The following is a 106,361-nucleotide window of genomic DNA, read 5'->3' on the forward strand; positions in this document are numbered from 1 at the left end:
CATTTCGGCGAGCGCAAAAAGCATTTCGGCGCACACAAAAATCATTTCGGCGCACACAAAAATCATTTCGGCGAGCGCCAAAAGCATTTCGGTACATACAAAAATCATTTCGGCGAGCGCAAAAAGCATTTCGGTACATACAAAAATCATTTCGGCGCACGCCAAAATCATTTCGGCGCACGCCAAAAGCATTTTTGTACATACAAAAATCATTTCGGCGCATACAAAAATGATTTCGGCGCACTCAGAAACTAATAAGTCCTCAACTGTAATTGCGTGCGTATGACCACATTGGCGATCGCTATTCCCGGCAAAATTAAATTATAAATTTCTGGCTGATAGTTTAAACCTGCTCAAGCGGGTTGATTTTTGATCGTTTTATCTTCCACGCTTGTAGAGTCTAACTTTAATTTTTCAATACAGATTTGTTCATAGCGTTGACCTGCACTTTCCCAAGTGAATTCATTTTCGATTAGTTTTCTGCCGTTATAAGATAATTCATCTCGGAGTTGTGAGTTACTAAATAAGTGACTAATGGCGCTAATATATTCCGCTGGATAATTTGCTCGTAGTGCGGTGAGTGGAACATTGGGTCCATCTACAGCTAATCCTTCTAAACCGCGATCGCTTGCTACTATTGGTACACCAGCAGCCATTGCTTCTAAAGTTTTATTTTTAATTCCAAATCCTGTCCGCATCGGTACAACGCAGACAGTAGCTTTATGCAAGTACTCTACCATCGAAGGTACACGTCCGGTGACAGTAATTCCTGGTTTTGTTTGCAGTGCTAAAACTTCTGGTACAGGACGAGAACCAACGATATCAAAAGTTGTATCTGGATAACTTTGTTGAACTTTTGGTAAAACTTCGTTGCTGAAAAAGCAGACAGCATCTATATTCGCTAAATTATCCATCGCACCGATAAAAACTAAACGGTGTCCTCCTGGATCTATAATGCGATTGGGGAATGACTCTAAATCCACACCATTAGGAATGACGGAAATTTCAGCATCAGGATTAAATTCTTGCAGTTGAATTTTATCTTCTTGTGTTGTCGCTGCGATCGCCGAAAATTTAGAACAGTAGCGTTGTTCGTAACGTCGTAGTAAAGGTAAATTGATTCTATCTCGCCAAGGATTTTCAGAAATCCCAATTTCGAGCTGATTCCGACAGGTTCCATAGACAGAGCTATGGACATTAACTATAGTTCTTACCTGTTGTTTAAAATGAGGTCTTATATAAATTTCATTAGCGCTATGTTCGCAGGTAACAACATCACATTTACCTGCTTGTAAAAAATTATCAATCCACTCTTGCATTTCCCCAGAATATCGATTTAAGACACTCGGCGGAATTCCTTCTCGTAAAAATTTAGTGAAACGTTGAATTTTCTGAACAATACCCCCACTAGTTCCAAAATCAGGAGGACGGTTAAATACAACTAAATTATCTACCCAATTGTGTAGCTCTGTAATTTCTGCATCTGTGACATCAGCTTCCCGTTGAGTTACCAGGGTAATAGCATGTCGTTGACGAAGATACTTGAGTAAGTTAAACGTTCGTACCTGTGTTCCTCCCCGCGTTGGTGGATAAGGAAAAGTGGAAGATATCATCAAAATGTTCATAAAGGAATTTGTTTGGGAACTATATTGATCAGTGCAGTCATGTATATAGAATGACCTGTTGATATAGTTTATGTCATCACCTTGAACTCTATGTATTTGAGCTACTTATAAATTCAATCTCAAGACCCTCTTTCCGTATGAAAAAAGCTGGTATTTATACTCTTGCCAATGATAGTGTTTATGATCAGTTGGTTGCATTATTAAATAGTATTGAAAGAAATATTAGCCCAGAAATCCCAGTTTGTATCATTCCTTATAATCAAGAATTAAAGAGAATTACAGAAGAAATTAAGTCTAGACCTCATGTCAGTCTTTTTAACAATTGGGAGTCAATTCAACGTTGGGATGATTTTGTTAATCAAGTATGGGATGCTCATCCTAGAGCTAGAGAATCTCCGTTAAATCGTCCTGGCTGGTATAAAGGTTTTGTCCATAGAAAACTCGCTGCGTTTGATGGAGATTTTGCAAGATTCATATTTTATGACGCTGACAGCCTAGCCATGAAACCAATTAATGATGTTTTAACAAAACTAGACAATTACGATTTAGTTTTTGATGATTGGGAACATGACAAACCTGAAGTAGCTACAGATATTAATCTTAAACTTGCAGCAAGTATAACTAATCTAACAGAAACTGAATTACGTTATAGAATTCATTGCAATAGTTTTTTTGCTTCCCATCAGGGATTATTTGGAAGGGAAAAATTAAATAATTTAATGTATAGCCTAATTGAAAACAGAGAAATTGAATGGATTAATCAAAAGTTTTGGTGGTCAAGTTCAGCTTTATTCAATTACATGACTATAGATAATAAATATTCTCTCTTTAACTATACTCTTAGCCCTAATGAACAAGACAGAACTGGAAACTGTGCGAATGCAGATCCGTTTGTAAATATTGACAATATCCTTTACAACCAAGAGGATTTAAAACCTATTCATCGTATTCACTATATGAGCTATCCTGCGAGTGATTTTGCTCGTTTATGTTGTGGTGAAGATGTTGATATTCGTTATCGAGAGGAGTTCTTGTATTATCGATTTCTTAAACAACTAGATCAAAAACCACAGCAATTTAAAGCGCCAAGTATGACGGCAAAAACGAATAGATTGTTTAAAAAAGTGATGAATAAAATTAAGAGGACTATTGCTTGATTTGGTGTTTTTTAATTCAAGGTGTGAAATCTATAATTTTTGGCAAACACAGATGCACACAGATTAGCACAGCTAGGATATAGCAATCCTCAATGAGTCGTGAGAATCTCTTATTTCTTTCTCTGTGTACTCTGTGCCTCTGCGGTTAATTCATTATTAAAAATGATTTAGGACTGCTATAATATGCCCAACATTAGTATTTGTATTCCAACTTTTAACCGAGTTAAACTTTTACCTTTTGCCATTGACAGCGTACTACAGCAGACTTACCAAGATTTAGAATTAATCATTTGTGATGATGGTTCATGTGATAGTACATCCAAATTAATTTCACAATACACAGATAGTCGAATTATATATATTCAACATTCGCAAAATATCGGTAAAAGCAATAATATGCGCTCTGGTTTTGAGGCTGCTACAGGTGAATATTTTATCAAGTTTGATGATGATGACAGATTAACACCAGATTTTTTAGAACGTACTGCTAAGATTTTAGATCAAGATTATAGTATTGATTTTGTTGGTACTGATCACTGGATTATTGATATTAACAATATTAGAGATGAGGCAAAAACTCAAGAAAATTCTCGTCGCTGGGGTAGAGAAAATTTAGCACCAGGTATTGTAGATAATTTATTAGAAATAGTCTTTATTCAACAAAGCTTCCAAATTGGTGCAACTTTATTTCGTCGTCAAACTTTGTCAGAGTTAGGGTTTATGCAACCTAATTGGCAAAATTGCGAAGACAATGATTTATTTGTCCGTCTGGCTTTGGCAGGTAAAAAGGGTTACTATTTACCAGAGTTATTAATGGAATATCGCGTACATGCAGAACAGCAAGGAATCAATCGCGCTATTCCTTATTTGCAGGATAAATTGCAGTATTTAAGTAATTACAAATTTGAATCAGAGAAGTTAGAGAAAGTTAGATTACAGCGTCTTGCAGAAACGCAGTTATTGTTAGGTTTGCGGTTAATTGAAAAAGGAGAAATTCAAAAAGGTAGAGAGTTAGTTGTCGCAGGTAAGTCTTTTTATCACCCTAAAGCGTGGATTGGGTTAGGGTTATCGTTTTTACCTCAGGGTGTGAGAGGGAAGGTGTTTGAGGTATTGCGACAGGTGCGGGGATCGTAAGGGAGACAAGGAGGACACGGGGAAAATCGCCTTGGGTAAAAATAAAAAATTGGATAGTTTATTTTTTGGATTTCCTTAAAGAAAGAATACAGCACTTTGCCTGATAGCATTAATTCTCGCTACGATGGTATTAGTGTGTCAACTATTGCCATTCGAGCTAGAGTAGTGCTGATTCGGATATAAGTAAGATTACCCGCATGGATACTAATGAGTTAAAGTTTTTACTAAGGCTGTTGGGATGTTCTAACTATCGCTCAAGCCTTAGTGCTAGCATTTTCCAAAGTTTCAAAGGAAAAGACAAGATATGTCAAAATTTAGGCGATCGCGAACTGTTAGATTTTTCCCGTGAGATTGCGACAGTCAAAATTTTATCACCTGGTCAAGCACTGCTGAAACTTGACTCAGCAGAATTACCGATTACAGATAAAGAACGTAAGGTTTTAGAAAAGCTAAGTCAAACTTCAGGCAAAATCAATCCTAGCAAGATTACCTCACCAAAAGCCGCAGAACGAGACGCAATACTGAAAAATCTGAGCGATCGCGGATTGATTGAAGTCGAACTTAAAATCAAGAGGACGAAAGCTGAGGTTTGGTTGACTGAACGCGGAATTGAGTATTTGCGGGATGATTATAATCCCAAAGGAGCCGCAAACATCAGCTTGGATCTGCTAAATAATTACCTGCGTTTTTTGCGGAAAACTCTGAAACTCATACCAGAGCAAGTATCTGTTTCAGCACCTGAGATTGCAGAGTCAGGTGTTGAGACGATTATCAATATCAGTGATGAAGAAATTTTAGAAATCATCCAGAAATTAGATAAAGAGCTTGGAACTGATAATTATTTGCCGATATTCCATTTGCGGCAAAAATTACAACCCCCATTGTCACGGGATGATTTGGATAAGGCGCTGTATCGTTTGCAGAGTCATGATCAAATTGAGTTCAGTACTCTATTAGATCCGACACCATATACTCCAGAACAAGTTGACGCTGGAATTCAACAAAATGTTGGTGGTTCACTGTTTTTTATCAGTTTGAACTAGCAATAAAAACTGCAATTTTACACATTATTAAAGTTCGCTCTCTCATTAAAATTTTTAAGTATGACATCAATTAATGACATTATTAAGCGTGAGGTTAATCCGTTTGACCTGGTAAATTTGAGAATAGGTAATTTCTGGACTGAACATCAAGATTCCAAATCTGTTGTTGAATCTATCCATCAAGAAGCAATCAGTGAGATTGAAGAAATATTAGACTTAGTGGGGATGGATCATCGTAGTCGTACTACATTGCTTATAGGTGATTCTGGTTCTGGCAAAAGTTATTTACTTGGTAGACTCAAGCGCACACTTAATCCTAAAGCCTTTTTCGCCTATATAGGTCCTTGGGCTGATAATGACTATATTTGGCGACATGTTTTGCGTTATACAGTTGATAGCTTAATCCAAGTACCAGAGGGACAAAAAGAGTCCCAGTTACTCCTATGGCTTAAAAGCTTGTCTGCGTTTACTCAACGTAGTCTCAAACAGCGTATTTTTAATGATAAGATTTGGCAAATATTACAAAGCGATCGCCAAAAATTTATTAAACATCTCAAGGATAACTATCAACAGGCAGGTATTTATAATCCTGAAGTTTTTTTCGGAGTGCTACACGATTTGACAGATCCTGAGCTTTATCCCATAGCCTGCGAGTGGTTAAAAGGAGATGACTTAAGTGAAGAATCAATGCAAGCTTTAAAAGTAAAACACTGCATTGATACTGAAGATGCAGCAAAAAATATATTAGCTAACTTTGGCAAAATTTCTACTGATACTCAACCAATTGTTTTATGTTTCGACCAAGTTGAAGCATCAGTAAATTTTGATTCAAACTCTCAACCTATTTTTAATATTAATACTACTATTCACAACGACAATCTCAAAAATTTTTTAATAATTATCAGCATAGTTAAGGATAACTGGATACGCTGCAAAAACCGTATTCTACAGTCAGATAAGGCTCGAATTGAGAGGTTAGTATCACTAAAACCTATTAATTTAAATCAAGCAAAATCGCTTTGGGCTGATAAATTACAACCATTACACCAACAAGCAAATCCCAAACCTAATTCACCTATTTATCCCTTAAGCAATCAATTATTAGAAGAAAATTTCCCAGGTGGAAAAACAATGCCAAGAAATGCTTTAATCTTGGGAAGATTAGAGTATCAAAAACATAAACTTCTATTAGGTAATGCCGAAGTAAAAATCTCTATTACACCTCAGACAATCTCTTCGCCCAAAGAAATATCAAAAAATAACAATAAGCCGATTATTACACTTATAACTAAACAGTCTGATAAAATAATTGCTCCAAAAACTCGAGAAAGTAATATAGCTGAATTCCAACTTTTATGGCAGCAGGAATTTAAGAAAATTCAACATAAGATAGGTAAAATATCTCTTTTGGCAGCACCTGATTTAATTAGTATGGTACAAGAGGCTTTAGAAGCATTACAAATACAATCAATTAAGCCAAAACTGCTCAAAGGTAAATACGCTAGTTATTCTTTAAGTTATCAAACACCTAATAAGCAAGACATAATAGGAATAGTCTGGACAGAAGATGCTAACATGACAAGTTTTTTTAACATAATGAATGCTTGTCATAAAACAATTCAGCAAAACCTTTGTCAAAGCTTGTTTTTAATTAGAATTGGAAGTGTAGGAAACGCAAAACTTGTAGGTCATAAAATTTATAAACAAATTTTCACAGGTACTAAACATCATCACATTAAGCCAAATCTTTCCTCTGTTCATTACTTAGCAACATACCATAGCTTAGTAAATTCTGCTATCGCTCAGGAATTGGTACTTGGTGGTAAAGCTATCACTTTACAAGAACTAAAATCTTTAACTCGTGAAACTGAAATTTTACATAAATGTGCTTTGTTGCAGGATTTAGGGATTATTTCTAAACAAGATCCTGATGAAGATGATAGTAATGGTACAAATGGCAAAAAAGATTTACGACCAGTTAAAGAATTTATGTTCAATCTAGTTACAACCCAAAATTATATGGGTGTACTAACTTTAATATCACAATCTGTTCATCAGTTTCCTTATGTTAATGAAACTGAAATCCAACACTTGATTGATTTATTATGTCAAGAACGTAAAGTGAAAATTATTAATCCCAAAGCTAAATTACAAGATCAATTAATTTGTCTACTAAATAAAAATAATTAATTTTTAGCTAATGCAATACCTGAAAGAATCTCATGGAATTAGGACGCAGATAGAAAAATTTGCACTGTACACAACTCTATGGTTAGATACAGAAATTGCAGATTGGCATACTTATTATCCAAAATTGTCATTAATTCAGGTACTGACAGAGCCTAACGATTATTCAGGGAAATCTGCTTATATTATTGATGTATTAGGAAAGCCTGATTTGGTTTTACAGTTTATTAACCAAATCATGATTAATCCCAAAATTGAAAAGGTATTTCATAATGCTAGTTTTGATTTAAAGTATTTAGGCAGTAATTCTGCACAAAATGTTACTTGTACTCTCAAAATAGCCAGAAAGATTGGTAAAGGTATTTTAGAAGTATCTAATTTGCAACTCAAGACATTAGCTACTGAATTATGTCACTTTTCTGATGTAGACAAAGAAGAACAGGGAAGTGATTGGAAAAAGCGTCCTTTAACAGAAAAGCAGCTACATTATGCAGCTATGGATACAGTATATTTAGCTGCTGTACATAGATACTTATTAGAATTTTGTAATCCAAATACTGTCAGTAATATTTTTGCTCATATGTCTAATACCTCAAAAGACTCAAAAGATTTATTTAGAAACTTATCTTTATCTGCTACTAAAGCTAGAGTTGCTTTTGAGTGTCCTCGCCTATTTTATTTACATCAGCATTTTGGTGGCAATAGTTTATTTATGCCATCAGATAATAAGCTTGGTATTGGTAATGTATTTCATTATTTAGCAGATGAATTTATCAATTTAGCTGCTGGTGAACCAAAATTTCAAGAATTATTTAAACTTGGCGCATCTCAATTAAAAATAGAAGAAATAGCCTTTACTATGCAGCAGCTTTTTTATCAAATTAAATTTTCTGATTATTTAGAAAAAGCTGTAGCTAAAGATATTAACCAAGCACAACCATTATTAAATGTTTGGCAAGGATTACAAGGACTAATTCGCAAATTTGCAGAATTGCTGGTGAGCAATCGACGTTATTGCAGTGCAGAAAAGCTGATTAGTAACACTTTTATATTAGAAGAACGTAAACTTGAGCATAATTTTGATTTACCTAATGGAACCAAACAAAGAGTAGCAGGAGAATTTGATTGCTTAGTTTTCAACTTTGAACTCAAGCGCCTTTGTGTAGTTGAATTTAAAACCTATCAACCTGTAGATCCGTCCGCACAATTAGCCCAAGTTGCACTCTATAGTTATATGCTGTGGCAAAAGAAGAAAGTAGCTGTTGATTCAGCAGTATATTGTGTTTTGCCAGAGTTTAAAGAATATCAATATTCTTGGGAAGAATTAGAAAATACTGTGCATCAGTTGATTCCTTATAAGCTACAACAAATGCAGCAATGGCTGACATGGGAACCACCTCATCCAAATCCACCACCACCGACAACTCAACCTCATCTGTGTGAAATTTGTCCACAAAAACAAAAGTGTCAAACTTATTTTGTTTCAACAGACATTTCTTCTCAAGTTGAGAGTCAGGAATCTGTCAATGCTGATGCTATTGGTGAAGAATTGGTTGCTACTCTGCAATCTTTTAAAATCATGGTTGACTACCAAGGAGCTATCGTTGGTTCAGCTTTTATCCGCGTGAAGTTGAAACCTCATCTTGGTGTAAGTGTTAACTCGATTTTGCGCTTATCTAAAGATTTGCAAGTGCAGTTGGGATTGACAAATCCTCCTTTCATTGCACCTCAAGCTGGCTATGTCAGTATAGATTTACCTCGTTCAGATAGACAAGTCGCTAGGTTTGCAGATTATATCAACTCACAGGTATTAGCTGCCACAGCACCAGTGAAAATTGCCATCGGGATAAATTTAGATGGAGAGTTAGTAGAAGCTGATTTATCTGATCCGAATACTTGTCACTTTTTGGTTGGGGGTACGACAGGAAGTGGTAAAAGTGAATTTTTGCGATCGCTCCTTCTCAGTCTGATCTATCGTTATTCTACACAACACCTTAAAATTGCCCTTGTCGATCCTAAACGAGTGACATTTCCAGAGTTTGAGCAGATGTCATGGTTGTATGCGCCTATTGTCAAAGATGGCGATCGCGCTATTGAATTAATGGATGAACTGGTAACAGAAATGGAAACTCGCTACCAGCAGTTTGAAAAAGCCGGATATGCTGATCTAACTACATATAATCAAAGATCTCGCCAACCTTTACCTCGGATTGTCTGTATTTTTGATGAATACGCCGATTTTATGGCAGAAAAAGAAATTCGCACAGCATTAGAACAAAATATTAAACGATTGGGTGCAATGGCTAGAGCTGCTGGAATTCATCTGATTATTGCCACTCAACGCCCAGAAGCTAAAATAGTAACTCCCATTATTCGCTCAAATTTACCAGGGCGAGTCGCCCTACGTACTGCTAGTGAAGCAGATTCAAAAATTATTCTCGGAGGTACAGAAACAGCAGCTGCATATTTATTAGGTAAAGGTGATTTACTTTACCAAATTGGTTCTAAACTACAGAGGTTACAAAGTCTGTTTGCTAGTAATATTCAAATTCCTTCTATATAAACCAAACGCGCCCCTCACTGGTATAATGCTGACTGCTCAATCAATAATTATTTTCGCAAGTCGGAAAATCTTAAAATTACCGAAAGTTTTGGCTCAACAACAAAATGTTTATGTCAATTAGATGGGAATGCGTGATCAAAGGATTTAAGAAATGGGATATGTAATTGCAACTGCAAATATGAAAGGTGGGGTTGGTAAAACAACTCTCAGCGTCAATATCGCAACTTGTTTAGCGAAAGAACATGGCAAACGAGTACTTGTGCTGGACTTAGATAGCCAAATTAGTGCAACACTGAGTCTCATGTCGCCGATGGAGTTTGCGAAGCGCCGAAAACACAGAAAGACATTTAGGTATCTGATAGATCAAATTATCAATCCAGAGCCAGAACAAAAATATACAATTCAAGACATTATTCAATCCCAGGTTTGTAATCTCCCAGGATTAGATTTATTACCAGGAGATATTGATTTGTATGATGAATTTGTAGTTTCGGAAATGCTGCACTACCAGGCGATTAATTTAGGTGTAACTGAGTTTGAAACTATTTGGAATCGTTTTGAAAGAGTCTTGCTGAGTAAAGTTTTAGAACCTGTGCGTCAAGCATATGATTTTATTATTCTAGACTGCGCTCCAGGATATAATCTTTTGACTCGGAGTGCTTTGGCTACTAGCAATTTTTATATTCTTCCTGCCAAGCCTGAACCTTTGTCTGTAGTCGGTATTCAGTTATTAGAAAGACGCGTTGCCCAGTTAAAAGAAAGCCACGAACACGAAGCCAAAATAGATATTCAAATGCTGGGAATTGTCTTTACAATGTCGAATGCTAATTTGTTAACTGGTAGATACTACAAACAAGTGATGCAACGTGTTCATCAAGACTTTGGTGCAGAAAAAATATGTCAAACTCAAATTCCAGTTGATGTGAATGTTGCCAAAGCTGTTGATAGTTTTATGCCTGTGATTTTGAATGCTCCTCAATCATCAGGTTCTAAATCATTTTCTCAGTTAACCCAAGAATTGTTGCAAAAACTCAAAATGTATACATAGTTTTAGCGAGAAAAGTTAGTTTGTAGTAAGCAATGCGCGTGCTTAAATTCAAGAGCTTACTACAAATCTAATTACCCTAATAATTCATCAACTGCAACACTAAAACCTTTCAATAGTTTTTGAGTTGTCCTTTAACCGAATTGCTGCTTGCTGAGACTCTGACAATGTTGCTGCGAAAATTTTTGCGCCCGCTTGTTTAACTTGTTCTGTGACTGCACCTGCTGTTTCAGGAGAGCCAGCATTAAATGGTGGAGCAGGATTATACTCTAAAACCAATTGGATAAATTTTGCTGTGTCTTCACCCCACAGTTGCGCTGCAACTACAAGTCCAAAGTCCATACCTGCGGTAATACCTCCGCCTGTAATCCGGTTTCTATCAACCACAACACGTTCATTACTCACTTCAACTCCCATGCAAGTCAGACAATCCCTCAACATCCAATGACATCCTGCTTTGTACCCTTGCAGTAATCCCGCTGCTGCTAGAATCAGCGAGCCGGTACAAACTGAGGTGATGTATTGAGCATTTTTTGCTTGTTCTTTTATAAATCTCAGCACTTCAAAATCACGCATCATTGTAACTGTTCCCATCCCACCACCAGGAACACAGATCAGATCCAATTGTGGACAATCAGCAAACGTAGTTGTTGGATGAAGAACCAAACCATTCATATCTTTTACAGGTTCCAAATTTTTCCAAACCAAATGCACACGGGTAGCAGGTAATGTGGAGAACACTTGGTAAGGCGCAGTCACATCCAATTGCGTAAAATCTGGGTAGATTAACAACCCGATGTTGTATTGAGTTGAGTTGGTCATACTTACTTTGTCAAATATTTCTATTAACCTCACTGTAGGCAAATACAAAAGTCATTATCTTGTAGATTATTGAGATTTTTTTCGGTAACTTCTTGCTATTGTGAGCGCATAGCTTTTGGAGTCAGCCCAACCAAACGCTTGAAGTGTTTACTCAAATGGCTTTGGTCTGTAAAACCACACTCAATTGCAATTTCAGCAATACTTAACTCTCTATTTTTCAACAAAAGCTTTGCTTTTTCTATTCGCTGTTGAGTCAAATATTTATGAGGAGTAATGCCAACTGTTTGTTTGAATAGATGGCAAAAATAATAATGACTAATTCCTACAAGTCCCGCGATATCTGCTAACTTTATATCTTGGTCAAGATGTGCATTAATGTAGTCAATTGCCAATTGTAACTTGTTTTTGGCAAGACCGTCGCCGTAAGCTTTGATTACGGGCTTACGGCTAGCATAAGCTTGGAGCAAACGAACTGCTAGCATTGTCGCGGCTGATTCACCAAACAGCCTGCTTGGGAAATATCCAGTTTCAATCTCTGCTTTTAGTGCTTCTGCTGTGTGCTGAATAATAGGATCAATAATGGAAAATTGGGGAATGAGTTCGATACAGTCTCCCTTCATTGACTCATAGACTACTTTTTCTATAAACTTGGGACAAAGAGTAATGATCAAAAATTCTCCCTCTCTGTCCCAACGTAGCCACTGGCTAACGTTAGCAGGAGTCAATTGGATTACACCATTGTCTACTAATTGAGTCTTTGATTTCCCATCTTTTCGGACTTCTAATTGGAATTGATTGTAGGCGAGTGCTAAGACATGATCAGTTAAATAGTGTTCAGTAGTAGAATGAGCGGGATGACAATAGTAAAAGATACCAATACTTTCCCATCCTGCTTGCTGACTCGATAAGATTGGAGCAGTAGGCAAAATTTTAAGGGATTCTTCCTGCTTGATTAAATTAACCGGAAGCAGTTCACTATCATTCATAACTGTGATTTGGTAATAGTTACGTTAAACACATCAAAAACCCGATTTCTTACAGAAATCGGGTTTTAAATCTTGCGTATAAGTCACTTATCAGTTATCACGCAATTCCCATTATATTGCAATACGGTTCAGATAATACCAAAACCTTTATCAGGAGGGCAATGTAGAGACGTGCCATGGCACGTCTCTACAGGTCAAATTTTTGCACTAAAAATCCTTAACTGAACGGTATTGCATTATATTCACTGTTAACTGTTAACTGACTTAACCTTTCACACAAACAACTTGTTTGAGTGTAGCTACAACTTCTACTAAATCTGCTTGGTTTGCCATTACTTGCTCGATAGGTTTATACGCACCAGGAATTTCATCCAAAACACCTGTATCTTTGCGACATTCTACACCCTTTGTTTGCTCGATTAAATCATCAAGAGTATAGACATTTTTTGCCTTATTTCTTGATAGTAAACGTCCAGCACCATGGCTACAAGAACAGAAACTATTAGCACAACCTTTACCTTTGACAATAAAAGATTTTGCTCCCATCGAACCAGGGATAATACCATAATCTTCTGTTTGGGCGCGAACTGCACCTTTGCGAGTTACATATACTTCCTCACCAAAATGTAATTCTTTTTCAGCATAGTTATGATGGCAATTTACCTCTAATAAAGGTTTTGTCACCTTCCCACCCGCTAGATGCTTTTCGATAATGCGCTTGAAACGCACCATCATCACATCGCGGTTAAAACGTGCATATTCTTGCGCCCACTGTAAATCGTGCCAATAGGATTTAAATTCTCGTGTATTAGCGACAAAATAAGCTAAATCTGGATCAGGTAATTTATTTCCTGCCATTTTTGCTAATTCTTTAGCTGTACTAATGTGAGACTGCGCCAGCATATTGCCAATATTACGCGAACCAGAATGCAGCATTAACCAAACTTGGTTCTCTGTATCGAGACAAACTTCTACAAAGTGATTTCCGCCACCGAGAGAACCCATTTGTCGCATCGCTTTTTCTTGTAAGTTTTGTACTCCTGGATGCAAGTCTTTAAATTCTCGCCAATTTTGCCAATTAGTTACAGATTTTTCAACTTCTTTATTCTCGTTAAAACCTGTAGGAATTGCTGCTTCAATATCCAGGCGAATTTTCTTGAGTTTTCCTTCTAATTGTTCTCCTTGAAAGGGTGTTTTGATAGCAGCCATACCACAACCAATATCAACACCTACAGCCGCAGGAATAATTGCTTCTTTGGTTGCAATCACAGAACCAACTAAGGCTCCTTTACCTAAGTGAACATCTGGCATTAATGCGACGTGTTTAAATACAAATGGTAGTGAAGCCACATTTTTTGCCATCTTGGTTTCTTCTGAACCCAAGGGGTGATTTGCCCAAGATAAAACTGGGGATGCTGTGGAGATTTCTAACTCTTCGTAAGGCATAATTTTTTCAAAATTAATCGCTAGTATTTGCTTGGTAATTGTTAACAAAAGATAATAAGTAACAAAAATAACTCATCATAACTTTTGAAATCATAAATCGCTACCTTTGCCAGGTAGTTGCTTAGTATTACATTTGTAGTATAAAGATAATCTAAATGTCAATCTAATTTCTCAATCAACTGCTCTACCCACAAGGGGACGGGGTTTTACGCGCGAGCAATAAAAAACCTGGTTCGACAAAAATATATTACAATTTGTAAATAAAATGAATGTTATGGATACAAATTCAAAAGCTCATCAATTCTCAAAAATCCTATGGCGGTTCGTAATAACACAATCTGGGAGCGCTTTTTATCACCTGTAGTACGTCTTTTAATCAATGAAGAAGAGTTACAGCGTTGCGCCAAGAGTGTGGATTGGGAGAAACAAAGCGATCGCTTTCGACGTGCTGATGTGACAATCCCTACTTACTATAGTAGCCAAAATTTCCACGGCATAGAAGGCGGATATCTCAACTCTGGTGCGGCGGTTAGCTACGATGCTGTTACTCAATACGTTTTACCACCAAACGAAACTTGGATACGTCAGGCTTTAATTGATGCGATCAAAGTTGTACCGCAACGGATAATAGACTTAGGCTGTGGTACAGGTTCGACAACATTAATGCTCAAGCAGGCTTTTCCTGACGCCGAAGTTATTGGTTTGGATTTATCCCCTTACATGTTAGTCAGGGCTAGTCATAAAGCCGAAAGTGCTAATTTGCATATACATTGGCGACATGGAAATGCGGAAAATACGAAATTAGCAAGTAACTCTTTTGACTTAGTGACAGCGAGTTTGTTGCTTCACGAAACTCCAGCAACAATTTCTGAGGCGATTCTGCGTGAAGCATTTCGCTTATTACGCGTTGGTGGACAAGTGGTAATCTTAGATGGAAACCAGAAGACCCTACGTCAAACAGAATGGCTTCATGATGTATTTGAAGAACCTTATATTCGTGAGTATGCAAATGGTAGTGTGGATGCGTGGATGGGTGCAGCAGGATTTGCAGCAGTACAAACTCAGGATGTGTGGTGGACAAATCAGGTGACTAGTGGTGTTAGACCAATTTCCACAACAGAAGAAACTGTGCAAACACGAGTGCGACAGTATACTCCAACTTCACCAGATAGCATACTGGATAATAACGATTTACAGGGTTTTCCATCTCCAGCTTTTGATACACACCCATGACTTTAAAGGCAGTTCTATTTGATTTTAATGGCGTCATCATTGATGATGAGTCGATCCACTTACAACTGATTGATGAGATTTTGATTCAAGAAAATCTCCAACCTCAACGCCGAGATGAACGCCAAGCTTCTCTGGGTCGAAGCGATCGCGCCTGTTTTCAGGATTTACTAACTCGTCGCGGTAGAATTATGAGTGAACAATATTTAATTCAACTGCTGACAAAAAAGGCACAGTTATATGCACTGGAAATAGAAAAACTCGAAAAATTGCCTTTGTATCCGGGTTTGGATGACTTGATATTTCAAGTGCGATCGCGCAATTTAAACTTAGCGTTAGTCAGTGGTGCAATTCGTCAAGAAATTGAACTCGTTCTAGAACGTGCCAAACTCACTGAATACTTTCCTGTGATTGTGGCTGGAGATGACATCACCACAAGTAAACCAGAACCTGATGGTTACGTGTTAGCAGTAGAACGCCTCAACCAAGCATATCCAGCGTTGAACCTACAACCAAGTGAATGTTTAGCAATTGAAGATACCCCAGCTGGTATCCAAGCAGCAAAACGCGCTGGGATGCAAGTTGTGGGTATAGCAAATACTTACCCCTTCCATATGCTTCAGCGTCTAGCAAATTGGACTGTAGATTATCTCAGTGATTTAGAACTAGAACGTATAGAGGAAGTGTATTTACAAAAACAGTGCCAACCAACCGCAGGTGAGTGTTAACATAGGAAGTTGTTGGTTGTTAGTGGTTGTTAGTGGAACAAACAACCTATCGGGGAATTAGCTCAGTTGGTAGAGCGCTGCGATCGCACCGCAGAGGTCAGGGGTTCGAGTCTCCTATTCTCCATTAAACTCAAATCCATATACAGCAACAGTAGCACTCCAATGAAACTTTCTCCCAACTCTGTCACTTCTGCAATGCGATCGCCCAATGATGCCAACCACACTCCCAACACTACTATTGCTGCTGAAAGCAACGCAAACATCAGATACGCCTGCTGACGCTTAATATGTTCATATTGAAAAACTTCAGCTTCCTGTTCTAACACTTCGGCACGTCTTCGTCGCTCAAACTGAGCAATTATGCGTGTGCTTTGAAAATAAACTACAAGCAGTACAATACTGGGAATGCCAACCCAGCCCAGAGTCAAATTATAGTTTCTTTGAGCAAGTAGCATTCCAGCAGCTGCAATACCTAGCAGTATAGATCCCAAACCAGCCGCCAATCCATTACTGATATGCGCTCGTTGAAACAGTGGTCCTGGTCCTGTAACAATATCCAGTAGTGCCAGGATGAACAGGTTAAACAAGCAACTGCCAAAAATACCTCCTGCTGCCAGATCCGGTGCATTGAACACAGCTACAGCGCTGATACCTGTTGCCAACTCCGGTAAGGAAGTAGCGCCCGCCAACAGGATCGCACCAACCCAACTACGCCCTAAGCCAGTCTTTTCAGCCAAGATATCAGCGCTGCGTGAAAGCCATGTACCTACAATGACCACTAGAACAACACATAAAACAATCTGAATCAAAAGCAACATGGCTTGTCTCCTGATGCTATCATCCACAATCTACATCAGAATATTCCTGGTGGAAGACGAGAGGTAAGTTTGATTTTTCTACCATAAACAAGGAGGCTGGCAATTCTAGTTGCGTCGGTTGCAAAAAAACTGTATGCGGATACTACTGGTAGAAGACGATCCCGAACAATTAGAGCCATTACAGGGTGTGCTAAAAGAAGCCGGATATATTGTGGATGGCATTGACGACGGAGAAACTGCACAGTGGCTATTGTCCAAAAAAGAATATGACTTGTTAATTTTGGACTGGATGTTGCCCACAATCAGCGGCTTAAGTCTTTGTCGTCAGTATCGACTTCTTGGCAAAACTGCACCTGTATTGATGCTTACTGCCAAAGATACCACGCCGGATAAGGTTACGGGTTTAGATGCGGGGGCAGATGACTATCTTGTCAAACCTGCTGACTTGGTGGAACTCTTAGCGCGGGTGCGTGCGTTGTCGAGGCGTTCTCCCCAATGGGTAGGAGATATTCTCCGTGTTGCAGATTTACAACTGCACCTAAGTAATTTAACTGTTGAACGCAATCACGTAAGTGTGGAATTATCACCACGAGAAGCTCAATTACTAGAGTACCTGATGCGTCACCGCAATCAGGTATTAACCCGTGAGCAGATTGAAGAAGCATTGTGGGAGTGGGGTACGGAACCGGAGAGCAATGCATTGACTGTGCTAGTACGCAAATTACGGCATCGCTTGCAGTTAGTTGATGCAGCAGATTGGATTAAAACTGTCTACGGTATGGGTTATAGTCTAAAAGCTCCAGATAATTAAACATAACGTAAATGACTAAATTGAATGCTTGCTAATTTTTAACTCGATAGCTTACAAACATATTGGCATCTTCACCAGACAATCCTAGTTCTTGAGTAATCATGGCTTTTACAGAGTTTAATTCTGTGACTGGAAACTCAAATTCTAATTTTTTAAGTACCCAGTTGGCAGTATTGACCTCAATTTTTGTAAACCCTCGCTTTTTTTCTATTTCAGCTAGGATTCCTAGTACTTTAACCGCAGATCGCACCTGCATTTGTGTATCAGCTTGCAGAGTTTCTACTTCACCAGACACTCCCAGTTCTTGATCAATCATGGCTTTTACCTTGCTTAGTTCTGTGGCTGGAACCTTGAATATTAACTTTTTGAGTACAGAGTTTGCGGTGTGAAGTTCAACTTCGGTAAACTCCCGCTCTTTTTCTATTTCAACTTTGGTTACTAGCACATTGGCTGCAAACTGTACCTTGGCTGTGTGCGTATCAGCTTGCAGCTTGTCTAGTGTAATGTAGGAACGACTTAATAGTAGGTTTGTTAACGATTCACCACCAAGTCCAAAAGCAATTAGAAGCAGCGGCAGAGGCAGCAAATATTCTAGCTTGGAAGAGTGCAGTTTTTGCAACAATTGGGACAAGGACATACGGCAGCGAGTAGGTGGATGAAAATCTGGGTAATACCATTTGAAATTAATCCTGAGCACAGACGCGATATCTCGCGTCTCTAAATTTTCATACTTGCGCTCCCTTAGAATCTCTCTATTGGAAGATATACTGGTAGGTTTGGCTTTTCTACCTTACGTAGTAGACGATCCTGCCTTAACCGAATGGCACGTTTTTACGAGTTACGAAAATACCCAGACTTCAAAGATGCACCGACACAGAGATATTTTTGAAACTATCTTTCCCCACGTTCTCGTATTTGTGTGTCCCCGTGTCCCTGTTCTCACCAAAACCTGATGTTTCATCGTAGTCGCAGCAATTTAGCTCTGTGGTTTACCCTAACGATGGGGAGCATTTTGGTCGTTTTTGCGGGAGTAATTTACTACCAAGCAGTCTTAGATGAGCTAGAGGATCTCGATCGCTTACTTCACAAAAAATCCAGAGTCATGGCGGTGAATGCAAAGTACGATCTGCGTAACAAACAGCTAGACCTAGAAAATGTGCCACTTCTAGGCAGTAACGTACTACCACAGGGTACTGAATTAGTATATGCGCGTTGGTACGATACCAAAGGACAACTAGTGCAATTTGTCGGTACAGATCCACAAGCACAGGTTAAAGCAATCCTTGGTTTTCACACTCTCAAGACTACGTTTTACTCCTCAAAGGCAGCGCCCACTGTTACTTGGCTCCGTCAGTTAACACTGCCCGTCTACCAGGATAGTTTATTAATCGGTTATCTTCAAGTTGCAACGCCACTGACATCCGTCCAAAATAATCTGGCTCAATTACGGCTGGTTTTGCTTTTGACAGTACCAGTAACTTTAGGGGTTATCGGTTTGGCTGGTTGGTGTTTAGGGGGAATAGCAATGCAACCCATTCGTGACAGCTATGATCAGCTACAACGCTTCACATCTGATGCTTCCCATGAATTGCGATCGCCCCTGTCAGCTATTACTAGCAATGCCCAATATGGCTTACTGTCTAAATCTAACGATATTGAGGCGCAGCGTCAACGCTTCGGGAAGATTTTCGATGTTGCCAAGTCTATGAATACTCTAGTGAATAATCTACTGTTTCTGGCGCGTCATGCAGGTCGATTATCTCCTGAATCTTTACAAGAAGTTGACTTAAAGAGTGAGCTTTTACAGATAGCAGATGAATATGCAATACAAGAGGCAGCAAAACATCTCAATCTAACTTATACTTTACCAACTACTGATGTGATTGTGCTAGGTAATACCAACTTGCTGCGTCAAGCAGTCGTTAATTTGCTCAGTAATGCCTGCAAATATACTCCCCCTGGAGGCCAAGTTGAACTGCGACTGTTCACCCAGTCAAATTGGGCTGTGATTGAAGTTATAGACAATGGTATCGGTATTCCTGAAGCTGATTTACCGTATATTTTTGAGCGGTTTTATCGGGTGGATAAAAAGCGATCGCGCAAAACTGGCGGATATGGCTTAGGGTTATCGATTGTCCAACAAATCGTCTCTGCACACGGTGGTCATATTAGTGTCAAAAGTGTAGTCGAGAAGGGGTCAACTTTTCAGATAATTCTGCCACTCAAATAGCCGCATTAGTTGGTGCTGTCACTTTCTGTTCACATTTTTTAGCAATACTGAAGATAGCTAGAGAGGGAGATTACACTCCTTTAGACCTCTAACTGTTGTGTGTAATGGGTTTTATAACCCATACGTGTTGTGGCTGTTAGGGCAATGGGGAAAAGTAAAAAGTACAAAAAAAATCTTTTGATTTTTAGCTTTTGACTATCATCTTCCAGCAAACCAAAACTAGTAACGAAAATTCCTATTGCAGGTAGGGTGTTAGTTCCAGGAATGGGAATCATCATTGAAATTGCCATTAAGGCGATCGCACTACCTATGACAACTCTACCTGGTAAAGTAACGCACATATAGACGAGACGCGGACGAGCGATCGCTTCAATTCTTCGCAACCCCGGAATTCCTTTTTTCAAAAATCCTTGGACTGTTTCTAGTTTAATTGGATGATTTACCATCCGCTGTGGTAACCACGGAGTTTTGGAACCTGCAATAAGTTGTATCGCTAGTAAAAAAATTAGGATACCGAAAGGGACAGAATAACCAGGTGCTGGTATTGGTAAAGCTGAAGGCAAAGATAGAATGACAAGTAAAAACCCAAATATTCGTTCCTTTGCCAGCAGCAAAATATCTGCTAACTTAACTTGAGAAGCTTGTTCTGTTTCAATTAGAGGCAAAATGGCTTCTGGTCAACACCAACATGCGATTGGTATATTTCCCAGTCGTCAACATGCAGTACAGGCATTTGACGAGCTTAGAAGTAGCGGCTTTCCAATGAATAAGATTTCTGTAATCACTAAAAAGCCCAAAGTTGATGAGCAAGTTGATCATGCTGACACAAGTCAAAGTAATATTACTCCCACTGAAGGTGCAGCAATGGGTGCATTGGCAAGTGCTAGGGTGGCAGGTTTACTTACCTTGGTCGCCAATAAAAATTGATGTAATTTCATTACTCAGTAAAAAAGTGAAACCCTTGATTCATCGATAAAAGCCCATAAAAATGAGGTAGCTTTATCGCGCATATTTTTACTTTATCTGGGGTTGTACGTAGAGGTGCAAGATCTGAGTTAAAGCTACACCTTCACTGCGAGTGTTAGTCTGTAAAGTGAAATAGAAAGTCGAAGAGTATCAGGAGTAGGCATGTATGTACTAATAGGTGGAGCAGGCTTAGTGGGGCTTTCTTTGGCTCAAAAACTGGTAGAACTAGGGCATACTGTTGCCGTTATTGATATTAACCCTACTGCTTGCCGCTATGCCCGTGAACAAGTGGGAGCGATCGCTTTTGAAGGTAGTGCTGTAAGTACAGAAGTATTGTTAGAAGCTGGAATTCGTAAAGCCGATGCCCTAGCAGCTGTCCTGAGAAGTGATGCTTTGAACTTAGCAATGGTAACTCTTGCCAAACATTATGGTGTTCCCCATATTCTGACTCGGATGCGCGACTCTGATTTTGCCGAGCCGCTGCGTTTGGCAGGAGCCAATCATATCATTAGTACTGTAGATTTAGCAGTTTCAACGATGGTGAATGCCATTGAGTATCCGCAAGTAGAATCAATGATGCATTTTGAGCAAGGACAAATTGAAGTATTGAAACTTTCCATCCCCAACAATTGCTATGTTGTTGGTCGTAACCTTGCTGAAATTGCTCAAGATTCACGTTTTCCCAATGGTTCTCTAATTATTGGTTATCAACCTCATCCTCACGAAGATTTAACTATTCCTAATGGTAGTACAGTACTGGAACCTGATTCAACCGTGCTAATTGTGACCAAACCTGGTTCATTGCATCAAGTGATTAATTTTATTGAAGGCTGTAAATAAATTTAATGAAGTTGTACCGACATTTTTATTTAGTAATTGCTTTTATTTTTCTTACGTCTTGCACATCATCAGAGAGTCCACCAAAGTCACAATCGGATAATAATCAGGTAAATCCATCTCAAAAGGTGGTAACTCTGGATAAAAATTTTCTCCTAGCGATGGGTCAAACTATTTATGTACCTGTCTACTCCCATATCTATCATGACAATCAACAAAAGATTTTAGATTTATCAGCTACACTCAGTATTCGTAATACAGATTTGAATAAGTCTATCATTATTACTTCTGTTCGCTACTATGACTCAAACGGTAAATTAGTCAAGCGGTATTTGGAGCAGCCTATTCAACTTGATGCGCTAGGTTCTACAGATTTTTTTATAGATAGAACTGATACCAGTGGAGGTTTAGGAGCAAATTTTATTGTGGAGTGGGTAGCCCAAACAGAAGTTTCTGAACCTATAGCAGAGGCAATTATGATTGCTACCGAGTTCCAACAAGGAGTTTCTTTTGTTAGTCCTGGCAAGGTAATCAAAAGTCAAAAAAATAACAAAACCTCACCTTCAAAGTAGGGAATAGGGAACTCTTAACAGGGAACTCTTAACAGAGATACAGAGGAAAAAGGCTATTTGCAAGAAATTATTAATCATCTTCTAGTTTCAGCAATTGTTCATCAATTCTTTTTAGCCTGACACGCCCAATTTCTTCTGAGAGAATTCGCTTACGTATTGCCTCGTTTAGTGCTAATTTCTCCGCTAGTAGCAATCGACGACGAATAGCATCAAGTTTTTTGTATTCGCCACTTTTGGCATCAAACTCATCCGGGCGGCGATTATAGAATTCTCGTAATGCCTTTTCTGCACCTACAATTTGCACTTGATAAGCTGAACGCATTTCTTCATAAACAGTTTTTGGTAACACCCCTGTTTTCAAAAGGCTATCTAATTCATCTTGCGCTGCTTTAGCAGTAATTAATTGAGCTTGTAACTCTTCAACCTGCTGTTGTGTCTCTGAAAATTTAGATAGTTTTAAGCGTTTTACCAGCCAAGGCAAACTTAAACCCTGTCCCACCAATGACACTAGCACACTGCCGAAAACTAAAGCGATTAAGACTTCTCGCCCTGGCAATGTGGAGGGTAAGCTCAACGCCAGAGCCATTGAGAGTGAGCCTTTGATATTGCCTAAAAAGAGTAAATGTTGCCAGCGTAGTGGAATTGGACGGTCAAACCAGCGAACTATAGCTAGCAGGGGATAGACTGTAAGAATTCGTCCGACTTGATAAGCTAAAACTGCCAGTAGAATAGCAGGTAAAGCCCTCCATAATGTCACCAAGTTTATTTCTAGACCAATCAGCAGAAAAATAAAGGTGTTGACAGTAAAACTGGCATATTCCCAAAAACTTAACAAGGTGATGCGACTAGAAGCAGAAGTATTGCGCGAAAGTCCAAGATTGCCAAAAATTAATCCAGCTACAACTACAGCCACAGCACCTGATACACCTAGAAATTGCCCAACCTGAAAAGTTCCTAATGCAACTCCAACTGTCAGTAACAAACTGCTAAGGGGATCGTCTAAACGGGCAAATATAGGTATGCTCAAGTAGCCTAAGACTAAACCGACGAGACAGCCTCCTAAAGAGATAAATAGCAGTTGTTGGATTCCTTCTAGTAATGTGAGCGAACCTGTCGAATATACTTGCAAAATCAGGTTGAATGAAACTAGGGCAGCAGCATCATTGAATAAAGTTTCTCCTTCAACAATAGTGGAAAGCCGAGACGGTACTGGTATTTCCTTAAAGACGGCAATCATTGAAACCGTATCAGTGTTTGCCAGAATTACTCCGACAAATAGAGCGGGTATCCAAGCCAGTCCCAGCCCAAATTTCAACACAACGGCAATAATAGCACCGGAAAACACAGCCCCTGGCCCAGCTAGGAGGGCAATTGGTTTAAACGTGCTGCGTAGGCGGCTGATATCTGTATTGATACCAGCTTCAAATATGAGAATCGGCAAGAAAAGATTCAAAACCAGGGAAGGCTCTAAACCAATGGGACGAGACAAAAGCTCAGTGATCGGCAAACCTGCCAACACCAAACCTGTAACGTAGGGAATACGAAGCCGTCGCGTTAGTAGGGCAACGCCTGTGGCTAAGAGCAGGAGAATAATTGAAACAGTGACTAAGGAAGCAACATCCACTTTGGTTTTGAAAATTTGTTTTGACTACTTTGATAAACCTTGCCAAAAAGGTAATACCAGTGTCAAACAATTTTTATCTAACTATTTGATATCCCAAGACACATCTCGTCATAAACTGAATCAGTCAAGAGGGTCGAAACGATTTACCAGGATAGATAATATAATCATTGGCAACCCTATAAGCAAGCAAATAAACCATTGATTTAAGTTCAGTGGTGCTGTAGAAAATAAGAGATTCATCAAATTCCACTGACTGAAAATTATCTGCAAAATTATCGTACAAGCAATTCCAATTCCAATTGCTAAGGCATCGCTAATTGTATGCCTAATTCCCCGAAGTCTATCGATAACAGCAACTCCTAATTGACTAATACTTAAAAGATAAAAAATTCTTCCTGCGACTAAAGCCTGAATTGCCATTGTGCGGGCTAGAGCAAGATTTCCTGTGGTTTGTCGTATCCATTCAAATACGCCAAAAATTAAAATCCAGTTAAAGATGGAAATTGCTAGGATGCGCTTGAGTAAACTTTTGGAAAGCAACGGTTGTTGGGGGTTACGCGGTGGTTGTTGCATCACCCTAAGAGACTTTGGCTCAAAGGCTAAAGGTACAGTCATGGTGATGGAATTAACCATATTCAACCACAGAACTTGTAAAGACAAAATTGGCAGTTCTCTAGCAAGTAGTACACTAATCAAAATCGTCATCGATTCGCCACCGTTGACAGGTAGGATAAAGGCGATCGCTTTGAGCAAATTCCGATAAACAGTCCGTCCTTCCTCAACTGCTGCTTCTATGGAGGCGAAGTTATCATCCGTCAAAATCATGTCAGAGGCTTCTTTTGCTACCTCTGTACCTGCACCCCCCATCGCAATACCAATATCTGCCTGTTTGAGGGCGGGTGCATCGTTGACACCATCCCCTGTCATAGCGACAACTTCGCCTTTAGACTGTAATGCTTCAACAATACGGAGTTTCTGTTCTGGCGCAACACGAGCAAACACTACCCCATCTTCTATCGCTGTCGCAAGTTCTGATTTACCCATTCGGGCAAGTTCGCTTCCTGTAAAAGCCAGAACTTCGTCGTTTTTGTTGAAGCCCATACTTTCACCTATTGCCCGTGCAGTGATTGCATGGTCGCCTGTAATCATTTTGACTTGAATACCAGCTTCTTGACAGGCTTGCACCGCTTTGATTGCTTCTGTTCTAGGCGGATCGATCATCCCCTGCAATCCCAAGAAAATCAAATCATCTTCGATATCGGCATGTTGTAGAGATGTTGTATGCAACGTCTCTACATCTGACACAGATTTCTTTGCAAACGCTAGCACCCGTAAACCAAGATTCGCCATTGCATCAACTTTCTGATGCACCGTTTCTGCATTCACAGGAGCAAGGTTTCCTTGAGCATCCAACCGAAGTTGACAACGTTTGAGAATTGCCTCGACCGAACCTTTAACGTAGATGATTCTGTGCTTTTGTTCATTTGTTGATGACGAAGTTTCATGCAAAGTTGCCATGTATTGGAACTCAGACTCAAACGGAATGACATCCAACCTGAGCATTTCCTCTTCTAAGCCACTGCGGGTATATCCAACTTTATTGGCAACAGCTATCAATGCTCCCTCTGTGGGATCGCCAACAACCTGCCATTGCCCGTCCTTTTTTTCTAAATGCGAGTCATTACATAATAATCCGGCTTTGAGACATTCTTTAAGAGCAGAAGAATTATCCCAGTTTACTGGTTTTTCATCGAGTAAAATTTCTCCTTGTGGAGCATAGCCGACACCAGTGACAGTATAATGTTGACCTCCTGCATATATTGCTTGTACAGTCATCTGGTTTTCAGTTAACGTACCAGTTTTGTCAGAGCAGATAACTGTAGCACTGCCCAGAGTTTCCACTGCTGGCAATTTGCGAACAATGGCATGACGCCGCGCCATGCGAGAAACACCTATTGCTAATGTAACGGTTACAACAGCTGGTAATCCTTCGGGAATGGCACTCACAGCAAAGGCGATCGCAGCTTCAAACATTTCTGTCCAGGAGTAGCCGTATCCCAGCCCAACTGCAAACATCAATGCTGCTATCCCTAAAATGATGTACAGCAAAGTACGGCTAAATTTGTCAAATTTGCGAGTTAATGGCGTTTTTAGGCTGGTTCCTTGCTGCATTAGCTGGGAAATGCGCCCGGTTTCTGTAGCATCTCCAATTGCAACAACAATACCCTTGCCCGTACCAAACGTCACGAAGCTACCAGCATAAGCTATATTGGTGCGTTCTGCTAATGGTGCATCTAGATTCAGTGGTTGCGTGTTTTTTTCAATTGCAATTGATTCGCCGGTGAGTGCTGATTCATTCACTTGCAGATTCCGTGCTTGCACCAAACGCAAATCAGCTGGTACCTTGTCTCCAGAAGCAAGTAGTACCACATCCCCCGGTACTAACTCTGTGGAAGGAATTTGCACCTTTTTGCCGTTGCGAATGATGATTGCGTTGGTTTGTACTGAGTCAGCTAAGGCGGCGATCGCACTTTCAGCCTTAGATTCTTGCACAAAACCAATAATGGCATTAATCAGGGTCACACCCCAAATCACCCCAGCATTCACCCATTGTCCAAGTGTTGCCTTGATTGCACCCGCAATCAACAAGATGTACAGCAGCGGTTGGTTAAATTGCAAGAGAAATCGCAGCAATGGACTTGTTCTAGGTTTGCTCTTGAGTTCGTTAGGACCAAAACGCTCACGTTTTTTTGTCGCAACAGCAGAGGTTAAACCAGTTTCTAAATTTGTATCTAAATGCCGAGTTACTTCTTCTACAGATAGATGATGCCATTGACTTGACCGAATTATCTCTTGTGATGTTGCTGTCATCTTATTCGCCCTTATATTTAACGTCAGTTCGGGTTAAGGCTATTTTTCTATTCCTTCTACGAGAGAATAGGGGTTGTAGCTAACGATAGAATCAGGGTTTCAGCTTATCCCGAACTCAGGTTACTACTAGTACTTCGCCACGCAAATTTTGACTCTTTGCGAGGGGTTAGATCCCCGACTTTTTAAAAAAGTCGGGGATCTGGCCAACTTGTCAAAATCAATATGGTGAACTACTAGGTTAATTGTGTCCCTCTCAATTGATGGGGTTCTCCTAGACCCTTACACCTTATTTTTTGACAGGGGAAATTAAGACTATTAGCTGTTGTTCTAGTTGTTAGCTAATTATTAAAGTTGATCTGTACATCTAGTATTAGAAACAAATGTGATTCAAAAGTGAGTGCAATGCAGTCTGTCAACTACTTTGCCTCTTTAACTAATATCCTCCGAAGCGAGAAATACGTATACCACCACTGCTTGCTCCAACACCGACACGCTACGAGAAGAACTCTATCGCCTGCAAGCAACGCAAAGGAACAGTAGGGAAAAGGTAGGGAAATTTAACGCTATTACTTGTAGCGGCTCGGAATTCGGTCTATCCAGTTTACCCTGGAAGAAATTCCGTCGTAACCTATTGCGCCTACTTTTTATAAGAATGATTATTATACTCAGCAAATAGGTTACACTTAACCATGTGACTCAACAAAGGAAATATACATGTCACTAAACGCTAGTGAAAAACTGATGGAGCAAAAGACAGCAAGTCAGGGAAACCAAACAGATATATCCGCCATCATCAAAAATTCCTTATCTTTTGGAGAGAATAAATGTCTTATAGAAGGTGAACAAGCAACACCTGTTAATCAGCTTCCTCAGTCCTGGCAAGATATTTATGCAGGAAAATCTCACACAAAACTTTCTGACCCAGAAGCATATGTGAAGATGGCGCAACTTTTTCTTCACAAGATGTCTCATGGTGATGTTGACTTATTCAATGAATCGGCAGATTTCCTAGATTGCAAGCCAGCTTTTTGTGAAATATTTGGTAAACTTGCTTGGAAAACCCTTGAGTTTTATGGAGAAGATTTTGACATTAATAAGTATCCGAATTTTGACTTAATTGAGAAAGAGCTTATCCTAGAACAAGAAGATTACGTTGAACGTAAAAAAATTATCGAAATAGGAAGAAACCTCTTTGATGAATTCGGATATGATCTTCCAGCTTCTTTTTATTACGTACACCTTGCACCGATCTCCAGGAAAAAAGTTTCTGAAGTTCGTCCGTTAAGATTCAGCGAAGAGGACAGAAAAAATGCTCGTGCTTGGGATGCTTCTCTGCATGGACAAAAGGTGTTTCCCATCCAACTAATGGTGCAAAGCATCTCTTCTAAGCACGGATTTTTCCAAGAGCATGGTTGTGGATGTAACCACGCGATGGCGAGAGTTGGCGCTACTGATACATCTTTTGACTACCAGATTCGTCCCCAAATGCGGACTACCTGGATTAGGGATTTTATTTGGACTGTATGGTATGAGTACGCCTTCTATAAATTCGTGCCAGTTACCCGTTTCTTAGTCGGTTGAGAAACTTTGTAATTACCATTTTTTAAAGAGAGTCAATTGGTATCTGAAATTAAATATTTATTCAGATACTTTTTTATAAATTAGGATGTTATAGATGATTAAATCTTCGCCACCTCTTTACCCAAGCAATTATCAAATGCTTAAAAACCTTCTTAGAGAAGCATATAAAACTGTCAATCAGGGATTATGTGGTGAGCAAGCGATCGCTTCCAGAAATACCGTTAAAAAAAGACTAGAAATATGCTCAACTTGTGAAAAATTTGATGCCCAAGCAAAGCGTTGTACCATATGTGGATGTTTGATGATCGTGAAGGCAAATCTTGAGGCTTCTACCTGCCCAGATGGGAAATGGTAATATCATACTCTTCTTTGTCAATACTGGTAATAAATTAATGCTTAAAAATTAAGCTAACATAGTACCAATTTCCGCCCTAAAATAATCCTTTAATTTCAGTATTTTTATGGCACTCAAACCAATTATCTTTCATCCCAATTCCTTATTAAGGAAACCTTCAATCAAGGTAGAAAAATTTGATCAAGAGCTTCAAATTTTGGTTGATGATTTGGTAGATACAATGCTTGAAAATAAGTCAATGGGATTAGCTGCTCCTCAGATTGGAGAGTTAAAAAGGGTTTTTGTTCTAAATCAAAAACGCATCTTAGGTGACAAGACAGAAGAGATTAAACCTGAAGATATCTTGTGCATTATTAATCCGGAAATAGCATACCAAAAGCCTGTTCTTGATTCAGAAGAGGGATGCCTTAGCATTCTAGGGCAGCGTGGAATTGTTAAGCGATTTAATCAAGTTATACTTTCAGCATTTGATCGAGAAAATCGTGCTTTTTCCCTCACTGCTGATGGGGTATTATCCATTGTCATTCAACATGAAATCGACCATCTCAATGGAATTCTCTTGATTGATAAATTCCTGTCCTTGTCTTCTGATAAAACTCCCCTTTCCTAGTCTCAATCAGAACATCAATCTGGAATCGTAAAGAATTTAACCTCCTAGTATTTACCGAATAAAGGCAGAGGGCAGAGGGCAGAGGGCAGAGGGCAGAGGGCAGAAGGCAGAAGGGAAGAATTTATTATCCCTCTGCTAAAAGGGTCAAAAGTCCCTAAATTTATTTATGAAAAATATAAAAAGATGTATTTTGAGACGCGCAGCACGAGAAATACAGCGTCCTTATTAAATCCCCTAAATTTATTTATGGGGATTCCTTCTGCCCTCTGCCTCCAGCATAGCTGCCTTCTTAAAACTAAATTTTCATTAACTCACGTTGTTTCTGCAAACGGTTTTGCCACCTAAGTATTCTTGACCACCGCTCAACAGGAGAACTTAACTTTTGAGAGAGAATCTGATTAAGAATTTGGGTAAAAATTCCTTCAACTTGGTCAAAATTATCAAGAAGATTCTTGCCGTAAATAGAGGGCATAAACGGAATTTTCCCAACTATTCTAGTAGAGTGTTCTTTCTCAAAAGCCTCCACTTCTGGGAATTGATTAAGGCATTTATTTAAAACATACACCACTGGAATTCCTAACTCTTCGTCAATGGCGCGGATATCTTCTGAAATTGCTACAGAGTCGGGTGTCGCCTCAACCACTACAACTACTACATCGGCTCCTATAGGTAGACCAAATCGTCCTGCATCTTCTCCACCGCCGCAGTCGAGAACTACAATGCCATTTGTACACAGCGCCAACCAAGCCTTCAGTGGGTTAAGTGTGGCATGAGAGCAACGAGTAGAGTAAAGTTCTTCCATACGCAGTGCAGTAGTTCCTACCGACATCAACGCTAGCCCGTCACTGAGGGTTTTTACATATTTTTCAGTGAATGAGTCTGTTGGATCAATAGAGAATTTTTTGGTTTCACTGAATGAAGTACCGTAGAACTCGCGGTAAGTCTGCTCCCGACCGAGTCCTTGAAACTCATAAAAGTCCTTCTCAGCTTGAGTGATTAGAGGAAGTTTCTGAAGTTCTTTTTCTCCATATCCAAGATAGTGAGAACTAAGGTAGCGCGAGAGCGATCTGTTCGGATCTGCATCCGCAACAATCATTGTTTTTCCTAGTCTTCTCAAAGATTGGATCAGACCGAGCGAGGTGAACGTCTTACCTGTCCCGCCTTTGCCCATGAGAGCAATGACAAGTTCGCGCTCTAGTAGTGGATAATCTTCAAAAACAGTTATTTCCATCAACTCTCAAAGTAGAAAAAATTATTGACATAACATAATTTCACGGAACCGCGCATGTTCTCGTGTCGTGTTTCCTCCCATGCCTAAAGGCTATGGGTTTCCACACTTACCGCCAGGTTTTATGAAGATAATAATAATCATTTTGAATCAGGAAAGATGAAGATAATAATAATTATTCTAAAAAAAATGTGAAATTTTAACCGATTCGGCGAAATTCCCCATCCCTCTATAGGGCAGATGGGGAGGATGTCAAGAAAGCTGCACACTCTCAGCGTTTAAACGCTGAAGCGTGCCTCTTTGTCCTGTTCCTGTCCCCTTAGGCATTTGCCCTGAAAAAAGATACCAGTGTCTGTGATTGCTTATTCCTACTTGAAAACTCCGATGAAAGATTCATTTGAGCATCCCAGAATTCAACCCACAAGTCACAGTATTTCTGACATAATTTAGCAATGTCATCGTATTGAGCAGGAGCGATCGCTTGCATGAGGACATACCAAAGGTCATCTTCATGGGTGTCATCGTTGGCTTCAGCCTGTAAATCATTACTAGTCCCATGACAGACATAGTACCCTGTAGTCACATTTATTCCTACAGCTTTTGTGTTTTCACGTAGAGGCGCACTGAACAGGATAACTTCCTTTTCTGCAACTGCAAGCAAGCTAGTGATTGAACTCAAATCATTGTAGGCATCCTCAAGACACTTTCGCACCTGGTTAGCAATTTTGCTAGGAATATAGCTCTGTCGTTGTTCAAGACTAATTCCCAGTTCATCAAGTACACCCTCAAACAGACGATAGTGGGCGTTATGGGGATTACCTCGGTAGTCGCCGTACTGATCGCAACCAGGCCGAAAGCCAAACTCGTCCAAATCATTCAGAGTGAGAAGAAATCGGGCATACATCTTGCTACCAGGTTTGAGTCGTTGTTCCAACTGACAGGTTTGGTATTGTGCGATCAGAAGGGCGTCTGTAAATATCTGCACAATCGCATGACGGTACTCTAGGTGGATACGTTTCATCTGTTCCCGATTAAAAGCACCCTGATTCAGCGCCGCAATGATTGGATGAGTTGCAACCGGATGATGCTTCAAGGTAGAGCGTAAATTATTAATAAAGTTCTCGTTTTCCGACCACAAAGAAGCGGGTACTGAATCTTTCATTGCCAATCTGGCTTTTTGACGTGGATTACCCATTTCCATCATCTATCCCTCCGTGTATCTTTACTACGATTTCTCTATCTTAATTAAGAACACAGCTATTAACTGTCTAAAAAGCACTTAAATAGCGCAATGTTCAAAAGCAGCGATTCAGCGATTGGCTGACCAAGTTATACCAATTCAAAATTTCAGAACTTGTTGCCCGATGACGCCAGGTGCTTTATGGCGACGGACTTCCTTAGCCGGATGCAAGCTCCGGCTCCAGTCCTCGCAAACCCGTCCAGCGCACTGGCTCCTTTATGCCCCAAGTCGGCGGGCGGTGAGGCAGTGCAAGCGCAGTCTTGGGTGTCTCCCCCATGAGCGACTGCCGAACCCGAAGGGTGCTTCATTCTACCTCTAGAAGGAGTGGGCAATCGAGCGCTGACTTACTGTAATGTTGGTTATACGTAGTAAGCAGCATATAATTAATACCTTATATTATAGTACTAATCATCTATCGCTTTATAGTATTTTTTATTGTCATTTTAAAGTTCATATGACATACTCAAATAAAATACGTTAACTCGACCGAGATGCAGGAGTTGAGTTTTGGTTGTCTACGCGCCTTACCTTAGTAGTTAAAAGCTGGCAATTAACTACTAGGACACGGAGGTTGATCTGCATTTTGATTGGGGAACTGCTAAATACGGTGTGAAAAATTCATAATGCTAAAAGATTCACAAGGACTGGTAGTCACGACAGATTCACCAGATGCGATCGCAGCTATTAACCACTTCATCGATCAGGCACTTTTTTATGGCAAAGATGCTGAGATAGCGATTTTGCAAGCAATAGCAGCTGATTCAAATTGTGCTTTAGCCCATGGGTATGCTGCTAGCTATTATCTTTCTCAAGAAAATAAAATAGCTTGGCAGCAAGCACAACCCCACTTGCAAGCAGCACAAAAGAATTTGCCTAAGATAACCAACAGAGAACAGTTGTATGTGCAAGCAATATTAGCTTGGGCAAACACAGAAATTGACGTGGCGATCGCCCTCCACGAAGAGATTACCAACACATTTCCTCGTGACTTGATCGCCGTCCAGCAGGGACAGTATCACTATTTTTACTTGGGTGACAAAGAAAAATCACTGCAAATCGCCCAAAAAGTTCTGCCTGCCAATCTTGAAAACCATTATTTATACAGTATGGTTGCATTTAGTTTAGAACAGTGCCATCAGCTAGCAGCAGCAGAAGCAATGGGGCGTCAGGCAACACTTATGAATCGCTATAATCCTTGGGCGCATCACGCCGTTGCCCATGTTTTAGAAACTCAAGGGCGAGTGGATGAGGGTATCGCTTGGATGGAGAGTTTTGCAGATACCTGGGAAAACTGCAATTCTATGCTGTATACCCATAACTGGTGGCACATCGCACTATATTACTTGAAGAAAGGTGATGCAGAGAAAGTCTTAGCACTCTATGATCACCACATTCAGGAACGCGCCAAAAAACAATCCCCGAAAGACCAAGTCGCAGCAATTTCACTTCTATTACGGCTAGAATTACGAGGTGTCAATGTAGGTCGTCGCTGGCATGATTTAAGTGCTTATATTTACTCTCGTATCGACGAACATGCCCTACCTTTTCAAGACTTGCATTACGTCTATGCTTTATTTAAAGCTGGATTTACTAACTGGGGAAACCAGATGCTATTGAGTATGGAGAAACATGCTTTGAGTATAAATCCTTTCCTACGACAAGGTTGGTTAGAGGTAGCAATTCCCGCCGCTAGAGGAATGGTTGCTCATGCTAAAGGTGATTTTAATACAGCTATAACGCAATTAAAATCAGTATTACCACGGTTGCATGAGATTGGCGGTAGCCACACACAGCGAGTTTTGTTTGAGCAAGTTTATCAAAATGCGATGTTGATGGCACAAAAGCAGAGTTATGTTTACAAGAAAGTCGGTTGACTCATATCTTGCATCAGCTTTTCATCCCGCCAATAAATAAATTTATTGGCTAATAGCTAATACCATTTCACGTTAATCACGATACACATAAATTTTGTTCCAGACGCGATATATCGCGTCTGGAACACCATTTGTATTTGTATCAGGGTTTTAGTGAAATGGTATAAAGTCAGATAAATCTGACTGGGACGATGTTTGAGTCCGTTTTAACGGACTTATGCTACTAGCCTCAGAATTAATTCTGAGGCTTTAATCCTGCAATATTTAAGCACTGAAGTGCTTACTACGAACCTATGAAAACTTTTGCAATTTACCAATACCTACAAGCGATCGCCTGGAATTTTATAAGACTTAAAATTATATAAAAAATAGCTATGGATTTTTTAGTACTATACTGTTATAGTACATTATTACTATTTTGTGGTCATAATTTTAAGGTTGGTAAATGGCATCATCAGTCAATAAACTTGTAAGACCATTTTTAAAATGGGCAGGAGGAAAAAGACAGTTAGTTCCAGATATCATAGCAAGTCATCTTCCTCAAAAGTACAATACTTACTATGAACCTTTTATTGGTGCAGGCGCGCTTCTTTTCAGCTTGCAACCTAAACAGGCTGTGATCAATGATACTAATACAGAATTAATCAATTGCTACAAAGTAATTAGAGACTCAGTTGATGAATTAATTGAGGATTTAAAAAAGCATAATAACCAGGAAAATTATTATTATGCTATCAGAGATTGGGATAGAAATAAAGATTATCAATGCAAAAGTCCTGTAGAAAGAGCCTCAAGAATAATTTTCCTCAACAAGACTTGTTATAATGGCTTATTTAGAGTTAATTCTCAAGGTCAGTTCAATGTACCTTTTGGCAAATACAAAAACCCAAATATTTTAGATATTGCTGTATTAAAAGCTGTTAGTAAATATCTCAATGATAATCAAATAGATATATTAAATATAGATTTCCAGGAAGCTATTCAAGATGCAAAAAAAGGAGATTTAATATATTTTGATCCTCCCTATGACCCAGTATCAGATACATCTTCTTTTACTGGGTACGATGTGAATGGGTTCAATAAAGATCAGCAAATAAGATTGAAAGAAACTTTTGATGATTTAAATTCTAGAGGTTGTAATATTTTACTAAGCAATGCTTATACAGAGTTTATTGTAAATTTGTATGGTGAGTACAAGCAAACCAAAATAGCTGCGACTAGAGCTATCAACTCAAATGCAAGCAAAAGAGGTAAAGTTGATGAAATTTTGATAAAAAATTATGAGTCCGTTATCAGACACAAGTCAAAAAACAAAGAATGATATTGCTTGGGAGAAAATATTTCAAGAATATTCTATTTTAGAAGAGATATCTAAAATAGGATATTTTGAAATAGATTCTGCCACAATAAATAAATTTAGAGAAAGTAGATTGATGGCAAAGTTTGACCATCAAGCAAATTTACCCAATATTTTTAAAAAGCATAAACTTTCTATATTACCTATTTCTAGAAATAAATATGTAATCGGAACTTTTGCTACTCATCAGATAGTTAAGTATGACCATACTTTAGAAGCAGTGCCTGTTGATTTTCCCATAAAAATTAATAGTATTGATTATACAAATTTATATTCTGAAAGTTCCGCATTAAGTTGTGCTTTTAATACAGGTATTATCAATCATCTACTTGATGAAGAAGAGGTTTTTTACACTGTTTTCGGCAGAATGTCCACAGGTAATTTTAGTTTTTTTATCAAAAATTTTATAGATGAAAGTTCATATAATCTTTCTATTAATAATTCTCAGTGTGAAATAGATGCCGGATTTGAGAGTGAAAATTACTTCTTATTAATAGAAGCTAAAATTTACGATGTAGATGATTTTTTAATTAGACAGCTTTATTATCCATATAGACTCTGGTCAAGTAAGATTATAAACAAAAAAGTCATTCCTGTGTTAATGACTTATTCTAATTCTAGCAATATATTTAGTTTCTTTATATATAAGTTTAATAATATTTTAGATTACAACTCTATAAGTTTGGTAGAGCAAAGAAACTACATTATATCTCCTGAAAATATATCATTAGAAGATATCTCAGAAATATTTGAATCAACTACTATAGTTTCTGAGCCAATTAATATTCCATTTCCACAAGCAAACAAATTTGAAAGAGTTGTAGATATGCTTACAATTTTACTAGATAAAGAATTAACTCAGGAAGAAATTACAACAAACTATCAATTTGATAAAAGACAGACAAATTACTATACTGATGCTGCTAGATATCTTGGATTAATTGAGAAAGAGAAAGACCAAATTACTGGAGAAATTACTTATAAATTAAGTAATGAAGGAAGCTCTCTCATAATAAAAAGACATAAAATAAAAATCCTTATTCTCATAAGAAAGATTTTAGAACATCAGGTTTTTTATCAAACTTTTAACTCTACTATGAATAACGGAGTAACACCACATCATAATCAGATTTGTGAAATTATGTCTTCTTGCAATTTACGTATCAATGATACGACCATAAAAAGACGGTCTAGTACAGTCCGTAGGTGGATAGAATGGATATTAAATATGATTTCAGATTAATTAAGATCTCTAAGTGGCGTTGAACTAAGATCACTACAAGATGCAGGAGTAAAAGAGGAACTGTGAGATGTCACAGTCGGTGTAGTCGCTACTAAAAACACTTCACCATCGGGATTGATTACCCAGCCTTGAGCTTCCACAATCTGAGTGGGAGAATTTGTAGAGTTGGCTTCTTGGCTTGGTTGTTCCTCAAGTCTGGTTTTAGGTTGGTTTTGATTTGCTTCAGGGAGTAATATCCAATCACTGAGGACTTCATCAGTAATTAACGGTTCTGTGGGACTGGATGGTATACCTCCACGTCCTGTAACGATAAATGATCCCCTCATTTGCTTGTTATCTCTTTTGCAACTAGTAGCAATTTGTTGTGAAGCATCTATCAAATTGACGCGCAGCTGTTCTAATCCCTGACTGGGGTCAACGTCAGGTGTATTAATTTGCACTGTACCACTTAGGGCTGGACTCGCACCTGTAGCGGTGATGTCGCTGTCTGGGGTTGGTGATTGTCGGAACTGGATACCAAAAATTCCTTGGGTATTGATTATTACCCTACCTCCAAAAAAATTCTCAGAATTAGCACTGATATCGCTATTTGCAAAAGCAGCAAGAACATCGGTATCAAGATTGATGTTACCACCGATGGTATTTCTACCTGTGGCATTGGTAGTAATACTGCTATTATTACCTAAGATCAGGTCGTGCGATCGCAGTGTAACATTACCTGCACCGCTTCTAGTATCTGCACTAATTTTGCCTTGGTTCAAAAGACGAATTGAGTCAGCATCAACTTTTAAGGAACCTGCAACTCCCGATCCAGCACTACTAACTGTCACCTGTGCCTGGTCTCGAATATTTAACTTGTCAGTATTAATGATTAATTCTCCTCCCTGACCTGTGGAAGTATTAGAAGTATTGGCAAACAGTCCACTGCTAGGGCTGACATTGGGAACTATAACTGGAGTGTATTGGCTAAGTCGAGCAAAATAGGTGGGGTCTGTACCAGCAAGGGTGACACTGTCGGTGATATTGAGAAGTATACTACCTGCTTTGCCACTGCTAAAACTAGTAGTGAAAACTTGTCCACCGTTAAGAACTTCTAAAGTTTCGGCGTTAAGGATAATGTTACCCCCATCTCCTTTGCCGCGAGTCCTTGCACCCACGACCGCACCATTTGTGATACTTAATGATCTAGTATTAATGTCAATATTGCCACCTTTACCTATACCTGTATTTTCCGTACTGCTGACCGCACCGCTAGAGTAGCCATTGAGACCAAAACCGTCAAACACAACGCGATCGCGAGCCTGTATATTTATATTACCTGCGTTACCTTCTCCAAAAGTATTGGCTATCAATCGAGCGCCATTTGTCACAAACAGTGACCCGGTTGTGATGGTGATAGTACTACCGTTACCTTTAGCATTTGATACGGATGTTGAGCCAACAGAACTAGCAGCGCCGCTAATGTTTGCTAGATTGAAACTGACGCCATCAAAAGAAACTGTATCACGAGCAGTTATATTGATATTGCCTGCATTTCCTTGTCCCTCTGTTCTAGCCAGAATTGCAGCAGCATTCTTAACAAAAAGTGACCCGGTTGTAATATTTATGTCACCACCATTACCCACGGCTTGTGAATCTACGGTGGTGTATGTGCCAGTAGAGGAATCACTAAGCATTCGGTCAAAAACAAGCGTATCACGGGCAAATATATTAATATCGCCTGCATTTCCCTGTCCAGAAGTTGTGGTTCTCAGTTGACCGTTACTTGTCAAAGCCAGTGACCCAGTTGTGATATTAATATTGCCACTATCACCTACAGCTTTTGTCTGCACTGTATTAGAAATAATACTTGCATCAACATTAATTGCCTCTGTAGCATTAATATCAATATCCAGCGCCTTTGCGTCAACAGAACCTTTTTCTGAGCCTATCCCCGCTTGCACCGTACTTGCACCTGACAGATTCAAATTACGGGCATTGATTGCAATGCTACCACCACCACCAGCGAGAACACTAACTTTAGCAGCATTGTTTAGATATATATCTTTTCTTTGCCCATCATTAGGCAAACTCAAACTCAGAAATGAATCATTAGCATTGAGTCCAATGCTGTTATTTTCTGCAATTCCTGCTAATTCAACTCGACCACCGGGGGCTAATATTTGCCCTCCATTAAGCTGTAAATTGCCACCGATAAGTGCTAAAGTTTTGCCGGGATTAACCTGTAGTTCAGAACCTTGTACTTGAATGTTTCCGGTATTGTTGCCGTATTGCAAACCAATCGGTACACTGACGGTTAGTAAAGTTGTTGCTGTGTTATTTGGTATTGCACTAAATTCTCTACCATCAGCAAATTTCAAGCTACTGGCTGTAGTTGCTAAAAACGAGCCACCAATATTTAGCTGTGCATTTTGACCAAAAATAATACCATTGGGATTAATCAAAAACAGGTTAGCTGTACCGTTAGCTCTGATTAAACCATCAATATTAGAAATTGAACTACCTGTGACTCGTGTCAGGATATTTTGAATATTTGTAGCATTGTTGAAGAAAGCAGTGTTACCAGTGGGAAGAGAAAATTCTTGAAAGCTATGGAATAAGTTGCTACCTGCTTGGGTTCCACCTGTGATGTTGAAGGTGTTATTTTCTTGGGTGACATTGGAGTTATTTGGTAAAGTGCGATCGCCAGTAACTTGAGCAACTGCATAATTTGTGGATAAAATATGTGTGATCGCGATCGCCATACCCAAAAACTGAGTCAAACGACTACTCCCAAAACTAGCCATTTTCTCTCCCTAGCTCCATAGCAGTAGCACAACTATTAAGTACTATCTAGGATATCAGAGTCGAAGATATTGATTTTATAGGGTAGCAAAGTATGGAAAAGCCTGCTAATTCCCAATATCCAATTCATGAGTTGCTACAACGACGCTGGAGTCTTCTGGCTTTTTCTCAACAACCAGTTGAAAAAGCAAAACTTTGTAGTTTACTAGAAGCTGCACGCTGGGCTGCTTCTTCTTATAATGAACAACCTTGGCATTTTATTGTTGCAACTCAGGAAAATCCCGAAGAATTCAAACGTTTGCTTAGTTGTCTTGCACAAGGAAATCAAGTTTGGGCGCAACATGCACCTGTCTTGATGCTTTCAGTTGCAAAACTTTACTTTGAAAAAAATCACACTGAAAACCGTCATGCATTTCACGATGTCGGTGCAGCAGCTTGTAGTTTAGCAATTCAAGCAACTTCTTTGGGTTTATTTATCCACCAGATGGCAGGCTTTGATGTATCAAAAGCACGGGAATTGTACAATATTCCTGAAGGCTATGAACCAGTAGCAGCGATCGCAATTGGTTATCAAGGCGATCATGAAGCATTACCAGAACAATATCGACAGCGTGATTTTGCTCCTCGTCAGCGCAAACCTTTAGATACATTTGTGTTTACTGGAACTTGGGGAAACACTTCGCCTGTGATTTCGCTTGATTCATAACAAGACGCGATAAATCGCGTCTCTACAAGAGGGGAATTAAAAAACGATCGCATTTGTGTTTTATTAGGGGCGATCGCATAGCCTTGTAGAGACGGCGATTTATCGCGTCTCTTTGTATTCGTCCACAACGCAAGTCCATTCGTCCACAACGCAAGTCCATTCGTCCACAACGCAAGTCCGTTCGTCCACAACGCAAGTCCATTCTCAACAATTCGTTATCTATTTTCGTAGAATTACTGAGCTAATCATCCAATCTTCTTACAAAAAACACCTTTTTTTAAAAATTTTACTGAACCACTAAATTGTTTCATTGAGACACTCTAGAAAGATAAAGTTTAGTAAAAGGTATGCATTGATGCCACGCAAGAAAAAAACCTATTCCCTGCTAGAAAAAACCGAACAGAAAGTCATCGGATTTAAATCGATAGATTCTAACCTTGACTTCGGTAATTCCATGAGTTTAAACTACTTAACCCAGTTAACAACGCAACTCCGCAACCAAATTGACAAGTATAATATGATGCTCAACGATCTTGACTCGGCAAAGGCAGAAATAGAAATCCTTGAAAAGACTATTGGGGAAACTTTAGAACGCTTGATCAGTGGTGTGGTTTTGAAGTATGGTAAAGACAGCCGAGAATACGAGATGATAGGCGGAGTACGCAAAAGCGATCGCATTCGTAAAGCCACTATCACCCGCTTAAAATCGACCGCAGACTCAAAAGCGGCTTCTACACAGACGGCGTAACGAGCAACAAGTAGGCATCATTCACCATGAGTGATGCATAATAATGTACTATGTAGAGACGCGAAATTACCCTGCGGGGTCTTGCTACGCGTCTCTACATAGTATTGGCTAACACCATTCCTAAACCATTCACGGATTGCAATAATTACAATTTACTGGCTCTGCATATTCATTTCCATTTGGAAATAATTCTTCTTGAGTAAAACCACATTTTTGACATTTATATATCACAGCACGAGTCAAAGAAGTTGGCAGATAGCACAATGCACAAGGTAAACCCCTAATCCTTTTGTTAATTTCAAAGCCGGGTGTAGAACATTTTGGGCAACAGTTCTTAATTTTTTTTAATAAGTTCTGAGTGGCTTTTTCAATATTTTTCATTCGTGTGGGATTATACATTGCGCGCATATCTGTTTCTATATGTGCTTTGCCTGTGGGAGAATTTTTCAGGACAAAACTTACAGCTTCTATGAGATTTGCTTCTGTAATAATTCCTTTAATTACTTCACTGCTATCTTTTGGTGACTCATCAAACATGACTACTAGACCATGTTCTGGAAAACCTACTTTTTGAGCAAATTGTAAGGCTTGATCAACACTTTCCACAACCAAATGATTATGGTTAGTTTTGGCAGATAATTCTTCCCCAATAATTTCTAAATCATGTGTTTGATCTAATAAAATGACAACTTCTCGATTACTGGAAACAAAAGGAATTTCAGGATGAGGGCCAAAACTGCCCTCACTAGCAATTGCTAAACTTTCACCAGTTAGTTCTAAAACTTTTTTTGCCTTCAATCTCGCAGCTTCAATTTGATTACCTGGACGCTTTACTTCTCTAGTAAATGTACCAAAAATATCAGTATCAAAATCATCTGGAACTATAATCTTTATTCCTAATTCAGCTTCTAAAACAGGAACAATCACTTCTTCTTTTTGATGCTTCGTAGCCAGTAAAGCAATTCTATTGGTAAATAATGACTGATTTAGCATTCTTTATCTTGTAATCAGTTTTTCTTTGTGTCTTAGTGTCTTGGTGGTGAATAAAAAATTGTTTTTGAACCACCAAGACGCCAAGACACCAAGTCAAATCATAGATTTATACAATTCCATTAAGCTTGTTGCTGAGGAATCTGTGTCATTTCTGCAAGTTGCTTTTCTTTATCAAGTCTGCGCTTTCTAGCGTAAAGTTGGATTGTCACCGCCATCAGAAGTACTAAACCAAAAATGACCCAAGCAGTCAAGTCTGTGGGCAAACTATTCTTAAAGACAACCAACATCACAATCACTACTAGTAAGACAGTTGGTGCTTCATTCATCGCCCGCATCTGTTTGCTTGTCCATTTGCATCTATTTTCTGCTAACTGTTTCATCAAACGGGAGCAGTAATAATGATAAACAAGTAAAAGTGCCACAAATCCGAGTTTATAGTGCAACCAAGTTTGTTTTAAAAATTCTGGTTGCGTCACCAGTAAACCAATCGCACAAGCTACCGTCACCAGCATTCCGGGAGTGGTGATGATGTTGTAGAGGCGCTTTTCCATAATTTGATACTGATTTTTTAGTATCGTCTTTGCTGGTTCTGGTTCTTGTTCCGCTTCGATGTGATAGATGAAAAGACGCACTAAGTAAAACAGTCCCGCAAACCAAACGACAACGCCGATAATATGAAATGCTTTAAACCAAGAATAAGCCATAAATTTTAACCTGTGTTTCTGCTCTCAAATATCCAGGTTACGGCAATTGGTAGGAATGGGGATCACAGATAAAGAAGTGTGAAGTCTTAAGATGGAGATTGAGCAACCTGAGTATTTTCTGGCGATCGCACTACTCAAACTCAAGATATCATGCGATCGCGTAGCGGCTCCCTCGGAGCATCGCTGGTATTCAATCCTGTTGCTGTGCTATTCGCCTAACTGCTTCAATCTCAACTTCCAACTGTTGAGATATTTCTTCGATACTCACTCCCGCTTTTAGCAACAGAGGAACAGCAGCTAACTTTCCTTCTTGTCTTCCTTCTTGTCGTCCTTCTTGTCTTCCTTCTTGTCGTCCTTCTTGTCGTCCTTCTTGTCGTCCTTCTTGTCGTCCTTCCTCTAATGCTTCTTGGTAAACTCTAGTTTGTTTTAGTTCGCTTAATTTCAGCATATCTTCCACCTCTTGACGGCTTAATTGTGGAAATTTGTAGACTATGATTGTCTCGATTAAATCTATTATCGCTCTTGCAGATAAACGATTTGCGATTTCTTGCCTTGCTTGTGCAATGAGTTCTCTCGCATAGTTAGGAGCATTTTCTTCTGATTCTACTACTAACTTCACAACACCAACACCCAAAGACTTGTTTGCTGAGGATTCAAGTTCATCAAGATAAACTCGTTGGACTTTTGAGCTTTCTAGCAAAACGTCATGAAGCTTAGTTTCATCTGGTTCCAAGCTCCGTTTAGGATAAATAATCACAGCGTACCAGTCGTAGGTGGATGGATTCTGATCTATATATAGAAATAGTTCAGCAAACACCCGGTGATAGAGAAATTGATCTTTTTGAAACTGTACTTCACACAGATATACTGTTTTGTCTGGGCTGTCTTCTGGTGGTAGAAATACGCCATCAATCCGAAAAGCGGTTTGTTTAATTTCTACCGAGCGGAACTGATAATCTTGACTATTGCTGGGAGAGTGTCCAATTAACTCAAAGAAAATACTGGGAAATTCTGCAAATAATTGGTAAAAAAGACTGTCTGTTTTCACTTTTGCCGTTGTTGCAAAAATTATATCTTTGCATACTACGCTCTTAATTTAACGTGAGTTCAATAAATATTATCAGACCAAGCAATCAACTCACCCCCAAGTAAATTGCTGGCTCATAATCCAAGTCTACTTTAAATAGACTTAATAAATCACAATAAATCAATCTCCGTATCCACTACTTGTCCCAATATTTAGCCCTTTCTACCGCCTTTTGCCAAGTAATGAAATTAGCTTTTGCATATTCACTACCTACACCGGGCGAAAAGTAACGATCAATTTTTCGCTGTTGCACCAACGCTTGGTAACTATCCCAAAATCCCACCGCCAAACCAGCAGCCATGGCGATCCCCTGCACGGTAGTATCACGCATAACTGGACGATAAACTGATATATTTAACACATCTGCCTGGAATTGCATGAGGAAGTTGTTTTCACAGGCTCCACCGTCTACTGTTAATTTATTTACTGCCGTGCTGCAAGATCCACTAATGGCTACCACAACTTCTTTGACTTGGTAGGCGATCGCTTCTAAGACAGCTCTGACTAAATGCTGTGGTTGGACGGCGGCGGTAATACCAAAAAAGGCTCCTCTCGCGCTCATATCCCAGTGAGGGGCGCCCAGTCCGCTAAATGCCGGAACAAAATATACACCACCATTATCTGTAACTTGATTGGCGATCGCTTCTGTCTCGGCAGCTGTTTTAATCAGCTTCATGCTATCCCGCAACCATTGGATACACGCCCCACTGGTAAACATGCTACCTTCTAAGGCATAGCCAACATCTAAACTACCGTTACGAATTTGCGTCCATGCCACAGTAGAGATGAGCCGATTTTGAGAACGGACAATTTCAGAGCCAGTGTGAGCAACTAAAAAGTTACCAGTGCCGTAAGTACATTTCATTAAACCAGGGCGATCGCATCCATGACCAAATAAAGCTGCTTGTTGATCTCCCAAAACCGCAGTGATGGGAATTTCCCCACCGAGTAAAGTGCTATCAGTCACACCAAATTTTCCTAAGCTGGGTTGGATCTCAGGTAAGATATAAGCGGGTATTTGAAATAATTCCAGTAAAGTTTCATCCCATGTACAGCTTGTCAAATTCATCAACATTGTCCGACTGGCGTTACTGTGGTCGGTAGCGTGAACTTTTCCGTTTGTGAGTTTCCACAAAATCCAGGTATCAATTGTTCCGGCTAAAACATTTTTGAGATCAATACCTGTGACATGATCTAGCAGCCATCTGAGCTTTGTAGCGGAAAAATAGGCATCGATAACTAAACCAGTGCGATCGTAAATCTCATTAGCGTAACCTTGAGCTTGTAATTGATTACACAAAGGAGCAGTGCGGCGGTCTTGCCAAACAATGGCTTGATGTAGAGGTTTTCCAGTAGTTTTGTCCCAAATTAAACAGGTTTCCCGTTGTACGGTGACTCCCATCGCCACAATTTTACTAGGAATAATTTTGGCATTGGCGATCGCAGTTTGCATCACCCAACAAGTATCTTGCCAAATCTCCTCGGCGTCATGTTCTAACCATCCGGGTTGAGGATAATACTGTGTGAGTTCTTTGTATGCTTGCCCAACAATTTTACCAAGAGCATCAAACACAAAAGCACGGTTGCCTGTTGTACCTAAATCTAGTGCCAGAATGTAACTCATATGTGAACTATTTGTGCCAACCTGAGTTAAAAAAAGGGGTGTAGTAGAGATGCGAGAAACATCGCGTCTCTACTAAGGGTATAGGGGGTGGGGTTCAAAGGGGTAGAAACTGTAACTTAATTTCTACACATTTGTGTTCAGAACTAGTCAATTTTAAGTAGGTATTGGTGAAAAGGTGCTAAAATATTACCTATAGTAACGGTTAACTACCGTGCCGTCAGAGGATAACCCTTCCAGCATAGACTGGCGTTTGATAAACGTGCCGCAGGCGAAGTGCAAGCTCCATAGACAGAGGGTCGTTAGTAGCGCCTCAAAAGAAGTTTTTTATAACTTCGACACATATAGCGGTCAGTTAGACCGTTTTAGCCTGTGGACTGGATAATGCCGACATTGCCAGAATGAAGCAGGAAGTAAGCGTCAACCTACACATGAGTAGATTTGTCTAGTTGTGAGTAGTTATGAATAGGTCTTATGTAACGGAATTATAAATACTATTGCCAAGAAACTACAGTAAAAACAGCAACTAGTGCAACCAAACCAAATAAAATGACAGAAACGACAAAAACAGATAGATTAATAATATAAGTTAGTTTATATGAGTATTCGTCTCGCTCTAATGATTTGACTTTGATTAGGTATCCAATGATCGCCAAAATTAACAGAAAAATGCCCAAAGCGATCGCGCTCAAGCCAATAATGGGAGTCAGTTCCATAGCAATGGGTGGATTATGCTTGGGAATCGACTCATTCAACGCATTAAAAATGCGATCAAACCCGATACCAAAACCAATTAAAGACAAGCAATTCTGAATCCAACTTGTCAATGTCCGTTCAGCAGCAGCGCGATTACGCTCTTTTGCCAATTCGTTAGTGGTATTAATCGGTTTTCGAGAAGGACTCATACCAAAAACATACCTAAAATCCTTACCAATGACAAATGACTATTGTACAGACGCGATTCATCGCGTCTCTAGACTAATTACCAATTTACATACTATTTTTGTGAGTGAATGCACTGACCAAAATACCAATAAAAGCAAAGACAGCAATGCAAACTAGGGCGATCGCAACGGTCAATGCTAAGGAACGACGGGGAGTGTAGAGATATTCCTCGTTGCGTCGGATATGATACAGTTCTTGCTGGTGTTGGATCATTGCCATAATCATGGCATATATACCCAGAGCAATGAAAGCAAGACCTAGAATGCGAGAAAGGCGTACAGGATTGATGTCTCGAACAACTTGAAAGCTACGGATAGCAGTGACAATGACATCAATCCCAAAACCAAAGCTGATTAGGGTAAGGCTGGTGCGAATCCACGCCATGAGAGTGCGTTCGGCGGCCGCTCGGTTGCGCTCTTTAGCAAGTTCGGCTTGAATATTAGGTGTCTTGCGAGTATCAATAGGGTCAGGGTCCTTCATTCTATTTAATGAAAGTGATATCAGTTAAACATGATATCTCCAATTATGAATGCCCATATTTACAAAGCATGGACTCATGGTTTAATCTGTCTACATTCTCAAAATCAGCATCAATAGCGATCGCCATAGCTAATTCATCCTTGAGACGCTGACAAGTAATTTTGGCTCCTAATTCGGTGAGGGTATCAACTAGTTCTTTGACCCATTTGTGTTCAATAATGGCAATTATGGCAGAACTACCAGCACCTAGAGAGTAACCGATTTCTTTTAGCTCTTGTTCGTCAAACCCCATATCGATGAACTTTCCGGTGAGAGTGCTAGATCCGCTACCCAACACAATACCCGCAATCGGTCCACCAGCCAAAATAGCAATAATAGCCCCTAATACACCACAAATACCTAGACTGCGTTTGATTCCTACTGTTTGAACCGTTTCTTTGAAGAACAGCTTACCGTTTTCATCCTTCATTATGACTGCTGCATTCCAAAGCCCGATCATTTTTTCCTTTTTGAGGTGCTTTAGCTCCTCAAGCACTTCAACAGCCTGTTCTTGATTTCCAAATCTAGCAATAATTAGGTCAATAGGATTTTCAGCAGGATTCTTCATAACGTATGACTGTATTCTAATAGTGTTGATTGACTGGTTTAACTAAGTTGACACAAATAAAGTTAACTAGTATTTGTAAGTCGCGTGGTTAGTTTATTTCCACTTATCTAGTGCTCTTTTACACCAACTAAGATTAATCTTTAACTGCTTTTGTCTGTAGGTTCTCTAGTATTTGAGCCACAGCAAATGAAGCTGCTTTTTGACGTTCTTTACACAGATTTCCAAACTGTCTGTTGATAGGGCATAATATTCAAAATTTAAACTAATATTAAAAGCATACATCTCAAAATTTAAATTCAAACAAATTCTATTTTTATTAAAATTATTAGTTTTATAAAGATATTTAAATAATTTATATTGCCTTAAATCTAGATATAAAATCTGTTATTTTTTGTCATTCATAAGGCTCCCTGCCTATATATCAAATTTAGATGAAACTAAATTTCTTATTGGTTGTTAGTTTAGATTATAAATTACAAAAATAAGAGGTAAGTAATCTATTTATAAGGACACAATAAAAGAATTATTTTGTGAAAAATTAGAATAATTTCACTGGTAAGTATTCGGTTAATATTAGTTATGAGAGTATTGGAAAGTTGATGAGGGGTATAACCCTACAATTGAGGAAAAGAAGCTCATTATCATCACGTTAGTAATAAAAATCAAAATTTTTCTCAATAAAATTTAAATCAGGTTCGGTTAAGGTTTTGATCTTTTGGAAAAAAGGGTACACAGATGTCAATACTGCAAGGGATAGGATTTTTCGTCATTTGCATTGTCCCCTTCTAATTTGGGCAGGCTTGTAGACGCGGAGCGGCTTCCGTAGGTAACCAATTGATTAATCTGTTGGTATGCAGCGATCTCCCAAAGAAGCCTGCCCAAATTTGATACGTGGAAGACCCTCATATTTTTGGGGTTGTACCAGACGCGATATATCGCGTCTCTACATGATTTAAATGTCAATTGATTTGTCTTATTCGAGCAGTATTGACACAGATGTAGTGTTCTTTCATCCTCTAACAGGATTTTAGATTTTGCGAAAAGTTTGTAGACGCTTGGCGTCTTCCCGTTAGGGTAGCGCGTCTACGCGAGCGTCCCGGAGGGAACTTCAAAGCTTTTCAAGACGGATTTTGGATTGATTCCACAGATAAATCTGGGGACTTGTAGCCAGATTGGCAACGTATGATAACCATATGCTATGATTTGTCATTTTTTCGTGTTGAGATTTTATTGAAAAATGACAAAAAAATATCTGATACACTTCAGGTTTTTGCTGCTAAATGCCATTATATCCTCTGCTCGTAACTCTTTTCAGCACTACTCTCGCAATTAACCCCGGTGCGACCGGGGTTAATTTTTACCCATCTTTATAGGTGAAATTCACTGTTTCGGAATAATCACTGCGTGACTATAGTGACATAGGAAACGTTCAACCCAACCCCAGTGACACTGGGGTTTTTCTTATGAAAGCATTAATCCTAGCGCCAATCTGCAATATCGTCAATGTGTTAGCTTGTTTCGTAGGTTCCACCTCAAACTGATTTTTAGTTCGGAGTTTGCTAAACAATTTCAATTTACTTTTTAATCAAGTATCTCTTATTAGAAAAGTCTTTACTAGTGAAGATAGTCATTTTAATATTTAACTTAAGTTTTTAATGATCGAGGTATTAGTGACAACCTCTATTCCGATCTAAGATAGCAAATATATGATACTTGATGTTGAAATAATGTTGATATAGTTTAGGGCTTAATGACAAAATAATCGATAATTTCGAGCAGGGTAAAAGAAAGCGGATAAATCCTGGTAATCAATCCGCAATCTAAAATGCTGTTAGAGGCTGACAGGGAGAATATATCACTCCATCACCCCGTTCCTTAGTTGTTTTATTGTTTAAACTAGCGAGTGTTGGCTTTACCTGTAGTCTTGTTTGTGTTGCGTATCCGCATAAGCACCGCCTGCTGGAAAATGCTTAGTAACTCAGCATCATCTTTATATTCTTGAATAAGATCAACCGTTACCTGTTGAGTACAGTAATCGCAATCATTAATATTCTCTTTGTCTAGGAAATCATGCAGAAATTGCTTTTGCGTCTCCTCGCTGTTACAAAAAAATTTTTCAGTTACTTTGTTAAAAGATGAAATCAGCTTGTCCATTGCGGATATTCCTAATTAAATTTATGAAATGTATTTATTTCTGAGTTTGCATGAAAAACATCTCTAAACTGTCATATATCAAGTTAATTCCACCTAGCAAATCAATTAACTAAGGGACAGTTTAAAAATCTGATATTCCAAATATATGCTTAATTTAGCAGCAAAAAATAAGCAGCAAATAAGTAATTAATAAAACAATAGCCAAGACAAGAATAGTATTATTCTGAAATAATCATCCAGATATTTTAACTTTACTCAGATTTCCATTTGAGTAGTTCAGCTATTTGTTCTGGTAATTGGATCGGGTTAAAAGGCTTGGCGATCGCTCCAACAATATTCATCTGTTGCAATTGTTGACGCGAAAACCAGCTTGCTTTTGCAGTGACTAAAATAATTGGAATATCATTAATTTGTGGATGTGTGATAAATTCTTGGATAATCCCAAGACTGTCTGTTTGCAGCATTGGCACATCCAGAACAATAGCATCAGGTTTTCTGAGTAATAATGCTTCTTTAATCGTTAAAACTTCAAGCCCTTGATGAAGAGAGGAAACTGATAGTACATCCCAACCACCAAGACGATTTAAGCAAACTTGTAAAATCGCTCGGATAGAAACTTCGTGATCGATGAGCAAAATAAGTTTACGGGGCATGATTAAATTAACTTTAGGGCGTTCAAGAGCGCACCTAAAAGCATATTTGGAAGAGAGATTACACTCCGACACTGGGCTTTTCCAAGATTGAACTCACTCAACACAGAGCATAAAACCCAAAAGTAAGAAATTTATAAGCACTCTATAAGAGTGCCTAATATATATTATTACATAATATATATGATGAGTATTCGGTAAAGTTTATGGTTTGGTTGTATAATTCCGCAAAATACTTGATATAAGCGGTATTTGAAATGGTATCAGATCCCGGACTTTTCAAAAAAGTCCGGGATCTGGCTCACCTATCAAAATCAATTTGGTGAACTACTACCAGTCCAAAATATCAGTCAATTGTTTCCAGACAGTCATGGGATCAAACGGTTTGGTAATGACACCAGCAACTCCCATTTTGTCAAAGCGTTGGCGATCGCTCGGTAACACTTTAGCTGTAAGCAAGATCACTGGAATAGATTCTGTTGCGACATTCGAGCGCAGGCGATCAAAAACCTGAAATCCATCCATCTCAGGCATCGACACATCTAAGAGAATAGCATCTATGGATTTGTGAATCTTAGCTTTGAGTAACGCTTCTTCTCCTGACTCAGCTAAGATTACTTTCCAACCTGCAAATTTTTCTAGGGAGATTTGAACCACTCTACGAATATCTTTTTCGTCATCTACAACTAGGATACGTTTGTTCATGCCTCCTCCCTAGTGATCGGCAATGTGAAATAAAACGTACTTCCTTCTCCTAACACACTCTCTACCCAAATACATCCACCGTGTTGCTGAACAATGTTCTTGCAGATGGCTAATCCTAGCCCAGTTCCTCTTTTTTGACGACGATCAGAGACATCAACTTGCTGAAAGCGTCCAAAAATGCTTTCCAGCTTTTCTGGAGGAATACCACGTCCCTGATCGCGGACTTTAAATAGGATCTTGGCAGAGATGGGGGACACGGGAGACACAGGAGCAATTTGTCCCCCATATCCCCCATCTCCCCCATCTCCCCCATCTCCCTCTAGATGTGTATAAGAGACCCCTCTTCTTCTGGACTCACCAACTCTGCACTCAACCAAACAGTGCCACCCGCGGGTGAGAACTTAATAGCATTACTTAACAAATTGATTAATGTTTGAATAATTGAGTCTGCTGCTGCCGAAATTTGCATATTTGGAACCATAACAAAAATTTTAACGCCCGCTTCGTTAGCCATCGCTTGCACAGTCTCAATTGCTTGCTTTACTAAATTAGCGGTCTCGCATGTTTCCGTCACAAGTTGAATTTTGCCAGACTCTAGTCGTTCGAGATCAAGAATATCGTTCACCAAACGCACGAGGCGATCGCTATTATTAAAAGCTATTTGCAACATTTCTCTGGCTTGTTCGGGTTCATGATCAAAGACACCCGTTTCTAAAATTCCCACAGCACCGCGAATAGCTGTTAATGGGGTGCGGAGTTCGTGACTCACAATAGAAATAAATTCATTTTTGATCCGATCCACTTCGTAGCGATCGCTAATATCTTGAATTTGAGCAATAAAATACAGTGGTTCTCCGTGTTGATGTCTGACAAGTGATACATTTAACAGAGTATGGATCGTATTTCCTCGATTGTGCAAATATCGTTTCTCCACCTGATAAACACGAATCTCATTCGCCAACAATTTTTGCATGAGTTCTAAATCAGCCTCTAAATCATCGGGATGGGTGATTTCCATCATGGTGAGATTGAGCATTTCTGCTTCGGTGTATCCAACAATTTCGCATAGGGAATGATTCACCATGAGGAATTGTCCTTGGGGTGAAACTAGTGCTACACCAATTGGTGCAGCATCAAAAGCTTTACGGAATCGTTCTTCGCTCTCACGCAAATACTCCTCTGCTTGCTTGCGTTCGGTGATATCTAGTGATGTGCCAATTAGCTGTATTACTTGCCCTTGTGCATTTAACACAGGTTCTGCACGAGAATCTAGGTAACGAATTGAACCATCCGGTCGCATAATTCGTAGATCAAAAGCATAGGAAATTCCGTTGGTAATCGCCTGTTCAACCTTTTGTTGTAGAACCTCTCGATCCTCAAGATGAACTCTTTCAAGCAGTTCACTAAAGCTTGGTTCACCTTTGACTGGTTCTATTCCCCACTGATGAAATGTTGTTTGTGAGCAACTAATCTTCTGGCTGTTGACATGAAATTCCCAACTACCGATTTGGGAGACTTTTTGAGCCATGGCCAGATGAGCTTGATTTTGGCGCAAAGCGGCTTCAGTCTGTTTGTGTTCAGCTAGTTCAGTTTGCAAATGATTATAGAGATTTGCTTGATGAAGGGCGATCGCTAACTGATTACTGATTTGCTGCAAAAACTCTGCTTCAGATGCTCGCCAGTGGCGATAATTAGAACAGGCGTGAACTATGAGCAACCCCCAAACCCTGGTTGAGGAGTCTTCTAAGGTTTGAATAATGGGTGCAACCACTTTAGATTTGACGCCGATTTGTTGCATAAACTCAACTAAACAATCTGACCACTGATCCTTTGCCACATCTGGTAAAATACGGGCATTTCCTTGGCGATAGTATTCATAGCAGTCATCTGGAAAACATTCATCAGTCCAATGCATCTGATTTGTCATCGGATACTCTGGAACAACAGCTTCCTTAATCACCTGTCCCGAACCATCCTGATTTAGGCGAAAAATTAATGCTCGATCAGCCTGGAGAGTTCTTTGAACCTCAACCACTGTAGTTGCCAGAATTTGCTCCAAATCCAGTGATTGGCGGATATGCTGGGTAATGGTACCGAGCAAGTGTTCTTGATCTGCTTGCGATCGCAGAGAATACTCCAATTTCTTGCGTCTTGTGATGTTGAAACAACTGCCTATCAAACGATAAATTTGTCCATTTTCCGTATAAATTGGAGTTAAAACATTAATCCACCAAGTTTCTTTGCCTTTAATTTCCAGACGTTCTTCATAAGTGATGCGTTGGCCGGTTGTGGTGCAAGCAACAAACCTAGCATTAATCACCTGTGCATCCTCTGGTGGGAAAATTTGCTCAGGGGTTTTACCAGCCATTTCTGAGGATAAAAGTCCAGACATCCACTCATGGGCGGGGTTAATGTCAACATAACGAAACCTGCCATCTTCTAGGACATCAACGATAAAAATCGCTGCTGCTGTGCCTTCATATATACTCCGTAAAAACTGTTCGCTTTCTTGCAAGGCCATTTCAGCTTGTTTGCGAGCAGTAATATCAACTCCAACCATAGTGACAATCCAGCAACCCCCTGCTTGATCCCAACGAGAGGTTAAGGTGTCTGCAATCCAGCGCAGAGAGCTATTTTTGTGATAAAAGCGATACTCCAGTGTGGTTGGTTGTTCTTGAGCGATCGCTGCAAAAGCTTGTTCACTAATGACTGTCAAATCTTCTGAAGGAACTCGTGATAACCAAAGTTCCGGGGTTAATTCCTGGGGAGTATAACCAAAAATGTTTTCACAACCCAGGGAGTGATACTCTCTGTCCCAACTACGGTCAGGGTAAACGCGAAAACTGCCGATTGAAGCACCTGCGGAGTTGAGAATATCGTTGAGTTTCGCTTGTGATGCTTGCAAAGCTTTTTCTAGTTGCTTGCGATCGCTGATATCTTGTCCAATACCAATTATTTGACCTGTACTGAGGCGAATGTTTGCCCAGGTTGTATCTACGTAACGACCATCCCGACACCTAGTTCTGAAATCCTGCCATTTTCCAGTCGCTGCTTCAATATGTTCTCTGATTTGTTGACGTTGTTCGGTATCAGGATAGCATTTTGCTAACCAGTCAATGTCTCGCAGATCATCTAAAGTCCAACCAAGAACCCGCTCATATTCTCGGTTAATGACTAATGTTTGATCTGTTTGATCACGAAGTTTCAACATCACAGGAATGTGGTCAAACAAAGCTTGTAAAATTTCGTTTTGCTGCTGAAGTTTTTCTGTCCGTTCTGCAATTTGAGTTTCGAGAGTTTGATTGTAGTCGGCTAAGAGTTTTTGAGCTTGTTTGCGTTCGGTGATGTCACTAAAAGCCGCGATCGCATAAATAATTGCGCCTGTTTCATCAAAAATTGGAACTGTCAAAACTTCCAGAGGAATAGTTTTATCATCTTGACGCAATTCCATATCATTAATCTTCACCGATTCCCCTGCAAAAGTGCGTACAACAGGCAGTTGATTGATGGGGTAAAGCTGGTCAGTTCCTGCTTGATAAACTTGAAAAACCTCTGACAGTTGCTCTGTTTTAATTTCGAGTGGAGCTTTAATCCCAACCAATTGCTGTGCTTTCAGATTACTATAAATGTATCTTCCAGTAGTATCATGTGCAGTTACCGCAATGGGCATGACATTCAGAATCTGATTTACTCGCTTCTCCCTGACGCTTAATTGTTTTTCATTCTCACGCAATTGGCTAAATATTTTGGCATTATGAATCGAAATTGCTGCCTGTGTAAATAATAGCTGTAATGTATTTAATTGCGTTTTTGTAAATACTCCATTAGTTAGATTATTTTCCAGATATACTATTCCAATCAGTTTGTCTTGATTGAGCAGTGGCGCACATAATATCGATTTAGTTTGATGTTGTTGGATATAGGGATCATGGATAAATTTGCCCTCACAGCTAGCATCATCCACAACTACATTTTCCAGAGTGTGGATCACATAATTAATGATTGATGTCGGGAGATGATCATCAATGGGAAGAGACTGCACACCGATTTTGAAGACAGGTTTTCCCAAAGTATTATCGCTGGCTTCAGTATCTATAATGCCAGAGGCTGCAATTTTCCATTCTTCGCCATTTTCTAAATTTGTTGGGGAAGGCAAAATTAAATAGCCTGTTTGTGCGTCAGCATTCTCAATCAGGATTTTTATTAAGACTCTAAGTAGCCGTTCAAGTTCAATTTCACTCGAAATAGCTATATTTGCTCTAATAACAGCCTCTAGCGATTCCAAGGCTCCTTCTGATGAGATACTACTCATTTTGGGGCTGGTGGAGCAGGTAGAAGTGTTGCTGTTGGCTGATGATAATTCAAATAGTAGCTGTGGATATTTTGTTTCTAACTCTTTTACCTTTGCTGTTGCATCCAAGCGCTTGTAAGCAGAGTGTGACTCTTTCATGTAATTCTGAGCAAACCTTGGTCTACCGCGTTCTAGGTAATACTTAGCGGCTAATTCATACGCCAAAGCTTCTTCTTCTAAAGAACCATTTGCTTTTGCTGCGTCAATCGCTTGCTCATAATATTCTTCTGCTGCAATTACTTGACCCAAAACTCGCGCTTTATCTGCCTCAACGATTAAGTGTGATAAGAATGTAATCATGTTCACTTAACTATTTGATACACCAGGAAGTTGGCGCTTTTCTAGAATTAGGTTGTTATAGCCATCCTCTAACAGGATTTTGGCTTTTGGATTTTAGATTTTGGATTGATTCCACGGATAAATCCGCTTTCTCATATCATCAAGGAATGATAGGTCATTCGATTTTAGATTTTGGACTGATTCCACGGATAAATCCGCTTTCTCATATCATCAAAGAATGATTGATCATATAGGGAAACTAAAAAGTACATTTTTTTAACTTATATTTTTAATTTACAACGGATATAAACAATAGGTATTAAATCCTCTTGCTTTTGCAATATAAAGAGCTTGTTTGGCGATCGCAATCAAATCTTGATAAGATCTATCTTGACTTGGTATACAACCTGTGATTCCTAAACTTAATGTCATATAACCATTAGTAGAAGGGGATTGATGAGGAATTTTGAGAGTTGCGATCGCTTGCTGAATTCGCTCTACGAGCTGCAACGCCCCAACCAACCCTGTATCAGACAAAACAATCATAAATTCATCTCCTCCGGAGCGTGCCAATAGATCATGACTAGGGTCAATGCATTGGCGAATTGTATTAGCTACTTGTTGCAAACAACTATTTGCGGCTTGATAGCCATAGCGATCGTTATAAGTCTGGAAATGATCAATATCGCAGATAATTAAACAGAGTGAAGTTTGTTTATAGATCAGACGTTGCCATTCTCGTTCAAGAAATTCATCACAATGGTAACGAGTTGCAACTTGAGTTAATGAATCAATCTTGGCTTGTCGTTGAGATATTTGCAATTGCTGTTGCTGACATCGCAGCAGTTGTTGCTGCATACGGGTTAATCTTGCGCCTTGTACTCGCGAAGCTCCCTCAATCCGACTCAACACACGAGTTACCAATTCTGGACCAACAATCGGCTTACTAATAAATTCATCTGCTCCAGCTGCAAACACTTGTTGAATGGAGTCAATACCAGTGTGAGCAGTAACAACAATGATTGATAAATCTCTATATTTTAAATCTTGTCGCACCACACGACATAGTTCAATACCATTAAAAGTAGGCATTTCCAAGTCTAACAGCAACAGATCAGGCTCAGTAGAAGTTAGCACTTGCCAAAACTGCTCCGGATTACCAACACATGTCACCTCGAATCCCCAAGGTTGTAACAGAAGTGCTAGTGTTTTCAACTGCACTGGGTCATCATCAACAATCATGACTCTAGAATTGGGTGGGGTGGTTGGTGGAAGAAATTGAGCGATCGCCTCAAAAATTTCGTCTGTTGTTGTGGATTTGAGAAGACAACCCTCACTTGCCAAACTCGCAATCCTAATTCGAGTATCTAAACAATCTTGTTCAGCCAAGGTCAGCACTGGAATCCCAGGAAAATGTAGTTTTAACTTTTCTAATAGAGTTATCTTGGCTGGCATAGAAGCAGGATTCAGACTGAGTATCATCACATTGGGAGGATTACTCGCTACTTGCTCCAATGCAGTTGACTCCTCAGCAATCACCTCTAATTGTAGTCCTCGTATTGGTGCAGCTTGGCGCAATGACTCGGTGAAGGAATGATCATCATCAATCACCAATACCAAAGGCATACCAACTGTTGGTATATTTGGGATTGTGGGAGAAACAGGTGGCTTGGCAATTTCTTGCTGCAACTGTGCTAGCAATTGGAGAAATTGGGTAAATTGCTGCTCTCCCAACTCGGATTGCTCACTAAATAGGTGTTCTATCGCTCGCGCTAAATCTGAGCCTTTGATATATCCAAACGTCCCTAAAGCACCTGCTAATCGGTGTGCTTCCTCTGTGACACGCTGTCGTTGTACAGAATCGATATTATCAATTTGGAGCGATCGCGCAGCGGTTTCCAAAACTTTAATTCGTTCTGGTAAGGAAGCCTGAAAATCCTGTGTAGCTTCCTCAATCAATACTAAGCCTTCTTGCTCTGGATTACTTGTTTGGTGTTGTTTTGTTTGTGCTTCCTCTTGCTGTTGTGTATCTTTCTGTGGCGCTACCTTTAACCGATATCCCAAGCGATACACCGTCTCAATTAGTTCCTCCATCATCCCTGCACTTTTGAGTTTACGTCGCAGGTCTTTGATCAAGTTCGTCACCGCAGCATCTGTGGGGGATTCATCAATTGACCAGAGATGATCAATAATGTTGCTACGGCTGAAGATCCGTTGAGGATGCCGTAAAAAAAGCTCCAGTAAGCTATATTCCTTGGGACTAATACCAATGAGTTGTTGCTTATAGGTTACTTGTATCAAGTTTGGATCGAGACACAAATTTCCCCACATCAATACTGAGTAAGACATTGCATTGACTTGACGACGCGACAAAGCACGAACTCGCGCTATAAGTTGAGAAGGTTCGCAAGGCTTGGTGACATAATCGTCTGCTCCCACATCCAGACCCATGATAATATCTTCATCTGAGCCTTTTGCTGTCAACATGAGGATTGGAGTTTGACACCTGCGATCGCGTAATTGACGACATATGCTCAACCCATCGAGTCTGGGAAGCATAACATCAAGCAAGATCACACAATACTCTCCTTGAAGAGCTAATTCCAAACCAAGTTTACCGTCCGTTGCAATATCGACTGTGTATCGATAGGCGGTCAGTGTGCTGGAGAGAAATTCACATATAGATAAATCGTCTTCAACTAACAGGATTTTCATGAAGGACTAACCTTCACTTGCAAGAAACACAACAACTCCCTAGCAATTTATCTAATAAATACTCCAATAGTGAATCTCCCGATAGATAACTTTTTTGTAACAAATAACTGTAATCAAAATTACAAATGGGATTGGGGATTGGGGATCGGGGATTGGGGATTGGGGATTGGGGATTGTTTTTTAAGATTTTCAAACAAAGCCCGAACACATACTAAATTGATTTTTACAATCTATCTTACAAAATATTTATATCGAGAATTTTGTATTAAGCAATACAGTAAAATTTAGTTTTTTATTAAAATACTAAATACTGCTAGACAAACAGTAGTTAGAATTACGTATACAGATACTTAAGCAAGATAGATAAATTATGGGCATTGCAGTAGAAAATGTTTCCAAGCACTATGGGAATTTCCGTGCAGTTGACGATGTAAGTTTGGAAATTAAAACCGGGTCTCTGGTAGCATTACTGGGACCTTCTGGTTCTGGAAAATCCACCTTACTACGGATGATTGCTGGTTTGGAAATACCAGATGCGGGTCAAATTTGGTTAGTGGGCGAAAATGCTACTCATCGCAGCGTCCAGGAACGTAACATTGGCTTTGTTTTTCAACATTACGCGCTGTTTAAACACCTGACAGTGCGAGAGAATATCGCCTTTGCAATGGAACTTCGCAAAGCTAACAAACAACGTACTCGCCAACGAGTTGAGGAACTTTTGGAATTAGTACAGTTAAAAGGATTTGGCGATCGCTATCCTTCTCAGCTTTCCGGGGGTCAACGACAACGGGTAGCTTTAGCACGGGCGCTAGCTGTGCAACCACGTATTCTATTATTGGATGAACCTTTTGGAGCATTAGACGCCAAAGTCCGCAAGGATTTACGCGCCTGGTTACGTAATCTGCATTCCGAAGTCCATGTCACTACTGTATTTGTCACCCATGACCAAGAAGAAGCAATGGAAGTTGCAGACGAAATCGTGGTGATGAATCAGGGACGAATCGAACAAGTTGGTAGCCCAGCTTACATCTATGACAACCCAGCTACACCCTTTGTGATGAGCTTTATTGGACCAGTGAATGTTTTACCTGGTAATGTAGGTATTGCACCCAACAGAGGTAGAGTTTCTCCCAGCGACAAAGTATTTTTACGTCCCCATGATGTATTAATTGAAATAGAAGCAAGCGACGAGACGACCTCTGTGATTGTTGACCGCATCATTCATCTAGGTTGGGAAATTCGAGCCGAGTTAGCTTTGCAATCTGGCGAAAGAATCAATGCATTTCTTAGTCGAGAACAGTTCCGCAAGCTTGAGTTACAAGAGGGTCAACGCGTTTACGTGAAATCAAAGCAAGCAAAAGTCTTTTCTGGTGCTTATGCTGTAACCTAAGACTAGTTGTTTGTAAAATATTGAAGCGCTAAAGCGCTTACTACAAACGATAAAATAGAGCGATCGCGTCTAGGTGTGAGGATGCGATCGTATTTTGCTAATATTATTGGCAAACTTAATACTGTGCGTTCGCTGATTTTGAAACGGAGAGAGGAATTTATTTCCCGTACCTTACATAGAGGCAAACGTACCTCAAGCATAGTCCGTCTAAGCTTGTGGACGTATCCAAACGGGGAGATTTGAATACTTTGTATTCAGGTTTCTAGGGAGGACGGATGAAGCAAGAATCCTCAGCCGTCATGCTGAGGAGTGTCAAGCAAAGCTGTACTTAATCATGATTATCCACGTTGGGGTGGAAAAAAGAGTACAGGATACCAGCTATAACGCAATAATTCCGCCGCAAAACTGGAAACCAACCATTCTTGGAGTTTACCTATGGTTCCTGAAGACACTGCGATCGCACTAATATCTGCCATTGTAGCCGCCTCTAAAATCTGAGTCACACAGTGTCCTTCACGAACTTCTGTCTCCACTTGTAAATTTACTCTCTGCAAATCAGCTTTAATCTGAGATAGAGTTTGCCCTGCCTGCTGTGGTAAGATTTTCTTTGGTAATTCATGGCGACCAGTATCTTCTAATACCCAGCATAGCGTACACTGTTGTAGATATCTATCAGATTGTTGTTGAGCTAATTGCTTCACCTGTTGCACCAGATAATTCGCCGCTTGAGTATCGTTGTAGGGAAGTAGCAAAGACCGAAAAAGGTGCTGACAACGGAGTGTTAATTCCTCAGAAGTATAAGTAGAGATTAACTGAGGACGCAGTACCAAAAGAGGAATCGTTGTTTTGTGAGACAAGTCAGCCATTGTACTACCCACCAATTTTTCAGTGAGTAAGTTGCGACTTTGAGAACCCAGTATAATCAATTGGGACTGATAGGTTTGGGTAACCTTAAGGATGATTTCCACAGCCTTTCCCGATTGAACTTCTATTTTTACTTCTACATCATTAGGACTTTCACCAACAGTTTTGGTCAATCGGGTTTGAGCTTGTTCTATTTTCTCAGTATCGGCTCGTGGAATAATGCCTTTTTCCCACAATGGAACAGCGTGCAGAAAAACAATTTGCTTGATTCCCGCAAGCGCAAGACTAGAAACAAAATGCGTGAGACGGTGTAAACCATCAGAAAAATCTGTGCAAATCAAAACTCGTTGAAACATAGATAACCAGTAAAAGATATTTAAAAGTCTTCTAATTTAATCCCAAAACCTATAATCAAGTTCGTTTGAATGCTTACAGCATATTTCATTTTGGTGATGAAACTGCAATCATTTTAATAAAGAAGAGATTTATAACCCCACCCCAAACATGAGCACCAAATAGTTTCTTTTTAACGACTTAACCAAATCTTGATGTAATCAAGTAGGCTAGAACCACCCCAAATTACTCCAATTAGAATCGAAGTAGTTAGAATACCTCCCATTAGACAAAGGATTAAACCACCCAGACTAATAGCACCATCATCTTCCAGCAAACCAAAACTAGTAACGAAAATTCCTATTGCAGGTAGGGTGTTAGTTCCAGGAATGGGAATCATCATCGAAATTGCCATTAAGGCGATCGCACTACCTATGACAACTCTACCTGGTAAAGAAACGCATATATAGACGAGACGCGGACGAGCGATCGCTTCAATTCTTCGCAACCCCGGAATTCCTTTTTTCAAAAATCCTTGGACTGTTTCCAATTTAATTGGATGATTTACCATCCGCTGTGGTAACCACGGAGTTTTGGAACCTGCAATAAGTTGTATCGCTAGTAAAAAAATTAGGATACCGAAAGGGACAGAATAACCAGGTGCTGGTATTGGTAAAGCTGAAGGCAAAGATAGAATTACAAGTAAAAACCCAAATATTCGTTCCTTTGCCAGCAGCAAAATATCTGCTAGCTTAACTTGAGAAGCTTGTTCTGTTTCAAAAAAAAAGCGTTCTAACTCGTTGGAAAGTTTAGCCATACAATCTTGAAGATTACTACAGTTCGTTAAAGCACCCCATAGTCAAAATGAACAAAGTTCATGACCAATTATAATATTTTTTGATAATTAAAGGATTTTTCTAACCAAAGGTAGAAAACTTTTAGTCCTAAAATCTAACAGAAGAAAGACTAAAAATATTAGATTTGGTAATTATTTTGTATCTAAATTATATTTTTCAATAAAAAATTATTGTGAACTAAAATATCTACTTACATTAGAAGCAGTCTTTTCATATTTGTCACTTTCTATTCACTTTTGTTGTCAATACTAGAGATAAAAGAATGAAAAGGAAAGCATATCATGAATCTTACTTTTTTCAAGCGCACTTCTACTTTATTAACTCTTGCTAGTGTGGCTGTTATTGGTAGCACTCTGCCAGCTAGTGCAGAAAATATAAATTCTACTTCTGTTAATCAAGCCAGTTCTGTTACCAATCTAACAGCCAACCAGTTAGGACAAGTAAGTGAAAATTCCGTTAATGCTCTTACTTCTGCATCTGCCTTGACTACAGAATTAACACAATCTCAAACCACACAAATTCCGTCAGCAACTCAATCTGAGAAAGTAGCTCAAACTATTCAGCCTGGTAGAGCCACTCGTTCTGGTTCTAGCTATATCGGTGTTGGCGGTAACATTGGTTTGACTGGTGATACACGCTTAGGTGAAGGTTCTTTTGCTGTGATTAGCAAAATCGGACTCGCACAAAATTTATCTGCACGTCCTGCTGCTTTAGTTGGAGATAACACAGTCTTTCTCGTTCCACTAACCGTAGATTTTCCTCAAGAAAATTTGGAAATCACTCAAGTAAATGTAGCGCCTTATATTGGTGGTGGTGTGGCAATTTCTACAGGTAGAGATAGCACAGTAGGAGCGTTAATTTCTGGCGGTGTAGATGTGCCTTTATCTCCACAGATTACAGCAACGGGTGGGGTAAATGTCAGTTTTATTGACGAAACTGATGTAGGGTTGTTAGTAGGTGTTGGCTACAACTTCTAAGTATTCTCAAATAGCGATTATTAGGAAAGGCATGGATAAATACTCTATCGAGATTTCCCTATAAGGCAATAGATGTCAGATGTTTGGAGCCTGTTTTCTTTCAAACCTCTACTAACCCATCACATCCTGCAACTTCGCCACCATCTCAGCTCGCGCCGAAACCCCCAGCTTACGAAACATCCTTTTCAACGCTTGCTTCACCGAATTTTGAGTAATAAACAGCTTTTCGCCAATTTCCCCATTGGTTAACCCCTGCGCTACCAACTCAGCAATTTCTAACTCTCGTGGTGTGAGACGACCAACTAACGGAGAATTAAAGGTTTTGGGTTTCGCCCTTAAAGTTGCAAGTTTGGCTGACACATGTAAACACAAAGCACTCAAATCAGCTAAATCGTTGGCGTCAAAAGGAGGATGACCATCAGCACGGGCGAGATTGAGTGTTCCCACCAAACGCCCGTCACAGACAATCGGCCCACTCATGACGTGGGCGTGATCATGGCGTGGACAAATATCTTGCCAGTCTCCTGGTGCTAAAATCAATTGTTCATGGGCAGGTGCATGGCGTTCAACTACATAGCGCCCAATCGGATTTCCTTCTAAACAGACCTCTGGAATTTTTTGCACTTCTATATTTTCTGCTGTAGACAGGTCATCCGAGAGATATAGACCCCAACGTTCGACACCAAAATGCTTGCCGACAGTGTTCTTGACAGCAAGTTGCAGTTCTTGTTCATTATTAGTTTTGGCGATCGCATCAAGTAAACTGTGGAGAGAACTAACCATAGAGTGTACCCACTTGGGGACTAGGCGGGCTTGAGAATTACTTCTATGCTAACTAATAGCAGCAAAGCTAAAAAACTAACATAATCTAACCAATATAGGAGAAACCAGTGACTGCAACACAAGTATCTGCTCAAGAACTCTTCCGCGCTGCCTACGAAAACCGATACACTTGGGATAAAAATTTTCCTGGCTACACCGCAGATATCACTTACAAACAAGATGACCAGGTGTTTACAGGTAAAATTCGCATTAACCCCAATCTCAAAGCAGAAGTGTTTGATGTAGAAGATGAGCAAGCCAAACAGGCGATTAATAATCAAGCTTGGGAAATAGCTGTTCATCGTGTCCGTCGCACCTTTGAAGAAACCCACGGTGCAAATACTTTTAGCTATGGTGACACTGATGAAACAGGCGCAGTTGAAATTATACTTGGTGGTAAGTCAGTAGGTGACAAATACAAAGTCCGCAATAATATAGTTAGCCTGGTTCACCGCCATATCCACGGCGTTGTTGTCACAATCAACACCTTTAGCGTTCATGAAACTGCGGAAGGCTACTTACCTCACACTTATGATTCCGTATACCACGACCCGCAAACAGGTGAACAAAAAGGTGGTAGAAGTGAATTCGACGATCAATACGAAAAGGTTGGTAATTACTTGATTATGAATCGTCGCTTTATCAGCACCGATACCAAAAAACAACCATCAACTCAAGAATTTATCTTTTCTAACATTCAGTTGTTAGAACCTGTCGCGAATTAAGTCATTTTATCAGTTCCCGGTTCCCTTTTAGGTGTTGCTGAATCAAGATATGAATTTATAATTCACGCTTATGTAGAGACGTAGCAATGCTACGTCTCTACAAGAATTTCGTATGAGCGACAAATATGTACACAAACATTATTGTAGTCGTAATTTATTCTGTTTTCACGGAATTAAACGACACAGCCCTAAACTTTAGTTTACGGCTGTTTATATCTGGGCTGAAATAGCTCTGTGATTTATGCCTAGTGGTTTATCTAATTATGGTATTGTTTCATAATTATGCAGGGTAAATTTTACTTCTAAGATTAATCTTTCTTTTTGAAGAGGAATAGTTCCCTTATGAAAACAAAATGGGTCTTCTACAAATCCAACCCCTGCTTGTTCGCAAATAGTGAGAACATTTTCCGAACCATAATAGCTAATAATATCGTTGTCATCTGTTTCTCGGAGTAAGGAAAACTGATGGTTAAGCTTTTTTCTTTTATGGCTACTTTTAACACAGACATGAGGACCACTGTATATATCAACATTTGTTAAATAAAACATAAATTTTAAGCACCAATAATCTTCCAAATCATAATGGAAGCTAAAAAAGCCTCTAGCACGCTCCTCCACTTCTTTTTCTTGAGGAAATGTCCACCACATTTTACTTATTACATTGGCAGGCTTTTTCTCAAAATATTTAGTAGCAATTGACCATAACTTTGGATCATTTTCCAGTTTTTTAACAGCCGGACAAAGTGAAGCAATATCGAAACTATAACCAGTTATAAAGTCTTTTTCTTGTCTCTTTTCTTGCTTCTGTTTTTCAGTCAGTTCAAAACTGAATTGTAAGTTAGCATTACCGAAGTAAGTTATATTTTTAGAACAGTCTATTATTTCCTTCAAGATATTTTCAGGCAATTTCAGACCTAAATATATACCCTCTTTTTTGAGGGTATCAACAATATAATTTACTTCAACATCTTCAAAAACAGAATTACCTTCATATCTAAAAATCGTTTTTTCTTTGAAAACGAATTGTATAAAATAACGTACCAAATGAATCCGACTAAAGCAAAACATGAAAAGATAATCAGGCTTTTTAATAGCTAACTCTAAATAATCGAAAAGCCTACGTTGCAATTTTAACAATAGTTTTTGAGAAAGACTTATTGTTGTCATATTGCCTCTTTATATTCTCAGTGTTTTGAATTTGTAGCAATCCTAAAGAGTTTTTGAAAAAGCATTATATATTAATGCCTTTGAAAAACTTCAAAATCGTTGGTTAATAGCAATTTCAAAGTGAATGTACAATAAACACATAAGAAGCATATAAGAAATTTATAAGAGGTACTTAATACAAACAGCGTTGTTTAGATTATTTCTAAACTCTACTTTATGGATTTTGAATGATAAGATTACTAATAAAATATACTGAGTTTTGATGTTTTGCTTAATGCTGAATGAATGAAGTTGCAATCATGCGATCGCTCTACATTTCACTTTTTTCCTGAATCTAGTAATTATTATGTTTTGTAAATACGCTTGTTTATTGCTATATATTGTTAATAAGATGACTCTCAAGACATTAATTGTTGATTATTAAGCTTAACAGCATTAGGGTGTGTATCATTCGCAGACATCTGCTGATGGGTTATGTTTGCTTTTCTGTAACCGAAAAGCAGTATGTCTACGGCTAAATTTTGTTCTGTGCAAACATTAAAGAGATAATGTTACAAGCTTGTCATTGCTTGAATTAATTCATCAGATAAATCAACTTTTACTTCTTGACATTTTTGGAATAAAACACCAGCCAAGAAGTAATAATTGCCAGAGTAAAATGCTATTTTCTGCTTGCGTAACTCTTCGATGTGTTTTTTGACTTTGGGTTCAGAGCTGTAATAGCCAAATTGCAAGGGTAAAATTAGAAAATTACTTACACAGTAACCGTTAGCTTTAGCATGGTCTACTGTACTTTTGGGATTAGAAAAGCTAGAGATTAAAAGCACAACATTTTCATAGCCAAGTGACAAAAGTTCATTGGTTACTGTAGCTCCATCTATACCACCAAATAACAGTGGCATGTAAATATCATTATCTGGTGCAGGAATATAGGGTGGATTGGCAACTAAATACTCCGCTTCTGGCTGAGATGATCCAAAAAAAGATGAGTTGTGAATGACGTATTTGTTAGCAAGATTGTATTCGTCAATTGTTGAATTGGCAACTTTCCAAGCAGAGGTATTTAATTCAAATCCTTGGATCATCCCATCAAATTTATTCCTCAGTAGAGAATTAATGACTGGACTACCATCTCCTGAGCCAAACTCAACTATACATTCAGATTTTTTACAATTTCTCAGAGCAAAATTTTCTAAACAATTTGAGTAGAAGTTAGATTCTTCTGGGCAAAAAAATATTTCTTTCATTGGTGTGTGAGAGTATGTGCAATAGAGTATGTGTAGGTAAGGCATATGCTTTACCTACTTGCAAAAATGTGAGTAATATCAAGTGATGAATTCTAAAAATCTGTTTGTTCTGCTTGACGTATTGCTTGCACAACAGCTTTAGCAGCGCGATCGCTCATAATTTTTTCTTGGTCGTACCCCAAAACTATTTCCCACGCCAGTCCAGGGTACATATCTGCTAAAGGTAAAGCCACATCATCTAACATCCAACGACCATGACGTTCATCTTCACGGATATGCAACTCCCAATAACCCATCGCTGCATCCGATAATCCCAGTCGTTGCGCTGCTGCAAGATAATTTCTGTAAGCCGCAGGACCAGCCACTTCAAAGTATGTTAATCCACCACCGTAACGCAGATAATGACGCTTGCATTCTGTCATCAAAAAGTTGTGGTTGGCACAAGCTAATACTTGCCAAGGTACTAAATCAAAATATCCTTCCGGTTCGGTATTCATGCCGAACTCATTGAGCATTTGAGCAAAAAATGTTGAATGCTTGCGCGAGAGGCGACCATTGCCGTATTCTTCTAGTAATACTCGTATGAGTGTACATTGCACTTCATTCGCAGTACCACCAAGAATGCGGGAAAGCCGACTACCTTCAACTAAGCCGTCAAATGAAGCAATAGCTAGCAAATATCGATAGCCAGCCTGACTCATTTGTTCACGTAGATAACGGCTTTCTAGAGATAGTGGTGGATCTAAATCTTCAGCAGCACGATCAATGAGTGCTTGCTTAACATCCAATTTTTGCAATCCTACCACATCGATTTGGGCAAGTTCCCATGCTTGCCAAGCAGTTTCTATTTGATTCCGTACCTGAGATAAATAGAGCGATCGCTCATTGATATAGTACCGTAAATCGTCATACCAAAATAAATTTAGGCGATTTATTCGGTAAAGTATACGTTGAAGAAAGCAATGAGCCGCATCATCACTAGATTGATTTTGGTAAGCGGCGTTAATCGCCACAAAAAGTGCATTTTCAAACTCACTTCTGAGTGTAGGTTCTTTCTCCAGTTTTTTGTCTAAATTATCTATTGCCAGCAATTCTCTAAATTGTTGTTCAGCAGATTGATAATCAGTAGCTTTTGTTACTCCCATAAACTCATTTTCTCCCACTTTTGCACTGGGAGAAAATTCTACTAAGTTGCTTTGCATGAATGATCTAATTGCTTTACAATCAGTGTTGATGACTCACATTTCCTATAAACTTAGGTTCTCATTTAGTAGTTTTTTCTACCTCTTTCTCCAGTCATAAAGAAAATATTAAGCAGTAGTTCAAATATTCTACTCAAGGGGGAGTGTGGGGAGTGTGGGGAGACAAGGAAGCTCTTAGCAGGGAGCTCTTAGCAGGGAGACAAAGGAGAATAACCAATGCCCAATGCCCAATGCCCAATGCCCAATGCCCAATCCCCGATCCCCAATCCCCAATNCCCAATCCCCGATCCCCAATCCCCGATCCCCGATCCCTGATCCCCAATGACTATTGCCTATTTGCTTGACTTGGTGGAATCTGCTCGATGGTAATTAATGCTTCCATGACTGCTTTTGCTATGGGTGCGGCGACAGTACTACCATATGTGTTGATTCCTCTGGGTTCGTCTACTAGGGCTAATACTACATATCTAGGTGCTTCTACTGGCATTATGCCTAAAAAACTAGTAACATATGCACCAGTTACATAGCCTCCAGAACGACCTGCTATTTGGGCTGTGCCAGTTTTGCCTGCGATCCGATAACCTGGTATGCGTGAGAGTTTTCCGCTTCCTTCATCCACAACTGTTTCCATCATCTCTACTACTTGTTGGGTGGTCATGGCTGAAAAAATTTGTCGTGGTTCGGGTCTTTTTGGTGTATAATGCGTTTGATTTTTGCTATCTACCAGACCCTTGATTACATGGGGTGTGACTAACTTTCCACCATTGGCTAATGCTCCCTGGATTTGTACCAGTTGCAATGGTGTTAGGGAAAAGCCTTGACCAAAGGAAGTCGTTGCAGGTTCGATGGGTGAAGCGATAAATTTTTCTTGACTTTTGAGTTGACTAGCTACGATAAACGGCAAATCTGTAGACACAGCTTGTCCTAGTCCTAGTTTTTCTAACCAACCGTAGTAGACAGAAGCTTGCAAACGTTGGATAATTTGCACCATGCCGATGTTACTAGAATGTTGAAGAATCTGGGCGATATTAATACGTCCGTAGCTTTTGTTCTCGGCATTTTTGATGGTGCGATCGCCTACTTGAATTGAACCTGAATCATTAAAAGTATCATTAGCTGTAATTACACCATTTTCGAGAGCGATCGCAACATTGAGAGGCTTAAAAGTAGAACCGGGTTCATAAAGATCAGCTACAGTCCAGTTTTTGAACAGCGAAATATCAGCTTTAGAATACTCATTGGGATTGTAGCTAGGTAAAGAAGCTAATGCGAGTAAGGAACCATCCCAAGCATCCATGACAATTACCGCTCCACGTTTAGCACTATACTTATCCATCTGTGCTTTGAGTGCAGTACGAGCGATTCGTTGCAAGCGGCTATCAATTGTCAATTGTAATTGTAGGTCATCAGAATGAGGAAATCCATCCGGCGCATAATCTGGCATCAACGAACCATTACCAGTTCGACTCAAGCGCACTGCTTGAACGGAACGTTCTAATAATTTCTCTTGACTATATTCCACCCCTGCTTGACCCCGACGATCAAGATCAACATACCCAACTACTTCTGCCACTAAATCTTGTTGGGGATAAAATCGAGAGTATTTTTGAATCAATTCTAAACCATTGAGGCGCAATCCAAAAATCTGATTAGCAATTTCTTCAGGCATTGCCGATGACAGTAAAATACCACTTTTCTTACTATCAAATTTATTTTTTAATTCAGTAACGTCTTTATCGACGATTGGCGCCAGAACTTCTGCAACTTTTTGGTTAGATTTGCTAAATAGTTTGGGATGGGCGTAGACAGTATACACTGGTCGGTCTATGGCCAGTACAGTTCGATTGCGGTCTATGACTTGGCGACGAGGTACAAAAGGTCGCAAATTTACCATTTGTTGGTTTCGCGCTTTCTCCTTCAGCTTCGGCCCTTGTGCAATTTGCAAATTATACAATTTCAGACTCAGTCCCAATCCAGCAACAATTAATACCGCCCAAACAATTAGCAATCGGAATTTAAGATTGGGTGTTTGCGGTTGGGTACTCAAGATAAACGCAGGTAGAAATCTTCGTCTTGTTCTCTGACGTCCTGGCTTTTGTGATTCTGTCTTCGGAGGTTTTTTATATCTTCTTCTACTTGGTGATTTTTGCATAATTATTGTTGGTTGTTGATGGTTGGTGAGTCCAGTCTCCGTCTTGGACGCCACGTGCTTTATGCCGGGGAACCCGTCCACCGCAGTGGCTCCGGTTCCTGTCACGTAGAGTAGGGTTGTTGGTTGTTCTACCTACTAACTACCAACCAGCAACCAATAACAATTGATTTTAATATCCCAGTGGTTCAGAGTTTTGCTGTTGTAGTTGAAAGTTTGATTGAGTAGTTGTAGTAGATGGTGACAAGTTAGAGTCCTTTGGTGCTGGAGGTAAAAAAATTGCTCCTGAAGGAGATGGTGAGACTAGTCCTGCTGCTGATGTTTGTGCTTCCTGTGCCATTTTATTTTTTAGCACTTCAATTGTTGTTGTTAATTGTCGCTCATCTCGCTGTAAGGTTTGCAGTTTCCGATATGACTGACTCCAAAGTTGTTGAGAATATACAGTCCAACCATAAATTATTAGGGTAGTTGCCACCAATACAAATGCCATAATTCCTGAATAACGATTTATGTCATACAAGCGTAACAACCACATTGGAATTGTTCCTTGTTTGTTTAAATCTGGGACAGGTGTAGAAGTAGATACTGGTTGATTAGCAGACGAACGTTTGGATCTTCTAGAGGAAACAGGAGGAGAGAAGGTTTTCTCTGTGATAGTTCCTGCTGATCTAGATTGTTTGAATGTGGATGAATTTCTCATCATCAGAGAATTTCGCTGGAACCAACTGCGTTTTGCAGAAACATCTGATTTGCGAGCAACAGCCATAATTTTTTGGATATATATTTTTTGTGTGAGTTAGGACAAGAGAGACAACAAAGACAAGGGAGACAAGGGATACAAGGAGGATAAGGAGGACAAGGGAGCCAAGGAAAAAATAAACACCGATCCCCGATACCCGATCCCCGACCCCCGATCCCCGACCCCCAATCCCCAATCCCTAGTAAGTATGGCAACGCAAAGTAGCAAGGGCAAGAGATTGCTTATAAGCAGTTTTTATGGTAATATTTGTAAGCTTACAAAAAGTTACGATTATTTTAATGTAGTTAAAGCAAAAACTACTACTGCTGTGCCAAGTTAATTTGGAAGGATAGTTTTTCACCATTTTCCCTTGATCGATACTTTCGAGCAGGGTACAAGCCCCTACCCCTAACTCCCAGCCCCCATTCCCCCAAACTGGGGGTAAATTTAAAATCCATGCATCCAAAATCTAAAATCGGATGACCCATGAATTGAAAGGTCTTAGAGTTAGCTTTATAGGATAAACTAAAAATCAGAAAGTTGTCTTTTAAATATCTAACCTAAAAATTATTAAAATTAAGCAACAAATGAGGTATCTTATTCAACAGGCCTAAAATAGTTTTTGCCGCATTTGGTGACAGAGGAGTTATGAAAATAAAAATCTTTGGTTTTGCTCTTTTACTTGGTCTAGCTGCGACTCTCGGAGCCTGCAATGGTGCTAGTGAGACACCTTCCACTACTACCACTACTCCAGCAGAACCCAGTGATACTGGCGCTACCACTCCACCCGCTACCGCCACTACACCTGCTACTACTACCACAACACCTGCTAGTCCTTCTCCTACAACTACTCCCTAGATTTTGGTCTCAGGTTAGATCACTCAGCGCTTTTGAGGTCGCTCCTCATTACATCACTACATTAATAATTTATTCTCTACTGCCCAGAGAATGAACTTTTGAATTGAGTAATGCAAGCTATGGCTAGCTTACTCAAAGTTCTTTGTATCAACTTTGGATAAAGGAAAAAAGTTTGGTACGAAAACTTTAGTGATCGCCCACCATAGCCGAGAATCATAGTCGATAGACATCTCCGAAAAAGAATGTAGTAGTAGAGACGCGAAATTTCGCGTCTCTACAATTATTCTGGCTGACGCATACTTAATTATCACCAGATGTCTAATAGATGGTGGCGATCGCTCTCCACAGAAATTGCTCACACTAAGTTTTTTCGTCAGTGAACTGGAATTTGTTGATCTAAAGCTGGTTCAATTTCACAAACGATCTCATAGTAAGAGGTGGTTGGAGTGTGAGCAAACAAGTGACTTATCTTTTTTAAGATATTTTGGTAAGCTTCGCTGTGGTTTGCTTCCATATCACCAATATTTTCCCAGAAAATAACCGCGATACCTTTGTCAGTCCCTGGTTGTTGCAGCAGATATGCTTTCTGGAAGCCTTTAGTATACATTGAGACAGCCTGTTCATAAAGTTGTTTGGCTTCTTCAAACTTACCTGGTTTAAACTCTCCCGTCGCTACATAGACATATTGATGTTTAAGAAAATCTTGAAAGTCTGTCATATTTGTTCTCCTTGGCAGATAATTATTGGTCATTAGTCAATGGTCAATAGCGAAAAAGTTGGAACACTTGACTATTGACTGATGACTCATCAAAGAGTTTTTTTCTGCTTGTTGCAGTTTATAGGTTTGGTGTACCTCGACTTTCGTTTTTTAATTTTTTATTTTGAATTGGCGATCGCCAAACTAACCCACAAACAGTAATGGGTAATTGGAGTATTAACTAAATTGTTGCGATGGTCAAAGACTGCTCCTAACCTTTGATAACTGATAACTGATAACTGTTAAAGTTGGTGTGGCGCAGTAGTAGACGCATTAACGCTGTTCTGTTCTATGTAGCTATAAACTAGTCGAGAAACTTGATTAATAAAAGACTTTGCTCTTTTATCACCAAAAGGTCTGCGAACCATGATTCCAGCTAGGTAGCGCTTACCTGTTGATGTTTGAATAATACCTGCATCTCCAAGAATAATCCCTAGTGTGCCTGTTTTGTGAGCAATTACCGCACCTTTACCAAGACCTGCTGGTAATAAGCTTCTGTTCTTAACACGACGCATAATATCCAATGCTTGGGAACGACTTCCATCATTCAGTAATTGATTATTACTCAGCAAAGCACTTAGTCTGACTAAATCTTTCGCACTAGTTGTGTTAGTTCCTTTAAAGTCGCCTAACAGATTACGAATCACCGTATTTTGCAGTCCCCAACTTTGAAACCGCTGATTTAATCTAGCCTTACCACCCAAACGATCAATAATCATATTGGTTGCAGTATTATCGCTGATGGTAATCATCTTAGTAGCAGTTTCTAAAACACTCAGTTTAGTTCCTGGGCGTTTGTACTGCAATGTTCCTGAACCTCCAGTCATCAAATCGCGACGCATAACCAAAGTTTCATTCAGCTTGACTCTACCCGCGTCTACTTCCTGAAACAAAGCTACTAAAATCGGAAACTTAATGGTGCTAGCAGCTGGAAAGATTTTTTCTCCATTCAAATCTAGATAGTTACCTGTATCTAAATCTAGAAAGAACATCCCTGGTTGAAGATAGCTATAGCGAGCCATCAATGCTTTAATTTGAGTATTTAACTGGGATATATCTTGACCTAAACGAATTCCTCCAACAAACGAAGAAGCATCACCTATATGAATAGGAAACTGTTCTTCACTAGACTTATTAGTTGCAACTTGCTCAAATGAATTGTTAGAACTTACACGTTCAACAGATGAAAAGTTTACTATCCAGTGGGAAGAAGAATCTCCTTTAATCAGTAATTTATCTGGAGAAACTGTATAACCAGGAGCTAATTCAATTACCATTCTGGTAGTTTTAGCATCAACCTGTCCAATCCGAATTTCTTTGATTGCTGAACCAAAACTTTGCCGAACTGTATCACGATTGAGATTTGTTCCAGGTAAATCTAGTACAAGTCTTGTTGGATTTTTAATTAAAAAAGCTTTTGGTTGAACTCCAGAATCAGTAGTTAAATGTAGCTGATTTCGTGCCTGATCGAAGTTCCAAGATTGTAACCTAGCAGCTTTTACTGGAGAAGATAGCAACACAATACTGACGACGCTCAGTAATAAAAAGCGTAATCTCATCTTGTTATTCATATGATTTACTTGCACAGATTTTCAGATTTATCTCAGTAGATCCGGAATAAATCTCAGTGTTATCCGAAAAAGTGAAAGGAATGATTAACTGATATCTTGCACCTACCCCATATCCCGCCTCAGAATTAATTGGTGAGGCTAATAGCATAAGTCCGTTAAAACGGACTCAAACACTTTCCTAGTCAGATAAATCTGACTTTAGCTATTAGCCAATAAATAAATTTATTGGCGGGATGAAAAGCTGATGCAAGATATGAGTTAACCAGTTTTAAGAACTGAAGCTAGAAGGTGAAATCACACAATAGTTCCAATGTTTTAATAGAATTAAGTTAATACCTGTAATGAAATTGACAGACAAGCAAAAATTATCATCCTACTGAATCATCAGCGAAGTCAATAGGCTTGGTTTTGTAATATTGATGCGATCGCATCTTTAATCTTGCATAAAAACTGATGATGTCAAATTTACGTGAAATTGCTTGTGGTTTATTAGGATGTAGACATCATATCAGTATTCGGGCAATTTTTAAGAAAAGATTAAATTTGCACTTAAAAAGACAGAATTCATATTAGACCTCTTGCAAAAGTCGAATGAACCCCCCTCAATCCCCCCGTTCACGGTCGGGGGAAAATTTAGTTCCCTAAGCGTAAACGCTTAGGGTTAGGGTGGGGTAAAAATATTTTTGCAAGAGGTCTATTATAGGTTGACGTCATCTCAAAAAAAAATTTGCCAAACTTGTTGCAAAATCAAAAAATTGAGTATAATGGTGAAGTTGCCAATCAAGGGCGGGTGGCGAAACTGGTAGACGCACCACACTCAAAATGTGGCGAGCTTGCGCTCATAGGAGTTCGATTCTCCTCCTGCCCACTTAAATAGTGAATAATAGATATCCTCAAAAGTGATGTGCAGTTTGGTTCTGCATAAGATTTTAACCTCTTTTTCGTCGCAGTCTCTAGTAAACAGGCTTGCGATCGCATTTAATTTAACGTGAGTTCGATGGATTTAATTCACCCAAAATTCCGCCTTCAAATAAATTTGGGGCAATGACGACCTCAACCTGTAGCAGACGCGAAATTTTGTGTCTTTACATTTGTGCCGACCTACTTAAATCTACCTTAACCTCAACAAAAGCTTCTTAGTAGCACATCCCAGGTTGAACTATGGAAGAATAAAATCAAAGCATATTTATAAATATTATCTTAATTAAGATTTTAATTAAATAAAAATATATATTTTGTGCATGATTCTCTTATTTTTATCCGGATTATGTCTGCAATATCTTGAATACTGCTGAGGGCAGGTAAAATCTATACCTTGAAAAAATACTTTTGTCAAGTTATATTTTATACAATGTTCTTTTATAAAGAATTCATTGTGTAATTTTTACTTAAACAACAGCTTATTAACAGCAAGTGAATCTAGATTCAACACCTAAAGTTTGAAATTTTTACAACTGATTCAACTTAGTATTGTAGTGATATTTCTGACTTTATTCTCGCAAAGCAATATATAGATTAATCTAAAAACTTTTCTTTTAATTTGACGCTTTCACAAAAAATGAATTATAATAAATACAGTACTACAAGGTATCAAATCAGATCCTAGATATAGGGTAACTAGAACTTTGATTTTGTCATCAAAAATTGAGTTTTTAGTTAAATTAAGGACAATCATTTATGAGACTAAAAAGATGGGAGTCTCCTCGCCGCCAGGGGAGAAATGATAAAGGAAAAGGCGGTTCTGCAAGAAAACGACAATTGAAGAAACAGCAGCAAATGCTAAGGCGCAGGCTGAAGACAGACAACGAAATCAATAAGAATAACAATCAGGGAACGGGGGAAGAGAATTTTAACTTCCCCCTTTTTTTTGGGCTTTTTCAGGATGATAAAAAACAAAGTTGTTAGTTTTGCGTTACTAAGTGACAGTTATTGCACTAGCACAGTGCGATCAATCAAGTAGTCAATATTTTGCTTAACAATAAAAATTACAGGTTGAAATTAATTAATCTCTGGCAAATGTCCATATAACAAGTAGTGTAGATAGCTAAAAATTTGTTGTGATTGCTCAGTAATAGTTTTTACATAAAGAATTTATTTTGCTTTTACAGAATCTTCATTAATGTTTGCAAAAAATTCTTAAAGCAAATGTAAAGAAAGTATGAAGTTTACTAAAAAGCTACTGACAAGGTATCAATGTGGAGTAAGGTAATATACATATAGCTTGATTAAATTATTACCAGGGAAGCAGTAATTTACTGTATATGATCATTGCATCTCCATGTGTTAACTACCTTATTCCCAAGTATTTTAAGATCAAAACTTATAGTGAAAGCTTGAGGTTTTATACGCTGGGGATGGTTCTGTAGTTATTTGATTTTATCTGTGACACAAGGAGTGACTTATGGTAGGAAGAACTTTTCTACCTACTCAGAAAGTGCTGGAGTTCCCAATTACTGCCTTACGTTTTGAAGAACAAATACAGACGATCTTGAGGTGGGCGATCGCGCGCACGAGCAAGACTGTATGTGTAGCCAATGTGCATATGCTCATGGAAGCTCACTGGAATCCAGAATTCGCTAGCATACTTCAGAATGCAGACTTAGTCACTCCTGATGGTATGCCTTTAGTATGGATGATGAGGCTGCAAGGAGCGCGATACCAAGACCGTGTAGCGGGAATGGATATCTTACAAGCATCATGCCAGCTAGCTGAAACACTTAATGTAAGTGTTTTTTTTCTGGGTTCTCAAACCGATATTTTGTCTCGTATGAAGACAAGGTTAGAGATTGAATTTCCTAACCTAAAAATTGCTGCGATGGAACCCTTACCGTTCCGTCCCTTAACTGCCAAAGAAGATGAAGCCTTAATCCAAAAGATTAACTCCAGTGGCGCCGGTCTAGTCTTTGTTTCTTTAGGCTGTCCAAAACAAGAAAAGTGGATGGATCAGCATCAGGGTAAAATTCAGGCAGTCATGATCGGCTTGGGTGGAGTATTTCCAGTATATGCAGGGATTCACAAAAGAGCACCCCGGATGGTGCGAGATTTGGGTTTTGAATGGTTATATAGATGGATTCAAGAACCCCGGCGGCTTTGGAATCGCTATATGACGACAATCCCACCATTTCTATTGCTAGCTTTAAAGCAATTATTAATGTCGAGTTCCTTTAGTACTCCATTTCATATTCGCGAACGTTATTTGGGATGGAGAGTTGAGTAGTTGTGACCAACTAAATTTTTCATTTTTCCATTCTTGCAAGGAAAATTCCGATCCCCAGGGAGGTTGTATGACCAAATCAAATTCTCGGCCTAGAGTTCCTATTCAACCTCCACTCCAGTTCGTAGTCAGGACTTGAGTCCTGAATTTATAAGCACCAAGCGTGCTTACTACGAACTCTCAAAACTAGCTGCTCAAAAATTATCATTTGTGTCGCTATTTATTTCGTGTTTTCGTGTTGTTGTACTGAATTGGCGAAAATCTGCTTGCTGTAGATTTTTTCGGAAAGACTCTGGTATAGATGACAAAATATTTCCTGATATGAGAATTCCTGAGAGAAGTAACTGAAGGAGCAAGCAAAAACAGTATTTTTTCTGAGATGTTAAGTCACCTAAGCTGCAAACTAGCAAGCTTTGTCCAAGTTGATGTAACACACACGGATAAGTAGATGAAGACAAACGAACTAATTATTGAGGCGGGTCGCACCGAAAGACAGTACTGGCAAGATCTGTGGAAATACAGAGAGCTTTTCTACTTTCTAGCTTGGCGTGATATCTTGGTACGCTACAAGCAAACCGTCATTGGCATGGCCTGGGCATTGATTCGCCCATTCCTAACAATGATAGTATTTACTGTTGTGTTTGGAAATTTGGCAAAGCTACCGAGTGAGGGTGATACACCTTACCCAATTCTAGTTTATGCGGCAATGTTACCCTGGCAGTTTTTCTCTGGTGCGCTTAGTGAATGCAGTAACAGCCTAATTAACAATGCCAACCTTCTTTCTAAAGTCTATTTTCCACGTTTGATTGTGCCAACTTCGGCGGTGATCGTTAGTTTTGTGGACTTCATGATTTCTGGCATGATTTTACTGGCATTAATGGCTTGGTACAACTTTGTCCCTGATTGGCGCATTCTTACACTACCACTATTTATTCTCATTGCCTTTGCAGCCTCAATGGGTGTGGGATTATGGCTAGCGGCTTTAACTGTCGAGTATCGAGATTTCCGCTATATAGTACCTTTTATCGTCCAGTTTGGTCTGTATATTTCTCCAGTCGGTTTTAGCAGCAAGATTGTCCCAGAACAATGGCGCTTGTTGTATTCCCTCAACCCAATGGTAGGAGTAATTGATGGTTTCCGTTGGGCAATTTTGGGCGGGGAGTCGCAGGTATATGTTCCTGGGTTTGCACTATCTCTAATGATTGTGTTTCTACTTCTAGGAAGCGGTATTTGGTATTTCCGCAAGATGGAACGTACTTTTGCTGACGTAATTTAGATATGTGGTTGAAGTAGGAGTTAGGCAAATGTCAGATACTGTAATCCGGGTAGAGAACCTGAGTAAGAAGTACGTTCTGAGTCATCAGCAAGAAGGGCAAAGTAGGTACAAATCTTTACGAGAAGTTATAAGTAATGGAGCAAAATCGCTGGGTAAAAAACTGCTCAAGCCTTCTGGTAAGGAAATATATAATCCAACTCGTGAAGAATTCTGGGCTTTAAAGGATGTTTCGTTTGAAATTAAGCAAGGTGACAGAGTAGGGATTATTGGGCGTAATGGTGCGGGGAAATCTACCCTACTAAAAATTCTCAGCCGAATTACGGAACCTACAAACGGAAGAATCAAAATCAACGGAAGAGTTGCAAGTTTATTGGAAGTTGGAACGGGTTTTCATCCAGAACTAACTGGTAGGGAGAATATTTTTCTCAACGGTGCAATTTTAGGAATGAGCAAGGTTGAAATTCAACGTAAGTTTGATGAGATTGTCGCTTTTGCGGAAGTTGAAAAGTTTTTAGATACGCCAGTTAAACGCTATTCATCGGGGATGTATGTAAGGTTAGCGTTTGCAGTAGCAGCGCATTTGGAGCCGGAGATTTTGATAGTTGATGAAGTGCTAGCAGTGGGAGATACTCAGTTTCAGAAAAAATGTTTAGGAAAAATGCAGGAGGTAGGCAACCAAGGAAGAACTATTTTGTTTGTTAGTCATAATATGGGTACCATAACACAGCTTTGCAACATAGGCATTTTCCTTGCCTCTGGTCACATAACTGACATAGGTAATATCAATTCTGTAGTATCAATTTACTTGGCACAAGGAAATAATAACACCAGTACATTAAAACTGGTGAACAATGAAGACAAAACCAAGAAATTGAAAAAAATTTTCTTTAAAGAAATTACTATTCTCAATCATGATTTAGCAGAATCATCCGAGCTAGATGTTCGCTATCCATTTTTTATTAAGTTAGATTATGAAGTGACTAAAGCATTGACTAATGTGGAAATATCTATTCGGATTTACACTAGTGATGGGATACCAGTTATTACTACAAACCAATCTGATTGTACACCTGATAGTTTGGGTAAACGTAATCCAGGTAATCATGAAGTGTTAATTAAAATGCCTGGAATGTTTCTCATGCCTGGTACTTATATGTTAAGCATTGCAGCGCATGAGCCAATGGTAGAAATATTTGATAGTCACGAACATATATTATCTTTTACTATTACTGAAACTGGAACAAGATTTGCCAAATACAATAAGCATCGAGAAATTGGTGTAATCATAGCTGATTTAGATTGGATGGAAAAACAAATTCAATAATTATGAAAATTACAATGTTCTTATAATTATCTGATTTAAATTACTAAAAATAAGCAGGATTTTTTAGGAAGTAAAGGTATTATGATATTTAATTTATTACAAAAATTAAAAAAGGGATTGCAAAACATTGATGTTATTGTCAATGAACTTCAATACATTAAAAAAGATGTTGCAAAAATACAGGAAGGATTAGGTCGAGTAGAATATAGGCAATTACAGTTATTAAATACTCAATCTCTTCCAAGTAATGAATTTAGAGTATTTTCTCAGTGGGGTGAAGATGGAATAATTCAATATTTGTTGAGACATATTCAAATACCCCGTAAAGTATTTGTTGAGTTTGGTGTTCAAAACTATTTAGAATCTAATACAAGATTTCTACTTGTCAATAATAATTGGTCAGGATTATTGATAGAAGCTAATCCTGATGATGTAAATTATATAAAACAAGACAATATCTACTGGCAGCATAATTTAAAAGTCGCACAAGAGTTTATAAATAAAGACAATATAAATAAAATATTTATAGAGAATGGCATAAAAGGTGAGATTGGTTTGTTATCAATAGATATTGATGGAAACGACTATTGGATATGGAAAGAAATTGATGTCATACAACCGGCAATTGTTATTGTTGAATATAACTTTAGGTTTGGGAAAGATAGAGCAATAACCATACCTTATGATGATAATTTCATACGTTCTCAAGCTCATCATTCCATGATTTATTTTGGTGCATCACTGAAATCACTCTATCTGTTAGGTAAGCAGAAAGGCTATGCATTTGTTGGATGTAATTCTGCTGGTAATGATGCCTTTTTTGTACGACAAGATTTGAAACCAGATTGTGTTAAAGAATTAACTGTTGAAGAGGGTTACATCGCAGCAAAGTTTCGAGAATCTCGAAATAAAAGCGGAGAGCTTATCTTTCTATCGCATGAAGAAGAAGAAAAATTACTTGAAGCACTACCCTTTGTAGATGTTGAGTAAGTAAATGCTTTAGTTATCTCTGAAATGTATAATAAACTTTATTTGCATCTGTAAATTACTATTGTCTTTTGACAGCATTTTATAAATTGAATCAAACTATAAAGTGTGTGATGCGCTTTAATTATTAGATAAATTTACTTGAAGTTAATACTAACTATAAATTACTAAGTTCAGCAATGCATATTCTATACGATGGACAAATTTATGCAAGACAAACAGCTGGAGGCATTAACCGTTATTTTGCCAATCTAATAAGTAGACTACCTAAAGATGTTTTTCCTACTCTCACTACTCGTCAAATTCTGGATGTGAATTATCCAACACATCCCAATTTAAAAACCTTCTTGTATAAAGGATTTCGTCCGAGACGTATTTCAGATTCGTTAGAAAAACATTACTTTCAAGCTATCGCCACTTTCAAACACTTCGATCTGATTCATCCTACCTATTATTCACTCCTATCTCAAAAGGATTTTAACTTTTATCGCTATCCGCTTGTTCTAACAGTTCATGACATGATATATGAAATTTTTTATCCTAATGATCCACATATTGAGGAAAAACGAAAGGCTATTATGACAGCGCAGGCAATTATTTGTGTTTCTGAAAATACCAAAAAAGACCTTTTAGAATACTACTCCTTGCCAGAAGACAAAATTACTGTAACCTACTTAGCTTCAGAAGTTGATTCTAGTTTGTCTTATGGTTCTGAATCTGTTCCAATCTATCCTTATTATTTGTATGTAGGTAGCCGTAGCAGTTATAAAAACTTTGATACTCTGCTAGCAGCATTTGCCAAAGTAGTTTCAGTGAAGTCAGAAGTGAGATTATGCATAGTTGGCTCCCCGTTTAACCGACAAGAGGAGCAACTTATTGCCGCTCTGAATCTAAGTGAGCGCATTGAACATTATAACAATGTTAGTGATAGCCATCTAGCAAAGCTTTACCGTTGTAGTGTTGCTTTTGTCTATCCATCACTGTATGAAGGTTTCGGAATTCCTCCTTTGGAGGCAATGTCTTGTGGCACTGTTGCAGTAGTTTCCAACACTTCCAGCATCCCAGAAGTTGTAGGTGATGCAGGCTTGCTTTTTGATCCTAAAGCTACTTATGATTTAGCGGAAATTCTGCTTTTACTACTGGATAAACCAACAGAACGTGATCAGTTTATTGCTAAAGGTTACAAAAGAGCAAAAATCTTTAGCTGGAACAAAACCGCAGCACAGACGCTTCAAGTCTATCGCTCCGTTTGCAGTTAGTTAAACAACTATTTCTTAAGTCAATTTAGATTATTTTTCTCTCAAAGTGTCCTATTAATAAGGTTTGTCCAACTAAATGATTAGCGTTATCACCCCAGTTTACAACGGCGAAAAATTTATTGAATCTTGTATTAAAGTTGTAATCGCTCAAAACTGCCTTAATGTGGAACACATCATTATCGATGGAGGTTCAAAAGATAAAACAGTAGAAATTATCAAAGAGTATGCACAGAAGTATCCCCATATCCGATGGATTTCAGAAAAAGACAAAGGCCAGTCAGATGCAATGAATAAAGGTATTGCAATGGCTAGGGGAGAAATATTATCTATTTTGAATGTCGATGATTACTATGAAAAAAATGTGTTAAACCGAGTTTCAGAAATTTTTCAAACATTACCAAATCCTAGCTTACTTGTTGGAAATTGTAATTTATGGAACGATGACGGTGAACTTATAGTAATAAATAAACCAAAAAAATTGAAGTTAAGTGATTTGTTGATGGGATGGAACATCAACCCTATGCCATCCAATCCATCTGCATATTTTTATCATACTTCATTACATCAGAAAATAGGTTTTTATGATGTTGAAGATCAGTATTCTATGGACTTGGATTTCATACTAAGAGCTGTACAAATGGCTACAGTCAGATATGTAGATGAAACATGGGGTAATTTCAGAGTAATTAAGGGTACAAAATCTTTCAATAGCGATTTAAATGGTCAAACTGTACCTAGAATAAATAAACTTTTAGAGAAATATTGCAAGCAACTTCCTTTACTAAAACAATGGGAAATAGCTAGTAAACGTTATTTTTATAATCAAAAACATTGGTTTGAAGTCAGAATTAAATACTTCTCAAAAAAACCAACAGAATTACCTGTATCAATTACAAAAAAGGTATTAAAAAAACTAGTTTAATTGCTTCGTATTAGAGAGACAATAAAACTATATGTGAAATAATTAACATATGAGAATAGCTATTATTAGTAAATCAGACAGAATAGGAGGTGGGGCAAGTAGAGTTGCCGAGGATCTCGCTAATTGGTTAAATGATGCTGGACATCTAACTGATCATTTTATTGCTTTTAACTATAAAGAACCTCTTTCATTTCAGCACAAACTTTATGGAAAAGGTTTGGAAATCAAGCTTTCTAAAAAGATTCATAAAGCTAGTAGTAAATTAGGTTTACGAGAAATATTACCTGTTGAGTACTGGTTTAACCTCAACAAAATTCTTGATAATTACGATGTCGTCCATTTTCATGACCTCTTTACTGCTATATCTCCAATTACTCTAGCTCTAACTTCTCGACGCAAACCGACATTTTTCACGGTACATGATTGTTCTGCATTCACTGGCGGTTGTATGTACCCGATGGGGTGTGAAAAGTTTAGTAGCCATTGTTATAAGTGTCCACAATTACCTCAAGATGGATGGAAAAATCAACTAGGCGATCGCACACGAGAAGTTCAAGCAATCAAACGATGGGTTGCTGGCAAATTTAATATTCGCTATATCTTTCCCAGCCATTGGATGCTTCAGGAGGCTCAACAAGCTCTTAAATTCAAATCTTCACCTGTAGTAATTCCTAATGGTCTTGATTTAAGTGTCTTTCCTGTAGTGAAAAAAGTAGAAGCAAAAACAAGTTTAGGAATTCCAGAAAACCGCAAAGTAGTTGCAATTTCAGCACATGTTCTTGACGATCCCCGCAAAGGTGTGAAGTATGCGATCGCAGCACTTCAAAGTGTACGTGATTTATCTCCATTCGTAATAGCTGTAGGACTTTGTAATGATGAATTAAAGCAAGCATTAGAGGGACTGGAATACAAAGATATGGGTTATATTTCAGACCCTAACTTATTAGCAAAAGCCTACTCAGCAGCAGATATCATGCTTTTTTGTACCCTTGCTGATAACCTACCACTTACTGTTCTAGAAGCAATGGCTGTATCTACCCCAGTCGTTGCTTTTTCCACAGGAGGTGTTCCAGAAATGATTCAGAATGGACACAACGGTATTTTGGTTGAACCTACAAATCAACAGGCACTAAATCAAGCCTTACGCCAAGCATTATTATCGCCTGATTTAAAAGTAATGGGTGAGCAAGCAAGAAGGGATGTTGAAAATAAGTTTTCAAAGACTGTGTTTCTTGAAAAGCATCTGCAACTCTATCAGAATTTTGAGCATTCATTGTCGAAAACTGAACTAGAGTCTGTGATTTCAACAGAAGCTGCAATCAATCCATAAGTCAAACCTTGCACTTTTTATTAAATCCTCTAGCACATTGGTGAGACTCTGATGAAAAAGATTGTTTACTCATTTGACGTATTTGATACATCTATAACTCGAATTTGGGCAAAACCAACTGATCTATTCTGGGAATTAGGTGATCAACTCCGAAAAGATAATTTAATTCAAATGTCACCTGAATCTTGGTCTCACCTGAGAATGGAGTCTGAAAGAATTGCCAGAGAAACAGGGCCTATTTATGAAATAGGACTAGAAGAAATATATGAACAAATTGCTCGTTCTTTAAACTGGTCAACCGATGAAGTTGAAAGAGCAAAACAAAAAGAAATAGAAATTGAGCTATCGAGTTTACGTCCAGTACCCGCCACCAAAAAACGTATTCAGTCGCTCTATCAAGCGAATGAAAGAGTAATTTATATTTCGGATATGTATCTGTCTGAAGAAGTTATTCGGAATTTCTTGAAAGAAAACAAAGTTTGGACTCCAGACAGTACTTTATACGTTTCATCTGAAACAAGAATTAATAAGGGAACTGGTGAGTTGTTTAAATATTGCTTGGCAGAAGAAGCAGTGAAACCATCCCAGTTTAAACATGTTGGAGATAACCGATACGCAGATGTAAAAGCTGCGAAAAAACTTGGTATTACAACTGAATATTTTACTCAAGCTCACCTGAATCGCTATGAGCAAAAAATTGCAGAAGCTACTCAATTTCCTTTAAAGTTTAGATCCCTACTCGCAGGTGCAAGTAGGCTGACTCGTTTGCAGTCTCAAGAAACAAACAATCATCAAAAAGTTATTTGGGAAACAACAGCAAGTGCTGTTGGTCCTATACTGTTCAGTTTCGTGTATTGGTGCTTAGTCGAAGCACAAAAAACAGGGCTGCAAAGATTATACTTTGTCGCCAGAGATGGGCAAATATTACATAAAATTGCTCAAGTTATTTGCCAGAATTGGGGATTTGCAATTGAGTGTCGCTACTTATATGGTTCGCGTCAAGCTTGGCATATGCCTGCAATTCAAGAGATCGGTGAAGATGAGCTTGATTGGATTTTGGTTGCGACTGATTCAGTTGATCGCTTTTTATCAATTCGCTCCTTGTGCGATCGCGTGAACATATCCCCTGAGCAAATTAAAGATGTGTTAAGTCAGTATGGGTTTCCAGCAGAAAAGTGGGATCTCAACCTTCAGCAACACGAACGCGACTTGATGCAGAATATTTTTACAGAGAAAGAGGTTACGGATCTAATCATCGCAACTGCTGCTAGTTATCGCGACAAGGCAATTGGTTATTTTCGTCAAGAAGGGATAGGCGATGGAATTCCCTTTGGTTTTGTTGATATTGGCTGGAGTGGACGTACACAACGATCTTTGAGTAAACTATTGAACATTGCTGGTATTTATCCCGAATCTGGCATTTATGGTTTTTATTTTGCGCTTCAAGAGCGGGTTAAGCCATTTAAGACAGACCAATCACTTGCTTATTTTTATGATGTAGATCAACCATCTGGCGATCGCTATTTTCTATGTAAGTACAGATGCTTGTTTGAACTGTTCATGTCAGCAGATCATGGTAGCACTACCGGATATGAGCGACGTGATAACCAATATGTCCCTGTTCTTCGTCAACCAAAAAACGAAGAAGCTATTTATTGGGGAATAAATATCTTGCAAAAAGCTGCGGTTGAATTTTCAAAACAACTAACGACTAATCTGAACCCACAAGAATGTACAACTGATATTTTTCTTGAGACAGCTGAAATTTTGTCAAGAGAGTTTGTCTTAGAACCTTCCTATCAAGAAGCAGAAGTATTTGGCTCCTTTGTTATGGCTGGAGATATAACTGAAAATTCCTTCTATGAACTAGCACCGATTTATAGTTTAGTTGACTGGTGGAAATTACTGCTTTTTAGTAAGCATCGACATCCAGATGTTTGGTTTACAGCCTCAGTTGTCAGAGCTAATCCAATCATGAAAACTTTGTTTGGAGTCAAAACAGTTAATAAAATCCGCCAAATCAGGAGAAAATTTATCAAGCCGAAGCTTGCTAATTCAACTCAACAAATCAGTCAACCTACTTAACCTCTACCTTGACTCTCGTTTTTTCTAGAAACAAATTTACCCTACCTTAGTTCTCAGAGCATACAGCATGTACACCAATACAGAGCTGAAACAACAAAGAAATAATTTGATGTTAGAAACTATTGCACTGAAAGTTCTCTCAGAAGCAAAAAAATGCCAGGGCGATAGTTTAGCACTACTTGCATTGCTACGGTTGCTAGAGGGTTTACATCAGGAAATTCGAGATAGTCTATTTCTGGAATCTTTGCCAAGTAACCGCCAAGCTCTTTACAGCCTATTGAAAAATATTGAAGAGGAAGGTGGTTGGCCATACATTTCTCGCATGAAATTGCAATCTCTACTAGAAAATTTAGCAGAAAACAGTTTTTGTGATTTAGAAATTGAAAAAAATACACATTCTTTAGTTGAATGTGAAACTTCAAAATCCCTTAGTCTTAAGCAAGGATAAACTCTATGAAATTTGATTGGTTAATAATAGGTGCTGGATATTCAGCCTGTGTGCTAGCTGAAAGAATTGCCACTCAACTTGCACAGAGAGTTTTAATTGTAGAACGACGAGATCACATCGGTGGCAACGCCTACGATCATTACAATGAACATGGCATTTTAGTACATAAATACGGTCCCCATATTTTCCACACCAAATCGAAAAAAGTTTGGGATTACCTTTCTCAATTTACTGAGTGGAGACATTACTATCACCATGTCCTTGGAGTGTTAGAAGGAAAAAAAGTTCCTATACCTTTTAATCTAAATTCACTCTATGCTCTTTTCCCACCAAAATATGCAGAAAAGTTAGAAGCTCTGCTTCTAGAAAACTTTGGTTTTGGGGTCAAAGTACCCATTCTAAAACTACGTGAAAGTGCAAGTGGAGATCTCACTTTTTTAGCTGATTACATCTATGAAAATGTCTTCCTGCGCTACACCATGAAGCAGTGGGGAGTTAAACCAGAAGAATTGGATAGGGGAGTCACAGGACGTGTTCCAGTCTACATCAGTCGAGATAACCGTTATTTTCAAGATCCTTATCAAGCTATGCCCAAGCTTGGTTACACTGAAATGTTTCGTCGGATGTTAGCTCATACCAACATTAAGGTACTTCTAAATACAGATTACCGCGAGATTATCAATGATGTTCAATTTAATCGGATAATTTGTACTGGTCCGATTGATACATTCTTTGATTATATGTATGGTGAATTGCCATACCGTAGTATAAATTTTGAGTTTGAAACATTAGATCAAGAGTGGTATCAAGAGGTTGGAACCGTCAATTACCCTAACGATTACGATATTACTCGGATCACTGAACAGAAATATTTGTCAGGACAAACTTCTCCTAAAACTACCTTGGTAAGAGAATATCCTCAAGCTTATATACCTGGAAAAAATGATCCTTATTATCCAATATTAAATGAAGAAAATCGCGATCGCCTGGATCTTTACCTGAAAGAAGTAGAGAAGTTAAACGGAACAGTAATTTTTGCCGGAAGACTTGCAGATTACAAGTACTATGATATGGATCAAGCTGTATTGAGAGCGCTTGGTTTGTTTGAAAAAGAAATAGCAACTACAACTTAGGATTGATTGTAAATCCTAAATTATCAGATACATTAACAAAGGGTTTGATAAAGACATTTTTTATCAAGTACACATTATATAGAGATATCAATTCAGATGACAATCAGTAAATCAAAACAATCATCTCATAAACAAAATGCTCGTCTTCCAAAAGTGCCTATCAAACTTGAAGCTAATACTAGCTTGTTAATGAGATGGATAACTTGGTTAAACTTTAATGGTTCTTATAAATTCATTGATAGAAGTAAAGGTAGTCAGCGTCTTCTTGTTATCCTTGCTGGTTACAAAGATTTTCTGTGGCCTTTAACTTTAAATAGAATAGCCAAGTTTATTCCATCTGATATTGATGTGTGTATAGCTTCTTCTGGCTTGTATGTTGCTCCCTTAGCACAATTAGCAGAAAATCTAGGTTGGTCATACCTTTATACAAAAGACAACAAAGTTGCACTCGTACAAAACTTAGCAATAGCTAACCATCCACAGGCGAAATGGATTTACAAATTAGATGAAGATATTTTCATCTCCGAGGGATTTTTCGATGATCTGCAAGAAGGTTATTTGCGTATTCAGAAAGAAGGATTATATTATCCTGGAGTTTGCGCTCCGATTCTGAATGTTAATGGTTATTCTTACATTAATTTTCTTAAAACTATTGCTGCCGAGAAAGAATATAAAGAAAAATTCGGCGAACTTATACATGCTGCTAGTGATATTAAAGCACAATCTGATGGAGAAGCAGCTAAGTGGTTATGGGAAAAAAGCTTGCCGTTTGATGATACAGCTAATTACATCAGAACACAACCTTTCAGTTATTCACCAGTACCCCATCGATTTAGTATAGGAGCTATTTTATTTGAAAAAGAACTTTGGGAAAGAATAGGTGGCTTACGAACTTCTTTTTCCCAAGGTGGTCTTGGGCTAGATGAGTCACATTTATGTAAGGATTGTATGAGCTTGTCTAGACCAATCATTGTCCTCAATAATATCTTTGCTGGACACTTCTCATTTCGACCTCAAGAAACTGCAATGAAAGAATATTTACAAGAAATATATTCTCAACTTTCCTTAGAGACAATCCCATCAAAATCTAAAGAGGTATTGCCAATTTAAAGCAAAATAAAAACTTATGAGGAAAGCCCATGCAAGAACTGCAAACTGAAAAACTGCAACCAATTAAATTACCACAGCTTCCTGATAGCCCATTAGTATCTGTGATCATTGCCAACTACAATTACGACAGATACATCAATGAGACTTTAGAAAGCGTCTTGAACCAGACATATCAAAACTTTGAAATCATTGTTTGTGATGATGGTTCCACTGACAACTCCTGTGATGTCATTGCTAAGTATGTTCATCAGGATTCTAGAATCAAACTCATAAGCAAACAAAATGGTGGTGTTGCTAGTGCTTTAAATGCAGCCTACCAGAAGAGTAAAGGTCAAATCATTTGCTTACTAGATGCAGATGATCTCTGGATGGATAGGAAGTTGGAAAAAGTTGTAGAAGCTTTTAAATCTGATCCTCAATATGGCTTTGTCATTCATAATGTCATGCAAATTGATGGTCAGGGAAACTTGCTTAGACCGACTCCTATGTTCAAGAAGTTATCTTCTGGTTGGGTTGCACTTGAGACTTTAGAAAATGGTGGTCTTCCACCAGCAGGTGTACCTCCAGCATCTGCATTGAGTGTTCGACGAGAAGTTGCTGAATTGATCTTTCCTCTAAATGAGACATTTCGGCGCAATGCAGATAGTTTGGTCTCCTTTTTAGCGCCATTTATTACGGTAGTTGAATCTATTTCAGAAGCGTTAAGTAAATTTCGCTTTCATGGAGGAAATACAACCAGTCAGGTAAGTTTGACCGTGGATTCTCTAGAACGAGGTCAAAGTGTTGGTGAAGCAATTCATAGAGAACAAAAACAGTTTTTAAGACGTATTTATGGTGAGGTAGTTGCAGAAAAGCTCAAATCTGTGAGCTTTAATTTACTATATTGTCATGATGTTTACTTGATGTCCCGTCTCAAAGGTCTACCAAAGGCACAAACGAAAGAACTTCATCGTCAGCTTGTGAATCATCCACAATTCTGTACCTTCAGTTCTCTCCATCAAAAGTGGCTGTTGCAGTGGGGTGAGTATCTCCCAGATATTCTTTTTTCCCCTGTATTCAAAGTAGTTTACGGTTCGGGTAGACTAAAGCGTTGGGCAAGAAAGTTGCTGGCGCGAAGACTCACAGCACACTACGCACAAGGGTAATAGTTGGCACAAATAAAATCATGAATTCTAGCTAGTTATTACATAGTGTAATACTTGCGATTACACATTCAGCATTGACAACTTGACACGAAAAAGTAAATAGCAGCAAACATTTTCTATATACTTGATTAGTTAAACGCGGTTGCCACAAGCGCAATTTAGCTAAAAACAGTCGCTCAAGAGGATAAAAGATGACAACATCTTATAAGCTAACAGAGCCACAGTTGAAGCACAAAGCACTCAGTCGGCGTCGGATAATGCTGTTTGATATGTCTTGTGGTGGTCATCATGGTGCTTTCATTCAACATTTGATTCGTTACTGGGGTGAACATGACTTACCAGTATACATAGATATTGTAGTTATGCCCCAGTTTTTAAAGCAACATCAAGACGTAGTGGATTTAGCTGCAACTTACAGAAGCGATCGCCTGCGTTTTGTCCCGATTACTACCGAAGAAGAGGCTGAACTTGGTCCTTGGTCTACCTTCACGCGACGCAAAGCACGTGCTTTGCGCGAATGGAGCTTAATGAGTCGATATGCCAAAAATCTAGGCACTACAGAATGCTTGTTAATGTACTTTGATACCTTTCAGTTATCAGTTGTGTTACGTCGCAAGCTCCCTTGTGCTTTTTCTGGTATTTACTTCCGACCAAGATTTCACTACGGAGATTTTCAAGATATTACTCTTTCGCAAAAAGATCGCATCCGCCATTTGCAAGAACGTGTTCACATTTCTTTAGCTCTGCGCCATCCCCAGTTTAAAACCCTATTTAGCTTAGATCAGTTTGCAGTCAAGCATCTTAACCAAGAAAGCAGCAATACTCAAGTAGTCTACTTACCCGATCCAGTACAGACTTATTCCGATAGCGAATTTAAAGCTAATTCTTTCAAAGCGAACTTAGGAATTGAACCAGGTCGTCTGGTATTTCTGATGTTTGGCATTATAGACGGACGCAAAGGCATTCATCAAATTCTAGATGCAGTGGCTATGCTACCGCCCGATCTGTGCCAGAAATTTTGTTTGTTACTAGTTGGTTGTATCAGTAGCGCAGACAAACCACAGGTAAAAGCTAAAATCATGCAACTCTGTGAGCTTCTACCAGTACAAATCATCACTCGCGATCAGTTTGTCAAGGAGAGGGAAATTCAGTCTTATTTCCGTATATCAGATGTGGTATTAACTACCCATCAACGTCATGTAGGGACAAGCAATACTCTGATTCGGGCCGCTGCTGCTCAAAAACCTGTTTTATGTAGTGATTACGGACTGATGGGCGAGTGGACACGCCACTACAAATTAGGTCTAAATGTAAATTCGGTAGTGGTAAGTGAAATTGCCCAAGGTTTAACTCGGTTTTTGCAGGAGTCGCCAGAAAAATTTTTAGATCCGATTACTGCTCGAAATTTTGCCCGACAACACTCTGCTGGAAAGTATGCCGAAACAATTTTCAGCTATCTGTAGCCGTAGTATAGTATAAAACGACAAATTCATGGCGGACTCATACCGACGCGTACTTTTTATCAGTCACACCTATGTAGTAGGAGTGAATCAGGGAAAATTGAACGCGATCGCCCAAACTGGCAAAGTCGAAGTAGGTTTGCTAACTCCCAGTAACTGGAAAGCTCTGGAGTGGAATCGCTTCTTGGAAGTAGAAAAAGCCTACCCCAAAATCAAAATTTATACAGCACCTGTATTATTTACAGGTCGCGGTGGCGCTCACATTTATGCACCTTGGCAAATCTGGAAAGTAGTCAATGACTTTCAACCCGATTTAGTGCAAGTTGAGGAAGAAGTCTTTTCCCTTTGTGCTTTTGAGCTAGCAGTTTGGAGCCGAATCACTGGTAAGCCACTAGTCGTATTTGGTTGGGAGAACATGGAACGTACCCTACCAAGACCGCGCCACTGGGTACGCCAATTTGTCCTCAACACCTCACAATTAATACTTCCTGGCAATCAGGATGGAGCAAATTTGCTGCGCCAGTGGGGTTATACTGGCTTGATGGAAGTTATGCCCCAGATGGGAGTAGATACTAGTTTATTCAGTCCGCAATTATCAAAAAGAGACAAAAATCAAGAGTTTTGTATCGGTTTTCTCGGAAGATTGGTTCCAGAAAAAGGTATTGATACCATATTTGCAGCAGCTCGGCTCCTGAAAGAACGGGGTCTCAAGTATCAAATTGTTTTGTGTGGCTCCGGTTATTACGAAGAATCACTGAAACAAGAAGCACAGAAACAGCAGGTTGCCGATTTAGTCTTTTGGCAGGGTTCAGTACGCCACGAGCAAGCACCAGAGGAAATTAGCAAGTTTCATGTATTGGTTTTGCCTTCACGCACCACCGATACTTGGAAAGAGCAATTTGGTCATGTGCTTATAGAAGCAATGGCAATGGGTGTACCAGTGGTTGGTTCAAGTTCTGGTGAAATTCCCAATGTCATCGGCCGAGACGATTTAGTGTTTCCAGAAGGAGATCCCCAAGCTTTAGCAGCTATCCTAGAGCGAATGATCCAGGAACCTAGTTGGTGGCAAGATGTAGGATGCTACTGCATTACTAGAGTAGCTCAAAATTATACCCATGAACGAATTGCTGAACGCTTAATTAGTCTTTGGAACATAGTCCTGAATCAAAAGAAAGGAGAATATGCAATCAGCCTTCATACTTGATCCAAAATCCATCAAGTTTAGCTTTGATCAAATTCAATTGCAGCAATAGGGTAACAATGCGTGTAGTAATTGTGCGTACAATGCCCAACTTTAGTATGGATGTCTATGCTGATAGTCTGATTTCGGGATTACGAATTGTTAGACCAGATTGGGAGATTGTTGAACTAACACCTCATTCGATTGATAGAAGCAGTCGTTCTTTGTTGATTAGAGGGAAAAAATATTATGAGCGTTTCTGGGGTTTTCCAAGTCGAGTCAAAAAGCAAACAGCAGATATCTTTCATATTATCGACCATAGTGAAGGTCATATTGTTAATTGGTTAAAGAAAACAGACATACCTATTGTTGTAACTTGTCATGACTTGATTAACTATTTCTATCGCGATAATCTTCAAGGTTCACAGCAGTTACCGATAATTAGTCACCGACTATGGGTGAACTCTGTGCTAGCGATGCAGCACGCCAATCATATTGTCACAGTTTCTTCTGTAACAGCTAAAGATACTACTCAAATACTAAATATTGAGCCAACACGTATTACTGTCATTCCTAATACGGTTGATCCTGTATTTCAACTATTATCCAAAAAACAGTCAGATTTTTTTCGTCAACAACAAGGAATTTCATCAAACACAATTTGTCTACTGAACGTAGGAAATGATCATCCACGTAAAAACATTCCTACAATTCTTCAGGTAGTAAAAATTTTAAAAGATAAAGGACTATCAATACATTTTTGGAAAGCAGGTTCACCATTTAGAGATAATGAGCAAAAATTTATCCAAACTCAAGGAATTGAAAGTCATGTTACCTATTTAGGAAAACCGGATAAATCAACTCTGGTTCAAATTTATAACGCTGCTGATATCTTAATAGCACCCTCATTTCATGAAGGATTTGGGATCACAATCATAGAAGCAATGGCTTGTGGAACCCCTGTGATTACCTCAAACGTTTCAGCTATGCCTGAAGTAGTAGGAAATGCGGGTATTATGATTGATCCAAAAGATAGTCAAGCAATAGCAGAGAAAGTATTACACCTTTCTCAAGATTCTATCTATTATCAACATTTGCAAGAAAAAGGTTTAGCAAGAGCTAGGTCATTTTCCTGGGAAAACACAGGAGATAAGGTAGCACAAGTCTATGAAAAAGTTCTAGAACAATCAAAATATTCATCATCAATTAATTGATATTTGATAGTCAAATATTTTGAAAGATTTAATGATGTATTTTACATGGGTGTGGCAATGAAAATTTTACATTTGGGTTCACATTCTTCTCCACATGTAGTAGATGGAGTAAATACAACAATCTGGTTAGTTGCTAGAGAACAAGCTTTACTTGGTCATGAGGTAACTTTATTGCTAGATAGCCCACCAAATGAAGCTGCAAAAACATTAGCTGAAGCTGTTGGTATTAAGTTAATTTCTATTTCAGCAAATAATTGGTACTATGACACGAAAACTTTCAAATCATTACTACATACTGACACGCCACAGATTGTACACATGCACTCAGTATTTATTCCCACGCAAGCTTCCTTCGCAAAAAATTTAGTTCAAGATAAAATTCCATACGTCATTACTCCACATGGTGGATTAGACTCTCAGCGGAGTCAAGCAAAAAAAATACTGTATAGCTTGTTTATAGAGAAAAAAAGATTTTCTCAAGCATCTGCAATTACAGTAGTAACACCTAAAGAGGAAAAAACGGTGCGTGCTTTTGTACCCAGTTACCAAGGTAAAGTTAGCTGGGTAGCAAATCCTTTTGATAGCCATAAGTTAATGAATTATAAATGGAAGGGTAATGTAGAAGCTAAAAAATTAGTTTTCTTGGGTCGTTTCGATGTTCTACATAAAGGATTAGATATTTTAGTAAAGATAGCTCAATTTTTACCAGAAGTAGAGTTTCATTTATATGGAAATGAAGAACTAAAAACTATAAAAAAACTTACAAATCTTCAACGTAACTCTCCTCCTAATGTTTATTTCCACAAGCCAGTATTTAACGAGGAAAAATTACAAGTTTTGGCTAATGCTAGCCTTTACATTCAAACCTCTCGTTGGGAGGGGTTTCCGGTGTCAATAGTTGAGGCTATGTCTTTAGGAGTTCCTTGTGCAGTGACTGAGATGCCTAATTTTGCTGAACTTTTTCGTCAGCATGACTTAGGTCTTTTGTTATCGGCAAATCCTCAAGTTTCAGCTGATCGTCTGCGAGCAGCTCTTAGTCAACCAGCTATGCTTCATAATTGGTCAAAGCGTGCAGAAGAATTTGCACGAAAACAATTCGAGCCACGTGAAGTAGCTTTAGGTTATTTAAATGTTTATAATTCTATAGTTTTTGCGAAAAATAATCCCTAAATAATTCAGTATAAAATTTGCTGAACATTGTTCAATTTGAATTAGATGGAAGTTTACTCATGATTAAAACTACAGCAGGATTTGGTGAGTCAGTAACTAAGTGGAAAGAGCGTCGGCTCCTTTACGCATGGCGAGAACTGACACAAGCAGCCAGTCATCAAGATTAAACGACAAGTATTTTAAGTATGAAAATCCTGATATCTGCATACTCATGTGAACCGGGTAGAGGTTCTGAGCCTGGTGTGGGCTGGAGTGTCGCGCGAGAAGTCGCCAAATACCATGAGGTCTGGGTATTGACCAGACCTGATGAAAGTGGCGACATTATTGAAGCAGAATTAGCTCGCAACCCAGTCCCTAACTTGCACTTTGTGTATTTTAATTTACCTATCCTGGGAAGCCTGTGGCGTTGGAACCAATCAGGGGCGATGCAAATTCACTACTACCTTTGGCAAATTCAAGCATATTTTGTTGCCCGTCGCCTGCATCGCCAAATTGGCTTTGATGCCATTCATCACGTTACTTTTGTAAAATATTCTAATCCTAGTTTCCTATCGCTGTTACCTGTTCCTTTTATTTGGGGTCCGGTTGGTGGCGGAGAATCTGCGCCAAAAGCTTTTTGGCGAGATTTTAGTCTGCGTGCTAAAGCGTACGAAACTGCACGCACCTTGGTTCGCTGGTTGGGTGAACTCGACCCATTTGTTCATTTGACTGCAAAAAAAAGTGCTGTAGTCCGAGCCACAACAGAGGATACCGCTGAACGCATTCGCAAAATGGGTATCAATAAGGTAGAAGTGATTTGCGAATCAGGTTTACCCAAACAAGAGATTCTCGATCTTGCTCAGTTTCCAATGCCCACCGACTCCACCGTTAGATTTATTAGTATGGGTAGATTATTGCACTGGAAAGGTTTTCACCTGGGAGTGTGTGCCTTTGCTAAAGCTAATCTACCAGATGCGGAGTACTGGATTTTAGGTGATGGGCCTGAACGCCAAAGATTGCAAAATCTGGCCGAAGAACTGGGAATTGCCGAAAAGGTGAAATTTTGGGGTAGGCTACCACGAGAGCAAAGCTTAGAGAAATTAAGCCAGTGCATTGCGCTGGTTCATCCTAGCCTCCATGACTCTGGCGGTTGGGTTTGTCTAGAAGCAATGGCAGCTGGTCGTCCAGTGCTGTGCTTGGATTTAGGAGGACCTGCTGTTCAGGTCACATCTGAAACTGGTTTTAAAGTTTCTGCTCACACACCCCAACAAGCCGTAGAGGATTTAGCTGTAGCAATGACCCGTTTAGCAGAAGATGTAGAACTTAGAATCTGCATGAGTAAAGCCGCACAAACCAGAGTCAGAGATGTCTTTGACCGAGAAGTTATGGGTTTAGCTTTAGCTCAACTTTATGAAGAAATCGCAGCACCAAATAGCAATCAGCCTAAGCCGATGTTGCTTCACTCGAACTAATCCTCTTTCTTGTATGACCAATCATTCCGAGCAGAGTACAAGTCCCTCCCCCTAACCCCCATTCGATTTATTCCACGGATAAATCCGCTTTCTTGTACCCTGCTCGGAATGGTCGGTTAATCTAAAATCCAAAATCCAAAATCGATTACAAAATTAAGTCCAAACGAGGTTTAAAGATTATTCTCTGTAAAAAGTGATAAAAAGGTATAATGACGTATTGCTAGCTGACAAATTAAGTAAGACTGCGAGAACAGTTTGCTTTGATGAAGTTTATCAATACGCTCACAGTATTTTTATCAGCAGAGAATATGCAAAAATCAAGATTGGCTGGTGTAGATCTATGCCGAGGAATTGCAGCATATGCTGTTGTTTTATTACATTCTGGTGATCAAACTTGGGGTTATATAAGCCCTTTAGCATCAGAATTTAGAAGCCTCTTTTCTTTTGCAGTTCCCTTTTTCCTAGCTACATCTTTTTATTTCTCGATGGGCAAAGTATATACAGGATTATCTGTTGATTTTTGGAAGCAAAGATTTCAGCGTATTATCGTACCCTACATTATCTGGACTGTATTTTATTTATTTTCTAAAATACTGATGTTTAACATTAGCAAACAACCAGATAAAATTAAAGATTTATTTTTAGATCCAGTTTCAATGATTTTTTTTGGAGGTGCATCGCTGCAATTATACTACTTACCTCTTTTGATAGTAGGCACTTGTTTATTAATAATTGCAGAGTATTTAGTCAGACGGCATAGTAGACTGATTGTAATAGTTTTTTTAAGTATAGTCAGTACAGTTACATATAATTTATTTGTAGTATCTGGAAATGATTTTCAGCTAGGTCCTAATATCGCTTTTCAAAATATAGTGAAATTAATAGCACCTAATGCAAATGAAATTCCGCTCTGGAGAATCGTATTTGTTGAAGTAGCTTTTATAATCAGATGTCTTCCATATCTTTTCATTGCAATGGTTTTTCAGCGATTAATTTCCAGTCAAAAGTATACTAAAAATGTTAAATATATTATCCTCTTTTTGTTTGTTTGTTTTCTTACTGTTTGTAGTTATGGCAAGCTAATATTACCTATTGTCGTGCAGGATTTATTATTAGGATTCTCACTATTATTTTTGGGTATTTATTTATCAAAATATTTGACAAGTAATAGCTTGATTAATAGCTTAGGATCTTGTTCGTTTGGTATTTATTTAATTCATATATTTTATATAAATATATTTCAATTTTTATTAGAGAAAAATCTGCCAATTTTGATGGCAAAAGTAACGATGTTTTCCTTAATAATATTTTCTGTTTGCAGCTTTTTATTAAGTTGGCTAACTGTATATCTGATGAGAAAAAATAAATTTATTGCTAAATATATGTTTGGTACTTAAATAATGCATATCTTATCTATTCATAACCGCTATCAGATTCGAGGAGGAGAGGATGAGTGTCATGAAGCTGAAGTCAGACTCTTACGTGAGAGAGGACATCATGTTGAAGTATATGAAGAAAATAATGATCGTATGGCAGGATTGAGCAACTTCAGCAAGATTACGAAAACAATTTGGTCTCAAGAAGCTTATCAAAAAGTCAAACATCTATTGAAGGAACAACCTTATGATGTAGTGCATATACAAAATTTTTTTCCGCTAATTTCCCCGTCAGCGTACTATGCAGCAAAAAAAGAAGGAGTACCCATAGTTCAGACCTTACACAATTACCGTCTTTTGTGTCCCAACGCTTTATTTTTCCGTAATGGAAACATTTGTGAAGACTGCTTGGGGCTATCTGTTCCCTATCCAGGAGTATTGCATGGTTGTTATCGCAACAGCAAAGTGGCAAGTGTTGGTGTTGCGACAATGCTGACTGTGCATGGGCTGATGAGTACTTGGGTAAAGACGGTGGATTTATACATAGCTCTGACTGAGTTTGCTCGACAGAAATTTATTGCTGGTGGTCTCCCAGCAGATAAGATTGTGGTCAAACCAAATTTTGTCAGTCCCGAACCCGCTATTGGTAAGGGAAGTGGTGGTTATGCTCTGTTTGTAGGTAGGCTTTCTGTGGAAAAGGGTTTAGACACCCTGTTAAAAGCTTGGGAACATCTCGGTGTACAAATACCTCTCAAAATTGTGGGCGATGGTCCTTTAGCTAACGAAGTGGTAGCAGCTGTCAAACGACATTCTTCTATAGAATGGCTAGGACGCAGACCAATGTCAGAAGTGCATGATTTGATGGGAGAAGCGATGTTTTTGGTCTTTCCCTCGAAATGGTATGAAACCTTTGGGCGTGTTGCAGTTGAGGCGTTTGCTAAAGGAACTCCCGTGATTGCTGCCAATATTGGTGCTGTAGCAGAGTTGGTAGATTCTGGTCGAACTGGGCTTCATTTCCGTCCTGGTGATGCAAATGACTTAATAACCCAGGTAGAGTGGATTTTAGCAAATCCAGCAAAGCTTGCTGACATGCGCCAGGAAGCAAGGGTAGAGTTTGAAGCAAAGTACACAGCTGAAAAAAATTACCAAAAACTCATGGAAATTTATACCAAAATGCAAAAGTTTGGTTGGAAACATTAAGTAAATTCAGGGGGATAGATGAACGCTGGGATAGGAGTTTACAAAAAACAGGAAGGATACATTAAAAATTCGCTTCTCATACTACTAGCTTTTGCTACCGCTTTTTTCCCCCGAATTCTTAATTCTATTGGCTTCCCTTCACCTATCAATTTTGTTCACTTCCTAATCGTTCCAATAGCTTGTGGAATTGTAGTCACTAAAACTAAAGTAAGAAATAAAAACCAAATTTCAATTGCTAAAGCACTTCTGGCTGGTTTTTTAATTCTGCTGGGAATGATGACTGCTAGCGCCTTTTTCAATAAAGCTGGGCTAATTAATATATTCTTATCTTTGATGTTGCTAAGTGAGCCATTTCTAGTTTTACTGGCAATAATTTGTATTCCTATTTCTCCAGAAAATTTTAAAAAATTTAGAGCTTGGATATTACGCTTCGGTTGTTTTCATATTTTTTTAGGTATTGCCCAGCATTTTCTGATCACCGTCGGTGTTTTGAATGTCACTGAAATGCAACCAACAGACAATGTTCAAGGAGTTTTCTATCTTACAGGCTCCGGTCATGTTGTTGCTGCTGCTGTATCTATGTCCTTTGGTTTGTATTATTTAATCAGCGCTAAGACTGCTCCAATATTGTTACGAATTTCCATTATTGCTGCTGCCTTTTTTCAGTTATTATTTGCAGACGCTAAACAGGTGCTTTTAGTTTGGCTGCTAGCTTGGTTTATACTGATCATGATTAAATTACAAGATCTGAGAAAAACCATACAGTATTTGATAGCTGCAATTTTAATTAGTTACGGGCTGTGGTGGTGCATACAAAATGTAGAAGCATTTAGCGCTTTTAATACCTGGATTAGACCAGAACTTTACGGTCCTGATGGTGAAGCGACATTACTTAAGTTAGCACCAATTAGAATTATTCCTACATTTTATAAATCACCCTTAAATTGGTTGTTTGGTCTTGGGCCAGGTCATACAGTTGGACGATTAGGGGGATGGATGTTAAAGGACTACTCATTTTTATTGGAACCATTGGGTGCTACTATCCATCCTGCTAGTCAGGCTGTTTGGGATGCTTGGAGTGAAATTTCTTGGTTAGACTCTAGCTTTTTCGCTCCACTTTGGGGTTGGGTTGGTATTTGGGGAGATTTTGGATTTGTAGGTTTAGGAGCTTATTTATATCTTGCGTCTATCGTCTGGCGTCGAATTTGCTTAGATGACTTTTGCAAATTTACAATGCTGACTGTGTTGATTTATGGTTTCATTTTCACTCAGCTAGAAGAACCTGGCTATATGCTCTCAATGGCTATGTTAATTGGTATGCGATGGCAGGAGTTACAAATTTTGAAGTACTCGCGCTTTTACAATAGACCTCTTGCATGAATCTTTACCCACTCTTCCTTGAAGAGCAAAGCTCTACACCCTAAATCCCTCTGGCAAACTTGGGAAAGGGACTTTTAAATTGGCTCCCCTTCTAGTCAATATTGACCAGAAGAGGTTGAATATCAATTCACCCGGCTCCAAGAACTCCCATTGTTCCAGCTAATTTTACTCCCATCCGTCGCGATAGTCCCACTCAACTGATCACCACCACCGAAACTCATCTTTACTTCATTGTTCTTAACAATGCCTGAAGAATAGTTCCAATATGGATTTGTTTCAGTCCAATGAACCAATACTGTAACCCCATTTTGGATTACGTAAATATCTTTGTTACCGTTATCGGCAGACCACTTGCCTGTTAGTGTCATATTTTTCCTTCTAAATACAAAAAAGTCAATTCAGAGTAGGATGAATCAAAGATTACTACTCGTCTTAGCTTGATATTGCTATGTATTTTAGCATAGTAATATCAGTCAAAAATACTACAGTGTTTGCTTGATTCTGTCAACATCTTTTGAAGAACTAGTTAATTTGTACTATATTTGAAATTTCAAAATCCGGGTTAATACTCTATAGCAATCCGATTTGATTTCTGAACTTACTCGTGAAGGTAGGGAACTCTTAACGGGGAACAGGGAACAAAAAGTGTACTGAGTTTTTTCAAAAATCAAATAGGAGTCCTATCTTTATTTCAAAATGAGAATTGCTGGGTTGGGGATGAGGGCAAGTTTTGCATTCGTGCAAGAGGTATAATGCACAATTAGTTACGGAAGCAGATAGACAATTAAAGGCTGAAATATGAGTTATAAAAGATAAAAATTTTAGAGTTCTAAATCACTTATTTTTGATTGCTTGATTATCTATTCGTCGAGTAAAACACTTTTATCTCTGATTAACCAACGCCAGAATAACTCTAAGTACAAAATTTTATTGTGCAAACGCTCTCTTACCTGAATATGATAGCGAGTATTTTGCATAAACTGATGATTAGTATTAGTTTGATTAAGTATATCTAGACTAATCTCTGAAGCTAATTTTGCAACTTTCTGATCATTTGTAATTTTGTTAATAACTTCTATTGGTAAATTTAGTCCTATTAACTGGCGTGTCATAAAAAGACCAAGAAAAAGCATTCTTCTACAATCAAAATCATTAGCTTTTTGAATCACTCTTTCCCAATTAATTTCGGTATTTTGTCTAAGTAATTCTGCAATATCTGCTAACCAACTGAGCTTTTCCCAACGATGTCTTGATGCGTGGTTAGTGAGTAATAGTAGCCAATCTTCTGCCGAGAAAGTGTATATTTTCATACCACCAAGGCTAGATGAATGGAGATTTTCCCAAATATAATTAACTTCAATTGCAGATGTATAGCGTGGTGTAATTCGCCAATGAATTTCCACCATTATGTCTTTGCTATCATTTATAAAGTTATAAGTATGTTTACTTTTATCTTTTAAATAATTAATTTCTTCAGCTTCGGTTAATTGAACTTTTGGTCTGTATCCTCTAGACATTAGCAAGGTTTTAAATTTTAAAACATCTTGTTGTTGTACCAATATATCTAAATCACAGAACTGACGCAATCCAATATTTCCATATAATAAATTTGCTAAAACAGGCCCTTTATAAGGAATAGCTGCAATCCCATTTTCTTGCAATAGGCGCAGGAGTTGCACAAGTTCCCCAGTCAGGATTAAACTGCGTTGAGCATTTGTGTAGAAAATGTTGCGAAGTTGATTGAGAATATCTTTTGGAACAGTATCTGGCGCGATCGCATTCAAGTTACTATACAAAAGTGGCATCAAACCGTGTTGCCATGCACTACTGAGAATTTCTTGCCAGTTTAAATCTGCTTGTTGAATCAAACTTTTGATTTGTTCGGTTTTGCCTGCGTCTATTTTAGTAGAAGCACAATCAAGCAATAGCTGCATTTCAGGACAGATGGTGATGTCTATATTTTTTGTTCTAGATTGTGTCATTGTTAACATTATAAGTTTTACGTATTTCACTAAAGAATTTAAATAAAACAAATGACTGTTACTCAAAAATCTACTTTTTACCTTCTATTGTTAGTAAATTCTGGGTATATAGATCATTTACAAATGTCTCTACATCACGCCGGAGAATAACTTCTTCAATATCATAGTCTTCTAATAATGATGTAATGACTTTCTCTATCTCACCATACTCAATAATTGCTTGCCAAATATCAGCAGCCACACCAGTCAAGTAAAAGCTTTCTTGAGTTGCCAAATTACCAATCACAATCTGTCCCTCATACTCGCCAAAGATGACTTGCAACCCTGGTTGAATGAGTCCTTTACTCTCCTGCTGCATCTGGATAATAGGAGCTTCCTTAGCAGTTTTGAGTCGATTTTTCAAGCAGATTTCTGGAGGAATTAACAGCCAACTACCCTCTATGGTTTCAGTCACAGGGTTCCAAACAAAGCGATCTGGTTCATTCCAGCTAAAGCAGATATTGTCTGTCTTCCCTACCCAGTAGCGGATTCCATTTAGTTGTGTGAGACAGTGTGCGTACCAGTCTGGGTAACTATCGCCGAAGTCTTCTGGTGCATAGTCATGAATATCTTGAGCGCTCAAACAAGCTTGAACGCGCGGTTCACGAGATGCGATCGCTTTTCGCAAATCTGGATGAGAATAAAGATGGGCAAATATTACTGCCTGATGAGAATGAGATTGCAAAAAGTTGCTCAGTCGAGAACCAGTAAAAACACAGTCATCCACCACTACCCAAGGCACATCGGGCGATGGTGGTGGTTTTAACTGGTCGGCAGTTAGCCCCAAAGCGTAAGCCAGCATTCCCAAAACTATCAGCCCTCCACGGGGAATCCCAGTGAAGTGAAACTGCTTTAATTCCTCGTAACCAAAGCAATCTATTAATTGTTTCGCCAGACGCTCACAATCCGCTTCCGCTTGACGATAGCTGACATAGCGCAGACGAGTCATGTTCAGATTCAAATCCTGGAGTTCTGTAGCAATTCGCACTCTACCAGCTTCATTCAAGCAACCCAATACAAAGAGTGCAGGCTGGGGAGTGGAACGAACAATTAAGATGTTTCCGGGCATTTCTGCCCAGATCGGACTGCTGGCAATAGCTTGAGCTAGCTTAAACAGTGCCTCGGTGGGTTCCGTTAACTGAAGTTCACGACTGTACTTAGCCAAAGCTTTTGAGTCGATAGAAATACCGTATATTTTAGGTAATGATACGGTTGCCAGTTGTGCCTCTTTTTGAGAGAGAATTTCTTGCATAGTTAAACAGGAACATTACTAGTAACTTCCATTTGCTCTTTCCAAGACTGGGCATAAAAACCACCTTGAGCCAGCAATTCATCATGGCTTCCTGATTCCACAATCTCACCAGCACGCATGACGTGAATTATGTCAGCCCGCATTGCTAAAGTGAAGCGGTGGGTAATGACAACAGCAGTCCGTCCATTTGCCATAGTGCGGAATCGCTCTAACCAATCAAACTCTGCCCAAGGGTCCATTGCACTGGTCGGTTCATCTAGAATAATGATTTCGGCACGTCGCAAAAATGCTCTTGCTAGAGCAAGACGCTGCCATTGTCCACCGCTGAGTTCTGTACCTTCAGGAAACAACTTACCTAATATTGAGTTGTAACTTTGAGGTAAGCTAGTAATCTTCTCATGAATGCCAGCATCTTTAGCCGCCAACTCAATCTCATCTGGGCTTGGAGTTGCTGACCAATCACCGAAAGCAATGTTTTCGGCAGCGGTGACGTAGTAGTAAACAGGAAACTGGAATAGGACTGTAATTAAACGCTGATATTCTGTAACTGATAAATTGCGAATATCGATTCCGTCTAGTTGAATACAACCAGACTCAGGGTCATAAAAACGACAAAGTAGTTTGATTAAAGTACTCTTTCCCGCACCATTATCTCCGACGATCGCCACTATTTTACCCGCCGGAATAGTCAGATTAAAATTTTCTAAAACGGGTCGGTCGCTACCAGGATAGCTAAAACTAACTTGTTGAAAGCTAATTCCCTCTTTTAGCTGCTTGGGAATAGGTAGGGATTGGGTTGGGCTGATAATTTGCGGTTTTAACTCTAAAAATTCAAATAAATTACTGATAAATAAGCTACTTCTATAGATTTGTCCGAGATTACCCAGCAGGGAAACCATTACGCCCCGACTCTGTTGAAATGCTTGAAAAAACAGAGCAAGTTCACCAAGGCTCATCTTTCCTTGCAAAATTTGCCAAACTATCCAACTCAAGGGAGCAATAAAAACTAAAAGTCCCAAAATCATCGCTATAAAGCGCCCTAAACTTTGGACTTTGACTATTTGTAGATATTCTGACCTCAGTCGATAGCGCGATTTTTGGTAATTAGATTGGAAGTGAGAACCCAAGTTAAATAAGCGTAATTCCCCAGCAGTGTTGCTGTTAGTTAGGAGTGCATCGTAATATTCTACGCGCCGCCGTTCTGTGGTAGTTTGCTGCCACCAACGGTGATAGTAGCGATTAAGATTTAAGACTATATATAAAGATGGCAGGCCACTGATTAATAAAACAACTGCTAGCCATGCACCATAAGGAAGTAATATTGCTGCCATTGCCACAAGGGTAATGCTGTTTTGTATTCCATTACCCAAATTTTCTAGCAGAGAAAGAGATTGACCGCTGGCATCACTGCGCGCTCGGTTCAGGTGATCATAATATTCTGATGATTCATAAAAGGCATAATCTACTGCTATAGACTTTTGATGAATCAAGCTGGTGATATAGTCGCGAACAAATTCAGATTGAGCTGTCCGTACCCATTCCATCAGGGTTTGTAAACTTCCTCCCAGCAGCAAGACACAAGCCATTATTGCTGCGGGAACTATAATCGGTTGAGCGCTTTGCCAAGTTGCTCCAGCCCCGATAACCGCTACCAAACCATCAACCACTGAGCGAGTCAGGTAGACCGTAGTAACTGGCATGAGTCCCTGAATAACTAGTAATATAGCCCAGGCGATCGTCCATCCTCTAGATGCATTCCAGACTAAATGCAGTGTTTTTGGCAGATAATAAAATTGAGCGATCGCTCTGCCTAATCTTCTATTCAAAATTTTAAATCCTTGCTTTTCATTTTTTAAAATATATCTTTAGGCAGATGCAAACAATTTAATATTATCTAGATTATCAAATATTGTTTGAGTAATATCTTCTTCTATTAGCTTGACTAATTCCGGTAGTGCAGCTAAAGAACCTTTTCTTTTTAAACGAAATATCGGCACACTCTTCACTAAACTGGTACACTGACGCAGATGAGAGCTAACAAAGTCTGGTGTAGTTAGTAAATCGGTAGCACGAGAGTGTCGAATTAATTCCAACAGAGCATTTTGACGTGATAGAGGTTGTATTTCGTTGTGGGTTGCGGCTACATTTTCCAGCACATATATCCGCTTAACTGGTAAAGCAGTTTGGGAAAATCCTTGGTCAAGACGATTATTCCGTTTTGCTATTCCTGCATGAATTGAAGTTAATGTTTCAAAGTCGTATCCTAAAAAAGCGGCTGCATCTGGTAATAGTTTGACTTGGGGAAAGCTGGGAAAAGTCATCGGAGGGTTACTCTCAACTTCAATCGCCATCACATCGTCTGTAAGTAAACTATACCCTTGGTTGTAAAAAGCATTTGCCAAGGTTGACTTACCCCATCCAGAGTGACCCAAAAACGCTACTGCTTCATTATTGATTGCAATACTACTGGCATGAAGGACAAGATGCGATCGCTGTCGCAGCAAAACGGCAAAAATTGGTCCAAGAATACAAGGACGAAGCAAATCCTCATCAATTCGTGGGTCTGGTTCAACAACGATCTTGCGTCCTGATTCTACCAAAAACCTGCCCGCTATGGAGTTTTCTAACTCTAAAAATGCCACCAGCTTATTAGCACCATCGGCTGTTTCAGTTTCTGACGGGCTAATCTGGCGCAGCGAAATCACTACATCCGGTTGTTGTACAACTTCACTCTTGCTGAGTTCGGGAAAAGGGATCTCAGAGTGAAGCTGGAGATTATAGGCAGTATAAGCAAACACCTTTGAGTATCCTTGGAGAAAATTACAGTTAGCTATTATGATTGTGGTAAATTGCTTGGCTTTGAAAAAGGGCTACGGATGCCCGTAGCCCTTTGCTAGGCAAGCTCTAGCTTCTACAATTAAAATTGATTAACAGTTGCAAGGACGTTAAAAGCTGTTTCTTCAGCAAGCTGTAGCGGCTACTACAGCACTCCTTGCTTTCTAATCGATACCTTTACCTTTTGCATTTGGATCTAAGCACTGACCATTCACCTGA

At 38.9% G+C, this 106,361-nt stretch carries 86 protein-coding genes, 2 tRNA genes and 1 pseudogene; 49 read left to right on the forward strand and 40 right to left on the reverse strand.

From position 1 onward, the window contains the following. A partial coding sequence (locus tag B4U84_RS30370; protein ID WP_207390900.1) for a hypothetical protein occupies positions 1-255 on the forward strand: 255 nt, incomplete at its 5' end. Positions 256-353: 98 nt separating this feature from the next. Here the strand turns inward: B4U84_RS30370 and B4U84_RS05390 are convergent. Next, on the reverse strand, positions 354-1,625 hold the full coding sequence (locus B4U84_RS05390; RefSeq protein WP_131115975.1) for a glycosyltransferase family 4 protein: 1,272 nt from the start codon (positions 1,623-1,625) through the stop codon (positions 354-356). 137 nt (positions 1,626-1,762) lie between these two features. Here B4U84_RS05390 and B4U84_RS05395 point away from each other — a divergent pair, with 137 nt between their 5' ends. The 6 genes from B4U84_RS05395 to B4U84_RS05420 all read left to right on the forward strand — a co-directional run bounded on the left by B4U84_RS05395 (position 1,763) and on the right by B4U84_RS05420 (position 10,757). Further along, positions 1,763-2,782, forward strand: coding sequence for an Npun_R2821/Npun_R2822 family protein (locus B4U84_RS05395; RefSeq protein ID WP_131115977.1), 1,020 nt, complete (start codon positions 1,763-1,765; stop codon positions 2,780-2,782). A 183-nt stretch (positions 2,783-2,965) separates the two neighbouring features. Beyond that, positions 2,966-3,916: a glycosyltransferase family 2 protein gene (locus B4U84_RS05400; RefSeq protein ID WP_017309380.1), complete on the forward strand. Its 951-nt coding sequence runs from the start codon at positions 2,966-2,968 to the stop codon at positions 3,914-3,916. A gap of 197 nt (positions 3,917-4,113) precedes the next feature. Then, a complete protein-coding gene (locus B4U84_RS05405) occupies positions 4,114-4,959 on the forward strand; it encodes a transcription factor RcaD (protein WP_131115979.1) in 846 nt (281 codons plus the stop codon). Positions 4,960-5,019: 60 nt separating this feature from the next. Beyond that, complete coding sequence (locus tag B4U84_RS05410) at positions 5,020-7,149, forward strand: ATP-binding protein (protein WP_131115982.1); 2,130 nt, start codon at positions 5,020-5,022, stop codon at positions 7,147-7,149. A gap of 10 nt (positions 7,150-7,159) precedes the next feature. Continuing rightward, positions 7,160-9,709, forward strand: coding sequence for a DNA translocase FtsK (locus B4U84_RS05415; protein ID WP_131115984.1), 2,550 nt, complete (start codon positions 7,160-7,162; stop codon positions 9,707-9,709). Between the two features lie 151 nt (positions 9,710-9,860). Further along, a complete protein-coding gene (locus B4U84_RS05420; RefSeq protein ID WP_044451488.1) occupies positions 9,861-10,757 on the forward strand; it encodes a ParA family protein in 897 nt (298 codons plus the stop codon). 99 nt (positions 10,758-10,856) lie between these two features. Here B4U84_RS05420 and B4U84_RS05425 read toward each other — a convergent pair whose 3' ends face one another. The 3 genes from B4U84_RS05425 to B4U84_RS05435 all read right to left on the reverse strand — a co-directional run bounded on the left by B4U84_RS05425 (position 10,857) and on the right by B4U84_RS05435 (position 14,008). Next, on the reverse strand, positions 10,857-11,576 hold the full coding sequence (locus B4U84_RS05425; protein WP_044451487.1) for a DJ-1/PfpI family protein: 720 nt from the start codon (positions 11,574-11,576) through the stop codon (positions 10,857-10,859). Between the two features lie 95 nt (positions 11,577-11,671). Next, complete coding sequence (locus B4U84_RS05430) at positions 11,672-12,562, reverse strand: helix-turn-helix domain-containing protein (RefSeq protein ID WP_044451486.1); 891 nt, start codon at positions 12,560-12,562, stop codon at positions 11,672-11,674. A gap of 264 nt (positions 12,563-12,826) precedes the next feature. Next, on the reverse strand, positions 12,827-14,008 hold the full coding sequence (locus tag B4U84_RS05435) for an RtcB family protein (protein ID WP_044451485.1): 1,182 nt from the start codon (positions 14,006-14,008) through the stop codon (positions 12,827-12,829). 315 nt (positions 14,009-14,323) lie between these two features. On the opposite strand from B4U84_RS05435, the gene B4U84_RS05440 reads away from it, so the two are divergent. From B4U84_RS05440 to B4U84_RS05450, 3 genes are all read left to right on the forward strand, one after another. After that, positions 14,324-15,241, forward strand: a complete 918-nt coding sequence (locus B4U84_RS05440) for a class I SAM-dependent methyltransferase (protein ID WP_131115986.1) — start codon at positions 14,324-14,326, stop codon at positions 15,239-15,241. Continuing rightward, a complete protein-coding gene (locus B4U84_RS05445) occupies positions 15,238-15,966 on the forward strand; it encodes an HAD family hydrolase (RefSeq protein ID WP_131115988.1) in 729 nt (242 codons plus the stop codon). The genes B4U84_RS05440 and B4U84_RS05445 overlap by 4 nt, the downstream gene beginning before the upstream one ends. 51 nt (positions 15,967-16,017) lie before the next feature. Then, positions 16,018-16,090, forward strand: a tRNA-Ala gene (locus tag B4U84_RS05450). 262 nt (positions 16,091-16,352) lie between these two features. Here the strand turns inward: B4U84_RS05450 and B4U84_RS32085 are convergent. After that, a pseudogene (locus B4U84_RS32085) lies at positions 16,353-16,784 on the reverse strand (calcium:cation antiporter family protein); the annotation flags it as partial. 133 nt (positions 16,785-16,917) lie between these two features. Here B4U84_RS32085 and rppA point away from each other — a divergent pair. Beyond that, positions 16,918-17,595, forward strand: coding sequence for a two-component system response regulator RppA (rppA, locus tag B4U84_RS05460; RefSeq protein WP_017309370.1), 678 nt, complete (start codon positions 16,918-16,920; stop codon positions 17,593-17,595). A gap of 31 nt (positions 17,596-17,626) precedes the next feature. On the opposite strand, the gene B4U84_RS05465 is transcribed toward rppA, so the two are convergent. After that, on the reverse strand, positions 17,627-18,292 hold the full coding sequence (locus B4U84_RS05465) for a hypothetical protein (protein WP_242677542.1): 666 nt from the start codon (positions 18,290-18,292) through the stop codon (positions 17,627-17,629). A gap of 255 nt (positions 18,293-18,547) precedes the next feature. On the opposite strand from B4U84_RS05465, the gene B4U84_RS05470 reads away from it, so the two are divergent. Next, entirely contained in the window at positions 18,548-19,825 is a 1,278-nt protein-coding gene (locus tag B4U84_RS05470) for a sensor histidine kinase (protein ID WP_017309368.1), read from the forward strand. Positions 19,826-19,905: 80 nt separating this feature from the next. Here the strand turns inward: B4U84_RS05470 and B4U84_RS05475 are convergent, their stop codons facing one another. Continuing rightward, complete coding sequence (locus B4U84_RS05475; RefSeq protein WP_242677543.1) at positions 19,906-20,490, reverse strand: exopolysaccharide biosynthesis protein; 585 nt, start codon at positions 20,488-20,490, stop codon at positions 19,906-19,908. Position 20,491: 1 nt separating this feature from the next. Between B4U84_RS05475 and B4U84_RS05480 the strand changes: the two genes are divergently transcribed. The 3 genes from B4U84_RS05480 (at position 20,492) to B4U84_RS05490 (ending at position 22,200) form a co-directional block, all read left to right on the forward strand. Further along, positions 20,492-20,752 carry a general stress protein gene (locus B4U84_RS05480; RefSeq protein ID WP_242677544.1) on the forward strand — a complete coding sequence of 87 codons (261 nt, stop codon included), beginning with the start codon at positions 20,492-20,494 and terminating at the stop codon, positions 20,750-20,752. A 201-nt stretch (positions 20,753-20,953) separates the two neighbouring features. After that, complete coding sequence (locus B4U84_RS05485; RefSeq protein ID WP_017309366.1) at positions 20,954-21,631, forward strand: potassium channel family protein; 678 nt, start codon at positions 20,954-20,956, stop codon at positions 21,629-21,631. 5 nt (positions 21,632-21,636) lie between these two features. Further along, entirely contained in the window at positions 21,637-22,200 is a 564-nt protein-coding gene (locus B4U84_RS05490; protein ID WP_017309365.1) for a DUF3124 domain-containing protein, read from the forward strand. A gap of 70 nt (positions 22,201-22,270) precedes the next feature. Here B4U84_RS05490 and B4U84_RS05495 read toward each other — a convergent pair whose 3' ends face one another. Continuing rightward, positions 22,271-23,824 carry a cation:proton antiporter gene (locus tag B4U84_RS05495; protein ID WP_017309364.1) on the reverse strand — a complete coding sequence of 518 codons (1,554 nt, stop codon included), beginning with the start codon at positions 23,822-23,824 and terminating at the stop codon, positions 22,271-22,273. 120 nt (positions 23,825-23,944) lie between these two features. Further along, the gene (locus B4U84_RS05500; RefSeq protein WP_131115990.1) at positions 23,945-26,695 is read right to left on the reverse strand and encodes a cation-translocating P-type ATPase; all 2,751 of its coding nucleotides are present in this window, start codon (positions 26,693-26,695) and stop codon (positions 23,945-23,947) included. A 714-nt stretch (positions 26,696-27,409) separates the two neighbouring features. On the opposite strand from B4U84_RS05500, the gene B4U84_RS05505 reads away from it, so the two are divergent. From B4U84_RS05505 to def, 3 genes are all read left to right on the forward strand, one after another. Then, positions 27,410-28,276, forward strand: coding sequence for a hypothetical protein (locus tag B4U84_RS05505; protein ID WP_131115992.1), 867 nt, complete (start codon positions 27,410-27,412; stop codon positions 28,274-28,276). A gap of 136 nt (positions 28,277-28,412) precedes the next feature. Then, positions 28,413-28,631 (forward strand): hypothetical protein, encoded by a 219-nt coding sequence (locus B4U84_RS05510; RefSeq protein WP_017309361.1) that lies wholly within the window; start codon positions 28,413-28,415, stop codon positions 28,629-28,631. 106 nt (positions 28,632-28,737) lie between these two features. Beyond that, entirely contained in the window at positions 28,738-29,241 is a 504-nt protein-coding gene (def, locus tag B4U84_RS05515) for a peptide deformylase (RefSeq protein WP_131115993.1), read from the forward strand. Positions 29,242-29,536: 295 nt separating this feature from the next. Here def and B4U84_RS05520 read toward each other — a convergent pair whose 3' ends face one another. Beyond that, complete coding sequence (locus B4U84_RS05520) at positions 29,537-30,472, reverse strand: nucleotide-binding protein (RefSeq protein ID WP_131115996.1); 936 nt, start codon at positions 30,470-30,472, stop codon at positions 29,537-29,539. Between the two features lie 316 nt (positions 30,473-30,788). Then, entirely contained in the window at positions 30,789-31,664 is an 876-nt protein-coding gene (locus B4U84_RS05525) for a hypothetical protein (protein ID WP_242677545.1), read from the reverse strand. A gap of 668 nt (positions 31,665-32,332) precedes the next feature. Here B4U84_RS05525 and B4U84_RS05530 point away from each other — a divergent pair. From B4U84_RS05530 to B4U84_RS05540, 3 genes are all read left to right on the forward strand, one after another. Then, a complete protein-coding gene (locus B4U84_RS05530) occupies positions 32,333-33,583 on the forward strand; it encodes a tetratricopeptide repeat protein (protein WP_131115998.1) in 1,251 nt (416 codons plus the stop codon). Between the two features lie 445 nt (positions 33,584-34,028). Further along, positions 34,029-34,904: a DNA adenine methylase gene (locus B4U84_RS05535; RefSeq protein WP_131116000.1), complete on the forward strand. Its 876-nt coding sequence runs from the start codon at positions 34,029-34,031 to the stop codon at positions 34,902-34,904. Further along, a complete protein-coding gene (locus B4U84_RS05540; protein WP_131116002.1) occupies positions 34,864-36,183 on the forward strand; it encodes a type II restriction enzyme in 1,320 nt (439 codons plus the stop codon). Before B4U84_RS05535 ends, B4U84_RS05540 begins: the two co-directional genes overlap by 41 nt. On the opposite strand, the gene B4U84_RS05545 is transcribed toward B4U84_RS05540, so the two are convergent. Beyond that, on the reverse strand, positions 36,180-38,969 hold the full coding sequence (locus tag B4U84_RS05545) for a two-partner secretion domain-containing protein (RefSeq protein ID WP_131116004.1): 2,790 nt from the start codon (positions 38,967-38,969) through the stop codon (positions 36,180-36,182). The genes B4U84_RS05540 and B4U84_RS05545 overlap by 4 nt on opposite strands. Positions 38,970-39,061: 92 nt before the next feature. Between B4U84_RS05545 and B4U84_RS05550 the strand changes: the two genes are divergently transcribed. Beyond that, on the forward strand, positions 39,062-39,673 hold the full coding sequence (locus tag B4U84_RS05550) for a nitroreductase family protein (protein ID WP_131116006.1): 612 nt from the start codon (positions 39,062-39,064) through the stop codon (positions 39,671-39,673). A gap of 355 nt (positions 39,674-40,028) precedes the next feature. Next, positions 40,029-40,421 carry a hypothetical protein gene (locus B4U84_RS05555; protein WP_017309348.1) on the forward strand — a complete coding sequence of 131 codons (393 nt, stop codon included), beginning with the start codon at positions 40,029-40,031 and terminating at the stop codon, positions 40,419-40,421. A gap of 129 nt (positions 40,422-40,550) precedes the next feature. Here B4U84_RS05555 and B4U84_RS05560 read toward each other — a convergent pair whose 3' ends face one another. The 13 genes from B4U84_RS05560 to B4U84_RS05615 form a co-directional block, all read right to left on the reverse strand. Beyond that, on the reverse strand, positions 40,551-41,414 hold the full coding sequence (locus B4U84_RS05560) for a DUF6671 family protein (RefSeq protein ID WP_131116008.1): 864 nt from the start codon (positions 41,412-41,414) through the stop codon (positions 40,551-40,553). 119 nt (positions 41,415-41,533) lie between these two features. Continuing rightward, on the reverse strand, positions 41,534-42,118 hold the full coding sequence (gene hemJ / locus B4U84_RS05565; protein WP_044451475.1) for a protoporphyrinogen oxidase HemJ: 585 nt from the start codon (positions 42,116-42,118) through the stop codon (positions 41,534-41,536). A 190-nt stretch (positions 42,119-42,308) separates the two neighbouring features. Continuing rightward, positions 42,309-43,166 carry an Rpn family recombination-promoting nuclease/putative transposase gene (locus B4U84_RS05570; protein WP_044451474.1) on the reverse strand — a complete coding sequence of 286 codons (858 nt, stop codon included), beginning with the start codon at positions 43,164-43,166 and terminating at the stop codon, positions 42,309-42,311. Between the two features lie 175 nt (positions 43,167-43,341). Next, positions 43,342-44,829 (reverse strand): glycerol kinase GlpK, encoded by a 1,488-nt coding sequence (gene glpK / locus B4U84_RS05575; RefSeq protein ID WP_131116010.1) that lies wholly within the window; start codon positions 44,827-44,829, stop codon positions 43,342-43,344. A gap of 491 nt (positions 44,830-45,320) precedes the next feature. Then, positions 45,321-45,731, reverse strand: a complete 411-nt coding sequence (locus B4U84_RS05580) for a YidH family protein (RefSeq protein WP_131116012.1) — start codon at positions 45,729-45,731, stop codon at positions 45,321-45,323. Positions 45,732-45,816: 85 nt separating this feature from the next. Continuing rightward, positions 45,817-46,251, reverse strand: coding sequence for a YidH family protein (locus B4U84_RS05585; protein ID WP_044451471.1), 435 nt, complete (start codon positions 46,249-46,251; stop codon positions 45,817-45,819). A gap of 43 nt (positions 46,252-46,294) precedes the next feature. Next, positions 46,295-46,858 (reverse strand): DUF1269 domain-containing protein, encoded by a 564-nt coding sequence (locus tag B4U84_RS05590; RefSeq protein ID WP_131116014.1) that lies wholly within the window; start codon positions 46,856-46,858, stop codon positions 46,295-46,297. Positions 46,859-48,754: 1,896 nt separating this feature from the next. Further along, a complete protein-coding gene (locus B4U84_RS05595; protein ID WP_017309340.1) occupies positions 48,755-49,012 on the reverse strand; it encodes a hypothetical protein in 258 nt (85 codons plus the stop codon). A gap of 251 nt (positions 49,013-49,263) precedes the next feature. Beyond that, the gene (locus B4U84_RS05600) at positions 49,264-49,665 is read right to left on the reverse strand and encodes a response regulator (protein WP_131116016.1); all 402 of its coding nucleotides are present in this window, start codon (positions 49,663-49,665) and stop codon (positions 49,264-49,266) included. A gap of 327 nt (positions 49,666-49,992) precedes the next feature. Then, a complete protein-coding gene (locus tag B4U84_RS05605) occupies positions 49,993-50,367 on the reverse strand; it encodes a response regulator (RefSeq protein ID WP_131116018.1) in 375 nt (124 codons plus the stop codon). Next, complete coding sequence (locus B4U84_RS31475; RefSeq protein ID WP_242677546.1) at positions 50,364-50,633, reverse strand: ATP-binding protein; 270 nt, start codon at positions 50,631-50,633, stop codon at positions 50,364-50,366. The genes B4U84_RS05605 and B4U84_RS31475 overlap by 4 nt, the downstream gene beginning before the upstream one ends. Before the next feature lie 53 nt (positions 50,634-50,686). Next, positions 50,687-55,018: a PAS domain S-box protein gene (locus B4U84_RS05610; RefSeq protein WP_242677547.1), complete on the reverse strand. Its 4,332-nt coding sequence runs from the start codon at positions 55,016-55,018 to the stop codon at positions 50,687-50,689. A gap of 273 nt (positions 55,019-55,291) precedes the next feature. Further along, positions 55,292-57,712, reverse strand: a complete 2,421-nt coding sequence (locus B4U84_RS05615) for a response regulator (protein WP_131116020.1) — start codon at positions 57,710-57,712, stop codon at positions 55,292-55,294. Between the two features lie 370 nt (positions 57,713-58,082). Here B4U84_RS05615 and B4U84_RS05620 point away from each other — a divergent pair, with 370 nt between their 5' ends. Then, positions 58,083-59,102, forward strand: coding sequence for a sulfate/molybdate ABC transporter ATP-binding protein (locus B4U84_RS05620; RefSeq protein WP_017309334.1), 1,020 nt, complete (start codon positions 58,083-58,085; stop codon positions 59,100-59,102). Between the two features lie 338 nt (positions 59,103-59,440). Here the strand turns inward: B4U84_RS05620 and B4U84_RS05630 are convergent, their stop codons facing one another. Beyond that, positions 59,441-60,322, reverse strand: a complete 882-nt coding sequence (locus tag B4U84_RS05630) for a universal stress protein (protein WP_017309333.1) — start codon at positions 60,320-60,322, stop codon at positions 59,441-59,443. 170 nt (positions 60,323-60,492) lie between these two features. After that, positions 60,493-61,116, reverse strand: coding sequence for an exopolysaccharide biosynthesis protein (locus tag B4U84_RS05635; protein WP_017309332.1), 624 nt, complete (start codon positions 61,114-61,116; stop codon positions 60,493-60,495). 321 nt (positions 61,117-61,437) lie between these two features. Here B4U84_RS05635 and B4U84_RS05640 point away from each other — a divergent pair, with 321 nt between their 5' ends. Continuing rightward, entirely contained in the window at positions 61,438-62,133 is a 696-nt protein-coding gene (locus B4U84_RS05640) for a hypothetical protein (RefSeq protein ID WP_131116024.1), read from the forward strand. 111 nt (positions 62,134-62,244) lie between these two features. Here B4U84_RS05640 and B4U84_RS05645 read toward each other — a convergent pair whose 3' ends face one another. Continuing rightward, the gene (locus tag B4U84_RS05645) at positions 62,245-62,916 is read right to left on the reverse strand and encodes a LuxR C-terminal-related transcriptional regulator (protein WP_017309330.1); all 672 of its coding nucleotides are present in this window, start codon (positions 62,914-62,916) and stop codon (positions 62,245-62,247) included. A gap of 107 nt (positions 62,917-63,023) precedes the next feature. Here B4U84_RS05645 and B4U84_RS05650 point away from each other — a divergent pair, with 107 nt between their 5' ends. Continuing rightward, a complete protein-coding gene (locus tag B4U84_RS05650; protein WP_017309329.1) occupies positions 63,024-63,680 on the forward strand; it encodes a DUF3386 domain-containing protein in 657 nt (218 codons plus the stop codon). A gap of 261 nt (positions 63,681-63,941) precedes the next feature. Here B4U84_RS05650 and B4U84_RS05655 read toward each other — a convergent pair whose 3' ends face one another. The 5 genes from B4U84_RS05655 to B4U84_RS05675 form a co-directional block, all read right to left on the reverse strand. Then, positions 63,942-64,847, reverse strand: coding sequence for a hypothetical protein (locus tag B4U84_RS05655; RefSeq protein WP_131116026.1), 906 nt, complete (start codon positions 64,845-64,847; stop codon positions 63,942-63,944). A 551-nt stretch (positions 64,848-65,398) separates the two neighbouring features. Further along, the gene (locus B4U84_RS05660) at positions 65,399-66,094 is read right to left on the reverse strand and encodes a class I SAM-dependent methyltransferase (RefSeq protein WP_044451460.1); all 696 of its coding nucleotides are present in this window, start codon (positions 66,092-66,094) and stop codon (positions 65,399-65,401) included. Between the two features lie 92 nt (positions 66,095-66,186). After that, positions 66,187-67,296 carry an iron-containing redox enzyme family protein gene (locus tag B4U84_RS05665; RefSeq protein ID WP_131116028.1) on the reverse strand — a complete coding sequence of 370 codons (1,110 nt, stop codon included), beginning with the start codon at positions 67,294-67,296 and terminating at the stop codon, positions 66,187-66,189. A 325-nt stretch (positions 67,297-67,621) separates the two neighbouring features. Beyond that, entirely contained in the window at positions 67,622-69,448 is a 1,827-nt protein-coding gene (locus B4U84_RS05670) for a peptidoglycan D,D-transpeptidase FtsI family protein (RefSeq protein WP_131116030.1), read from the reverse strand. 169 nt (positions 69,449-69,617) lie between these two features. After that, entirely contained in the window at positions 69,618-70,211 is a 594-nt protein-coding gene (locus tag B4U84_RS05675) for a hypothetical protein (RefSeq protein ID WP_131116032.1), read from the reverse strand. A 621-nt stretch (positions 70,212-70,832) separates the two neighbouring features. Here B4U84_RS05675 and B4U84_RS05680 point away from each other — a divergent pair. Next, complete coding sequence (locus tag B4U84_RS05680) at positions 70,833-71,042, forward strand: hypothetical protein (RefSeq protein ID WP_017309319.1); 210 nt, start codon at positions 70,833-70,835, stop codon at positions 71,040-71,042. 373 nt (positions 71,043-71,415) lie between these two features. Here B4U84_RS05680 and B4U84_RS05685 read toward each other — a convergent pair whose 3' ends face one another. Both B4U84_RS05685 and B4U84_RS05690 read right to left on the reverse strand, forming a co-directional pair. Beyond that, positions 71,416-71,760: a hypothetical protein gene (locus B4U84_RS05685; RefSeq protein ID WP_017309318.1), complete on the reverse strand. Its 345-nt coding sequence runs from the start codon at positions 71,758-71,760 to the stop codon at positions 71,416-71,418. Between the two features lie 281 nt (positions 71,761-72,041). After that, the gene (locus B4U84_RS05690; RefSeq protein WP_017309317.1) at positions 72,042-73,358 is read right to left on the reverse strand and encodes a serine hydrolase; all 1,317 of its coding nucleotides are present in this window, start codon (positions 73,356-73,358) and stop codon (positions 72,042-72,044) included. A gap of 796 nt (positions 73,359-74,154) precedes the next feature. Between B4U84_RS05690 and B4U84_RS05695 the strand changes: the two genes are divergently transcribed. From B4U84_RS05695 to B4U84_RS05800, 22 genes are all read left to right on the forward strand, one after another. After that, a tRNA-Leu gene (locus B4U84_RS05695) sits at positions 74,155-74,238 on the forward strand. 809 nt (positions 74,239-75,047) lie between these two features. After that, a complete protein-coding gene (locus B4U84_RS05700) occupies positions 75,048-75,275 on the forward strand; it encodes a hypothetical protein (protein WP_017309316.1) in 228 nt (75 codons plus the stop codon). 496 nt (positions 75,276-75,771) lie between these two features. Next, complete coding sequence (locus tag B4U84_RS05705; protein ID WP_017309315.1) at positions 75,772-76,587, forward strand: WecB/TagA/CpsF family glycosyltransferase; 816 nt, start codon at positions 75,772-75,774, stop codon at positions 76,585-76,587. 445 nt (positions 76,588-77,032) lie between these two features. Then, complete coding sequence (locus tag B4U84_RS05710; protein WP_131116035.1) at positions 77,033-77,860, forward strand: ABC transporter permease; 828 nt, start codon at positions 77,033-77,035, stop codon at positions 77,858-77,860. A 28-nt stretch (positions 77,861-77,888) separates the two neighbouring features. After that, positions 77,889-79,184, forward strand: a complete 1,296-nt coding sequence (locus tag B4U84_RS05715; RefSeq protein ID WP_131116037.1) for an ABC transporter ATP-binding protein — start codon at positions 77,889-77,891, stop codon at positions 79,182-79,184. Between the two features lie 81 nt (positions 79,185-79,265). Next, the gene (locus tag B4U84_RS05720; RefSeq protein ID WP_131116039.1) at positions 79,266-80,174 is read left to right on the forward strand and encodes a hypothetical protein; all 909 of its coding nucleotides are present in this window, start codon (positions 79,266-79,268) and stop codon (positions 80,172-80,174) included. 176 nt (positions 80,175-80,350) lie between these two features. Then, complete coding sequence (locus tag B4U84_RS05725) at positions 80,351-81,430, forward strand: glycosyltransferase family 4 protein (RefSeq protein ID WP_131116041.1); 1,080 nt, start codon at positions 80,351-80,353, stop codon at positions 81,428-81,430. 76 nt (positions 81,431-81,506) lie between these two features. Continuing rightward, entirely contained in the window at positions 81,507-82,352 is an 846-nt protein-coding gene (locus tag B4U84_RS05730; RefSeq protein ID WP_131116043.1) for a glycosyltransferase family 2 protein, read from the forward strand. A gap of 49 nt (positions 82,353-82,401) precedes the next feature. Continuing rightward, positions 82,402-83,682 carry a glycosyltransferase gene (locus B4U84_RS05735; protein WP_131116046.1) on the forward strand — a complete coding sequence of 427 codons (1,281 nt, stop codon included), beginning with the start codon at positions 82,402-82,404 and terminating at the stop codon, positions 83,680-83,682. A 51-nt stretch (positions 83,683-83,733) separates the two neighbouring features. Next, positions 83,734-85,767, forward strand: coding sequence for an HAD family hydrolase (locus B4U84_RS05740; RefSeq protein WP_131116047.1), 2,034 nt, complete (start codon positions 83,734-83,736; stop codon positions 85,765-85,767). Between the two features lie 67 nt (positions 85,768-85,834). After that, positions 85,835-86,215: a hypothetical protein gene (locus B4U84_RS05745; protein WP_131116049.1), complete on the forward strand. Its 381-nt coding sequence runs from the start codon at positions 85,835-85,837 to the stop codon at positions 86,213-86,215. A gap of 5 nt (positions 86,216-86,220) precedes the next feature. After that, the gene (glf, locus tag B4U84_RS05750) at positions 86,221-87,348 is read left to right on the forward strand and encodes a UDP-galactopyranose mutase (RefSeq protein WP_131116051.1); all 1,128 of its coding nucleotides are present in this window, start codon (positions 86,221-86,223) and stop codon (positions 87,346-87,348) included. Between the two features lie 96 nt (positions 87,349-87,444). Continuing rightward, the gene (locus B4U84_RS05755) at positions 87,445-88,458 is read left to right on the forward strand and encodes a hypothetical protein (RefSeq protein ID WP_131116053.1); all 1,014 of its coding nucleotides are present in this window, start codon (positions 87,445-87,447) and stop codon (positions 88,456-88,458) included. 29 nt (positions 88,459-88,487) lie between these two features. Continuing rightward, positions 88,488-89,603: a glycosyltransferase family 2 protein gene (locus B4U84_RS05760; protein ID WP_131116055.1), complete on the forward strand. Its 1,116-nt coding sequence runs from the start codon at positions 88,488-88,490 to the stop codon at positions 89,601-89,603. Between the two features lie 191 nt (positions 89,604-89,794). Then, positions 89,795-91,066, forward strand: coding sequence for a glycosyltransferase (locus B4U84_RS05765; protein ID WP_131116058.1), 1,272 nt, complete (start codon positions 89,795-89,797; stop codon positions 91,064-91,066). A 28-nt stretch (positions 91,067-91,094) separates the two neighbouring features. After that, positions 91,095-92,267: a glycosyltransferase gene (locus B4U84_RS05770; RefSeq protein WP_017309304.1), complete on the forward strand. Its 1,173-nt coding sequence runs from the start codon at positions 91,095-91,097 to the stop codon at positions 92,265-92,267. A 56-nt stretch (positions 92,268-92,323) separates the two neighbouring features. Then, entirely contained in the window at positions 92,324-93,457 is a 1,134-nt protein-coding gene (locus B4U84_RS05775; protein ID WP_131116060.1) for a glycosyltransferase family 4 protein, read from the forward strand. 57 nt (positions 93,458-93,514) lie between these two features. Beyond that, on the forward strand, positions 93,515-94,627 hold the full coding sequence (locus B4U84_RS05780; protein WP_165490248.1) for a glycosyltransferase family 4 protein: 1,113 nt from the start codon (positions 93,515-93,517) through the stop codon (positions 94,625-94,627). 185 nt (positions 94,628-94,812) lie between these two features. Then, complete coding sequence (locus B4U84_RS05785) at positions 94,813-96,078, forward strand: glycosyltransferase family 4 protein (protein WP_017309300.1); 1,266 nt, start codon at positions 94,813-94,815, stop codon at positions 96,076-96,078. Between the two features lie 263 nt (positions 96,079-96,341). Continuing rightward, the gene (locus B4U84_RS05790) at positions 96,342-97,475 is read left to right on the forward strand and encodes an acyltransferase family protein (RefSeq protein ID WP_242677548.1); all 1,134 of its coding nucleotides are present in this window, start codon (positions 96,342-96,344) and stop codon (positions 97,473-97,475) included. A 3-nt stretch (positions 97,476-97,478) separates the two neighbouring features. Beyond that, positions 97,479-98,654, forward strand: coding sequence for a glycosyltransferase family 4 protein (locus B4U84_RS05795; RefSeq protein ID WP_017309298.1), 1,176 nt, complete (start codon positions 97,479-97,481; stop codon positions 98,652-98,654). Positions 98,655-98,672: 18 nt separating this feature from the next. Then, entirely contained in the window at positions 98,673-100,034 is a 1,362-nt protein-coding gene (locus tag B4U84_RS05800; RefSeq protein WP_017309297.1) for a hypothetical protein, read from the forward strand. Positions 100,035-100,156: 122 nt separating this feature from the next. Here the strand turns inward: B4U84_RS05800 and B4U84_RS05805 are convergent, their stop codons facing one another. The 5 genes from B4U84_RS05805 to B4U84_RS05825 all read right to left on the reverse strand — a co-directional run bounded on the left by B4U84_RS05805 (position 100,157) and on the right by B4U84_RS05825 (position 106,105). Continuing rightward, a complete protein-coding gene (locus tag B4U84_RS05805; protein WP_017309296.1) occupies positions 100,157-100,402 on the reverse strand; it encodes a hypothetical protein in 246 nt (81 codons plus the stop codon). Between the two features lie 492 nt (positions 100,403-100,894). Further along, a complete protein-coding gene (locus B4U84_RS05810; RefSeq protein WP_242677549.1) occupies positions 100,895-102,016 on the reverse strand; it encodes a nucleotidyltransferase domain-containing protein in 1,122 nt (373 codons plus the stop codon). 70 nt (positions 102,017-102,086) lie between these two features. Beyond that, positions 102,087-103,307, reverse strand: a complete 1,221-nt coding sequence (locus tag B4U84_RS05815; RefSeq protein ID WP_131116064.1) for a PqqD family peptide modification chaperone — start codon at positions 103,305-103,307, stop codon at positions 102,087-102,089. A gap of 2 nt (positions 103,308-103,309) precedes the next feature. Continuing rightward, positions 103,310-105,133: an ABC transporter ATP-binding protein gene (locus B4U84_RS05820; protein ID WP_131116066.1), complete on the reverse strand. Its 1,824-nt coding sequence runs from the start codon at positions 105,131-105,133 to the stop codon at positions 103,310-103,312. Between the two features lie 39 nt (positions 105,134-105,172). Then, positions 105,173-106,105 carry a serine kinase gene (locus B4U84_RS05825; protein ID WP_131116068.1) on the reverse strand — a complete coding sequence of 311 codons (933 nt, stop codon included), beginning with the start codon at positions 106,103-106,105 and terminating at the stop codon, positions 105,173-105,175. Between the last annotated feature and the right edge of the window lie 256 nt (positions 106,106-106,361).

Origin of the sequence: Westiellopsis prolifica IICB1, assembly GCF_004323185.1 — a bacterium.
Lineage (GTDB): Bacteria > Cyanobacteriota > Cyanobacteriia > Cyanobacteriales > Nostocaceae > Pelatocladus > Pelatocladus prolificus_A.

Coding starts and splice junctions, on each gene's coding strand:
- B4U84_RS05390 (WP_131115975.1), bottom strand. CDS start 1,625: ATGAACATTTTGATGATATCTTCCACTTTTCCTTATCCACCAACGCGG.
- B4U84_RS05395 (WP_131115977.1), top strand. CDS start 1,763: ATGAAAAAAGCTGGTATTTATACTCTTGCCAATGATAGTGTTTATGAT.
- B4U84_RS05400 (WP_017309380.1), top strand. CDS start 2,966: ATGCCCAACATTAGTATTTGTATTCCAACTTTTAACCGAGTTAAACTT.
- B4U84_RS05405 (WP_131115979.1), top strand. CDS start 4,114: ATGGATACTAATGAGTTAAAGTTTTTACTAAGGCTGTTGGGATGTTCT.
- B4U84_RS05410 (WP_131115982.1), top strand. CDS start 5,020: ATGACATCAATTAATGACATTATTAAGCGTGAGGTTAATCCGTTTGAC.
- B4U84_RS05415 (WP_131115984.1), top strand. CDS start 7,160: ATGCAATACCTGAAAGAATCTCATGGAATTAGGACGCAGATAGAAAAA.
- B4U84_RS05420 (WP_044451488.1), top strand. CDS start 9,861: ATGGGATATGTAATTGCAACTGCAAATATGAAAGGTGGGGTTGGTAAA.
- B4U84_RS05425 (WP_044451487.1), bottom strand. CDS start 11,576: ATGACCAACTCAACTCAATACAACATCGGGTTGTTAATCTACCCAGAT.
- B4U84_RS05430 (WP_044451486.1), bottom strand. CDS start 12,562: ATGAATGATAGTGAACTGCTTCCGGTTAATTTAATCAAGCAGGAAGAA.
- B4U84_RS05435 (WP_044451485.1), bottom strand. CDS start 14,008: ATGCCTTACGAAGAGTTAGAAATCTCCACAGCATCCCCAGTTTTATCT.
- B4U84_RS05440 (WP_131115986.1), top strand. CDS start 14,324: ATGGCGGTTCGTAATAACACAATCTGGGAGCGCTTTTTATCACCTGTA.
- B4U84_RS05445 (WP_131115988.1), top strand. CDS start 15,238: ATGACTTTAAAGGCAGTTCTATTTGATTTTAATGGCGTCATCATTGAT.
- rppA (WP_017309370.1), top strand. CDS start 16,918: ATGCGGATACTACTGGTAGAAGACGATCCCGAACAATTAGAGCCATTA.
- B4U84_RS05470 (WP_017309368.1), top strand. CDS start 18,548: ATGTTTCATCGTAGTCGCAGCAATTTAGCTCTGTGGTTTACCCTAACG.
- B4U84_RS05480 (WP_242677544.1), top strand. CDS start 20,492: ATGGCTTCTGGTCAACACCAACATGCGATTGGTATATTTCCCAGTCGT.
- B4U84_RS05485 (WP_017309366.1), top strand. CDS start 20,954: ATGTATGTACTAATAGGTGGAGCAGGCTTAGTGGGGCTTTCTTTGGCT.
- B4U84_RS05490 (WP_017309365.1), top strand. CDS start 21,637: ATGAAGTTGTACCGACATTTTTATTTAGTAATTGCTTTTATTTTTCTT.
- B4U84_RS05500 (WP_131115990.1), bottom strand. CDS start 26,695: ATGACAGCAACATCACAAGAGATAATTCGGTCAAGTCAATGGCATCAT.
- B4U84_RS05505 (WP_131115992.1), top strand. CDS start 27,410: ATGTCACTAAACGCTAGTGAAAAACTGATGGAGCAAAAGACAGCAAGT.
- B4U84_RS05510 (WP_017309361.1), top strand. CDS start 28,413: ATGCTTAAAAACCTTCTTAGAGAAGCATATAAAACTGTCAATCAGGGA.
- def (WP_131115993.1), top strand. CDS start 28,738: ATGGCACTCAAACCAATTATCTTTCATCCCAATTCCTTATTAAGGAAA.
- B4U84_RS05520 (WP_131115996.1), bottom strand. CDS start 30,472: ATGGAAATAACTGTTTTTGAAGATTATCCACTACTAGAGCGCGAACTT.
- B4U84_RS05525 (WP_242677545.1), bottom strand. CDS start 31,664: ATGGGTAATCCACGTCAAAAAGCCAGATTGGCAATGAAAGATTCAGTA.
- B4U84_RS05530 (WP_131115998.1), top strand. CDS start 32,333: ATGCTAAAAGATTCACAAGGACTGGTAGTCACGACAGATTCACCAGAT.
- B4U84_RS05535 (WP_131116000.1), top strand. CDS start 34,029: ATGGCATCATCAGTCAATAAACTTGTAAGACCATTTTTAAAATGGGCA.
- B4U84_RS05540 (WP_131116002.1), top strand. CDS start 34,864: ATGAGTCCGTTATCAGACACAAGTCAAAAAACAAAGAATGATATTGCT.
- B4U84_RS05545 (WP_131116004.1), bottom strand. CDS start 38,969: ATGGCTAGTTTTGGGAGTAGTCGTTTGACTCAGTTTTTGGGTATGGCG.
- B4U84_RS05550 (WP_131116006.1), top strand. CDS start 39,062: ATGGAAAAGCCTGCTAATTCCCAATATCCAATTCATGAGTTGCTACAA.
- B4U84_RS05555 (WP_017309348.1), top strand. CDS start 40,029: ATGCCACGCAAGAAAAAAACCTATTCCCTGCTAGAAAAAACCGAACAG.
- B4U84_RS05560 (WP_131116008.1), bottom strand. CDS start 41,414: ATGCTAAATCAGTCATTATTTACCAATAGAATTGCTTTACTGGCTACG.
- hemJ (WP_044451475.1), bottom strand. CDS start 42,118: ATGGCTTATTCTTGGTTTAAAGCATTTCATATTATCGGCGTTGTCGTT.
- glpK (WP_131116010.1), bottom strand. CDS start 44,829: ATGAGTTACATTCTGGCACTAGATTTAGGTACAACAGGCAACCGTGCT.
- B4U84_RS05580 (WP_131116012.1), bottom strand. CDS start 45,731: ATGAGTCCTTCTCGAAAACCGATTAATACCACTAACGAATTGGCAAAA.
- B4U84_RS05585 (WP_044451471.1), bottom strand. CDS start 46,251: ATGAAGGACCCTGACCCTATTGATACTCGCAAGACACCTAATATTCAA.
- B4U84_RS05590 (WP_131116014.1), bottom strand. CDS start 46,858: ATGAAGAATCCTGCTGAAAATCCTATTGACCTAATTATTGCTAGATTT.
- B4U84_RS05595 (WP_017309340.1), bottom strand. CDS start 49,012: ATGGACAAGCTGATTTCATCTTTTAACAAAGTAACTGAAAAATTTTTT.
- B4U84_RS05600 (WP_131116016.1), bottom strand. CDS start 49,665: ATGCCCCGTAAACTTATTTTGCTCATCGATCACGAAGTTTCTATCCGA.
- B4U84_RS05605 (WP_131116018.1), bottom strand. CDS start 50,367: ATGAACAAACGTATCCTAGTTGTAGATGACGAAAAAGATATTCGTAGA.
- B4U84_RS05610 (WP_242677547.1), bottom strand. CDS start 55,018: ATGATTACATTCTTATCACACTTAATCGTTGAGGCAGATAAAGCGCGA.
- B4U84_RS05615 (WP_131116020.1), bottom strand. CDS start 57,712: ATGAAAATCCTGTTAGTTGAAGACGATTTATCTATATGTGAATTTCTC.
- B4U84_RS05620 (WP_017309334.1), top strand. CDS start 58,083: ATGGGCATTGCAGTAGAAAATGTTTCCAAGCACTATGGGAATTTCCGT.
- B4U84_RS05630 (WP_017309333.1), bottom strand. CDS start 60,322: ATGTTTCAACGAGTTTTGATTTGCACAGATTTTTCTGATGGTTTACAC.
- B4U84_RS05635 (WP_017309332.1), bottom strand. CDS start 61,116: ATGGCTAAACTTTCCAACGAGTTAGAACGCTTTTTTTTTGAAACAGAA.
- B4U84_RS05640 (WP_131116024.1), top strand. CDS start 61,438: ATGAATCTTACTTTTTTCAAGCGCACTTCTACTTTATTAACTCTTGCT.
- B4U84_RS05645 (WP_017309330.1), bottom strand. CDS start 62,916: ATGGTTAGTTCTCTCCACAGTTTACTTGATGCGATCGCCAAAACTAAT.
- B4U84_RS05655 (WP_131116026.1), bottom strand. CDS start 64,847: ATGACAACAATAAGTCTTTCTCAAAAACTATTGTTAAAATTGCAACGT.
- B4U84_RS05660 (WP_044451460.1), bottom strand. CDS start 66,094: ATGAAAGAAATATTTTTTTGCCCAGAAGAATCTAACTTCTACTCAAAT.
- B4U84_RS05665 (WP_131116028.1), bottom strand. CDS start 67,296: ATGCAAAGCAACTTAGTAGAATTTTCTCCCAGTGCAAAAGTGGGAGAA.
- B4U84_RS05670 (WP_131116030.1), bottom strand. CDS start 69,448: ATGCAAAAATCACCAAGTAGAAGAAGATATAAAAAACCTCCGAAGACA.
- B4U84_RS05675 (WP_131116032.1), bottom strand. CDS start 70,211: ATGGCTGTTGCTCGCAAATCAGATGTTTCTGCAAAACGCAGTTGGTTC.
- B4U84_RS05680 (WP_017309319.1), top strand. CDS start 70,833: ATGAAAATAAAAATCTTTGGTTTTGCTCTTTTACTTGGTCTAGCTGCG.
- B4U84_RS05685 (WP_017309318.1), bottom strand. CDS start 71,760: ATGACAGACTTTCAAGATTTTCTTAAACATCAATATGTCTATGTAGCG.
- B4U84_RS05690 (WP_017309317.1), bottom strand. CDS start 73,358: ATGAGATTACGCTTTTTATTACTGAGCGTCGTCAGTATTGTGTTGCTA.
- B4U84_RS05700 (WP_017309316.1), top strand. CDS start 75,048: ATGAGACTAAAAAGATGGGAGTCTCCTCGCCGCCAGGGGAGAAATGAT.
- B4U84_RS05705 (WP_017309315.1), top strand. CDS start 75,772: ATGGTAGGAAGAACTTTTCTACCTACTCAGAAAGTGCTGGAGTTCCCA.
- B4U84_RS05710 (WP_131116035.1), top strand. CDS start 77,033: ATGAAGACAAACGAACTAATTATTGAGGCGGGTCGCACCGAAAGACAG.
- B4U84_RS05715 (WP_131116037.1), top strand. CDS start 77,889: ATGTCAGATACTGTAATCCGGGTAGAGAACCTGAGTAAGAAGTACGTT.
- B4U84_RS05720 (WP_131116039.1), top strand. CDS start 79,266: ATGATATTTAATTTATTACAAAAATTAAAAAAGGGATTGCAAAACATT.
- B4U84_RS05725 (WP_131116041.1), top strand. CDS start 80,351: ATGCATATTCTATACGATGGACAAATTTATGCAAGACAAACAGCTGGA.
- B4U84_RS05730 (WP_131116043.1), top strand. CDS start 81,507: ATGATTAGCGTTATCACCCCAGTTTACAACGGCGAAAAATTTATTGAA.
- B4U84_RS05735 (WP_131116046.1), top strand. CDS start 82,402: ATGAGAATAGCTATTATTAGTAAATCAGACAGAATAGGAGGTGGGGCA.
- B4U84_RS05740 (WP_131116047.1), top strand. CDS start 83,734: ATGAAAAAGATTGTTTACTCATTTGACGTATTTGATACATCTATAACT.
- B4U84_RS05745 (WP_131116049.1), top strand. CDS start 85,835: ATGTACACCAATACAGAGCTGAAACAACAAAGAAATAATTTGATGTTA.
- glf (WP_131116051.1), top strand. CDS start 86,221: ATGAAATTTGATTGGTTAATAATAGGTGCTGGATATTCAGCCTGTGTG.
- B4U84_RS05755 (WP_131116053.1), top strand. CDS start 87,445: ATGACAATCAGTAAATCAAAACAATCATCTCATAAACAAAATGCTCGT.
- B4U84_RS05760 (WP_131116055.1), top strand. CDS start 88,488: ATGCAAGAACTGCAAACTGAAAAACTGCAACCAATTAAATTACCACAG.
- B4U84_RS05765 (WP_131116058.1), top strand. CDS start 89,795: ATGACAACATCTTATAAGCTAACAGAGCCACAGTTGAAGCACAAAGCA.
- B4U84_RS05770 (WP_017309304.1), top strand. CDS start 91,095: ATGGCGGACTCATACCGACGCGTACTTTTTATCAGTCACACCTATGTA.
- B4U84_RS05775 (WP_131116060.1), top strand. CDS start 92,324: ATGCGTGTAGTAATTGTGCGTACAATGCCCAACTTTAGTATGGATGTC.
- B4U84_RS05780 (WP_165490248.1), top strand. CDS start 93,515: ATGAAAATTTTACATTTGGGTTCACATTCTTCTCCACATGTAGTAGAT.
- B4U84_RS05785 (WP_017309300.1), top strand. CDS start 94,813: ATGAAAATCCTGATATCTGCATACTCATGTGAACCGGGTAGAGGTTCT.
- B4U84_RS05790 (WP_242677548.1), top strand. CDS start 96,342: ATGAAGTTTATCAATACGCTCACAGTATTTTTATCAGCAGAGAATATG.
- B4U84_RS05795 (WP_017309298.1), top strand. CDS start 97,479: ATGCATATCTTATCTATTCATAACCGCTATCAGATTCGAGGAGGAGAG.
- B4U84_RS05800 (WP_017309297.1), top strand. CDS start 98,673: ATGAACGCTGGGATAGGAGTTTACAAAAAACAGGAAGGATACATTAAA.
- B4U84_RS05805 (WP_017309296.1), bottom strand. CDS start 100,402: ATGACACTAACAGGCAAGTGGTCTGCCGATAACGGTAACAAAGATATT.
- B4U84_RS05810 (WP_242677549.1), bottom strand. CDS start 102,016: ATGACACAATCTAGAACAAAAAATATAGACATCACCATCTGTCCTGAA.
- B4U84_RS05815 (WP_131116064.1), bottom strand. CDS start 103,307: ATGCAAGAAATTCTCTCTCAAAAAGAGGCACAACTGGCAACCGTATCA.